This is a genomic window from Corallococcus sp. RDP092CA, from assembly GCF_041903675.1.
Taxonomy (GTDB): domain Bacteria; phylum Myxococcota; class Myxococcia; order Myxococcales; family Myxococcaceae; genus Corallococcus.
In genome coordinates this window covers 1-113,100 of sequence record NZ_JAYESI010000001.1, presented here as the reverse complement: position 1 = coordinate 113,100, position 113,100 = coordinate 1, and the positions used below count along the sequence as shown (strand labels likewise).

The window sequence follows — 113,100 nt, the reverse complement described above, 5'->3', positions numbered from 1 at the left end:
GTACGAGCTGCTGAATGAGGGCCGACTTCAAGCCGCTGAGAAGTTCGGCAGGAGGCGCATGGTGCTCAAGTCCTCCGTGGAGGCGCTGTTGCAAGCCGGAGGTATCTCAGCCCGAGCTGCACAGCCGACGAAGTCTGTCCCCGCCAGGTCCCGCATCAAGGATGCGAGTTCACTGGCGGCTGCCATCGCGAAGCTGCCGGTCGAGTAGCAGCACGGGGTCCTCCGCGTGCTCCAGGCGGATGGGGAGCTGGATCATCGGGGGGACCTTCACGCCCTCGTAGAACTTCTTCGTCGTCACCGCGGACTGGTGCCCGATGGTGGCCGCGATGCGCGAGAGCGGCACGCCGCCATCCAGCGGCTTCACCTCCACCCCGCACTCCGCCGCCCAGGTGACGAAGCTGTGGCGCAGCTCCCCCATGCGCAGCGGCTCCAGGCCGATGGACTTCGCCGCCCGCTTCACCACCTGCCGGATCCACCAGTCCGCCGGAGCCGAGCCCCGGGCCTGGAGGCGCAAGGCGGCGCCCAGGGCCTGCGCATCCACGGACTGCACGTGGACCCGGCCCGACTTGTGGACGAACGTGATGGTGCCCGCGATGGCGCCCTGCTCTTGCAGCACCTTCACCTTGCCCTCGCCGCGAGCCAGGCGGTCAATCTCGGTGCCGTGCATGCCGCACTTGGCGTGGAGCATCAGCACGTCCCGCACCGGCTGCACGTCCGTCACACGGCCCGTCCCCTTCCAACCGTACTTTTTGGACTCCCACCCCTGGATGGCGGCGTAGAGGCGCTCCACGTCCCGCATGGAGTACCCCTTGTCCCGCATGGCCTTCTCCGGACGGGCCGGCGGCACCTTCAGCGCGAGCGTGGGGTCCTCGGCCGTGGTGAGCACCGCCTCCTCCTCGCGCAGCCAGGAGAAGAACGACTTGATGGCCGCGATGCGGTGGCGCTTGGCGACGATCTCCTTCTTCGCGTCGTCGTACCAGCCGTTCAACACCTGCTTGAGGTCCTGGAGCCGGAGCGTCCGCAGGTCCTTCTCGAAAAGCGCCTCCGCCCACTGCGCCAGGTAGTTCCGGACGTTCTTCCGGTGGCGCTCCGTGCGGCCCTGGCGCTTGAGGTGTTCGAGGAACCGCCCCACCCGCTCGGGGTCCATGTAGACCGGCGAGGTGGCGGCCTCCCGCTCGGGGGCCGTCCCTGCCGCCTGGGCCCTGGCGATGTAGGCGTCCGGGTCTCTCTTGAACAGCGCCAGCTCCCCCAGCGCGTCGTTCTCGTTGCCCGCCGCCAACCGTGTGGTATAGAGCCGCCCGTGGACCTGCTTTTCGAGGACCCACACGGTGCCGCCCTGCTTGTTCACGTAGGTCCGGCCACCGGCCCACTTTCCCGTCCACCGGGGCATGTCAGTTCTCCAGTCCGTACGAAGTCCGTACAAGTTGCACAACCACTGGAGAGGCAGTATTGAGGGAGTAGAAGTTCCGCAGTAAAAGCCGTAGGTTAGAACTTACGGCCAGGTAGCTCACCTGGTTAGAGCGGCGGTCTCATAATCCGCAGGTAGTCAGTTCAAGTCTGACCCTGGCCATCAAGCAGCCCCGGAGTCACTTTCCCAAGTGATTCCGGGGCTTTGTTCGTTCCGCTCCGCCCGGATGAGGCAATCCACTCGAAGGCCCGGACCGCGGCCGTCCGCTGGGGCGGGTGGAGCCATGAGACCCAGCAGGAAGGTGGCGCTGGGACCGGGTGTCTTCGCGGGGCTGGCGTGTTCACACCTCGCGTGGGCGCATCCGGGACGGACCAACAGCGCTGGCTGCCACAACGAACGGGCCACGGGTGGCTATCACTGCCGCGGCGGTGGCCTGCCCGAGGGCGGAACGTCCACGTCCGAAAACGGCCAGACATCGAGGGCCCACCATGGGACGTTTCCCCCATGGACGGCCTGGATCCCACCGCCTGCTACCGCGCGCTGACGACGCGGGACTCCCGCTTCGACGGGCGGTTCTTCACCGCCGTGAAGACGACGCGCATCTACTGCCGCCCCATCTGCCCGGCCCGCGCGCCCCGCTTCGAGAACTGCACGTTCTACCCCACCGCCGCCGCGGCCCAGGAAGCAGGCTTCCGGCCGTGCCTGCGCTGCCGCCCCGAGACGTCTCCCTCCCTGGCCCCCTGGCGCGGGACCTCCGCCACCGTCTCGCGCGCAATGGCCCTCATCGCGGACGGCCTGCTCGACGCCGAGGACGCCAGCGTGGAGGTCCTCGCGGGACGGCTCGGCGTCGGGGACCGGCAGCTGCGGCGGCTGTTCCAGCAACACCTGGGGGCCTCCCCGCTCGCCGTGGCCCAGACGCGCCGCGTGCTCTTCGCCCGCCAGCTCATCCACGAGACCTCCCTGTCCATGGCCGAGGTCGCCCTCGCATCCGGCTTCGGCAGCGTGCGGCGCTTCAACGCCGTCTTCCGGTCGCTCTACGGCCGGCCCCCAGGCGTCCTCCGCCGCACCCGCGCGGCGCCCGCGACCTCCGCCGTCCCCGAGGTGACGCTCCTCATCCCCTACCGGCCCCCCTATGACTGGGACGCGATGGTGGCCTGGCTGTCGGCCCGCACGCTCACCGGCATGGAGCACGTCGAGCCCACGCGCTACCTGCGCACCTTCACGAACGCCTGGGGCCAGGGCGCCGTGGAGGTGTCGCCGGCTCCGGGGCTCGACGCCCTGCACGCCACCCTGCGCGTCAGCGACGTGCGGATGCTGCCCTCCGTCGTCGCCCAGGTCCGGCGCGTCTTCGACGTGGGCGCGGACGTGGAGGCCATTCGCGCGCACCTGTCGTCGGATGCCCTGCTCGCGCCCCTGCTCGCCGCGCGCCCCGGCCTTCGCGCCCCGGGAGGCTGGGACGGCTTCGAGCTGGCGGTCCGCGCAATCCTAGGCCAGCAGGTGACAACCGCCGCCGCGCGGCAGCTGGGCCAGCGGCTCCTCGCCTCGCACGGCGAAGCCCTGGACCCGGCGCTCACCGGCGATGCCCGGCTCCTGCGCGCCTTCCCCCGCCCCGAAGTCCTCGCCTCCGCGGACCTCACCGGCCTGGGCATGCCGGCCGCTCGGGCCCGGGCGCTCTCCCAGCTCGCCGCGGCGGCCGTGGCGGAGCCCACGCTGTTCCAGCCCGGCCCATCGCTCGCGGACACCGTCGCCCGCTTCACGCGCCTGCCCGGCATCGGCGAGTGGACCGCCCAGTACATCGCCCTCCGCGCCGTCCGGGAGACGGATGCCTTCCCCGCCTCCGACGTCGCCCTGCTTCGCGCCGCGACGGAAGCCGGCGGCCCACGCCCCACGCCCGAAGCGCTCCTGCGGCGCGCCGAAGCCTGGAGCCCGTGGCGCGCGTATGCCGCCCAGCACCTCTGGACCTCGGCGGCCCTCACCCCTTCCCGCCGGAACGCCCATGCCTGACCGTCTGCGCTTCTTCATCGATTCCACGCCCACTCCCGCTGGCGTGGCGCTCCTCGTCTGTGATGAGCAAGGCCGCCTGCGCGCGCTGGACTGGGAGGGCTACGAAGCCCGCATGCATCGGCTCCTGCGCCTGCACTATGGAGAGAACGGCTGCGTCCTGGAGCCCGCGCGCGACCCCGCCGGCCGCACGTCCGCGCTCCAGGCCTATCTGCGCGGAGACCTGGGCGCCATCGCCGCCCTTCCCGTGGAGACCGGCGGCACGCCCTTCCAGCGAGAGGTCTGGCACGCCCTCCGCGAGATCCCCGCCGGCACGACGACCACCTACGGCCGGCTCGCCGAACGCATCGGGCGCCCCAAGGCCATCCGCGCCGTGGGCCTGGCCAACGGCGCCAACCCCATCAGCATCGTCGTGCCCTGCCACCGCGTCGTGGGTGCCAATGCCTCGCTCACCGGCTATGCCGGAGGCCTGGAACGCAAACGCTGGCTGCTCGACCATGAGCAGACCCACGCCTGACTCCCTCCCACCCGACACCGGAGCTCCCTCGCATGACCTCCCGTCCAGACACCGCCCCCACCTTCCGCGCGCTGCACCAGGGCCCGGACCTGCTCGTGCTTCCGAATGCCTGGGACGCCGGCAGCGCCCGCCTCTTCGAGAGCCTCGGCGCGAAGGCCATCGCCACCACCAGCGCTGGCGTCGCCTGGGCCCTGGGCTTTCCGGATGGCAACGCGCTGCCCGTGGACGCGCTCGTCCACACCGTGCGCGCCATCGCCCGCGCCATCCAGGTCCCCCTCACCGTGGACGCGGAGGCGGGCTACTCCGACGACCCGGCCACCGTCGCGGAGAACGTGGCCCGCCTCCTGGCCGAGGGCGCCGTGGGCTGCAACCTGGAGGATGGCGGCGGCCCTCCGGAGCTGCTCGCCGCGAAGATTGAACGCGTGAAGCAGGCCGGCGCGCGCCTGGGCGTGGACGTCTTCGTCAACGCGCGCACGGACGTCTACCTGCGCAAGCTCGTTCCCCCCGAGCGCCGCGTCGAGGAGACCCTGGCCCGCGCCGCCCGCTACCAGCAGGCCGGCGCGGACGGCCTCTTCGCCGCGGGCATCACGGATGCGGCCGAGCTCCAGGCCATCACCCGAGGCACCTCGCTGCCCGTGAACGTGCTCGCGCGACAGGACCTCCCTGCTCCGACGGAGCTCCAGCGGCTGGGCGTGCGTCGGCTCAGCGCCGGCTCCGCCATCGCGGAGTCCCTCTGGGGCCGGGCCGGAGCGCTCGCCTCCACCTTCCTCCGCGAGGGGCACTCCGCGGGCCTGTTCGAAGCCGCCGCCAGCTATCCGTCCCTCAACGGGCTGATGACCCGGAAGTAGGAACCGCGCCATGTCCCAGGAGGAACGCCAGCGCTGGAATGACAAGCACCAGCAGTCCTCCGCGCCGCGGGAGCCGTCCGCCTTCCTCCGCTCGCTCGCGGACCGGCTGCCCCGGAAGGGCCGGGCGCTCGACCTGGCCGGCGGCCCGGGCCAGGACGCGTGCTGGCTCGCGCAGCGCGGTTTGGACGTGACGCTGGTGGACATCTCCGACGTGGCGCTGGCACAGGCGGAGACCCTGGCGCGCGACGCGGGCGTCTCCCTCACGCGCCTGCGCCTGGACCTGGAGAGCGACGCGCCACCACCCGGTCCGTTCGACCTGGTCGTGTGCCTGAACTACCTCTGGCGGCCGCTCCTCGCCGCCGTGCCAGGGCTGCTCACGCCGGGCGGCCTGTTCGTCTTTGCCCAGCCCACCCGGCGCAACCTGCAACGCCATCCGCACCCGTCCGCGCGCTTCCTCCTGGAGGAAGGGGAGCTGCCCACCCTGCTCCCGGAGCTCCAATCCCTCTCATTCACCGAGGACTGGACGGACGCCGGGCGTCACGAGGCGCGGCTTGTGGCTCGGAAGCTCCAACAGGCTCCATAGGCGAAGGCCTGCGCCTCCCGTGCCCTTCAGCTCCGCCGCTTGTACTGAAGCTCAATGGCTCTCTGCGGCGCCGCTCCCGGCTCGATGTTGAAGTGCGTGATGACCAGCGCATCCGGACCGGTCAGCTCGATATCCACGCGCCAGCCCCAGCGAGGCGACTGCTCGCCGGTGGAGTAGCTGCCGGTCACGGAGAAGCGGTCGCTCACCCCGGGCTCGCCCTGCAAGGTCATGATGTCCGTGCCGACGTGGAAGGTGTCCACCCACGCCATGGTGAACCGCCGTCCATCCAGGTGATGGCCCAGCGTCGCCATGCCGGACAGCGGCTTTCCCCCAAAGGCGGAGGTGTATTCGTACACCACGAAGCGACCGTCGAGCACGCTCCGGAAGCTGCCGGAGCTGGGCGACTCATCCTCCACCTTGTCGGGCTGGAACCACGTGCGCGCGACGCCCTCCCACGCGCCGACCAGGCGGGAGAGGAGGTGATGGGGACCGGCGGACAGGGATTGCTGCAGAGGTTCCTGGCTCATGGGCGCGGGAGTCTCCTGTGCGCTCCCGGACAAATCCACTGCGCCGCACGTTCAGCCGGCGCGAACGCCTCGGCGTCGCTACATTGCCGGCCCGCTCTCGGGCCTGTGTCCGGAGAGCCCCCTGCATCGCCTTCCTCCCAGGAGCCATCCTTGCCCACGACCCCTGCCTATGCCGCTCCCAGCGCGAAGGCCGCGCTCGGCCCCTTCACCGTGAAGCGCCGCGAGCCGCGCCCCCACGACGTGCTCATCGACATCCAGTACTGCGGCGTGTGCCACTCGGACATCCACCAGGCCCGCGACGAGTGGGGCGGCGCCCTCTTCCCCATGGTCCCGGGCCACGAGATCGTGGGCAAGGTGTCCCAGGTGGGCGGCGCCGTCACCACGTTCAAGGTGGGCGACACCGTGGGCGTGGGCTGCTTCGTGGACTCCTGCCGCGAGTGCCCCCAGTGCCTCGCGGGCGACGAGCAGTACTGCGACCGGGGCGCCGTGAACACCTACAACGGCCGCGAATACGACGGCCAGCCCACCTACGGCGGCTACTCCACCCGCATCACCGTGGACGCGAAGTACGTGGTGCGCATCCCGGAGGGCATCCCCCTGGACCGCGCCGCGCCGCTGCTGTGTGCGGGCATCACCACGTACTCGCCCCTGCGCCATTACGGCGTGAAGCCCGGCAGCAAGCTGGCCGTGGTGGGCCTGGGCGGCCTGGGCCACATGGCCGTGAAGCTGGCCAAGGCGATGGGCGCGGAGGTGACGGTGCTGAGCACCTCACCGTCCAAGCGCGAGGACGCGCTCGCCCTGGGCGCCGCGCACTTCGAGGCCACGTCCGACAAGGCGACGTTCAAGAAGCTGCGGCGCGCGTTCGACTTCATCCTGGACACCGTCTCCGCGCCGCACGACTACAACGCGTACCTGGGCCTGCTGAAGACGGACGGCACGATGATCATCGTCGGCGCGCCCGAGTCCCCCACCCCGCTGGCGGCCTTCTCGCTCATCCCGCGCCGGCTCAAGCTGGGCGGCTCGATGATTGGCGGCATCCGCGAGACGCAGGAGATGCTCGACTTCTGCGCGAAGCACCAGGTCGCCGCCGACGTGGAGGTCATCCCCATCCAGGAGATCAACGAGGCCTACGAGCGCATGCTCAAGAACGACGTGCGCTACCGCTTCGTCATCGACACGGCGAGCCTGAAGTAGGCGTCGCGCCCGACGCCCCGGCGCCCATGAGCGCGCCGGGGCATCCCCCGCGACGTCAGCCGCGCCAGGCCGTCCAGAGCGACACGAGGCCGAAGAGGAAGAAGAGCGCGGCGGTCACCCACCGCACGGACTTCATGTTCACCCGCCCGGACAGCCGGTCGCCCAGGAACACCGCGAGGCCGTCCGACACCAGCATCCCCGCCGTCGTCCCCAGGGTCACCAGCACGGGGGCCTGGTAGCGCGCGGCCACCGCCATGGTGGCCAGCTGCGTCTTGTCCCCCATCTCCGCCATGAAGAAGAGCGCCACCGTGGTGAGGAAGGCGCCGAAGCGCGGGGGCTTGTCGCCGTCCTCGTCCAGCGTGTCCGGCTTGAGCGTCCACAGGCCGAAGCCCAGGAACATCACCGCCAGCAGCAGCGCCATCACCCGCGCGGGGACGTGCACGGACACCCACGTGCCCACCGACGACGCCAGCGCGTGGTTGGCCACCGTGGCCACGAAGATGCCGCCCAGCACCACCCACGGCTTGCGGAACCTGGACGCCAGCGAGAACGCGAGCAACTGCGTCTTGTCCCCCATCTCGCTGGCGGCGACGAGGACGAATGATCCGACGATGGCTTCCACAGACACGAAGGCACCCCTTCTCGGTCCCTGGCGCGGAGGCTGTCGTGGAGGAAGCGCTTCAGGGAGGAGCGCACGACGGACCTCGGCCAGGGAGCGTTGAATCCCTGTCCGAAGGTCTCGTTCGTCCCGCGCGCTTGCGCGGGATGGGGGCCCGGGCTGTCACCAGCCAGTGTGTCGAGCGCCCCTCCGCCCCTCGCTGCCGGGCGGGAACTACTCCCCTTACGTGGGTGCGCGAGTAACAGCGCACCGGGCCGCGAGTCAACCTGGCACATCGCGTGTCCCTTTTTTTGACGGCACGAGAGGCCGGCCCCCTAATGCCCACGCCAGGTCGGTAGCGGCCTGTAGCAGCATTCCTGGAGGAAGCCCGATGCAGGATGGAAGCGCCAGCCCGCTGAGCCCCGACGCTCCGTCGTCCCCATCTCCGGTGGAGCCCGGCGAGGTCCGAAGCCCCGAGGCCGACATCGTCTCCACCCACGTCCTCGTGCCCGAGGAGCAGGTGCACAAGCTGCGCGAGCTGGCGCGGCGCACCCGCATCCACCAGAGCGAGTACCTGCGCGAGGCCGTGGAGGACCTGCTGTCCAAGTACGGCCGCATCCCCGCCAAGACAGAGGGCGAGTCGTGAGCGGCCCCCTGCTCCGACGCCGCGTCCGCCTGCTGCGCGAGCACCTGTGGCGCTGGCTGGAGCAGGAGCTGTAGTCCTCCCGGCGCCGTCTCCAGGGCCCACCTGGAGCCGTCCGGGAGGAACACGCTAGGGTCGCTCGCATCCCCTTCCTGGAGCGCCCGGATGCGTCCCACCCTGCTGTCCGCCCTCGTCGCGCTGGCCACCACCGGCTGCGCCGCCCCCGGCTTCGAGAAGCTCTACCCCGGCATGACGGCCGCCCAGGTGGCGGACACCATGGGGAGGGGTCCGGCGCGGGCGCAGGAGTTCGCGGACGGCTCGGCGGCCTGGTACTTCGACGACGACCACTGCGTGCTGATGCGCGACCACGTGCTCGTGGCCAAGTCCACCACCCAGACGCGCACCGCGGTGAGCACGCCCGTGGGCACGCTGGAGGACTCCGCCAGGGCCTGGTGCGGACCGCCGGGCACCGACGGCCGGCACGACACGACCCTGGAGACGCCCTTCGGCACCTTCAAGGGCACCGTGGACCCGGCCGCCGTCACCGAGCAGGTGCGCAGCAGCGTGCGCGCCCAGCAGGTACCGCCCGCGACGCCGCTGCCCGCCGACGGAGGGCAGGCGACCCAGCCCGCCCCGTAGCGAGGAAGGGCCTCAGGCCACCGACGAGCGGGTGACCGCGGTGTCGTCGTCCTTCTTCATCTTCCCCGCCAGCTCGCGGAAGGACATGTGGCTGACGGACAGCAGGATGAGGCCGAAGGCGATCTGCTGCACCGTCTGGCACAGCCACAGCACGTTCGCGTAGGCGAGCCCGTGCGCGTTCACCATGGCGGCGGGCAGGAACAGCCCGAGCCCCACCTTGGTGGCGGCCTGGAAGGTGCCCATCATCCCGGGCGCCGCGGGGATCATCACGCCCACCACCAGCACGCACATCACGATGTAGGACTGGAACAGCGACAGGTGCATGGGCTCGCAGGCGATGCCCGCGCCCGCGCCGGAGCAGTCGAAGGCGCGCGCGAGCAGCGCCATGCCCAGGCCGTTCACGCCCCAGTACGCGAACGTGTAGAGGAAGAAGAGGGCGACGTGCTTGCGGTCGGGGAGCTGGCGCATGGCCCCCACGAAGGTGTCCACGATGTCCGCCACCTTGTCCGCGACGCCCGGGGAGAAGCGGCCCACGGTGGCGCGCACCAGCCGCACCGTGCGCTCCTGCTGCCACAGGCCCAGGAGCAGGAACAGCAGGCCGCCGCCGAACACGGCGAACATCAGCCACGAGCCCAGCTTCACGTACCGGACCTCGGGCGTCTCCGTGGGGACGAAGAAGAGCAGCACGCGGAACAGCGCCGCGACGAAGAGGCCGTCCACGATGCGCTCCAGCACCACGGACGTCATGGCCGCGCTGCGGCGGATGGAGCTGCGCTGCGCGATGAGGAAGGGCCGGGCGAACTCGCCCAGGCGGAAGGGCAGCACCAGCAGCATCATGAAGCCGATGCCGGACGCCTCGTTCAGCTTGCGGAACGGGACGTGCTCCAGGCCCGTCAGCAACGCCCCCCAGCGCAGCGCGCGGAAGACGTGGATGAAGGTGAGGCACACGAAGTACGGCAGGAGCCACGCGTAGTTGGCCGCCTTGAGGCTGGCGATCTGCGTGGACACGTCCGTGTCCCGGAAGGCCCACCACATGAAGGCAATCGTGACGAGCAGGCTGGCGATGAGGTTGACGGCGCGTTTCACGGCAGGCGGGTATAGCGTCACTCTCCCCGCGACTCCAGCGGCACGCCCGCCCCCTGCCCTCCGGGGCGCACGGGCGCGGGCCCCGCGGCGACCCGCTCCCCTGCCTGTCGTTCGGCTGGGCTGGGAATCTTTCAACGCCTGACGCTGGCGCCGGCTCAGGCGTCGTGACGGCGCGGCTCACCATCGGAGGGCTGCTCGTCCTCCTGCTCCTCGGCCTGCCGGGTGGGCACGCGGTACTCCTCGCCCAGCCAGCGGCCCAGGTCGATGGCGCGGCAGCGGCGGGAGCAGAAGGGATGGGAGGTGTTCTCCGGGCGCGGAGGCACGGGCTTCTGACAGATGGGACACGGCGTGGGGGACATGGCGTTCTGGAGTCCTAGATAAGCCTTGACGCTCCAGCGGGCCAGGACGTTTCGTGCCCGGCCCGTGCGGATGCCTTCGGAGCCCACGCACACGCCTACGCCTGCGATCCGGCCGGGCGGCTGGTGGGCGGGGCGCTCATCCGCGAGCGGATCCGCGCGGCGCCCGGGGCGCGCATGGTGTCGCTGGAGTGGTGAACGCGGTGGTTGTTGCAACGGTGGCGGGGCTTCTCGCTGAAGGGGGCAAGGTCATGAAGGTCGTGCGCATCACGAAGCCGGGGGGGCCGGAGGTCCTCGCGTTCGACGAGCGGCCGGAGCCGGCGCCAGGCCCCCACGACGTGCAGGTGCGGGTGCGGGCGAGCGCGCTGAACCGGGCGGACCTGCTCCAGGTGCGCGGCGCCTATCCACCGCCGCCCGACGCGCCCCAGGACGTGCCGGGCCTGGAGTACGCGGGCGAGGTGGTGGCGGTGGGGCCGCGCGCGCGGAAGTTCCAGGTGGGGGACCGGGTGATGGGGCTGGTGGGGGGCGGCGCGTGGAGCGAGGTGCTCACCGCGCACGAGCGCGAGGTGCTGCGCATGCCCCGGGGGATGGACTTCGCGGACGCGGCGGCGCTGCCAGAGGCGTACCTCACGGCATACGACGCGCTGGTGCTCCAGGCGGACCTGCGGCCCGGAGAGGCGGTGCTGGTGCACGCGGTGGCGAGCGGAGTGGGCTCCGCGGCGGCCCTGCTCTGCAAGGCCATGGGTGTCCGGGTGGTGGGCACGGGGCGGAGCCGGGACAAGCTGGCGCGCGCCTCCGAGTGGGGCGTGGCCCACACGGTGCTGTGTGAGAGCAACCCGCCGGTGTTCGCGGACGCGGTGCTCGCGGCGACGGGAGGACGGGGCGCGGACGTGTGCCTGGACCTGGTGGGCGGCACCTATCTGCCGGAGTCCGTGAAGGCCATGGCGCCCCTGGGGCGGCTGATGCAGGTGGGCTCGGTGGCGGGCGCTCGCGCGGAGCTGGACCTGGGGCTGGTGATGCGCAAGCGGCTGAGGCTCACGGGCACGGTGCTGCGCAGCCGGCCCCCGGAGGAGAAGATGCTGCTCACGCAGGTGGCGGAGCGGCAGCTATTGCCCCTGTTCGACGCCGGCGCGCTGCGGGCCGTGGTGGACGCGGTGCTGCCCATGGCGGAGGTCCGCTCCGGGCTGGAGCGGATGGCGGGCAACGGCACCGTGGGCAAGGTCGTGGTGCGCTGGGATTGAGCCGCTACCCGGTCCGCTTGCGCGCGGGGGCCTTCTTCGCCGTTCGCCGGGGGCGTGACGCGGCGGGCGGAGCGGGCTCCAGCGCCTTGAGCACCCTGGCGGGAGCGCTCCGGCGCCACGCCTCCTTGAGCAGCGATTGCAGCAGGGGCCGCGTCACGGTGGTGAGCCGCACGATGACCATGGGCCAGTCTTGATAGTGCGGCGTGACGAGGAAGACCTCCGGCTGGGCTCGCAGCAACGCCTCGCGGTGGTCGAAGTCCACCTTGATGACGATGGCGTCCGCGTCCAGCACCCTCGCGAAGAGCTTGTCCCCCACCCGGAACCCGGGCGTGCCATATGACGGTCGTTCCTGCGTCGACGGGAGCGCCAGCGCCAGCGCGCGCACGTCGTCCACCGTGAGCCGCCCGCCCCGCTTCGCCACCGCCTTCTTCCGCGTCGCCATCCGCATCCTCCCTGCTCGCTCGCCGCCCGGCCGATGGGGCCACCGAAGCCATTGCGCCCGGGAAGCGGAACCGTATCCTGCGCCGCCATGGCAACCCACTTCGATCCCGCCGCCGCCGCGCAGCCGGGCTCCGGCATCTTCGGCCTCCCCCACTCCCCCGACGAGGCCCACGTCGTCGTCATCCCCGTGCCCTTCGAGGCCACCACCAGCTACGGCGGCGGCACGTCCAACGGCCCCGCCGCCCTGCTGGAGGCCAGCAAGCAGGTGGACCTGTTCGACGTGGAGACCGGCCGCCCCTACGAGCGCGGCATCGCCATGCTGGAGGCCCCCGCCGAGCTGCACGAGTGGAACACCCGCGCCAAGGAGCGCGCCCAGGTCGTCATCGAGGCCGGCGGCATCGACTCCGGCGAGGAGGAGCTGCTCGCCGCCGCGAAGGACGTGAACGGCTTCAGCGAGCAGCTCAACGCGCACGTCTACCGCACCACGAAGCACTGGCTGGAGCAGGGCAAGCGCGTGGCGGCCGTGGGCGGCGACCACGCCATCTCCTTCGGCATCATCCAGGCGCACGCGGAGAAGTACCCCGGCATGGGCGTGCTGCACCTGGACGCGCACGCCGACCTGCGCGTCGCCTACGAGGGCTTCACCTGGTCGCACGCGTCCATCTTCTACAACGTGTGCGAGCGCATCCCGGGCGTGAAGACGCTGGTCCAGGTGGGCCTGCGCGACATGAGCGAGAACGAGCACCGCTACATCGAGGACTCCGGCGGCCGCATCCACGCCTTCTACGACTCCGTCCTCCAGCAGAACCGCTTCGACGGCCTGCCCTGGAACCAGCAGGTGAAGCAGATCGTCGACAAGCTGCCGCAGCAGGTCTACCTGTCGTTCGACATCGACGGCCTGGACCCCGTGCTGTGCCCGAACACCGGCACGCCCGTCCCCGGCGGGTTGTCCTTCCCGGAGGCCACCGCGCTCGTCGCGGGCGTCGTGCGCTCGGGCCGCACCATCGTCGGCTTCGACCTGACCGAGGTGGCCCCCGGCCCCGACGGCAGCGAGTGGGACGCCAACGTGGGCGCCCGCATGCTCTACAAGATGATCGGCTGGATGCTGAAGTCGCGGCAGGCCTGAGCCCTCAGGCCACGCGCGGCAGCGACACGCTGAACGTCGCGCCCTGCCCGGGGCGCGACTCGGCGGAGAGCGCGCCACCGTGCAGCTTCGCCAGCTCCGACGCCACGTAGAGCCCCAGCGCCTCACCGCGCGCGGGGACCTCCGGGAAGGGCTGGAACAGCCGGGGCAGCTCCGCCTCGGGGATGCCCGGCCCCGGGTCGCTCACGCGCACCAGCACCTGCTCCGGGGACGCCTTCAGCTCCACGCGCACCCCGCCCTGCCGGGCCGCGTTGGACAGCAGCACGTCGAACACCTGCTCCAGGCGCTCCGGATCGAACTTGAGGCCCACCGCCTCCGGGGGCACCGTCAGCTCCACCGGCACGCCGGACCCGGTGGTGCGGCACCGCGCGACGGACGCCTCCAGGGGCAGGCGCAGGTCGCCCTCCACCGGCCGCAGCGTCACGCTGCCCGCGCTCAGGCGGACGGCGTCCTGGAGGTAGCGGCCCATCCGCTCCAGCGACTGGAGCTGCACGCGCAGCGCCTCCACCGCGCCCTTGCCGGGCGGGGGCAGGTCGCCGAGCGCGCGCAGCTGGGCCCTCGCGGCCTCCAGCGGCCCCTGGAGCGACTGCGCCACCCACCGGCTCAGCGCCTCCACGGGCGTCGCCGGCTCCGGTGGCGCGGCGGGGGCCTTCTCCAGCACGTCGTGGATCAGCGTCTCGAAGTCGGTGATTTCAAAGGGCTTGTTGAGGAACGCGGACGCATCCGGCGAGCCCTGCTGGAGCACGGCGCTCAGGAGGATGATGGGCACCTCGCGCAGCCCCGGCTCCTGCTTCAGCCGCCTGCACAGCTCCATGCCGCTCATGCGCGGCATCATGTGGTCCGTCACCACCAGCCTCGGGCGGTGGACCCGGGCGAGCGCCAGCGCCTCCTCGCCGTCCCTCGCGCGCACCACCTCGTGCCCCAGGTCCTCCACCACCTGGCTCAGGACTTCCAGCACCGCGGGCTCATCATCCGCGACCAGGACGAGACTCATGTGCAACCACCCCCTCGGGCATCAAGGCCTCACGCCGCGCCGGGACTCGCAGGGCCGCCCTGGCGCCCCAACACCGCAATCGGGCCCGGGTCAGGACGTTCTGCCTGAAAGTGCGTGCGTTCACAGCCGCGCCATCTGGTCTATGAAGAGCGGGACGCCGCTTCCAGACACCCCGGGAATGGCTGCGGCCTTCCCGACATTCAGACTGTCTTCCGGGGGACAATTCCCTGCGGCGTACGGAGGAAGGGCATGAGGGCAGCACACATCCGGTGGGGGTTCGTCCTGGTGGGGCTCGCGCTGGCGCTTCCGGCGCAGGCGGACCTGTCCCGGCGCCGGAGCGACGTGGTGGAGGTGGTGCAGAAGGTCTCCCCCGCGGTCGTCTACATCGGCACCGAACAGGAGGTGGAGTCGCGCTTCCGGGGCCGGCCCCGCTCGCCGCTGGAGGAGTTCTTCGGCCAGGGCATGGCCCGGCCGGAGACGCGCCAGCGCATCACGGGCCTGGGCAGCGGCGCCATCATCGACCCGTCCGGCATCATCGTCACCAACGACCACGTCATCCGGGGCGCGTCCGCCATCCACGTGGTGCTCGCGGACGGACGCACCTTCGACGCGGAGGTGGTGGGCAGCGACGCGAACAACGACCTGGCGGTGCTCAAGGTCAACGCCAAGGAGCCCCTGCCCACCGCGAAGCTGGGCACCAGCTCCGACCTGATGATTGGCGAGACGGTGGTGGCCATCGGCAGCCCGTTCGGCCTGAGCAAGACGGTGACGGCGGGCGTGGTGTCCGCCACGGGCCGCACCTTCCGCGCGGACGACCGCGTCTACAACGACTTCCTCCAGACGGACGCGGCCATCAACCCGGGCAACTCCGGCGGGCCGCTGCTCAACGTGGACGGGGAGATCATCGGCATCAACACGGCCATCTACGCCAACGGCCAGGGCATCGGGTTCGCCATCCCCGCGGACAAGGTGCGGCGCATCGTGGAGGAGCTCACGCGCTTCGGGAAGGTGCGCCCCGCGTGGGTGGGCATGGACACGGCGGACCTGCCCGCGCAGGTGGCCGCGCGGCTCGGGTGGGACCGCACCTACGGCGTCATCGTGACGAACGTGGATCCGGACAGCCCCGCCGCGCAGGCCGGCGTGCAGCGTGGAGACGTGGTCGCGGAGCTGGGCGGCTCGCGCATCCAGGACGCGGAGGATTTCGATTCGCGCGTGCGCGGGTATCCGGCCCGCTCGGTCTTCCCCATGGTGCTCTTCCGAGCAGGCGGCCACCGCACGGTCCAGGTGACGCCCATCGAGTTCCCAGCTCGCCTGCTTGAGTCCCTGGCGTGGGAGAAGCTGGGACTGCGCGTGAAGGAGAGCAAGGGCGGGATGGCGATCTCGGCGGTGCGGCCGGGGTCCGCTGCGTCGGAGATTGGCCTGGAGCCGGGGGACGTGCTCTTGCGGATGAACAACCAGCCCGTGCCCACGGGTGACACCTTCCGTGAAGCCCTGCTGACGGCGCGACGGGGACGTAGCGTCCTGTTGCTCGTGCGGCGCGGGCGCTACGGCTACCACCTGACGCTGCCTTTCGAAGGGCAGCGCATCTAGGCGCGACCCGGGGATTCCAGGATCGACAGGAAGGGCACTAGCATGCCGTTCCCATGAGTTCGCCTCGCTATCAGTCACTCGGCCCCCTCCTCTCGGGAGAGGGCTCGCGTGCCTTCCTCGGACTGGCGCTGGAGGAAGGCGCCACACCCCGCCCCGTGGTGCTCATCTGGGCACCGCCTGAGATCGCCCAGAACCCGGAGCTGGTGGCGCGCCTGGAGCGCGAGACGAACCGGGCCATCGTCTTCGACCACCCGAACATCCTGCGGGTGCACGGCCTGGAGAGGCTGGACGGCGGCCTGGCGCGCGTCACCGAGTTCGCGGACGGCGAGCCGCTGCGGCGCGTGCTGGAGGCGAACCCGCGCATGACGCCGGGCTTCGCGGCGCTGGTGGTGGCGGACGCGGCCATGGGGCTGCACTACGCGCACGTGGCGGGCAACGACGACGGCTCGCCGCTGGTGCACGGGGACATCCGGCCCGAGACGCTGATGGTGTCCTTCAGCGGCTACACGAAGGTGACGGGCTACGGCGCGCTGTCCGTGGCGCCGCGCGAGCGCGGTGGCAAGCGCGTGAAGAACCGCCGCGCGTACACATCCCCGGAGCAGCTGCTGGGCGGGCGCGAGGCCGTCAACGTGCAGTCGGACGTGTTCCTGCTGGGGCTCACGCTGCACGAGTGCCTCACGGGGAAGATGCCGTTCAAGGAGTCGGCGGACCCGGACAAGGCGGTGCTCAACCGCGCCCTGCCCCCGATGCCGTCGGACGTGCCGCTGAAGCTGGATGCGGTCGTGCGGCGCGCGACGACGAAGCGCGCGCTGGAGCGCTACTCGTCGGCGCTCGCGTTCCGCGAGGCGCTGGTGGAGGCCGTGGGCAAGCTGCCGACGCACGAGGAGTTCGCGGAGCACCTGGCGAAGCTGTTCCCGCCGGAGGCCGAGGCGCGCGCGGCGCGGCGGGCGACGATCGAGAAGGGCATCGCGGAGGCGCTGGCGAAGGCGGGCATGCCCGCGCCGCAGATCGCGGAGCTGATCGCGAACGGCGCGGGGCTCTCCGAGCCCGTGAAGAGCAAGGTGCCGGAGCTCTCTTCGGCGGAGGGCAGCAGGCCGGCGCCCGCGCAGCCCGTGGGTGCCACGCCGCAGGCGCCCGTCTCCACGCAGGCCCCGGCCTCCGCGCCGGTGCAGGGCACCCAGGCCGCACCCTCCGCGCCCGTGCAGGCCTCGCAGGGCACACAGGCCACACCCTCTGCGCTCGCGAGCGCGCAAGCCTCGACGGCCAAGCCCGGCCCGCAGGCTCCGACCGCCGCGCCGAGCACCGCGAGCCCGGGCGCGGGTCAGGGCGCAACGCCTGGAACGCCCTCCCCTGCCTCCACGGAGACGCGGCCCGCGGGCCCCATCTTCGGTGGAGCGGCGAGCCCCGCGGCGCAGGTCGTGGCGGCGAAGAAGCCTTCGCGTTCGTGGGTGCCGTTCGTGGTGGGCGGGCTCGTGCTGACGCTCGGCGCGGGCGCGGTGGTCATCCAGCGCCAGCTCCAGGGCACGATGACGGTGGAGACCTTCGACGCGGGCCTGCCCGTCGTCGTGGCCGAGCCCTTCGACGCGGGCATCGAGGATGCGGGCATCGAGGATGCGGGCGTGGACGCCGGTGTGGACGCGGGCCCGACGATGGGCATCCTGGATCTCACCGTGGAGCCCCGCGTGGAGGTCACGCTCAACAACGCGCTGCTGGGCCGCACGCCGCTGTCCGCGTCGCTGCCGCCGGGCAAGCACCTGCTGACGTTCACCAACGGCGCGCTCGGCATCTCCGTGTCGCGCACGGTGACGGTGGCTCCCACGGGCCGCTCGGCCTACCAGTTCTTCCTCAACAAGGCCTTCATCAACGTGCGAGGCCCCACGGGCGCCAACGTCTCCGTCGACGGCAAGCCCGTGGGCGTCGTCCCCGTTGACGAGCTGGACGTCTACGAGGGCTACCACCGCCTCAACGTCAACGTGGGCCCGTCGCACTGGCAGAAGACCTTCACCATCGAGCCCGGCCAGCGCGTCAACTTCGACGTGAACTTCCAGGAGCCTCAGGAGGCCGTGGAGGAGTAGCGCCGGCGGGGCCTCCAGCGCGCCTTCGCACCCCGGTCCGCCGTAGACTCCTCCGAATGCCTGCTCCTTCGCGTCCCAGGGCCCTCCCGCGCCGCGCCACCCTCCTCTCCTGCCTGCTGCTCACGGCGGCATGTGGCCGGCGCGTGGAGTCCGACAGGACCGAAGCCGTGGGCTCCGCCGTCGTCCGGCACGTGAGGACCTGCCAGTGGCTGGACTGGGAGAACACCTCCTGCCGGGTGGACTCCGTGATGACGGTGGGCTCCCGACGCATCGAGGGCGTCTATTCCACTTCGGCGAGCCCTCAGGGGGAGCTGGCCCTCGTGAACCTGAGGCAGGGGGACAGCCTGCTCATCGACACGCGCTCCGGAGCGGTCCGCACGACGCTGCCCGCGCAAAGCAGCGTCCAGGAGTGGTGCGGCGACGCGGAGCTCGTCCTCTCCGTGCCCGTGATGGACTCCGGCGCCACCGGGGAGAGCGGAGGCTCCCACCTGGAGCACGTGTGGCTTGAACACGGCACGGAGGTCCACCGCACCTCTGTCTACCGGGGCTCGCGCCACGTGCCCCGGGTCCTCTGCGGCCCCGACCACACGGTGGCGCTCGTGCTCGCGAACACCCACGACGGGCCGCCCATCGAGCTGCACCGCTGGAGCGCGGACCAGGGCCTCCAGCCCGTCGAGACCTGGCCCGGGGACATCCCTGGCGGGAGTGCCTCGGACCTCGTCCTCTCCTGGACCGACGCGGGCCGACCGGACTGGTGCGCGCGCAGCCGCCCCTACTCCCTCAACACGTGCGTGCCACCCACCCGTCCCGCGGCTCCCCACTGAGTCGGCCTGCCCATGTTCACCGCCGTGGCGCCCTCCAGGGGGGCCGGGCCAGCAGTGGCCTTACGCGCAGCCACACGAGTAACGACAGTAGGTCATCCCCTTCTGGCAATTGCTCTCACAAAATGGGTAGGGATTGACCAGGCAGTTGACCAGACAGGTGTCGCGGTACGCGGTGCAGGAATCACAGCATTCCTGCGGAGGAGCGGACTCCACGCCGCCGGGGGGCTCCGCCATCGCGGTGGAGGCAGCGGCGAGGAACCCCAGCGCACAACCCAAGACTCCCGCCTTCCATTGGATTCGCATACGACATCCTCCGTGATTCGTGGCATCGAGGCAGTGACGCACCGCCGACAGCCATGACTCTCCGCGAGAGGCTTTGTAGGAGTCAACCGGGAACCCATCGCCTGATGGCCTTCGGGTGAGCCTCCCCGCCGCACGAGACAAGGGTTCGGGACTTCACGTTGGGAGAGCGCCCCGACCCCGGGCGCTTCCCTCACGTTAGGCTTGCCTCCATGGCCACCCAGCACCGCGTCTATCTAATCCCCGGCTTCTTTGGCTTCACCCAGATGGGTGACAAGGAAACGGAGCGCATCGCCTACTTCCAGAACGTCCCCCAGCTGCTCCAGCAGCGGTTCAGGGCGCGCGGCATCGATGCGCAGGTGCATGCCGTGGCCTCCTCCCCCACCTCCGGGCTGGAGGCGCGCGCCCTCGACGTGTTCCGGGAGATGGCACGGACCGCGAACGAGGACGACGCGCAGCTCCACCTCGTCGGACACTCCACGGGCGGGCTGGATGCGCGGAGCGTCGTCTCACCGCGCATGGCCCGGGAGGCCCCGGACTTCGTGAAGCGCGTGCGCTCGGTCGTGAGCATCTCCACCCCGCATTACGGCACCCCACTGGCCAGCTTCTTCCACCAGGATGGCGTGGGGAAGACGCTGTTGCGCTACCTGTGGCTCTTCACCTTCTTCACCCTGCACCGCAAGGTCATGCCCTTGCGGACCGCCGTGCTCCAGGCGTGCTACTGGCTCGTCCTGAGGAGTGAGGAGGCGAAGCTCCCGCCCAACTTCTTCAACCAGGTCTTCCGGCTGACGTCGGACCTCTCCGACCGCGAGCGCGAGGAGCTCATCCACTTCTTCAGCCAGGTGGGCGAGAACCAGGCGCTGATCCAGGACCTCATGCCGGCCAGCACGCGGGCCTTCAACACGAACACCGCGGACCGGGAGGATGTGCGCTACGGCTGCGTCGTCACCGGCGCGCCGCCCCCCAAGCTGCCCCTTCCCCCGCTGCCCACCCCGGACACGCTCCTCTACGGCATCTTCTGCTTCCTGTATGGGAAGAGCGCGCCCCAGTCCCCGGAGCTCCAGCTCCCCCCGTTCACGGCGGCCCAGACCCAGGCCCTCCAGGACGTCCTCGGCAGGAACTTCGAGTCCCGGAGCGACGGCATCGTCCCGAGCCGCGCCCAGGTCTGGGGACAGGTCCTCCACGTCGCGAACGCGGACCACATGGACGTCATCGGCCACTTCGACCAGTCCCCGGACCACATCAGCTGGCTGAAGTCAGGCTCCCACTTCCAGGAGCCGCAGTTCCAGGCGATGTGGGAGCGGATCATCGACTTCACCGTGGGCAGCGCCGCGGCGGCCCACCCAGGCACCCCAGCGCGGGAACGCGTGCCCGCCAACGGCTGACGCCCGCCCCGCCTCGACGAAGCACCGCGCGGCTCCACGAGCGGGGCCAGGGAGCATCAACCCCGCCGGAGCAGCTCGGCTCGCATCGCCTCCACCGCGTCCTTGGACTCCTTCAGGCCCTCGCCGTGGAGGTCGCGGTAGAGCTTGATGGCCTGGATGAGGTTGTTGTCTCGAATGGCGCGCTCGATGGCCGCGTGCGCTTCCGGCTCGGACACCTCACGGCGCCCGGGGGCCCCCACGAGCGCCCGGCCCTCCCGCATCATCGCCTCCACGGCGTCCTTCGCCTCCTTCAGGCCGCTGCCATGGAGCTGCCGGTGGAGCTTGATGGCGTCGAGCTTCTGCCCGGACTGGATCAGCTCCGCCAGGCGCGCCTGCCCCTCCTCCGGAGACAGCGCGACGGGCGGCGCCGAGGACTGCTGACGCTCGGCCGAGCGCCACCAGCGGCCCAGGATGGCGCCCACGACCACCGCGATCACCAACAACACCAGGAATGACGGGGACATCCCACGAGCATACCGAAACAGGCGTCAGACGGGCGCCACTGGCTGCTCGTCCGGTTCTTCCGGTCGCCGCTCCGGGGGCGCCATGAACTCGGGGCCCACGGGGTCGCGCACGGACTCGTTCACGACCGAGTCCGTGTACGCCAGGGCCTCGCTGTCGAGGCTCCAGCCCACCACGTCCCGCAGCGGCTCCAGCTCGCCGGGGTGACGGGCGCCCCACAGCGCTACGGTGACGCCCGGCTGATCCAACACCCACCGGACCGCGAGCGGGAGCACGCCCTTGCCGTAGCGCTCGCGCGCGAACTGCGCGAGCCGCTGGACGGCTTGCAGGTACTGCGCGTAGCGCGGAGGCTGGAACTTGGGGTCTGTCTTTCGCAGGTCGTCCCCCTCGAAGCGGGTGTCCTCGCGCATGCCTCCGGTCAGCAGCCCGCGGCAGAGCGCGCCGTAGGTCAGGGTGGCCAGCCCATTCGCGCGGCACCAGGGGACGATGTCCTCCAGGGCCTGCCGCTCGAAGAGGTTGAGCGGAGGCTGCGCGGAGGCGAGCGGCGCCACACGCCGGAAGCGCTCCATCGCCTCGATGGAGTAGTTGGAGACGCCGATCGCGCGGATCCTTCCCGCGCGCTGGAGATCGAGCAGCGCCTGGGCCGTCTCCTCGTAGGGTGTATCGAAGTCCGGCCAGTGGACCTGGTAGAGGTCGATGTAGTCGGTGCGCAGCCGCCGCAGCGAGACCTCGATCTCCTCGAAGATCCGCCGCCGCGACGAGTTGCGGATGACGCCGTCCCCGCGCTGCTCCAGGCCCACCTTGGTCGCCACGACGACGCGCTCACGCCCGCCTCGCTCGGCGATCGCCCGGCCCACGACCTCCTCCGAGTGTCCGAAGCCGTAGGCCGGCGCGGTGTCGAGGAGCGTGACGCCCAGGTCGAGCGCCGCGTGGATGGTCCGCACCGACTCGTCGTCGTCGGTGCCCCCCCACTGTGTCCCGCCCATGGCCCAGGTCCCCAGACCTACCCGGCTGGCAGGGGTCGAAACGCCGGGAATCGATGCGTACTCCATGGCTCACCTCCGTGTCCGTATGGCAGTCCTCGCGCGGGGCGCTGCTTCATGCCCTTCGCCGCGATGCCTCTTCGGTGTGCACCGCCCCCCGGCGAAGCAAGCTGTCGTCCAGCATGGGCGGGGAGCCACCTCCCCCTCCCCAGCGCATGAGGGAGCGGCACGGTCGCACGGTGCGACCGGCCGGCGCCGGCTCCCGTCCGTGAGGGCGTGCGGTGCCACCTACGTCTCCGGGCAGGACGTGCCGCTCAGCGAGCTCGGGAAGAAGCTCGGGCCCCTCGACGTCATCGACGAGGCGGTGGGCGTGCCGAAGGTCGCGTTCGCGGTGCTCGAAGCGCCGGGCTCCAGCGGGCTCTCCATCTTCACCGGCATCCCAGCGCACGGCACCCCGAGCCCCGTGGACGGACACCCCACCCACTCCTGGATGCCCATCCAGGAGGCGCCCGCGCCGCGCACAGGACGCGGTGGCATCCAGCAGGTGGTGCGGCTCGCGTCGAGCCGACGCGGCTGAGGCTCCCTCCTCTGGCCGGACACTCTGGGACGGGTCGTTGCGTGGGCCGCCAGCACATCCCAACTTCCGGACATGTCCTCCCCCCTCGAGCACTACGGCCTCATCGGCGACCAGACGACCATCGCGCTGGTGTCACGCACTGGGTCCATCGACTGGATGTGCCTGCCACGCATCGACTCGGATGCCTGCTTCGCCCGGCTGCTCGGAACCCACGAGCACGGCTCCTGGAGTCTCCGGCCCGCGGCGGAGGTCCGGTCGGTCCAGCAGCGGTACCGGCCGGAGACGCTGGTGCTGGAGACGGAGGTCACCTGCGACAGCGGCAGGGCGCGCGTCATCGACTTCATGCCTCCGGGGGAGGTCGAGCACGACGTCATCCGCATCGTCGAGGGCCTCGAAGGGGAGGTCCCGATGCATGCGGACCTCCGGGTGCGCTTCGCCTACGGCAAGCTGACTCCCTGGATCCAATGCGACGGCCTCCGCGCCACCCTGACCTCGGGTCCGGACTCGCTCGCATACAGCAGCCCGGTGCCATTCGAAGCGGACTGGGACGAGGCTCGCCTGGAAGCGGACTTCGTCATCCGCGCGGGCGAGCGGCTCCCCTTCTCCCTGACGTTCTACGAGTCGCACCGGGCCGCGCCGGGGCACGCCGTCGACGCGGAGCGGGACCTGGTGCGGACCGAGCGGCACTGGCGCGAGTGGGCCAGCCGGTGCCGATACGAGGGCCCCTATCGCGACGCCGTGGTGCGCTCGCTCATCACCTTGAAGGCGCTCACCTACGAGCCCACCGGCGGCATCGTCGCGGCGCCGACCACGTCGCTCCCCGAGGAGCTCGGCGGGGTGCGCAACTGGGACTACCGCTTCTGCTGGCTTCGCGACGCCTCTCTCACGATCGAGGCGCTCCTGCGGAGCGGCTACCTCGAGGAGGCGCGGGCCTGGCGCGACTGGCTGCTGCGCGCCGTGGCCGGAGCTCCGGCCGAGGCGCAGATCATGTACGGCGTCGCCGGCGAGCACCGCCTCACCGAGGTCGAGCTGCCGTGGCTCCCCGGCTACGAGGAGTCCCGGCCGGTGCGCATCGGGAATGGCGCGTACGATCAGTTCCAGCTCGACATCTACGGCGAGACGCTGAACGCCATGTACGAGGCGCGCGTGTTCGGGATGCCGGAGGAGGGCTCGCTCCCCTGGGACATGCTGCGGGTGCTCGTCGACTTCATGGAGAAGAGCTGGCAGCGTCCGGACGAGGGCATCTGGGAGATCCGCAGCAAGACCCATCATCACTTCACGCACTCGAAGCTGATGGCCTGGGTGGCGGTGGACCGAGGCGTCCGATTCGTCGAGCAGTTCGGCGCCAACGCGCCGCAGGAGCTGAAGAAGCGCCTGTCCCGCTGGCGCGCGCTGCGCGAGGAGATCCGCGCCGACATCCTGGCGCGAGCCTTCAACACGCGCCTGAACGCCTTCACGCAGGCCTACGGCTCGGACGCCCTCGACGCGAGCGTGCTCCTGATTCCGCACATGGGGTTCCTGCCCGCGGATGACCCGCGCATGCAGGGCACCATCGCCGCCATCGAGAAGGACCTCACCTGGGATGGGTTCGTGGAGCGCTACTCGACCAGGACGGGCGTGGACGGGCTGGCGGGGCACGAGGCCACGTTCCTCATCTGTAGCTTCTGGCTCGTCGACAACTACATCATGGCGGGCCGCCTCGACGAGGCGGAGGCGCTGTTCCAGCGCCTCGTCTCCATCCGGAACGACCTCGGCCTGCTGGCCGAGGAGTACCACCCCGGACTGCACCGCCAGCTCGGCAACTTCCCACAGGCGTTCTCCCACGTCGGGCTCATCAACAGCGCCGTGCTGCTCGAGGCCAGGCGCGCGGGACGCGACGTGTCGTTCGCCGCCAGGGTCGCCGCGAGCCTGCACTAGGCGCTGAAGGCGCGGCACGCTAAGAAGCACCTGGAGGTGTTGAAGGCGAAGTTCCGTGGGGGCGCGGGTCACCAGCTCGCCATCACCTGGGGCTTCCAGTTCGTGGACATCGCGCGTGCGCTGAGCCAGAAGGCCGCGCAGAGCCCCAGGACGCAGAAGGGCAAGCAACTCCTCGCGAGCTTCATGGAGTTCGTGCAGACCCGCATCGACACGCGAGAGATCAAGCTCCAGCAGATCCAGCAGCAAGGCATTGGAGACAGGCACAACCTCTTCGAGTACCTGTGGGTCTTCGAGTCCACCCTGTGGGAGCTCGCGCTCGTCAGCGCGAGCTGTCTGTCGATGGCGGACATCGCCTCCGCCCTCCGTGCCGCCGTCCCGGGCTGGGCGCCCACGGTGAGCCTCTCGGAGACCCAGCTCGAAGAGACGCTCAAGGTCGGCGGTACCACCCTCCAGAGGGTCTACTTCCCATCCGGCACCGCCGCGGCGGAGGAGCTGTATCAAATCCTTTGGAAGACGGAGTTCTCGCCTTTCGGCCTGGAGGTCCTCCCGCAGGAGCTCTCCACCTTCACCCCCTACTTCGAGTTCTATCAGGCATCCGCCACGCTCCTTCACCGGCAGACCGTCCAGCAGAGGAGCGGGCAGGATGCCGAGTACAAGTTCGCCGGCACCCAGATATGGCTGAACCTGTCGGACGGGCTCCACTCGGCGATCCTGGACAGTCTCTCCTCCCGACCCAACGTCGGGGCCCTGATCGCGGTGCTGGCATCAGGGTACATCCAGCAGCTGATCCGGAAGCGGGAGCTGGAGATTGAAGGGGGCGCCCAGGATCCCACCCCCAATCTCCAGCGCGTGTGCCTGGTCATCGACTTCACGAAGTTCACCGGGGACATGCCGAATGATCGGCTGTACCCCCTCCTCGTGCAGCTCCGTGAGACGCTGCTCATGATCACGAGCAGGCAGCACGCCCAGGTGGTGGACGTCGTCTTCCTGCGCTCGAACCTGAAATACAACACGGGATCCCTGGACCGGTATCAGTCGGGCGAGCTCCTCTTCGCCGCGGGCGGTGAGGTCGCGAAGAAGGGGATCGGCGGCAAGCTGTCCACGCGGGCCTCGGCCTCGTTCCAGGGGGAGTGGCTCCTGAACGGAGAGTACATCCCGCTCATGAAGCGGACGTACCTGCTGGCGGATGCCATCGGCTTCAACCGCTGGACGGCCTATTCCCAGACATGGGCGGGCGGCGGCGCCTCATCGACGAGGTCGAGTCCGTACGACGCCTCCCTCCTGGCGCTCAAGGCGGACCTCGTGGGCTTCGTCGACCACCCCCTGGACCCCATCGTCAGCAACCTCGTCGTCGACATCCGCAAGCAATCCTTCAAGAGGCACCTGGGTGGACAGACGACGCAGCGCGTCTCCACCTTCTGGACGCAGGTGGTCAACGACAGGAACTACCTGAAGGACCTGGGCTGGAAGGAGCTGGGCGCGAGCACGCCGAGGCTGCGTGCGCTCGCGGGCGCCCTCCAGAAGGACCTCGAGCTGATCATCGAGGGCATTCACGGCGACCTCCATCCCGGAGGCAAGCCCAAGCCCAAGAGGGAGCGCAGCGAGGCGTACGAGCACCTCAGCCGGTATCTGGCCCGCCTGCGGGACGCCCGGAAGAAGCTCCCCAACCTGGACGCCATCACGCCCGTTTCCACCCCCGCGCTCGTCGCGCCGGTTCCGCCCCCCACCCTTCCGGTCGCCTCCAGCCTCACCCCTCTCGCCGGCAAGCACTGCAGCGGTTGCGACACGGTCCACGGCAGCACCCCCTCGCTGCTGCGGAGGTGGCATGTCTGCCGGGACTGCGGCGCGATCTTCTGCTGGTGGTGCGGCTTCAAGCTCAAGTCGTACGTCTTCCCCGACCTTGACGAAGTCCTGGATGCGATGGTGAAGGACTACTCCAACCCCAACGTGCGCGCATGCACGCATTGCCAGGGGCCGACGCAGCTTGCGTGACGCGAAGGTGAAGGGCTCCCCGCTTTCAGTCGCGCCCGCCGCGCCACTTCGCCCCGGAGCGGAGGGCTCCGGGGCGAGAGCGCCGATCCAGAAGGCCTAGAGGATCGAGATGGAGTCCGACATGGTGTTGAACGGCGAGTTGATGGACGTGCTCTGGTAATAGAACGTCCCGCTCTGGTTCCCGGACACGTCGTAGTAGCGCATGAAGCCGATGATGGTCTGCCCCGGCGAACACGGCATCACCGCGTTGCCAAAGCCGTCGTCACAGATGCTGTCGTTGGCGTAGTTGGCGGAGCCCGACAGCACGCTGCCAGCCATCGTGACGTAGCGCGAGGTGCCGTAGCCGAACTCCAGCACGGCCACCAGCAGCACGTCGCCGCCGTGGTCGTAGGTCGTGCTGAACGCCGACGAGGACACGTACTCCCAGCCCACGGTGCTGGAGCCGACCGCGTACACCTCCACGTAGCTCAGCGCGGGGGCGGGCCCCAGCGTCGTCACGCGGCCAGCCTCCGGAACGCGCCCCAGACGCTGACTGCTGACGTCGAGCGGCTCCCCGCGGACCGTGGTCCCGACGTAGCGGCGGGCCGCCTCCGCGGGCGTGAAGTCTGCGGCGGAAGCACTCATCGCGACGGTGGACAATGCAACGGCGAGCAGCTTGGCGTGCATGGACATTCTCCAGACTGAGATGGGATTCGGGCACGCGGAGTGCGTGCCCTGAGCAACCTAGAGAGAAGCCAGCCAGTACTCAATCCTTGAATTGACAACATGAGAAATGCGGTCGCCTGAGACTTCGCCCGGGTGCGAGGCAACCCGGGCGGATGTCTCACTTAACGGCGGGGCTTCGCGATGAGCGCGTTCGCCGCCTCCGGCCTGGCGTGACACTCCAGCAAGGCGCGGAGGAGGAGCGGGGCGACGATGGTGGCGTCCGACTCGATGACGAACATCGGTGTCGTCTCGGTCAGCTTGTCCCAGGTGATCTTCTCATTGGGCGTGGCCCCCGAGTACGAGCCGTAGGACGTCGTGGAGTCACTGATCTGGCAGAAGTAGGCCCACGGCTTCACCGGCTTGCGCAGGTCGTACTTCATGGAAGGGACGACGCAGATGGGGAAGTCCCCGGCGATGCCACCGCCAATCTGGAAGAAGCCGACGCCCTGGCCCTGGGAGAGCTCCTCGTAGCGGTCGTAGAAGTCGGCCATGTATTCGATGCCTGACTTGACGATGCTCGCGTTGCATTCGCCCGTCTTCACGTAGGACGCGAAGATGTTTCCGAACGTCGAATCCTCGTAGCCGGGGACGACGATGGGCAGCCGGCGCTTCGCCGCCTCCAGCAGCCAGCAGTCCTCGGGCGGGCCCTCGTACGCGGACGGCTCCAGCGCCAGGACGATGTCGTAGAAGTACTCGTGCCAGAAGCGCCGCTCGCCGTTCGCGGAGGCGTTCATCCACAGGGGGACGACGATCTTCTCCACCGCGCGGAACGCCTCGTCCTCGGGGATGCTCGTGTCGGTGACCCGCCGCATCCGCTGCTCCAGGATGCGCGTGTCATCCTGCTTGGTGAAGTAGCGGTACTCCGGGAAGTCCTTGTACGAGTCATGGGCGACGAGCCGGAAGAGCGACTCCTCCAGGTTCGCGCCCGTCACCGACAGGCCGTGGATGAGCCCCGCGCGGATGGCGGGGGCCAGGGTGATGCCCAGCTGCGCGGACGACATCGCGCCCGCGACGCTCCAGAACATCCGGCCACCGCTGGAGACATGCCGCCAGTACGACAGCAGCGCGTCGCGCGTGGCGCGCGCGTTGAAGTTCTTGTAGTTCGACAGGACGAACTCGAGCAGGGGGAGCTCGGACGTGCTCATGGGTGCCTCCGGCGACAACGTGGTTGAAGCTCGGGAGGCGACGGTTGAGCAAAGCCACCCGAGGACACCCCTACGGCCACGACGAAGCGTCGCGCCGCCATCGGGAGTGTCGGGTGGCTGCGGCTTCAGTAACACGGCGGCTGGACCCACGCCACGGGATCCACAGCCAGGACAGGGGCTCGACGTCTCCGCCCGTTCCGTGGTTCCGCGAGAGCACCGCGTTCGGGAAGTTCTTCGGCAAGGTGTGGGACGCGCGAGGGAACGCACAGCGGCTGGACGAGGCGGCGCGCGAGCTGGCCGAGGTCATCGGGGTCCTCGCGGGCGTCCTGGTCGAGGCCCTGGCGATGTGGGCCACGGCCAAGGGCGTGGGCACCGCGCTCCGGTTGCTCAAACCGGTTGCAGCGCGCGATCGACCGGTTCAAGGCCAAGGTCACCACCGTCGAGGAGGCCATCACCAACCTCTGGGATGCCATTGGCACGCGGCTCGTCCTGTCGGACACCTCGCCAGCGGCGATAACGCGGGCGGTGAACCGGCTCGCGGAGGCCATCCGCCTGGGGGAGTTGGAGGTCGTCGAGCTCAACAATCTCCATGGGCCGGGAGGCAAGCCCGACTTCACTCCCGAACACCTGGAGACGCTGAGCGCCGCGGCGCTCGACGCCGGAAAGAAGCTGGTCATCAACGACAAGGTGATGGACAGCGGGTAGACGGTGGTGTGCGCATACCTGAAGCATGCCAATGGCGTGCGCGGCGAGTTGCAGCTCATCGGAAAGGACGTGCTGGCCATCGCCAACGCCGAGCACATCCCCTACGACGTATTGCTGCGCAAGCCGCTCGTGCGCAATGTGCCGAAGGCCGCGGAGGTGGAGCTCCAGAGCCTGGTCAAGCCCATGGAGGCCGCCATGGACGCGCTGACCCAGGCACAGAAAGCGCAATACCTCCAGTACCTCAAGCCGGCATACATCCACGCCCGCATGATGGAGCTCGGCAAGGCGTCCACCGCGCCTCCGCTGCCCCCGGGGCTGAACCCGATCCTGAGCACCGAACGGTTCCAGGCGCTCGAACGCTCCATCGCGGCCATCAAGGCCCGCTACAAGTCACCCTGAGGAGCCGCATGCAGGTCGTCCTGAATGAACAGAAGCTGCAACAGGCGATTGGCGCCGCGCTCCACGAGCTGTCGGAGCGCGTGCGCCAGGGCGTGCCCGACACGGGGACCTTCACCGCGTTGAGCACCCGCTTCGCGGGCGGTGCACTCGTGGACGGCGTGGGCGACGTCGAGTTGCGGGTGTCCCCGCTGAGCGGGGACAAGGGCAAGCAGGAGCGCTACTTCGAGGTCCGGGTCTTCACCGCCAGCGGAGCTGGTCACTCCTCGATGTGGTTGTTCTACGGGAAGACGGCGGTCATCCAGGAGCAGCTCCAGAACGAAGCGCCCCTGAAGGGGAAGATCCGCGCGGCCATCGTGGCGGAGGCGGAGTCCCTCCTACGCCACGAGCTGACTTGAGGGCGCACCTCACGCGTCGCTGAAGCTCGCGGCCAGGGCGTGGTGGTCGGAGGCCGTGCCCACGTCCACCACCTGGGCCGCGAGCAGCCGTCGGGCCAGCGCGGGTGAGGCGAAGACGAAGTCCGTGCGGAAGTCGATGATTGCTCCGTCGCGTTGGCGTCGGGCGGTGACCCACTGGGGCGAAGCCGGCTTGAGGCGCAGCGTGTCCGCCCAGCCGAAGCCCTCCAGGTCATCGATGACGTCGAAGCGAGGCGGATGGCCGTACTGGTCCACCCGGGCGCGGCGGACGCGGTCGGCCAGATCCACCGGATAGGGATCCGCGCGGGACAGGGAGTTGAGATCGCCGGCCAGCACGAAGGCCCGTTCACCGAAGGCCGCGGGGTCGATCAGGGAGCGCAGGTAGCGCCTCCACGAAGCGCAGGGATTCGTGGTGGGAGTCGAAGTGGGCCGCGAAGACAGTCAGCGGCTCCGCGCCTGTCTCCAGCTCGCACTCCAGGAGGTTGAGCGTCATCACCTTCAGCGGCATGCCGGGCAGACTACCCCTGCGGCTCCATGGCGCAGAGGAACTTCCAGGTGCTCGAGTAGCCGGACTCCACGCCCCAGTTGACCAGGTAGGTCGAGGGCGGGCAGCCCCACTCCGCCATGCCCACCTCCACCGTGTGCGTGCTGTCGCTGTAGTAGGTCACGTGCGTCCCATACTTGAGGCCGTTGATGGGACCCAGCTGGGTCTTGTCATCCGCGACCGCCGCGGGAGGAGCCTGGGTTTCGGCCTCCTCCGCTCCAGCGCCACACGCCACCGACTGAAGGGACAGGACCGCCAGGGAAGAGAGCAGCAGACGCCTCATGGGCATTTCTCCTTGCTTGCGTGGAGCGCGACTCTATCCAGGAAGCGTCTGAGAAGGCCATGGAGGCGCCGCGCCCAGTGGAGGAATCAGACGTCTCCGCTGGCGGAGCCCACGAGGCGGATATCGCTCGCCCCAGGATTGCTGCACGTCACGTCAAGGCTCACCCGCCAGCTGGGAATATCCGAATGGACGATGAGCGTCCCCGTCCACGCGGAGCAGGCGGTCGTGGCGCTGCCGGAATGAATGGAGACCCTCGAATCCGGCAGGGTCACGATCTGTCCAATCGGAAGCGGGCGTCCGACGGTGACGTGGATGGAGCGACTGGCCAGGACGGGGCACGTCCCCGTCGTCAACGGCGAGGCGATAGAGAACTCAAGGCTGCGCTGCTCGCAGGTCGAGGGCGCCGAGCAATAGCCTTCGGTGTCCTTGTCTTTATCCGACTCATAGGTCCGGCCCGAGAATGCAGGGCTGGTGAACGACCACTCACACCGGACCTTCTCGGGACGGCAGCACGCCGTGGCGCCACCGGGGCACTCCGTCGTGAAGCAGCCCACCGGGTTGTTGGCGGAGCCTCCCGCGCAAGTGCCAAGGCTGAACGCGTCCTTGCCGGACCGGCTGCAAGAGAAGAGGTGAGCACCGTCGCAGAAGGTCCTGCCGGGCTCGCAGACAACCGCGCCCACGAGGCTGTCGGCAAGCGCCGGAGGCTCCAAGGCTTCAGGAGGCAACTGGGATCCCAGGGACCCTTCATCCCCGAGGCACGCGGTAGAGAGAGACAGGAAGACACACAATGAAAACAAGACGAGGGAGCGCATGTGCATGGGGCATCCAATAGGACTCTTCACCGCTCCCGGAGAATCCCTCTGGAGGGGTAGGCTCACGCAGGCTCAACCGCGGCGCGGGCTTGGGGACACCTCCCTCTCCCCCCCGTGAATTGACGCCCCATGACGCGTCAATTCCTCGCGTGACACGTCAACCGGAGCGCCGCGACTCCGCGCGCCCCTGGGGACTCGACGGGCCGTCCCGTGGGAGTTCCTGGCATTGAAGGTGCAGTCACGCACGACACGGGTTCGAGCACGAGCCGGGCCCGACATCGAACCGGGAGCGAACATGTCATCCGCGCAAGCCGTGTCGTCGCACAGTGAGCCGTCCACGTCCGAGTACCAGTACAACTACACCTACATCGCCCCGCTCGCGCTGGCGCAGGACGTCCCGGCGAGTCAGCGGCCCACGCTGGAGTGGTGGGGCCAGGTCATCGTGCAGCTCCTCCACATCGCGAACAACCGCCTGCAGTGGGTCCACGAGCAGGAGCAGCGCAAGCACGAGGGCGCGCCCGAAGGCGCGGCGCCCACCGCCCCGTCGTTGAGCGTGGACCTGTCCCATGTGGGCGTGGGGCGGATGGAGCTCAGCCACCTCAAGGCGCTTCCCCCGTCCTCGACGATGGCGGGCAAGCTGTTCGGCGAGTTCCACGAGTTCGGCGAGGCCGCCGAGCTGGCCGCGAAGGCCGCGCTCCTGGCCCGAAAGGCGTTCAACAACGAGCTGGGCAGCGTGCTCGACGTGCTGAAGCTGGTGATGGAGGCCATCACGATCAAGCCCACGGGCCGGCCAGGCTCGATGCTCGACTACTTCAATCTCTTCACCACCCTCCCCCTGCCCGCGGTGGCCCCGAGCTACGAGGAGGACGCGACCTTCGCCTGGCTGCGCGTCGCGGGCTTCAACCCGCTCACCCTGCGCAAGGCCCGCACGCTCGAGGACACGCTCGGGCTGACGGACGCGTCCCTGCGCGCCGTGCTCGGCGAGGCTGACACGGTCCAGCGCGCGCTCGACGAGGGCCGGCTGTACTTGGCGGACTACAAGGCGCTCTCGCGGGTCATCAACGGCAACTTCCCGGACGGCCCCAAGTACTGCTTCGCGCCGCGCGCCCTGTTCGGCCTGCCCGCGGGCAGCGGTCTCCGCCGGCTGCGTGCCCTGGGCATCCGCTGCGGCCAGGACGCGAGCGCCTACCCGCTCTTCACGCCCGCGGACGGCGAGGCCTGGATGCAGGCCAAGACGGTCGTCTCCGTGGCGGACGTGAACCACCACGAGCTCATCTCGCATCTGGCGCACACGCACCTGCTCGTGGAGCCCTTCGTGGTCGCCACCCATCGCAACCTGCCGGATGACCACCCGGTGAGCCTGCTCCTGCGTCCGCACTTCGAGGGCACGCTGGCCATCAACCAGTCCGCGGCGGAGAAGCTCATCGCGCCGGGCGGAAATGTGGACCAGATGCTGGCCGGCACCATCCAGTCCAGCCAGAAGGTCGCGGTGGAGTCGCTGCTGGAGGATTCCTCGTTCGACTTCAACCAGGGCATGCTGCCCCATTCCCTGCGGCAGCGCGGGATGACGGATCCCGACCTGGACTACCCCTACCGCGATGATGCGCGGCTGCTGTGGGGCGCCATCGAGAACTGGGTGCGCGCGTACGTGGGCATCTACTACAGCACGGACTCGGCGGTGACCGACGACGCCGCGCTCCAGGCCTGGAGCGCCGAGGCGGCAGCGAAGGACGGCGGCCGGGTGAAGGGCTTCGGTGAGGACGGCATCCCGGGCAAGCTGACCACGGTGGACTACCTCATCCAGGCGCTCACGATGATCATCTTCACCGGCAGCGCGCAGCACGCGGCGGTGAACTTCGCCCAGGCCGGGGTCATGACGTTCGTGCCGATCGCGCCCGGCGCCGCCTACCGTGCCGCGCCCACCACCCGCGCCGAGGCCGCGCGCGACATGCCCCTCGACCAGTACCCGCCGATGGACATGGCCGCCCAGCAGGTGGACATCCTCAGCCTGCTCGGCTCGGTGCACCACACGAAGCTCGGTCACTACCCCCTCCAGTGGTTCAAGGACCGGCACGTGCACAGCCACCTGAAGGTCTTCCAGGCGGACCTGGCACGCATCGGCGCCACCATCGAGCAGCGCAACACGACGCGCCTCTTCCCCTACCCCTACCTGATCCCCTCGGCCATTCCCCAGAGCATCAACATCTGAGCGCGCTGCTCCGCCGCTCGCGCGCGGACGCGTCCTCGACGCGGGCCGCGCCAGCGGCGAGCAGCCCCCCCGAGCGCTTCGCGCGGAACCCGCGGTCCGGTGACCGCGACCCGGGGGGTGACATCATCGGCGGACACGAGCCCGGCGGCCCACCACCGCCGCTCGTGTTTCGCCGGCCCGAGCCAGCAGGTGAAACCGTCGAGGGTCCACGGCTCGACCTCGGCGCCGGCGGCCCCCAGCAGACACGCCGCGATCACGGCTGGAACGGTCTGGACGTGGGGCCGCGCCCTGCATGCTTGACTACCCATAAGCATCAGCTTATGCGTCGCGCATGCAGCGCGTGGCCGTGGCCGAGAACAAGCTCTTCCAGGCGCTGGCGGACCCGAACCGCCGGGCGATTCTCCAGTCACTCGCGCGTGGCGAAGCGGCGGTGAAGGACCTCACGGCGCGATTCGACATCTCGCAGCCCGCGGTCTCCCAGCACCTCGCGGCCTTGAAGGGCGCCGGTCTGGTGAAGGGCCGGCGTGCAGGACGTTGCACCTACTACCGGGTGGATCCGCGCGGGCTGAAGCCGCTCATCGACTGGATCGCGCACTACCGCGCGTTCTGGTCGGAGCACGTCGATCGCCTCGAACAACTGCTGGAGAAGATGGACCCATGACGTCCTCCGACAAGAGCACCGCGCTGAGCCGTTCGAACCCCGCGGACAGCCATGACCTGATCCGCGTCCAGGGCGCCCGCGAGAACAACCTGAAGGACGTCAGCGTCGAGCTGCCCAAGCGGCGGCTGACCGTGTTCACCGGCGTCTCCGGCTCCGGCAAGTCGTCGCTCGTCTTCGGCACCATCGCCGCGGAGTCGCAGCGGCTGATCAACGAGACCTACAGCGCGTTCGTGCAGGGCTTCATGCCCACGCTGGGCCGCCCCGAGGTCGATGTCCTGGAGGGCCTGACCACCGCCATCATCGTCGACCAGGAGCGCATGGGCGCCAACTCCCGCTCGACCGTCGGCACCGCGACCGACGCCAACGCGATGCTGCGCGTGCTGTTCAGCCGCCTGGGCAAGCCCTACATCGGGTCGTCCAACGCCTTCTCCTTCAACGTCCCGTCCGTCCGCGCCACCGGTGAGATGACCGTCGAGAAGGGCGAGGGCAAGACCGAGAAGCGCGTCTTCAACGTCACCGGCGGCATGTGCCCCAGGTGCGAGGGCATGGGCACGGTCAGCGACATCGACCTGACCCAGCTGTACGACGCCAACAAGTCGCTCAACGAGGGCGCGATCACCATCCCCGGCTACACCGCGGACGGCTGGCTCGTGCGCATCTTCGGGGCCTCGGGCTTCCTCGACCCGGACAAGCCGATCCGCAAGTACACCAAGCAGGAGCTGCACGACTTCCTCTACAAGGAACCGACCAAGGTGAAGGTCGAGAAGATGAACCTCACCTACGAGGGGCTCATCCCGCGGATCCAGAAGTCGTTCCTGACCAAGGACGTGGAGGCGATGCAGCCCCACATCCGGGCGTTCGTGGAGCGCGCGGTCACGTTCACCTCCTGCCCCGAATGCAAGGGCACCCGGCTCAGCGAGGCCGCCCGGTCCTCCAAGATCAAGGGCATCAACATCGCGGACGCCTGCGCGATGCAGATCAGCGACCTGGCCGAGTGGGTGCGCGGCCTGGACGCGCCGGCCGTCGCCCCGCTGCTGAAGTCGCTGCGACACACGCTCGACTCGTTCGTGGAGATCGGCCTGGGCTACCTCAGCCTCGACCGGCCCACCGGCACGCTGTCGGGCGGTGAGGCACAGCGCACCAAGATGATCCGCCACCTCGGGTCGTCGCTCACCGACGTGACCTATGTCTTCGACGAGCCGACCGTCGGCCTGCACCCGCACGACATCCAGCGGATGAACGACCTGCTGCTCCGGCTGCGAGACAAGGGCAACACCGTGCTCGTGGTCGAGCACAAGCCGGAGATGATCGCCATCGCCGACCACGTCGTCGACCTGGGCCCTGGCGCTGGCACCGCCGGTGGGGAGGTGGTCTTCGAAGGAACCGTCGAGGCCCTGCGCGCCAGTGACACGCTCACCGGGCGTCACCTGAGCGACCGGGCCACCCTGAAGCCATCCGTGCGCAAGCCCTCCGGCGTCTTGAAGGTGCGCGGCGCCAGCACACACAACCTGAAGAACGTCGACGTCGACATCCCGCTCGGCGTGCTGGTGGTGGTGACGGGCGTGGCCGGGTCGGGCAAGAGCTCGCTGATCCACGGCTCGGTGGGGAGCCGGGAGGGCGTGGTGTCCATCGACCAGACGCCGATCCGCGGCTCGCGGCGGAGCAACCCGGCGACGTACACCGACCTGCTGGAGCCGATCCGCAAGGCGTTCGCGAAGGCCAACGGCGTGAAGCCCGCCCTGTTCAGCGCCAACTCCGAGGGCGCCTGTCCGACCTGCAACGGCGCCGGTGTCATCTACACCGACCTGGCGATGATGGCCGGCGTCACCACGGTCTGCGAGGACTGCGAGGGACGCCGGTTCCAGGCGTCGGTGCTGGAGTACAAGCTCGGTGGACTCAACATCGCGCAGGTGCTCGACCTGCCCGTGAAGGACGCGGTCGGCTTCTTTGGCGCGGGCAAGGCGCAGACGCCCGCGGCGTCCGCCATCCTCCAGCGCATGGCCGACGTGGGGCTCGGCTACCTGCGGCTGGGCCAGCCCCTCACCACGCTGTCGGGTGGCGAGCGACAGCGCCTCAAGCTCGCGACGCACATGGGGACGGACGGCGGCGTCTACGTGCTCGACGAGCCGACCACCGGCCTGCACCTGGCGGACCTCGAGCAGCTGCTCGGGCTGATGGATCGGCTGGTCGACTCCGGGAAGTCCGTCATCGTCATCGAGCACCACCAGGCGGTGATGGCGCACGCGGATTGGATCATCGACCTGGGGCCGGGCGCGGGCCATGACGGCGGACGGATCGTGTTCGAAGGCACGCCGTCCGACCTGGTGGCGGCGAAGTCGACGCTGACTGGCAAGCACCTGGCGGCCTTCGTCGGTGGTCCGTCGAAGGCTGCCTCGGAGAAGGCGTCCGAGCCGAGTCGGGCGCGGTCCCAGAAGAAGGCGCGCTGAGCCGGAGGCCCGGACAGTGTCGGGAGGCGGCCCCGCGCCGGCCCCGGTATCTGTAGACTCTTCCAAGAGCCACCTCTCGCAATGACACGCATGCAGCTCATCTCCGCGCTGGAACGGGTCGTCCGCATGAACGCATGAAGAACGACCCCACGGAGGTGCTTCACCTCACCCTGGATGAACAGAGCCGAAGCGTGCGAAGCACGGCCCCGGTGAGGTGTGGCCTGTGCGGCGCGCTCTCCCCCGCACGGTCGCTCTCCTCGGGCCTGCTGGAGGGAGGCCTGGGCTGGGATTGCTCCTGCGGTGCGCGAGGCGTCCACGTGGTGCTGATGGACCTGGACGAGGTGTATGAGGACGTCCTGGAGTCCTGGGGACTCGAGCCTCGCGCTCCGGACCTGTCCCCGCCCGAGCCCGTGGGGGAGTCAGGCCTGCTGTTCGCGGCCTGGGTGGACGGGCCCGGCCTGCGCACGCAGCTGTTCAACGAGGCGCGGCGCCAGGGCGCCCAGGTCGCCGCCACCCAGGTGCTGGCGCGGATCACCACGCCCCAGGAGACCTTCCCGGACTGGCCCTGGGACATCCTCTGGGCTCGGCACGCCTCCCCCCGGTGAAGCGGCGTGGCCTCCGGTTCATCCGATGCCTCCCCTCCGGCCTGAATGACCGGGCGGCCGTGCCCGCCGACCGCCGCTCCGTGCACGGCTGAAGCAGCCGGCGCATGACGGCCGTCCCCCCGCCCGTCCCTCCCATCCGGGCCATGCCTCCCCTACCTTCCGCAGGGGGTGCATGATGAAGCGAGGCCATTGGAGACGATGCTGGGGGCTGGCGGCCGGGCTGCTCGGGCTTCCAGCGGTGGGACAGCTGGAAGAACCACCCCAGGGCGCGCCGCAATACTCCTGCTTCCAGGCGGCGCGCGAGGGCAGCGGAGTGAGCGAGAGCGTCGCGGCCCAGCTCTGCCAGGGTGCCCGCTCCGACACCCCCGCGCGGTGCTTCCTGCGGGTCCAGGAGAGCGGCTTCCTCGCGGACCTCCAGGCGCTCCAGCTCTGTCAGTACGCCACGCCCTCGGATGATCCCGCGTCCTGCTACCTCAAGGCGCGGAGGTCTTCGTTCCTGGACGAGACACAGCTCCTGCAGCTCTGCCGCCCACCCATCGCGGAGATGCTGAAGCTGTGTCCCTATGGGCCTTGAGACGCTCGCCCGGACGGCTCACCGGGCGCGGAGGAACGCCTTGACGCTCGGGGCCTGGACCTTCTGGGACTCGATGCACAGGCGGATGGACTCCAGCGCCCGGGCGAGCGAGCGCGGGCCGCCCTCGATGTTGCCCACGCGAGGCGTGAGGAAGGTCTCCACCTGCGCCAGCGCGCTGGCGTCGCAGAGGTTCCCCGTCTCGCCGATCAGCCGGCCCAGATCATCCGAGCGCAGCCGCTGCGTCAGCGCGTCGAAGTGCGCCTGGTAGAACTTCCACGCCAGCGCCTGCGACTCCGGTGACATCAGCGCCAGCCGGAGGAGGATCAGCGTGTCCCGCACGTCGAAGTCCGGCGAGACCACCAGCCCCAGCGCCCGCCCCAGCAGGTCCGGGTTCTGGAAGTACACCAGCGAGGTCAGCAGCCGGGTGCGCTCGGTGCGGTCCTGCTCCTTCTTCGCGGCCTCCAGCAGCGCGTCGAAGAGCGCCGCATCGCCGTGCGTCGCCGCCCGGGGCAGCGCGCTGCTGAACGCCTCCGGATCCACCGACTTCCGGTCCGCCAGCCACGCGCGCACCAGGGGCAGCGCTTCCTTCGCCAGCCGAGGGTCATCTCCCAGCCCGCCGGCCAGCCGGAGGAACAGCGAGCGCGCTTCCTTCACGGAGTCATCCTCGCCCGGCTTCGGCACCCACCCCATCGCCCGCGCTCGGGCGGAGTAGAGCGACGCCACCCAGGCGCGGAAGCGCTGACGCTCCTCCTGCGTGAGCTGATCCACGCGCACCTGGGCGAGCAGCGAGGCGCCCCCCTGCACCACCAGGCGGTTCGTCGACTTCGCGGAAGCGGGCACCGCCTTCAGCGCCTCGCCCAGCGGCAGGTCGCCCCGAGTCACCGCCGCGTCCACGTCTCCCCAGAGCGACACCTGCTCGGCGGGCGTGAAGGCGGAAGCCGGTGTCGCGAGCAGCTTCGTCAACTGCTCGCGGGTGTAGCCCCCGCGGTAGTACCCCATGCCGCCCGCGTTGAGCAGCACCCACGCCGGGCACTGCTTCACGGGCAGCGCCACCTCCGCGGAGCGCCCCTGCAACATCGAGCACACCCGCGACGACTGCGCGCCCGTCCCCACGCGCAGACACACCGGCACCAGCCATTCCCGCCGCGCGTCCGCCTTGGAGCCCACGGGCAGGTAGCGCTCCTGGGACAGCTTCACCGACGGAGCGCCGCCCGCCGGGCACGACAGCTCTGCGGTGATGCGCGGCGCCCCACTGCGCTCGATGAACCCACCAAACGACTTCGCCACCTCCGGTCCAGCGGCCTGGGACAGGTCCGCGAGGAAGTCCTCCATCGTCGCGACCTGCCACGCGTGCTTGCGGACATAGCCGCGGAGGATGTCGCGGAAGCGCTCCGGCCCCAGCCACGCCTCGTACATGGCGATGACGGACGCGCCCTTGCTATACGTCGTCCCGTTGTCGAACGAGCCGACGATGTCGTCGTTGCTCGCCACCGGCTTGCGCACGGGGAGCGCCACCTCCAGCAGATCCGCGGCCAGCGCGGAGCGCCTCGCGGCCAGCGCGTGCTCCTGCTGGAAGTCCCAGGACGGCTCCAGCCGGTCCACCGTCTGCCGGTCCAGCCACGAGGTGAAGGACTCGTTCAGCCAGATGTCGTTCCACCACGAGCAGGTGACGACGTCGCCAAACCAGTAGTGCCCCAGCTCATGGTTGGCGATGGAGGTGTAGGACCTGCGGCGGGCCAGCGTCTCCTCGCCAGGCGGGATGAGCGTGAGCGACTGCCCGAGCGCGACGATGCCCGGGTGCTCCATGGTGCCCCAGTACCGGGGCACCACCGCCACATCCAGCTTCTCGTAGGGGTACGCCTGGTCGAAGAAGTCCTCCAGGCCCTTCACGATGCGCGGGGTGACGCTCGCGGCGAAGCGCGTCTCCGCGCCCCGCCCCTTGGGCACGATGAAGCGCAGCGGCACGTTCGTGCGCCCCACGGCGCCCGCCTCCACCACGTCGAACGGCCCCACCATGAAGGCCACGAGGTAGCTGGGCATGGGCTTGCTCTCCGCGAAGGTGACGCGCTCCAGGCCGTCCGGAAGCGGCTCGCGCGACACGACGGGGTGGTTGGCCAGCGCCACGTGTCCGGCCTTCACGGTGAAGCGCAGGCGCCACGGCACCTTGAACGTCGGCTCGTCGAAGCAAGGGAAGGCGCGGCGCGCGTCGATGGGCTCGAAGAACGTGTAGAGGTAGGACTCGCCGCCCTCCGCCACCCCATAGAGGCCCTGACTGCGCTCGCGGTCCACCTGGCCGGTGAAGTCCAGCAGGAGCTGGGCCTTCCCCACGGGCAGCTCCTCCGGCAGCAGCAAGCCCAGCCGGCCCTCGGTCGCGGTGACGGGCTTCGCGTCGAACGTGCGGCCCCCCGCCGTGACGCGAGCCCGCGTCACCTCCAGGTCCTGCGCGTGCAGCCACACCTGACGCACCGGCTCACGGACCTCCACGTCGATGGTGACGCTGCCCGGGTAGGTGGCCTCCGTGGGCACGAGCTTCAGGTCCAGCGCGTAGTGCACGGGCCGCACGGTGTCCGGCAGCCGCAGCGCGGGAGGCAGGGCCTCCGGCCAGGAGACGGCAGCGGGCGCGGAGACTGGCGGCGCGGCCTCCGGCGCGTGGGCACAGCGGACGGTCAGCGCCACCAGGACGAGGAGTGGGAGCAGTCGCATGGATCCACCCTAGATCAGCGCCCCCCCGCGGTCTTCACACGCTGGGTGCCGTCAACCCCTACTGTCGCGCCGGGATGCGCCACGCCACCGCCGAGGGGACATGGCCTGGCATTGGCTGACACCGTTGACGGGCGGCCGGTTTCGACCGCCCCGGGCATTGCGGCGCCTCGCGATTGAGCGAGGATGCGGCCCATGTCCAACCTCCAAGGCAAGACCCTCTTCATCACCGGCGCCAGCCGCGGCATCGGCAAGGCCATCGCGCTGCGCGCGGCCCGCGACGGCGCCAACATCGTCATCGCCGCCAAGACGACCAACCCGCACCCCAAGCTGCCCGGCACCATCTACTCGGCCGCGAAGGAGATTGAAGAGGCCGGCGGCAAGGCCCTCCCCTGCGTGGTGGACATCCGCGACGAGGCGCAGATCCACGCCGCCGTCGCCAAGGCGGTGGAGACCTTCGGCGGCATCGACATCCTGGTGAACAACGCCAGCGCCATCAGCCTCACCGGCACCCTGGACACGCCGCTCAAGCGCTTCGACCTGATGCACGGCATCAACACGCGCGGCACCTTCGCGTGCTCGCAGGCGTGCATCCCGCACCTCAAGAAGTCCTCCAACCCACACATCCTCAACAACTCGCCGCCGCTCAACATGGAGCCGCGCTGGTTCGGCCCCCACGTGGCCTACACCATCGCCAAGTACGGCATGAGCCTGTGCGCCCTGGGCATGGCGGAGGAGCTCAAGGACGACGGCATCGCCGTCAACACGCTGTGGCCGCGCACCGTCATCGCCACCGCCGCCGTGCAGAACCTGCTGGGCGGCGAGGACACCCTCAAAGGCAGCCGCAAGCCAGAGATCATGGCGGACGCCGCCTACGCCATCCTCACCAAGCCCAGCCGCTCCTTCACCGGGAACTTCTGCATCGACGAGGACGTGCTGCGCGCCGCGGGCGTCACGAACCTCGACGCGTACCAGTCCGTCCCCGGCGCGGAGCTGCTGCCCGACTTCTTCCTCTAGCGCGTCCGGCCCCATGCCCCCGCGCAAGCTCCAGCGACACCTGGTCTGGCTCGAGTCCTTCACCGCCGCCGTGGAGGCCGGCAGCATCGAGGCCGCCGCGGAGCACCTGGGCGTGGCCCGCTCCGTCGTGAGCGAGCACATCCGCGCCCTGGAGGAGGCGCTCGCGGACGGCGCCGCCCTGCTGGAGCGGGGGCCGGGCCGGCGCCTGCAACTGTCCGCGCGCGGGGAGCGCCTCTACGCGGGCACCCAGACGCCGCTGCACCAGCTGGACATGAAGCGGCTGATGGACCTGGCGCGCGTGGAGCCCACCCTGCGCCTGGGCCTCAACCCCACGCTGTCCATGTCGCTGCTGGGCGGCATCGCGCAGGACGCCGCCGCCACGGACCTCAAGCTGGTGGTGGGCTTCGGTGGCTCGCACGAGCTCATGCGGCAGGTGCAGACGCGGCAGCAGGACCTGGTGCTCGACTTCACGCCCCTGCCCCCGCACGAGGGCGTGGACACCGAGTCCCTCTTGCGCATGTCCTTCGTGGTGCTCGCGGGGCCAGAGTCCGCGCTCGCCCGCGCGCACCCGTCCCGCCGCGCCCTGGACGTGAAGGACCTCGAGGGCCAGCGCTTCGTGGACTGGCTGCGGGACGACCCCTACGGCGGCGCCAACAGCGCCCGCTTCGCCGCGCACGGCGTCTCCGTCACCGAGGTCGGCCGCGTGGAGAGCTTCCTCCACCTCTACGAGCTGCTGCGCGCCTACCGGGCCTGCGCCATCGCGCCGGACGTGCGCCCCACCCAGCCCTTCCCGTCGGATCTCCGCGTCTGGCCCCTGCGCGAGCAGGAGCCCCAGGTCGTGGAGGTCGTGGCCCTCTGGCCCTCCGGCGGCCTCAGCCCCGCCGTCCGATCCATCCTCGACGGAGTGCGTCGTCGCCTGGGGAAACGGCGATAATCCGACGAAGACGTCGAATTCTGTCGGATTTCCGTCTTGCAGCCGGGTGCGTATTCTTCAGGGGTCCTGTTTCTCCAGGAGGAGCCGCTCGCGATGACGCCCACGGAAAGGACCCTTGCCCGCCTTCCGGCCCACCTGCGCCGCTACGTGGTGACCCAGGACTACCAGGCGTATACGCCCCGGGATCAGGCGGTCTGGCGGCACATCCTGGGGCAGCTGCGCGAGCACCTGCGCGACAAGGCGCACCCCGTCTACCTGGAGGGCCTGGAGGCCACCGGCATTGGCGCGGAGGCCATCCCCAGCCTGGACGAGATGAACGAGAAGCTGTCCAAGCTGGGCTGGGCCTGCGTGGCGGTGCGCGGCTTCATCCCGCCGGCCGTCTTCACGGAGCTTCAGGCGCTGGGGGTGCTGGCCATCGCCGCGGACATCCGCACGCACGAGCACATCCAGTACACGCCCGCGCCGGACATCGTGCACGAGAGCGCGGGCCACGCGCCCATCATCGCGAACGCGCGCTACGCGCAGTACCTCAAGTCCGTGGGGCTGGTGGGGTTCAAGGCCATCGCCAGCGTGGAGGACCAGGCCGTCTTCGAGGCCATCCGCAACCTCTCCGTGGTGAAGGAGGACCCCACCGCCACGGAGGAGGAGATCGCCCACGCGCAGGCCCGCCTGGAGGCCGCCAACGCCAGCCACCGCTACATCAGCGAGAGCACCCGCGCGAGCCGCCTGTACTGGTGGACCGCGGAGTACGGCCTGATTGGCGACCTGCGGCACCCGCGCATCTACGGCGCGGGCCTGCTGTCCAGCATCGGCGAGGCGAAGCACTGCCTGACGCCCGCCGTGCACAAGCTGCCCCTGGGCGTGGCGTGCGCGGACACGGACTACGACATCACCCGCATGCAGCCGCAGCTCTTCGTGGCGCGCGACTTCGAGCACCTCTTCGAGGTGCTGGCGGAGTTCGAGGCCACGCTCGCGTGGAGGCGCGGCGGGGACTACGGCCTGAGCGAGGCGCTGAAGGCCCGCACGGTGAACCACCTGGTGCTCGCGGACGGCCGCGAGGTGACGGGCAAGGTGGTGGAGCTGCTGCCGGCCGCGAAGGACGTGGCCCCGGGCCTGTCCACCGCGCTGGCCCGGCTGGAGGGCCCCATCCTCACGTCGGTGAACGGACAGGCCGTGGACAAGCCGTCCAGTGGCGCGGCCCTGGTCGCCTTCGGCCAGGGCAGGCTGCCGGAGCGCGGGGCCTTCAAGCTCGCGCTCGACAGCGGGCTGGTGCTGGAGGGCTTCGCGGTGGGCGGCGGCGAGGTGATCGCCCTGAGCGGCGCGCTGGCCGGGCGCGAGCTGACGCTGCCGTCCATGGCGCGCCTGTACCTGACGGAGCGGCTGCCGTCCGTCGCGGGCGGGCCCGCGGACCCGGGGACATGGGACGAGTGGTTCGGCGAAATGGACGCCTTCACCGCGGGCGACGGCGAGGCCCAGGCCCGCGAGCGCAAGGCGCAAGCCCTGCCCCCGGCGCTGGCCGACCTCTACACGGAGGTGCGCCGCATCCGCGAGACCGGGCAGCTGGCCCCCGAGCGGCTGGAGCAGATCGCCCACGCATCCACGGCGTTCCCCTCCGACTGGCTGCTGCGCGCGGAGGTCGCGGAGCTGCGCGGCGAGGTGCCTGCCCGGCGCGAAGCGGCGCACGCGTAGGGTCCGCCGCGCGGGGAAGACAGACGGCGGACGTGAACCGGCCCGGTCGACCTCTTCGCGAGGCCGCCGGGCCGAGTCACTTCCGGGGATGTTCGCGGCCGGGGACTACTTGTTGATGCGCACCATGGCCACGTCGTAGTGGCGGTCCGTCACGTAGCCGTTCGCGGCCTTGCCGGGGCGGTACATGTTCCCGGTCTTCTCATCCACGTAGAAGCGGTTGTTCGGGTTCGTGTCCTTGCCCTTGCTGGCGTTGGTCGTGCCCGGGTCGTGGAACGTGTAGTAGGTGCGGCCCTTCTCGTCGAAGGGCACCGTGACCGTGAACAGCCCGGACCTCTTCTCCCGGAGCCACGACTACGTGCGCCAGGAGAAGAAGTCCGCCTTCCCGTCCAGGCAGGAGACGGGGTGCGACGAGTACGAGCGCTAGCGCGCCCGTGAGCGCCGCCGGGCCCGCAGGCCCCCGCCGAGCAGCAGCGCGACGAGCGCACCGGACAGGGGGCCTCCCGTCGCCTGGCAGCCGCCGTCATCCGAGGGCGTGCGGGGCTCCTCGATGGGCTCCCCGGGCCGCCCCGCGTCGACGGGCCCCGCGTCCGGGGTGCCTGCGTCCGCCCCGGCGTCGGGCGTCCCGGCGTCCGTGCCCGCGTCCGCCGCCTCGAGGGGCGCGCAGGACGCGGACTGCCCGGTGGCCGCGATGCACAGCTGGCCATAGCGCCCCAGGCCCTCCATCCGGCCGTCCACGACCGCCACCACCACGCGCGTGGCGTCGTCGGCGGCCACCTGGGCGCGCAGGGCGTCCGGCCCGTCCTCGGTCACCACCCGCAGCACGGCGTCGTCCGTGACGGCAGCGAGGATCAGGTGCAGCGCGGCCGGGTCGGTGCCCGGCTCCGGCTCGTACGAAGCGCCCACGAAGGACGCGCCGCCGGGGACCTCGAAGAGCCGCGAGGCCGCCGCCGCGACGCGCACGCGGTCCTGCGTGGTGGGGAGCTGCGCCGCCGCCGTCGTCACCGGCGCATAGCCCTCCGCTCGCGCGTAGCCGAACCCCGGCGTCGCGCGCGGGCCGGTGCCCAGGTTCCAGGTGGCGAACTGCGCGAAGGCCGCGTCGAAGCTGGAGGCGAAGTCGCGGCGAAGGCAGGTGTCCAGCAGCACCGGCCAGCGGGCCTCCGGCTGCCGCACGGACTCCTCCAGCAGCGCGACGAGCGCGCCGTCACCGTAGCGCTCGCCGAGGAACTGGAAGAAGAGCCCTGCCCCATAGGTGAAGCTCACGCCCGGCCCCGCCGGGTCCAGCACCAGGGTGCTGTCCGGGCTGATCATGTAGCCGCGGGTGAAGCCCTCCAGATCGTCGAGCGCGGGCTCGAAGCGCTCGGTGGCCCAGACGGCGGTGCCCTCGGAGGCGATGCCGCCGAGGTCGGGCCGGTAGGCGGCCTGCACCGCGTGGAAGAACTCGTGGCTGGCCAGGATCTCCACGGCCTCCGCGTCGGACGGGTAGCCGTAGCCCAGGAAGTCATTCTCCTGGAGCATGAAGCCCGTGCAGCGCGTGGCGCCCTCCAGGCAGGACTCCAGCCGGAAGGCGCCGTCACCAATGCCCGCGAAGTCCACCAGGTACACGTCGAAGCGGCCATCGCCGCCGTCGTCTCCGGCCGGATTCGCGTCGTCGGGCGGCAGGCGGAAGCCCAGGCCCGCGTAGAACGTCGCCACGCGCTCGTACGTGTGCCCGACGAGCTCCACGAAGTCGGGCACGCCGTTGCCATCCGCGTCCGCCGCCGGCACGGCGTGCGTGCCCTGGCGGGTGAAGTGGATGCGGAAGCGCTCACCCGGCGACAGGACGGACTCCACCGTGTCGTCGGGCTCGTAGCGGGGCGCGGGCGCGACAGGTGAGGTGGGCCGCCCGGACTCGGCGGCCAACCCCACCACGGCCTCCCACTCGTGCGAGAGGCCGCGCGGGGTTCCCGCGCCAGCCAGCAGCAGGAACAGCGTGGGAACCCCGACGGTCATCACGGCAGGTAGGCCCACCGCAGGCGGATGGAGCCCGCGCTCGTCGACGAGCTGACCTTGCCCGTCGTGTTGCACTCCGTCTGCGCCGTGGGCTCGTAGTAGCCCTTGACCTGCACCTTCACGTGACGGCCGTCCGCCAGCTGGAGGATGTAGACCTTGTCCGTCATCTGGAGGCACTGGGCGTAGGTCCAGAACGAGAGCGTCTGGGTCGCCGGGCTGCCGAGGCCCCAGTCATCCGCGTGGAACTCGCAGGTGTCGGGGGAGTAGTAGTCCTCCGCCACGAACTGCGCATCGGCGGGCACGGACGTCACCGACTCGAAGGTCGTGCCGTCCGGCGTCTGCGCCACCGTCACGCACGACGGGCCGGACACGCCGCTGTTGAAGCGGACGACGTAGCGGCGCACCGCGACGTCCCACGCCGTCGAGTTCAGCGCGGCCTGATCATCGATGGCCACCTTCTCGAGGCCCGTCGCCGTGAAGCGCGCGTAGGTGTACGACTCCGGCACGCTCGTCCCCCCCGCGCGGCCGTCCAGGAACGTGAGGAACTCGCCCTGCGTCGTGCCCTCTTCGGTCACCCCGCCGGTGGCGACGACCGTGCGCAGCCGGAGCGCGTCGATGCTCTGCTCCGTGCAGGCCACCGCGCTGCCGGAGCACACCTGCGTGCCCGCGTCGGTCTCCGTCCCCGCGTCGGTCTCCGTCCCCGCGTCGGTCTCCGTCCCCGCATCCGTGCCCGTCCCGGCGTCGGTCTCCGTGCCGGCGTCGGTGCCCGCGTCCGTCTCACCGCCGGTGCCCGCGTCGGTCTCCGTGTCATCGGGCGGCGTCAGGGTGCGCAGCTCGCACTTCTTGTCCGCGTTGCAGGCCCAGGCCTGGCCCTGGGGGGCCACTCCCTGGTCGCGACAGTCGAACGCGTCCACGCACTCATCGCTGCTGCATCCCGGCGCCGCCGCCGCCAGCGCGAGGGCCGCCAGGGCCCCCATGCCGAACCACCGCGCGCCGCTCTTCCGGACCACCCCTCCAGGGTTGCTCATCGTCGTCACCTTTCGATGCGGAGACCCGCCATCGTTCGTAGGGGACGATCTCTATTCGATAACGATTCTCATTTTCAATATCGTTCATTCAATTTTTCAGGCGGAAGTGTCGCCGGGCGACTTCGGGGCGTTGTGGGCGGACAGGCGCGGCGCGCCGCCAGGGCCCAGGAGGCCCTGCATGGCGTCGAAGAGGTTGAGGTTGGAGCCGCTGGGGAGGAAGACGACCTTGTCCAGGCCTCCGACGACGGCGGCCTGGGCCTGCGCGGCCACGGCCTTCACGAAGTTCTCCCCTCCGCCCAGGGCCTCCACGCGCTGGCGGAACTGGGCGGCCTCCACCTCCGCGAGGCGCGACTGGCGCTCCACCTCCAGGTTGTCGAGGCGCTGCTGGCGCTCCAGGGCCACCTGGGTGCTGAGGCGCTCGCGCTCGGCCTCCGCCTCGGAGCGGATGCGCGAGGCGCGGGCGTCGGACTCGGCGCGGGCCAGGGCCTCCTCGCTCTCCACGCGGGCGCGCTCCAGCTGGGCCTCCGCCTCCACCTTGGCGCGGCTGAGCATCTCCAGTTGGTGGTTGCGGTTCTGCAATTCGATGAGGGATTGGCGCTCCGCCTCCGACTTGCGGTGGCTGGCGATGTCCGCGAGCTGCTTCTCCTCCTCGCTGCGGATGCGCTTGAGCTCCGCGGCGGCCTGGGCCTCCTGGCGCGAGGCGTCCAGCTGGATCTGGATGTTGGTGTCGATGGCCTCGCGCAGCTTCAGGGCGGTCTTCTCGTCGACGGGGGCGATGTCCTTGATGTCGATGTCGATGATGCGCAGCTGGTTCTCGGAGAAGAGGCGGTCCTTGCGCGCGCGGCCCGCGTCGTCCATGCCGAAGATGGCGCGGCGGATGAGCACGCTGGCGTTCTTGTGGAAGGTCTCGAACTCGTTCTCCGCGGCGACCTGGCGGATGCGCGACGCGAGGTTCTCACACACGTATCCGATGAAGTCGTTCACCCGGAAGATGGCCTTGTCCTTCTCCGGGTCTCCCTGCACGTCGAACTGCCATTTGTATGAGAGCTTGATGCGCAGCCGCGCGTGGTCGCGCGTGGCCACCTCGAACAGGTCCGTGGCGAAGTCCGGCCCCAGCCGCAGCATCAGCACCTTGAGCTGGCGCGGGCGCTTGGGCGTGCTGCCGGACAGGTCCAGCACGGTGACGTCCTCGTAGGGGCGCAGCATCACCTTCGCGGGGCCGAACTCCACGCGCGCGTGGTTGGTCTCGAAGTCGTTGATGAGGACCGCCGTGTTGTCCTCGATGCGCAGCACGATGGCGCGCGTGCGGTCCCCCTTCTCCGGCGCGCTCGTGGGGCGCGGCGCGCGGGCGTCCTTCGCCTCCACGGGCGGCGGGGGCGGCGCGAGTCCCAGCAGCGCCTCCGCGTCCGGGGACAGGCGCTTCTCGTGCAGCTCCTGGTGCGCCTCCGGCATGAACTGGCATGGGCCCTGGACCAGCGACACCTTGCCGGAGCGCAGGTCGCGCACGTACAGGCCCTCCCCCTGCCCCAGCGACAGCGCGGCGATCTCGCGGTGGATGAGGACCTTCTCGCTGGGCACATAGGTGCGCGGGCCCCGGACGATCCACGTGTCGCCGGCCTTGCGCGCGCGGGGCTCGCCGCCCTCGGTCTCGGAGAGGTCATCCAGGGCCTGGAGCTTCAGCCCCTGGAGCTCCGACAGGACGTGCTTGCGGCGCACGTCCCCTTCCAGCGCCTCGCCGGGCTCCAGGAAGAAGACATCCGGCCCGGAGACCACCTTGCGGCGGCCCTCCTGGACGCGGCCGGTGGCGCGGTCCACCGGGTTGAGGATGACGCAGTACTCGGTCTCCTTGAGGACGCGGGCCTTCTCCAGCGACACGACGGAGACGGACTCGCCCGGCACGTAGCGGCCGGGGCCGCGCACCAGCCACTCGTCACCGGCCTCGCGGCGGCGGGGCGCGTCCGGGAGGTGCGTGTCGATGAAGGCGGTGAGCGCGCGCAGCCGCAGCGCCTCGGACACGCCCAGGACGTACTCCGGGACGATGTCGCCCTCCAGCTCCTCGCCGGGGTACAGCGGGAACACCTTCGGGCCCACGCGGACCTCCCGGTCGCCCACGGCGACGCGGGCCTGGCCGAACTCGTCGAGCGCCACCTGGCCGTCCACGCGGACCACGGGGTTGCGGACCACGCACCAGCTTCCGGCGCCCAGCTCCACCATCCGCTCCTTCGCCACAAGCGTCAGGTGCGCCTCCAGCGTCAGCACACGCGGGCCGACTTCCATGAGCACGACGCCGCGGTTGGCGTCCTCGATGTAGGCGTACTCGCGGTTCTTCAGGGAGATGCGCTGGATGGCTTCAGTGGTGGGGGAGGAAGGCACGGGGCACCTGCTCGGGCTGGGAGGTTCAGCCGCGAGTCATTGCGAGTCCCGTGCCTCGCCCCTCCGCCCTGGAACAGGCCCGCGCTGCTCCGGACTGGAGCGAACGCTTGCGCCAATCCGGCGCGCGGTGCTCCAGACTGGAACGCATGGCGTGACTGAACGCCTGGTCCGCTTCCGCCGCGGAGGTCATCGGGTTCCCCAATCCTGCTCGCGATGCCGAATTGCTCGCGAGGGCGCGACGCACTCCATCCGGCGGGTGGATCGTGCAGCTCACGGATGCACCGCTCGATTACGACAATCCCGCCCACCTGGACGCGCTTCAGCGGGCCTACGAGCGCTTCCCTGCCATCGGCGGGCGCACGGCGCCGTGACCTTGCCTCCCGACTGAGAACAGCTGCCCTGCCGGCCCGGACAGCCGCCCCAGTCCATCTCCTGCTCAGCCGCGCGCGGCGCGGGCGTCGCGGCCCCGGGCGCGGGCGGCCTTGGAGAGCACATCGCTCCCCTTCTCCTCGCCCTTCATCCATGCCTTCATCGCCGGCACCACCTGCTTGCTCCAGGCGCGGCCCGCGCGCACGGCCAGGAAGTCCTGCACCAGCGTGTCCACGATGGCGGAGAGCTGCTCCGTCAACTCCAGACGCTCGGAGAGCTGATCATCCTCTTCCTCCGTCAGGAGCGCGGGCAGCTTCGCGGCGCGGATGTCCAGGAACTCGGAATCCAGGGTGACTTCGTATTCGCGCTCGCCGTGCGACAGGCGCAGCCGCGCCTGCGACACCAGGAGGCCCCGGTCCAGCGAGTGGCGCACGTTCTCCGAGTACGGCGCCAGCGTACCCTTGGCGCTCATCTCCGTGACGTCGCCGGCCACGCCGCGCAGCACCACCTTGCCCAGGAAGAGCACCCCCACGCCCGCGCCGTCGTACTCGACCAGCGGGTCGCCCGACTCGGAGCGCCACAGGAGCCACGTCATGAACTCGCGGCCCAGGTAGGCCCGGCCGCGCAGGAGCTGTTCGCGCGCCTTGCCCTTCTCGACCTCGGCCTCGTCCTTCTCCTCCTCCGTCGCGACGCCGTCCACGCCCACGTCGCCCCGGGCGAACGCCGCCTCTTCCCTCGCCTGCTCACGCCTCGCCATGGGCGCCCTCCACCGAAGCCGTCGCCGGCAGGTCCATGCCAATGAGCTCCGCCGTGGGGCCCAGGGCCTTCTCGTCGATGCCCGCTCGCTGCGCCATGGACGCGGGCGTGATGCCAATCACCTTCACCGCCAGGGCGCCTTCCAGCGCCACGCAGATCTCATCCACCGTCTTGCGCGACGCGGCCCAGACCTGCACCGCGTGCGTCTTCAGGTTCCACGTCACGTCCAGCACGCTGGTGCGCGGCACCGCCCGCTGACGCAGGAGCTGCTTGAGCTCCGCGCGCTGCTTGTTCTTCTCCGCGCGCGCGGGCGGCCGGCCGTTCTCCTTGCCGAAGGCGGCGGCCCACTTGTCCAGCTCCGACTTCATCATCGACGCGGGCACCTTCAGCGTGTCGATGCGGAACGCGAACAGGGCGTACTCGCCGTAGAAGAGGTTTCCGGTCGCGAACTCGGAGGACTCGGGGTTCTCCAGCTCCACGAAGCCCGCGGACCGCTCCTCCTCGGAGCGGCGGTCGATGGGCTCGAACGCATGGGACTTGAGGCCCTTGGTCAGCCAGCGCTTGACGTCGGACGGCGCATCCTTGGCCGGTTCGGTCCGGAAGCGCGAAAAGGTCACGGCACCACGTAGGACAGGCATGGGGCGCGGCAGGATGGGGGGCCTGTGACGCCGCGTCAAGGCACTCGGTGTGGCTGGACGACGCGGGCCGGGAATAGCCCTCGCGCGGGGCCGTTTGCCCGCGCGCCGTCCAACCGTGCACGCCTCCGCCCCACCCCGCTGGCGGGAATCCATGACACTCCCTGGCACGCGACATACGGTGGCCGCCGCCATGCGCCGCGCACCCCTGCCCGCCAGCGTCGTCGCCCTCTGCCTGTCCGCCTGCACCCACACGCCCACCACGCCGGAGGGCGCCCCGCGCGACACCCTCTCCGGGGTGACCCGGGCCCTGCTGGAGACGCTGGAGGCGGACGGCGCGCTCGCGGGCGCGTCCGTGGTGGACGCGCGCACCGGCGAGCCCCTCTTCACCCACCGCGAGAACGTGCGGCTGCTGCCCGCGTCCACGATGAAGGTGGTGTCCACCTCCGCCGCGCTGTCCGCGCTGGGAGCGGACTTCCGCTTCGTGACGCCGGTGTTCCTGGAGGGCTCGCAGACCGGAGGCCTGTTCCTGGGCGACGTGGTGGCGCAGGCGTCCGGAGACCCGTCGCTGGGCTCGTGGCGCTTCCCGGAGACGGCGCTCGCGTGCGACCGCATCGCCGAGGCCTTCCAGGCGCGCGGCATCCACCAGTGGCGCGGCAGCGTGCGCATCTCCGGCACGGACGGCGTGGACGGCGGGCTGGGCCCGGGCTGGGCCTGGGACGACGCGGCCTATGCCTACAGCGCCGCGCCCACGCCCTTCGTCTTCCGCGAGAACGTGGTGGACCTGGCGCTGTCGCGCGCCCCCGGCGCCACCTGCGCGGACGCCCCTGCCGTCCAGTGGAACCCCACCTTCGCCACGCTGGCGGCGGTGGTGAGCGTGGACGTCAACGCCGAGCGCACGAACCTGGCCTGCGTGCGCGGCGGTGGCGGCGTGCGCTGCACCTGGCGCTCGCCGTCGGGCGGGCCGTGCCCCCAGTCCGCCGCGGTGAAGCTGTCGGTGGACGCGCCGGAGGCGCTCTTGGCCGCGTGCGTGGATGACGCGCTGGCGCGGCACGGAGTCTCGCGGCTGCCCCTGTCGCTGGAGGCCCCCACCCCGCCCCTGCCCCCCATGCCGTCGCCGCTGGTGGAGCTGATCAGCCCGCCCCTGTCGGAGCTGGTGCGCGCGACGAACAAGGAGAGCCTCAACCTGTACGCGGAGCGGCTGGGCATGCGCTTCGCCCGCGAGCGCACCGGCCAGGAGGGCTACGCCGCGCTGCGCACCGCCCTGGCCGCGGAGCTGGCGCGCCGGGGCGTGCCCGCCAAGGACCTGCGCCCGGTGGATGGCAGCGGCCTGTCCCGCTACAACCTGGCCACGCCCCGGGGCATGGCGCGGGTGCTGCTCACCAGCCTCCAGGAGCCCTACGGCGCCGCGCTGTTGGAGAGCCTGCCGGTGCTGGGCGTGGACGGGACGCTGGCGGGCCGCAAGACGACGCAGTCCACCTCCGGCCGCATCCGCGCGAAGACGGGCACGCTCACGGGCCAGAAGTGCTTCGTGGGCGTGGCGGAGCGGCCGAACGACCCGGAGCACCCGCGCGTCGTCTTCGCGCTGATGCTCGGCAACATGGACGAGGGCACGAAGCCCACCGCCAACGAGACCTTCGACACCTTCTCCACCGCCCTGGTGGAGCTGCCCCTGCGATGAGCGTCCCGCAGGGGAACACCCGCACGCGAGGTGAACCATGAAGTCCAGAATCGCAGTGACGACCGCCGCGCTGCTGCTGCCGCTCGTGGCGGGCGCCGCGGGCAAGGCGCCCGCGAAGCCCGCCGCCGCGGAGAAGCGGCCCGTGGAGACGACCTACCACGGCACCGCCGTGACGGACCCGTACCAGTGGATGGAGTCCGCGACCGACCCCCAGGTGCAGCAGTGGACGGACGCGCAGAACGCCTACACGCGCGCGTACCTGGACAAGCTGCCCGGCCGCGAGCCGCTGCGCCAGCGCATCACGGAGCTGCTGTCCTGGAAGTCGCCCGCCTACGGCGGCCTGGATGAGCAGGGCGGCACGCTCCTGGGGCTGAAGTTCCAGCCGCCCAAGCAGCAGCCCTCGCTCGTCGTGGTGGGCTCGCTGGACGACACGTCCAAGGAGCGCGTGCTGGTGGACCCCACGCAGGTGGACACCTCCGGGAAGACGACCATCGACTGGTTCCAGCTGTCGCACGACGGCAAGAAGGTCGCCGTGTCCATGTCCAAGGGCGGCACGGAGAGCGGTGACGTCACGGTGTGGGACGTGGCCACGGCGAAGGCGATGCCCAACGAGCTCGTGCCTCGCGTCAACGGCGGCACGGCGGGCGGCAGCCTCTCGTGGAACGCGCAGGGCACGGGCTTCTTCTACACGCGCTATCCGCGCGGCGAGGAGCGCCCGCCCGTGGACCGAGAGGTGTACCAGCAGGTGTACTTCCACGCGCTGGGCACGCCCACGGAGAAGGACACGTACGCGCTGGGCAAGGACTTCCCGCGCATCGCGATGACGGAGCTGGAGTCCAGCGACGACGGCCAGTACACCTTCGCGCGCGTGGCCAACGGCGACGGCGGCGAGTACGACCTGTACCTGCACGGCCCCAAGGGCACCTGGACGCAGGTGGCGAAGTACGCGGACAAGGTGGTGGCGGCGCGCTTCGGCAGCGACGGCGCGGCGTACCTGCTCAGCCGCAAGGACGCTTCGCGCGGCAAGGTGCTGCGCCTGCCGCTGGCCACGCCCACGCTGGACAAGGCCACGGTGGTCGTCCCCGAGGGGCAGGCGACGGTGCAGGCCGTGGTGCCCACGAAGAGCCGCCTGTACCTGCTGGAGCAGCTGGGCGGCCCGTCGCAGCTGCGCATGGTGGACCTGACCGGCAAGGCGCTGGGCCTGGTGCCCACGCTGCCGGTGTCGGCGGTGGGCGGCCTGGTGCGCCAGGGCGCAGACGACGTGCTCTTCATCAACGGCAGCTTCACCCAGCCAGCCGCGTGGTTCCGCTACTCGGCGGCGGACGGCAAGGTGACGAAGACGGCGCTGGCGCGCACGGCGCCCATCGACATGAGCGACGTGGAGGTGGTGCGCACGGAGGCCACGTCGAAGGACGGCACCAAGGTGCCGCTCACCATCCTGAAGAAGAAGGGCACGAAGCTGAACGGGAACAACCCCGCGTGGCTCACCGGCTACGGAGGCTTCAACATCTCCATCAGCCCGGCGTACAACCCGCTGACGGGCATGTGGCTGGAGCAGGGCGGCGTGTTCGCGGTGGCGAACCTGCGCGGCGGCTCGGAGTTCGGCGAGGAGTGGCACAAGGCCGGCTCGCTCACGAACAAGCAGAACGTGTTCGATGACTTCTATGCCTGCGCGAAGCTGCTGGTGGACCAGAAGTACACGCAGCCCAGGAAGCTGGCCATCCAGGGCGGCAGCAACGGCGGCCTGCTGATGGGCGCGGCCCTGACGCAGCACCCGGAGCAGTACGGCGCGGTGGTGGCGCGCGTGGGCATCTACGACATGCTGCGCACGGAGCTGACGCCCAACGGCCAGTTCAACATCACCGAGTACGGCTCGGTGAAGGACCCGGAGCAGTTCAAGGCGCTGTATGGCTATTCGCCGCTGCACCGCGTGAAGGACGGGACGAAGTACCCGTCGGTGCTGTTCACCTCCGGGGCCAATGACCCGCGCGTGGATCCGTTCCACTCGCGCAAGATGGTGGCCCGGATGCAGGCTGCGACGGCGTCCCCCAAGCCCGTCCTGCTGCGCGCCAACGCGGAGACGGGCCACGGCATGGGCACGCCGCTGTCCGCGCGCATCGAGGAGGAGGTGGACGTCTACTCCTTCGTCTTCAACGAGCTGGGCATGACGTACAAGCCCAACGCGACGAAGAAGGTCGTCGCGCCCTCGCCGCAGTAGCCGTGCTTCCCACGCGCCCGTCCCGTGAGCCTGGTGCTCGGGACGGGCGTTTCTTCTTCCGCGTTTCGTGGCAGCCTGCCGCCCCATGAGTCCGCTCATCCCCTACTTCATCCTGTCGCCCGTCGTCGCGGGCGGCCTCGCCTGGTGGACGCTCACCCGCCTCGGACGGAAGCGGAACGAGCGCGCGAAGGGCTCCCTGGACGCGGTGGTGACGCGGCTGAAGGGCCAGAAGGCCACGGGCACGGTGGACCTCTTCGTCCAGGACGTGTCCTGGTCCGGAGAGACGGAGCTGTCGCCGCAGAACTGCCGCGTGCGCGTGGTGATGGGCGGCCGGGACGCCGCCGGCATTCCCCCGCGCTTCGAGGTGGAGAGCGCCCCGGGAGCCCCCCGCCCGCCCGCGGATGTGCTCGCGGCGCTGCGCTTGTTGGATGAGCAGGCGACGGAGGCGCTGAAGGGCGGCGGCTGGAGCTGGCAGCGGCCCACGGTGAGCTTCGAGCCCGCGACGCCGCAGTAGCGCAGGCCGTTCGCCGCCACACGTCGAGCGGGATTCGTGTGACGGGTCGGGACGCGCGGTGCCAGCATGCGCCGCATGGCCTCGACCTTCCTCGACACCCTCGACACGCCCGCGCCCCTCGTGGACCTGGACCGCGTGGAGCGGAACCTCCAGCGCGTCGCCGCCTACGCCCGCGAGCACGGCCTGCGCTGGCGCCCCCACACCAAGACGCACAAGACGGCGGAGCTGGGCGCGATGCAGGTCGCGGCGGGAGCCTCCGGCGTCACGGTGGCCACCGTCCTGGAGGCGGAGGTCATGGCCTCCGTGTCCGACGACGTGCTGCTCGCGTACCCCCCGGTGGGAGCGCGCAAGCTGGCGCGGCTGATGGCGCTGCCCTCGCGCGTACGGCTCACCGTGGCGCTGGACTCCCGCGAGGTGCTGGAGGGACTGGCGCGCGCGGCCCGGGACGCGGGGCGCACCGTGGGAGTGCTCGTGGAGGTGGACCTGGGCATGCGCCGCGTGGGGGTGCGCACGCCGGACGAGACCGTGGCCCTGGCCCACGCGGCGGCGTCCACAGCCGGCGTGGCGTTCCGTGGACTGACGTTCTACGCGGGCCACATCCGCGTCCCGCAGGCGGAGCTGCCCGCCGTGATGACCGCCCAGACGGAAGCGCTGGCGACGTTCGTGGATGCCCTGGAGCGCGCGGGCCTTCCGCCGGAGGTCGTCAGCGGTGGCTCCACCCCCACCCTCTGGCAATCCCATACGGTGAAGGGGCTCACGGAGATCCGCCCCGGCCTCAACGCGCTCAACGACCGCAACGCCGCCGTCATCGGTGCATGTGATTGGAGGGAGTGTGCCTATTCCGTGCTGGCCACCGTGGTGAGCACCGCCGTGCCGGGACAGGTGGTCATCGACGCGGGGGCGAAGGCGCTGGTGAAGGAGGAGGGGCTCGCCCCGGGCTACGGCGTCCTGCTGGACCGGCCGGAGGTCGTGGTGAAGAACCTGTCGGAGGAGCACGGCCTGCTGGACGTGTCCGGCACGGCGTGGCGCCCGCGCATCGGCGACCGGGTGCGTGTGGTGCCCAACCATGTCTGTGTTTCCGTCCCCCAGCACCCGCGCCTGCACGTCGTTCGGGGCGACGTAGGCGTGGCGACGTGGGAGGTCGCGGCGCGAGGCTGGTGAGCCCGGACCTTCAGGCGATGCGCCTCAGCTCCTGCGTCAGCACCTCCTCCAGGTGCCGGATGTTCCGGTAGACGAGGCACCGGTAGCTGGACACGTCGAAGCGCAGCTCCTTCACGTCGCGAACCAGCAGCAGGGTGGGCTTGCCGCGTCCCCAGGCATAGCCCACCTCCAGATAGACATTGGGGTTCGCCAGCGACAGGTCCGCGATGACGACCTTCGCGGTGTCGATGCGGTCCCGGATGCGCTGGATGATGGGGCCGTCGAAGGTGGCCTGGTCCACCCGCTCGCAGAGGAGCCCGGCCGCCTTCACGGGGTTCAGGATGCCGTAGTGGTACGTGTCCTCCAGCTCCTGCGCGAAGGGCATCGCCACGAAGGCATGGGGCTTCTCGTTGGAGTTCGCGCCCGCGGAGGCCATGGGCGGCGCCTGGACGAAGCGGGAGGTCCGCCGGACCCGGAAGCCCGTGGCCCCCATCAGCGGCTCCACGCCCGGCGTGAGCCCCAGCCCCAGCGCCAACGCCTTGCGCAGCCGCTCCACGCGCTTGGGGTTCAGCTCCACCACCGTGATGCGCTCCAGGTCGCGCGGGCCGCTGCCGCGCTGGAACGCGTCCACGAAGCCGCCCACCAGCGCCAGCACGGCCTCGTCCTCGTCCAGCCCGTAGTTGGGGCCATGCACCGTGCACGCGAGGTGACGCACGTCGTGCCGGGGCTCCAGCAGCTGGAGCGCGCGCACGGAGAACTGGCGGATCTCGTGATAGCCGAACTGCCGCAGGCGCACCGTGCCCAGGAAGAGCACCACCGGCGCGGCCAGGCTCCGCCGCGTGTCGATGAAGCGGTGGTCCCCGGGAAGCAGGTCGAAGGCGCCCATGACGACCCCCGCCCCCTCCAGCCGGCGCGCCACCGCGCCGTCCGCCCCGTGGAAGCCCTGCGCGTACTTCAGCAGCACGGCGTCCGCCGCCGTCTCTCCCACATCCCCCAGGTCCACCACGACGTCGAGCGTGTCTCCCATGGGTCCGGAACTGTAGGATGCCCCGGTTCGCCCACGCCATCCCCCGGCGTCCGGCGTCCCGCGCCAGGCAGGCGAAACCCAGACGCATTGGACGTCCGTCAATCCCTGCTCAAGGCTGCCTGACTGCCTTTCCAGACACCCTATCGGGTGCCTGTGAAGCGCTTCACAGTTTCCGCCCTGGCGGCTCAGTAGCATTTGCGCACCATGTCCCTGTTCGCGCGCCTGCAGGCCCTGCTGTCCGCCCACCCGTCCGCCCCGGCTCCTGACGCCTCGCGGACGCCCGCGGCCTCCGCCGCGCCTCAGGCGACGAGCGCCCCCGTGGAAGCAGACACCGCGTCCGCGCCTCCCGTCTGTACGCGCTACCTGCCCGCGGGCCAGGTGGTGGTGCGCGAGGGAGACCCGGGGCACTCGATGTTCGTCGTGCTGGAGGGCCGCGTCGCGGTGCTTCGCGGCAGCGACAACGGCGTCAACACGGAGGTCGGCCGCCTGGGGGCCGGTGAGTTCTTCGGGGAGCTGGCGCTGCTCACCGGCACGCAGCGCACCGCCACCATCGTCACGGTGGAGGACGCCGTGCTGCTGGAGCTCACCCAGGCGGGCGTCCGGGAGCTGGGCAAGGACTATGGCGTGAAGGGAGAGCAGATGCAGGTCACCGCCCGGGAGCGCCTGCTCGCGGACGCCCTGCGCAGCAACCCGCTCATCGCCGCGCTGCCCCCGGACGTGCAGCACGACCTGGGAGATGCCTTCGTCCCCTGCACCGTTCCCGCGGGCGAGACGCTGCTCACCCGGGGCCAGCCGGGCGACGCGCTCTACGTCCTCATCCGGGGCCAGTGCGAGGTCTTCCACACGCACGGCGACGGCCGCCAGTCCGCCTACCCCAAGCTGGAGGAAGGGGCCCTGTTCGGGGAGATCTCCCTGCTGCGCAGCCGCCTGGCCACCGCCACGGTGCGCACCGTGACGCCCTGCACGCTCCTCAAGCTGGAGCGCGACGTGTTCAAGAAGGCCTTCCTGGGCCAGCCCGACCTGCGCGGCGCCCTGGTGCGCCTGGGTCTGGAGCGGCTCAGGCACACGATGGAGGTCATGGGCGAACCCAGGTAGTCCGCCGTCCATCGCGCGGCCCTGCACGGACGTCTGGCTTTACCGCAATGCCTTCCGGGCACCTGTGGACCACAGCGCCCAGGCCATCAGCACGGGCTGGAAGAACAGCCGGACCAGCCGCTTGCGATCCGTATCCAGGCCGAACGCGGAGATGCGCTTGTCGTACTGATGCAGGTTGCCGGGGAAGATGGCCGCGAAGAAGGCCGCCAATCCCAACCCCATGGGAACCCGGTGACGCGTGTTGAGGAGCAGGGACAGCCCGAGGCCGATCTCCACGACTCCGGAGAGCAGGACGACGGTGTCCTTGTCCATGGGAACCCAGTCAGGCACCTGCGCCTGAAAGGGCGCTCGCGCGAAGGTGAGGTGCCCCGTGCCGGCGCCGACCATGAACGAGCCCAACAGCCCGCGTCCCACGTTCTGCAAAGGGGTGGTCCTGACTTCTTGCAACACGGCTCACCTCCGCTCCTGTCGCCCCGCCATCCTCCGAAGGTGAGGTCGAGCCAGGGAGGGTGCAAGACAGCGCGGGGAACCTGCCTTCACGCTAAGGGGACGAGCAGGAGGACACGGGTCCCCGCCGCCGCGCGGCGTCCTCCAGGTAGGCGCGCACCACGGGCATGAGCGGCAAGCGCAGCGCGGTCTCCACGTCGATCCACCGGGCCCACACCACCTCCCGTCCGTCGAGCGCGAGCCGGGGCTCGGCGTCGAGGTCCAGCTCGACGAAGTGACACCGGTCCCGCTTGAACTCATCCGTGTGGTGCAGCTCGCAGACCGCGCGCAGCCGTGAGGCCGGGACGTGCAGGCCCACCTCTTCGCGCAGCTCCCGCGCGCCCGTCTCCTCCGGGGACTCGCCCCGGTGCCGGCCGCCACCGGGGAGTGAGAACGCCTGCTTGTAGGAGTTCTGCAAGAGCAGCACCTCGCGCCCCCGCCACACCCCCACGAGCGTGCCCTCCGTGCGCGGACGGCGAACGAACCACCACGCACGCGCCAACTGGTAGGCGCCCCGGTAGGCAACGCGCATGAAGGGGTCGATCGGGCTGCTCATGAAGGAGAGGATACCCGGCCTCGGCGGACCACGACCTCCGCACGACCCGGACGGAGAGTCCGTGCCAGCCTGGACGACATGGGAAACGCAGGCCCTGTCGGAAACCGGAGCGTTTCGCTCCCCGTGTCCAACCCGGTGACGGAGGCCCGTCCAGCGGCGCGAGCCGCCTCCACGGCTCCGGCCGAAGCCGCACGGACGCCGCGGCAGGCGGCGCTCCAGCGCGATGGCCATGGCGCCCGCCCTGCTCCAGCCGATGCAGGAGCAGGCACGCGCGGGGCAGGCCGCGGGGCGCGAGGTGGCGGCGGGCCAGGTGGGTGACTTCTACGAAGCGAACCGCGAGCTGCTCAACCGGCCCGCGACGCCCTCCAACATCTGGGAGTTCGCGATGCGCGAGACGGCGTTCTTCCGCCAGCAGCCGCTGGGGGTGAGCGTGGCGGCGTCGCTGCTGAGCGGCGAGACCCGCGCGAACCTCATCGCGGGCAGCGCGCTCCTCCAGGCGGGCGGGGCGCTCCTCCAGAGCATCCTGCCGTAGCGGGGCGTCGCGCCCTCGCGTCAGCCGTGGAGCTGCTCCCCTGCCTCCAGCATCGCGACGAACTTCTCCAGCCGACGCGCGCGCGTCTCCGGCTTCTTCGCGTCGTGGAGCCGGAAGAGGATGGCGTAGCGGCTGGCGCCCTTGAGCGTGGCGAAGAACGCCTGCGCCTTCGGGTTCTTCTCCAGCGCGAGCCTCAGGTCCTCCGGCACCTCGATGGTCTTCGCCCCCGCGTACGCCTCCTCCCAGCGGCCATCCGCGCGCGCCGCCTCCACCTCGCGCAGGCCGGCGGGCCGCATGCGTCCGGCGGCGACCAGGGCCTCCACCTTGCCGCGGTTGATCTTCGACCACTTGCTGCGCGGCTTGCGCGGCGTGAAGCGCTGGAGCCAGTACGCGTCGTCGAACGAGCCCTTCTGCCCGTCGATCCAGCCGAAGCAGAGCGCCACCTCCAGCGCCTGCGCGTACGTCACGGACGGGATGCCGGACTCGAGCTTCGCGAGCTTCACCCACACGCCCGGCGAGTCGGCGTGGTGCTTCTCCAGCCACTTCTCCCAGGCCTTCTCGGACGCGAAGGGCACGATGGGCAGCTCCTCCTTCTTCGCCTTCATGCGGCGCAACGCCTTTCCCTGCCCCGCGCCTCGCGCCGGGTTCATGACACTCCCACTCTAGCGATGGAAGGCCGCCCGCGCGGAAGCGGTTATGAAACACGCCATGGCTGATTCCGCCTCCCGTCCGCCCGATGCCTTGCCGCCCTCGCTCGCCCGCGTGGCCTTCCACGCCGTGGCGGCCGGGCTCACCCCGCTCATCCCCGTGCCCTTCCTGGATGACTACGCCCTGCGCCAGGTGCGCGAGCAGTCCGTGCGCGACCAGCTCAAGGAGAAGGGGCTGAAGGCGCCGGACAAGGCCGTCGCGGTGCTCGCCGGCTCGTATGACACGCGCAGTCCGGGCGGACAGCTGCTGTCCTATCTCAAGGCCGTGGCCCTCTTCCCCGTGCGCAAGGTGTTCCGCAAGGTCTTCTTCGTCCTCTGGGTGAAGGACTGCGTGGACCTGACGAGCGTGTGCCTGCACCATGGCTACCTGCTGCACCACGCGCTCGAGCGCGGGGACCTGGACGCGACCTCGCTCCAGGGGGACGCGCCCCGCCAGGTGCAGGCCGCCATCGTCGCCGCCTGCTCGGAGATGGACGCCCGGCCCGTCAACCAGGCCCTGCGCCGCCTCTTCCGCAGCAGCCGCGTGCTGATGGCCGAGGCCCTGCGCATCTTCCTGGATCCAAAGCACGGCCCCCGGGTGCCCGACCCGCGGACCGAGAACGCGGAGGTGAGGTCCCTCACCGAGCGGCTCCTCCAGGAGCTGTGGGAGGAGCGTGGCTACTTCGCCGCGCTGCAGGCGCACTACGACAAGCACCTGCGCGGCGGCTTCACGCCCCCAGCACCGCCCCAGGCCGCGACGGGCACCTGAGGCAGGCCCTCACGGCGCGGTGGCCGTCTCCAGCGGCGCGCGGATGCGGGCGGAGAAGTCGTCCCGCCCTTGCGCGGCCAGGGCGCGCGCGTTGATGTGGTAGCGCTGGCGTACCTGCTCCAGCGGCGCGTCCGTGTCGATGATGCCCAGCTCATAGGCGAGCGCGTCCGAGAACGCCGGCATCAACGTGCGGTGATCGTAGGGCACGTCCTTCGAGGCCACCTTCTCGAAGTGGCGCACCAGGTTGGTGGTGCAGTTGCTGGTGAGCGTGTCGTAGAACTCCGGCTGCGCGTGCAGCCCGTTCATCCGCTGCACCATGTCCAGGAAGAACGCCGTGATGCGCTCCTTCGACGCCTTCACCGGATACACATACACGTCGTCGTGGCGGAAGTTGGAGCGCAGCTGCACCAGGTCCCGCTCGTCGCCCACGACGTAGGTGATTTCAAAGCGGCGGAACAGGCCGCCCACCGCGGAGAACGTCTCTCCCTGCTCGCGCCGCACCTCCACGGAGAACACCACGTGGCGGCCGTCCGCGAAGCCGAAGCTCACCATGGTGTGCGCGGCGCCGTAGAAGCCGGAGAAGGGCTCCACGATGAACGACGCGTCCGTGAGCGCGCCCGTGTCGTAGGTGGCCGTGTACCAGGCCGGATCCCAGTCCGTGGTGCTGCGGTAGCGGAAGTCGCGCACGTCGTGCAGCGTCACCCGCGCCCCGGCCACCTCCGCCCACGGGGCGCGCGCCAGGTCCGGCGCCCAGTCGCGCGTGTTGGAGGGCTGGAACGTGCGCACCCAGCCATGGACGACCAGGCAGCCCAGCACCATCACCGCCACGCCCCAGCGCCGCGAGCGCCACCGCCAGGCCACCACCGCCAGCGCCACCAGTGCCCCGGCGACGAGCGTCCGCACCCCATGCGGCCCCTCCGGCCCCGTCCCCGTCAGGGCCAGGGCCAGCGAGGCCCAGGCGCCCCCCACGAGGAGCACGAGCCCCGCCACCGCGTTCTTCCAGATGCGCATGCGGCCGAGTATCCGCGCCCCGCATCGCCCGTGTCACGAATGTGGCTTCCCCGGCGCGATGCCGACGGGCGGGCATGAATCCGCCCTCCCGGGAAGGGCGCGGGGCTGCTGCGTCCGCCTACCTTGACCGCTTTTCCCCGGGTGTGCGACGAAAGGGGGTCCCCTGCTTTCAGGAGTCACACCCCGATGAGCGACGAGCGCGAAGACACGACGATCTACAAGGTCGTCGTCAACCACGAAGAGCAGTACTCCATCTGGCCCGCGGACCGTGAGAACGCGCTGGGCTGGAAGGACGCCGGCAAGCAGGGCCTGAAGGCCGAGTGCCTGGAGTACATCAAGGAGGTCTGGACGGACATGCGCCCCCTGAGCCTCCGCAAGAAGATGGAAGAGGACGCGGCCCGCAACAAGAACTGAAGGCCGCGCGCGCTCCCCACCATGCCCTCCCCGCCTCGACGGGGAGGGTGGGCCGTCCCCCTAGAGATCCGGAGGAGGCCTGACGCCCAGGTGGCAGGCGCGCAAGGCGAGCTGGGTGCGGTTCTCCGCGCCCAGCTTGCGGTAGAGCTGCGTGACGTGTGACTTCACCGTCCGCTCCGCGATCTGGAGGTGCGCGGCGATCTTCAGGTTGTCCGCCCCGCCCGCGACGTATTGCAGCACCTCGCGCTCGCGCTGCGTGAGCAGCAGGAGCACGCTCGCCGTGGGTGACGTCACCGGCGGATGCTCGAAGTCGTTGCGCAGCAGCTGCACCGGGAAGAGGCGCTCGCCCCGCACCAACGACTGCACCGCGGAGGACACCGCGTTCACGCCCAGCCCCGCGCGGAAGAGGTACCCCGAGGCCCCTTCGTCGAAGCACTGGGAGATGACCTCCGGCGTGCTCACCGCGGACAGCAGCAGCATGCGCACTTCCAGCCGGCGCTTGCGCGCCTCGCGCAGCAGGTTGAGCCCCTCCGTCACGGAGCAGCCGATGGCGGCTTCGCCGTCGCTCTCCACGTCGAGGATGGCCACTTGCGGTGGATCCGTGCCGAGCCCGTCCAGGAAGCCGCGCACGTCGCGCGTCACTGAAGTGGAATGACCCTCACCCCGGAGGCCCTCGGACAGGCCCTGCCAGGCCGCCCACGGTCCTTCGAGAATCGAAATACGAACTGCCGATTGATTCGCTGCCATGCGATGGCCCCCCAGCCGTCGTGGCGAATTGCTTTCAATGCTACCTGTCGACTTCAACCTGCCCCGGAGTCGGTGGAACCGCGGCGGAACTTCCGCCTGTGATGAGCGTGCGAGAACCGCGCTTCAACTCCATCCGGGGGTCCTGTCAGTGCTGCCCTGCGGACTGCGCTTGCGACTGCCGAACTGGCCCGTCCAGGCCACTCCTCCTTTTTCGTTTCAAGCAAATCCAGCCAACCGAGACCCTAACATCATCCAAGGCCTCATGCGAACGGACCCCGGCGGGACTGTCAATTGCGCACGAATCGCATCGAAATCCAGGGTCTCGCCCGTCAGGTCGTGTTCGCTGTCGAGCGCGGGACATCCGCTTCGCGTCCGGATCTGGATGTTTTGCTTGGTGTTTCGTCCAATGCCCGTGCGCGGGCGCCCACGCGTGCGCAGGTGCACGTCCTGGACGCGAAGGGCGTATGCTGTGCGTCTCGCACGCATGACTCCCTCCGCCCCCGCACCCCATGTCGACGTCGCCACGCCCGAGCGGGTGGCCCTCTCCCTGCCCGTGGCCGGCATCGGCTACCGCTGCCTCGCGTGGCTGGTGGACGCGAGCCTGCTGTTCTTCTTCTGGGTGGCGCTCTACTTCGTCATCACCCTGCTGGTGTCCGACGTGCTGGGGGCCTTCCAGGCGCTGTCGGGGCTCACGCAGACGCTGCTGGCGGTGGGCCTCTTCGCCACGCAATGGCTGTACTGGACGCTGGCGGAGGTGTTCTTCCATGGACAGACACCCGGCAAGCGCGCGCTGCGCATCCGCGTGGTGCGCGAGGACGGCTCGCCGGTGGGCTTCTTCGAGAGCGCGGTGAGGAACCTGTGCCGCGCGGTGGACTTCCTGCCGGTGCTCTACGCCACGGGCTGCATCACCATGCTGCTGGACGCGCGGCACCGCCGGCTGGGGGACCTGCTCGCCGGGACGGTGCTGGTGCGCGAGGAGGCCATCGACCTGGACAAGTACACGCAAGGCGCCACGGCGGACGCCGCGCCCGCGGGGTCCCCCGCCACGGACGCCGCCGTGCAGCGGCCGCTGGACGCGGAGGACGTGGAGCTGGTGCTGGCGTTCCTCGCGCGCGCGCCCGGCCTGGAGCCGGAGGTGCGGCGGCGGCTGGGCGGCCGGCTGGTGGACCGCGTGGGCGCGGCCCTGACGGACGAGGAGCGCACCCGGGTGCTCCAGTCCCCGGAGGCCACGGAGTCCTTCCTGCGCACGCGCGCGAAGGCGGTCCACTGACATGGCCGCGCCCCTGCCCACCTTCGTCACGCGGCGCCGGCCGGACTGGGACGCGCTCCAGGCGCTGCTGACGCGCCAGCGCGCGGGCCGGCTGGGCCTGACGGACCTGCGCACGCTGGACACGCTGTACCGGCGCGCGGCCGCGGACCTGGCGCAGGCGCAGACGTTCTACCCGGGCACGGACGCGCACCGCTTCCTCAACCAGCTGTGCGCGCAGGCGTATGGCGCCATCTACCAGCCGCCGCGCGAGCGCTGGGCCTCCACGCGCGCCTTCTTCCGGCGGGACTTCCCCGCCACCCTGCGCCGCGAGGCCCGCTTCGTGGGCGTGAGCGCGGGCCTGCTGGTGCTGGGGCTGCTGCTGGGCGCGCTGGTGGTGGCGCTGGAGCCGCGAGGCGCGGAGCTGCTGGTGCCGGAGGGCGTGCGGCGCTACGTGGCGCAGGGGCGCATGTGGACGGATGACCTGCTGTCCGTGGCGCCGCCCAACGCCGTCGCGTCCGGCATCGCGACCAACAACCTCACCGTCACGCTGTTCGCGTTCGCGTCCGGCATCCTGCTGGGCGTGGGGCCCATCTTCACGCTCGTGAACAACGGCGTGCTCATCGGCGCGGTGGGCGCGCTGTGCGTCCGCGAGGGCATGACGGCGGGCTTCCTGGACTTCATCGCCGCGCACGGGCCGGTGGAGCTGTCCATCATCGTCATCTCCGGCGGCGCCGGGCTGATGGTGGGCCAGGCGCTCATCGACCCGGGCGAGCTGCCGCGCGCGCAGGCGCTCCAGACGCGCGGGCGTGAAGCCGTGAAGCTGGTGGTGGGCTGCGCGCCCTTCCTCGCCTGCATCGGCGTGGTGGAGGGCTTCATCTCCCCGGGCCACCTGTTCCCCACCTGGGCCAAGGTGGGGCTGGGCCTGTCGCTGGGAGTCCTCTTCTGGCTCTACCTGCTGCGCGCGGGCAGGACGGACGCGGGCGTGGCGCGCGTGGACGTCCCGGACGCCATGGCCTCCAGCCGCTTGCGCTGACGGTGCTTGAGGATGCGCTCGTAGGCGGCGTTGACCTCGCGCATCTGCTCCGCGGAGCCGCCCCGGTCCGGGTGCCGCTCCAGGGCCAGCGCGTGGAAGCGCGCGCGAATCACGTCCGGCGGATCCAGCGGCGACACGCCCAGGGTCTGGTACGGGCACTGCTCCTGGACGGCGGTGAGCCACTTGTCCAGCCGGTCCTTCAGCTCCACGAAGCGCGCGTCCGCGTCCGAGGTGTCCTTCACCGGGTGCGTGCGCATCTTCGCGTCCGCGCGGAAGACCTCGCTGTAGGTGCTGGACACCCAGCGGTGACATGAACCGCACCGGTAGTACTTCACCCGGGTTCCGGGCTGGAGCGTCATCATCACGCCGCAGTGGGTGCACTCCACCGTGACGTTCTCCAGTGTCTGCCAGCTCGCGACTGCCGCACCCATGGTGAATCGGTCCTCCGTTCGCAACACGCCTGTAGCACCGGCAAACTCCCACAGCCGGGGATCCCGTCAAGAAAATGTCGCGGGTGACCCGGGGGGTGCCCCAGCGCGGCGCTGCCGGGCTTCCCGGGATTCGGGTAGAACGGCCCCATGCGACCGCTCCTCGCCGCCGCCCTGCTCCTGACCGCCGCCGCGCACGCCCAGGCCCCGTCTTCAGCCCCTCCGGCCGCGGCGCCCAGGGCCTCCCTGAAGGCCGACAGGGCCCCCGCGGCGGCGGCCCCCGCCCGGCCGCCGGCGGAGGGAAGCGCGCAGGACGTCGCCCTCCTCCGGGGCCTGCTGTGGGCGGCGGAGCCCGGCCCGGAGGAGATCCGCGCGCTCGCCATCGAGGACTTGGCGCTCCTGGGCGACCCGCGCGCCCTGGACCCGCTGGCCGCGTTCATCTGGGACCCGAACCCGCGCATCCAGCAGGCCGCGCTGCGCGCGGTGGCGCTGTTCCAGCATCGCCGCGCGGAGGAGATCCTGGGCAACGTCGTGCGCCACCCGCGCCTGCCGGACGAGCTGAAGATCCAGGCGCTGGGAGGGCTGCTCTACCAGCGCACCCCCACCGCCCGCCGGGTGGTGCAGGACGTGGCCGCCGACAGCCGCGTGGGCTACGCGGTGCAGAACGCCGCGCGCTCGGTGGCGTCGCAGTGGGAAGCCGCTCCGGCCGCCGCGCCCTGAGACACGCCTGCCCGCCTGCCCTCCCTCCCGCTGTGCCGGCGCGGCCCCGCGGCCCGGCCTCCGGGCCGATTCCTGGAGTGCGCGCGTGTATGGGTTAGACTGGGGCGCATGAAGATCACCCCCCTCGACATCCGGCAGAAGCGCTTCGAGACGGTGATGCGCGGCTTCGCGCGTCCCGAAGTGGGCGCGTACCTGGAGCTGATCGCCGGCGAGTTCGAGGAGGTCGTGAAGGAGAACATCGCGCTCAAGGAGGAGCTGAAGCGCACGCAGGCGCGGCTCGAGCAGCACCAGGAGCGCGAGCGCACCCTCCAGGAGACGATGGTCACCGCCCAGCGCATCAGCGAGGACCTGAAGGACGCCGCGAAGAAGGAAGCGGAGATCATCATCGCGGACGCGGAGCACCAGGCGGAGAAGATCGTCCACGGCGCGCACCAGCGGCTGGTGCAGGTGGTGGAGGACATCAACGAGCTCAAGCGCCAGCGCACCCAGTTCGAGTCGCAGGTGCGCTCGGTGGTGGAGGCCCACCGCAAGCTGCTGGAGACCTTCGCCGCGCCCGCCTTCGCGGACCGCGACTACGCGCGCGTGGAGGACAACGTCGCGTTCCTGTCGCAGAAGAAGGCCACCTCCAACGACTAGCACCCGCGCATGCCCGCCCCCTGGCTCAAGGCCGTATCCGACGGGGTGGAGCTGACGGTGCTCGTCCAGCCGCGCGCGTCCCGCACCAAGGTGGTGGGCGAGCACGACGGCCAGCTGAAGCTCCAACTGGCCGCGCCGCCCGTGGATGGAGAAGCGAATGCGGCCCTGGTGGAATTCATCGCCAAAAAGCTGGGTGTGCCACGTCGCCAGGTGACACTCGTGGCAGGTGACACGTCGCGCCGTAAGCGATTGAAGGTGGAGGGGGTTGATGCGGCGGCGGTCGAGGCTGTTATCTCTGGTGGACCGTGAGGCCACGCATGCTCCGCCTGTTCGCCTTCCTGATGATGCTGCTGGCCGCGCCGGGCGTGTTCGCGCAGGAAGAAGGTCCGCGCGGCATCCACGCCACGGAGGCCGTCGTCACCGACAGGGCGCTCGTGCCTCACGCCCGGCCCACCCTCGTCGCGGGCGAGCTGAGGACCCGGCGCTTCGTCATCCTGCACACCGCGAAGGCGGCGGGCGCGGCGAAGGCGCTGGCCGGGCAGATTGAGGGCGTGCGGGACGCCTTCGGCGCGATGCTGGGGCGCGACTGGCCGGGCACCACGGAGATCCGCCTGGGCGTGGGCCGCCAGGAGTTCGAGGCGCTGGCGCTCCCCGGCGGCAAGCCCCCGGGCTGGGCCGTGGCGCTCGCCTACCCCGGGCACCAGATCATCCTGCTGGACGCGCTGAGCCTGACCGACGAGGAAGGGCCCACCACGCTGCGGCACGAGCTGGCGCACGTGGCGCTGGGCCAGCTGGCGAAGTCGTGGCCGCGCTGGTTCCAGGAGGGCGTGGCGCAGAACCTCACCGACGAGCGCTACTCCGTCGCCCACTACAGCGCCCTCTTCCGCGCGGTGACGCAGGAGCGCGTCCTCCACTTCGAGGACCTGGCCGACAACTGGCCGGACGTGCCCGCGGACGTCGAAATCGCCTACGCGCAGAGCGCCGCCTTCGTGGCCTTCCTCAACGGCAAGTACGGCGCGCAGGCCCTGGGCCAGTTGGTGGACGGCGTGAGCGCGGGCGAGCCCTTCGAGCAGGCCTTCGGCAAGGCCTTCCATTCGTCGCTGCTCCTGGAGGAGCAGGACTGGCGTGAGGGGCTGGCGGCCCGGTACGGCTGGCTGCCGCTCACCACCAGCTCCGCGCTCCTGTGGCTCACCGCCTCCGTGCTGTGCGTGGCCGCCTTCGTGCGCCGCACGCGGCAGAAGGCCGCGCGCATGACGGAGCTTGCCGCGGAGGACGCCGCGGAGGACGCCGCGCTGCGCCTGCTCGCGGCCGCCCGCGCGGCCGGCCCCGTGCCCACGGACGGCGCCGAGCCGCTGTCCCCCGCCCTCCCCTGGCCGGAATGGCCCGGCGCCACCCCGCCGGCCTCGTCCAATCCGTCCGCCCCCCGCCAGCCGGAGGCCCTGGAGGGCGCGCCGGAGGCGCTGGAGTCGGGTGCGGGCCTGCCGGAGGACCTGGACGCGGAGGACGAGGAGCCGGAGTCGTCCAGCGGCGAGTACGAGCTGGACGGCGAGGCCCCGTCGGGCCGCCCGCCCAAGCCAACGCTCCACTGAGAGGCGCGGCGTTCCCAGGCAGGGAAGGAACTTCCCCTGTCCCCCGCCTTTCAACAGCCGCCCCGTAGGATTTACGTCCTGCGCGCTCCCTTCGGGGTCGTCCTGCTGCCCAAGTCAGCGGATTCACTGGGCTCCAGCGCACGTCTGGCCTTGGCAAAGCACTTGCTATGTGTCTGTTCGCGATGCGGACGACAACGGACATGGCGGCGGAGCGGGGACGGAAGAAGGCCGGGGTGGCCCGGGTCTTCACCAGGCAGCCGGAGCGCATCGCGGCGCTGTGGCGGCGGATGCGGCTGGCGGCGCACGACGGCCAGGGCGCGCCGGGCCCCAGCCTGCTGGACGGACTGGTGGAGCCCTTCGTCCGGGAGCTGGGCCTGACGCTGGAGGGCGTGGAATCCAGCCCCTGGACGCGCACCCGCGCGGTGCTGCGGCTGGCGCCGGAGCGCGGCGCGCGGGCCCTGCACGACGAGTTCGCGCTGCTGCGGCGGTGCCTGGTGGACGCCCTGGAGGTGCTGGGCGGTGGGGACGCGGAGCGCCAGCGCATCCACCGCGCGCTCGACGAGGCCGTGGACAGCGCGGTGGCGCTGCTCCAGCGGCTGGCGGACCCGAAGGCGGATGGGCCGCGGGTGCCCTTCGGCGGCCTGGTGGTGGAGTACTTCGAGCGGCCCTCTCATGCGCGCCGGCCCCCCATGGGCCGCCGCGACGAGCGGTCCGCCATGCATTGAGCAGGAGTCGCGGCGCGCAGGAGGCGCCGGGGTTTTGTCACAAGGGTTTGCCGATCCGTCCGGCTTGACCCTTCCCTCCGTGGAAGGGTCCGGGGGCTGGCGGGAGGGAGCGCTGTCGTGGATGGGGGTCCGCGACGCGCCTTGAGGGAGCGTGCTCCTGCTCGGGGGAGCGGTGAGCGCGCACACAGGTTCGAACGCCGGAACGCGTGGATGGGGGTCCGCGCGCTCCGCCGGTCGGACGGATCGGCATGTTTTGTCGGAGGAGTGGGGCTGGAGGGCTGCGGGAGGGCGCCTACGGGGGTGGGCGCCCTCCCGCGCTTTTTTCGGCTCAGTGCGCGTCCGCCCAGCTCTTCCCCGCGCCCACTTCCACCTTGAGCGGCACCTTCAGCTCGGCGACGGAGGCCATGCTCTTCACGGCCAGGGCCTTCACGGCCTCCACCTCCGCGTCCGGCGCCTCGAAGAGCAGCTCGTCGTGCACCTGGAGGAGCACGCGCGCCTTCAGCTTCTGCTCCCGGAGCGCGGCGTCCACGACCAGCATGGCCTTCTTCATCAGGTCCGCGGCGGTGCCCTGGATGGGCATGTTGATGGCGGCGCGCTCCGCGGCCTGGGCCACCCCCCGGTTCTTGGAGAGCAGGTCCCCCATCAGGCGGCGGCGGCCGTAGAGCGTCTCCACGTAGCCCACCTTGCGCGCCTTCTCCACGGTGTCCTCCAGGTACTGGCGGATGCCGGCGTACCGGATGAAGTACCGCTCGATGACGTCGCGCGCGTTCTCCTGGGAGATGCCCAGGCGCGTGGACAGGCCGTGCGCGGACAGGCCGTACGCGATGCCGAAGTTCACCATCTTCGCCACGCGGCGCTGCTCGCGGTCCACGTCCTTGGGGTCCACGGCGAAGATCTCCGCGGCCGTGCGGCTGTGGATGTCCTCGTCGTTGCGGAAGGCCTCGATGAGCACCGGGTCCTCCGCGATGTGCGCCAGCAGCCGCAGCTCGATCTGCGAGTAGTCCGCGCTCACCAGCTGGTGCCCCGCGTCCGCCACGAAGGCGCGGCGGATCTCCCGCCCCAGCTCGGTGCGGATGGGGATGTTCTGCAGGTTCGGGTCGGACGAGGACAGCCGGCCGGTGGCGGTGGCCGCCTGGTGGTACGTGGTGTGGATGCGCCCGTCCTTCGCCACCAGCGTGGGCAGCGTGTCCAGGTAGGTGCTCTTGAGCTTGGACAGGCCCCGGTACTCGATGAGCGCCCGCGCGAGCACGCTGTGGTGCTCCTCCGCCAGCTTCTCCAGCACCTCCTGGTCCGTGGACGGGCCCGTCTTGCCGCGCTTGAGGACGGGCAGCTTCTGCTCCTCGTAGAGCACCTGGGCCAGCTGCGGGTTGGAGCCCAGGTTGAAGACGTGGCCCGCGGCCTGGTGGCACTCGGCCTCCTTCGCCTTCACCTCCACGTCCACGCGCTCGGAGGTGCGCGCCAGCTCCGCCACGTCCAGCTTCACGCCCTCGCGCTCCATGCGCGCGAGCACGGGCAGCAGCGGCAGCTCCAGCGTGCGCGCCAGCTCCGAGAGCCCGCCCAGCTCCAGCTCCCGCCACAGCTCCGGCGCCAGCCGGCGCGCCGCGTCCGCGCGCACCGCGTACGCCACGGCCACCTCCTCCGGCCCGTGGTCCGCCAGCGCGCGCCCCTTCTTGCCCTCCACCGACGCGGGCAGCGCGGGCAGCTCCGAGCGCAGCCGCTCACGCGCCAGGTCCGCCAGCGCGTGCTCGCGGCGCGACGGGTTGAGCAGGTAGCTCAGGAGCTCCACGTCGTCGTGCGCGCCCTCCAGCGTCAGCCCTTCATTGGCCAGCACCAGCGTGAGCGCCTTGAGGTCGTGGCCGCCCTTCTTCACCGCCGCGTCCGCGAGCACGTCCCGCAGGGCCGCCGTGAAGGCCGCCACCGGCACCTGCGTCGCGCCCAGTTGCTGGTGCCGCAGCGGCACGTAGGACGTGGAGCCATCCGGCAGCGCCACGCCCAGGCCCACCAGCGGCGCCGCGAAGGGCATGCCCTCGTAGGCGGGCACCAGGGTGACGGCCCCGGCGGCCTTCGCCGCGTCCGCCAGCGCCTTCACCTCTGCCTCGGTGGTGACCAGCCTGGTGGTGACGGCGAGCGGCGCCACGTCCGCGCGGACCGGGGCCTCCTCGACGGGCAGGTCGCGCAGGAGCGCGAAGAACTCCAGCTCCGTGAACAGGTCCCGGGCGCGCGTGGCGTCAGGAGGGCGGCGCACCAGCTCGTCCAGCTTCACGCCCAGGGGCAGCGCGGTGTTGAAGGTGACGAGCTGCTTGGCGCGCAGCAGGCTCTCGCGGTGGGACTCCAGCGCCGCGCGGATCTTCGGCTTCTTCACCTCCTCCACGCGCGCGAGCAGCGTCTCCACATCGCCGAACTGGTGGAGCAGCTCCACCGCCGTCTTGTCGCCCACGCCCGGCACCTTGGCGACGTTGTCCACCGCGTCGCCCACCAGCGCCAGGAAGTCGCGCACCTGCGTCGGCAGGATGCCCAGCTTCTCCTGCACGTCCGGAACGCCGATGCGCTTGTTCTTCGCGGGGTCGAAGAGGGTGATGTCCTCGTCGACGATCTGCATGAAGTCCTTGTCGCTGGTGATGACCAGGACCTGGTACCCCTCCGCCTTCGCCTGCATCGCCAGCGTGCCGATGACGTCGTCCGCCTCCCAGCCCTCCGCGTCCAGCGAGGGCAGGTTCAGCACGTCCCCCACCTTGCGGATGAGCGGGAACTGGGGCGTCAGGTCCTCCGGCGGCGCCTTGCGGTTCGCCTTGTACGTGGGGTCGATCTTCTGACGCTCCACGCGGCCGGACTTGTCGAACGCCAGCGCCACGTGCGTGGGCTTCAGCTCCTGCAGGGCCTTGAGCACCATGCGAGTGAAGCCCAGCACGGCGTTGGTGGGCACCCCCTTGCTCGTCGTGAGCGGGGGGATGGCGTGGTAGGCGCGGAAGATGAAGCCAGAGGCGTCGAAGAGCGCCAGGCGGCGCTCGGGGCGCGGGGGGCTGGTGTCGGCCATCCCCCGTCCCTAGCGCGCCTCCCGGCCCCTGTCCATGAAGCCCCGCACCGGAGCGCCGCTCAGCGGCACTTCAGCTCGGCCTTCTTCGCGGCCACCTGCTCCGCGATGCCGTCACCCGGCACGGCGTAGTCCTCCACCGCCGCCAGGTCCGAACAGCTGCCCGCGTTGTTCAACGTGTTCTGCGCCTGCGTGGAGCAGAAGGCCACCACGCGGTTCAGGTCCGTGTTGCCCTTGTAGAACTCGAAGCCCAGCTTCCAGATGCGGCAGCCCCGGCGGCGGTCCTCGCGGTCCGCGAAGTGCTTGCCGCGCTGGTAGGCCGCGGCCGCCAGGTCCTGGAACATGTTCTTCCGGTAGAAGGACAGGTGCGACTCCGCCAGCTCCGCCATGATGCGCTTGTCCGTCGCCAGCGCGTCCGTGAACGGCGTGACGGCGCGCTCGGGGTCGTCGTTGGTGATGGCGCTCTCGCCCGTCTTGAAGAGCTGATCCACGTTGGACACGTCGCGGATGAGATCGTCCGCGAGCTGGTGGTACTGCGCCTGGTCTTCCTTCGCGCGCAGCTTCTGCAGCGTCGCCATGGCCTCGCTGCCACGGCCGGCCCAGTAGTCCATCATCGCCGCCTGGATGAGCTTCGGGGCGTAGCGCTTGGCGAACATGGCGCGCACCTCGCTGGCCTGATCCACGCCCAGCCCGTCCTCCTGCAGGATGGCGGACACCGGGCAGGTCCACGGCGGGGCGTTGCGGTCCACCCGCGTGCGGGCCACCAGGAACTTCACGAACATGGCGTCCTTGGGGCGCCAGTCGTTCTTGCGCAGGAAGCCCTCCAGGCGGAGCGTCTGGCCAATGGGGGGCTCCAGGTCCTCCTTGCTCTGCTTCTGGCACCACACTTCCATGTACTGCTGGCAGCGCTGCACCGCGGGGCCCCACTGCGAGTTGTTCAGGTAGCGCTTGCAGTCGTCCTTCGCGCGCTCCACGAACCGCTCGGCCGTCTCCTTCGCCTTGGAGCGGGCGCGGCGGAAGTACTCGCTCTCCTTCGGAATCTTGCGCAGCAGCTCCAGGGCCTGCTGCTCGCGGTTGAGCTCGATGGCCTTCTTCGCGGCCTCGAAGTTGTCGAAGGCCTCCTTCTCCAGCTTGATGCGCCGCACGAGGGTGTTCGCCTCGGCGTTGATGGGGTCCATGTCCAGCGCCTGGTCGCACGCCTTCTCCGCGCGGGCCCAGTCGGGGGCGCCCATCTCGTTGGAGGAGTAGGAGCGGCACTCGCTGAGCAGGTCCTGCACCTGCTGCGCGGGATCCAGCGGCGCGGCCGGGCCCGCCTTGGGGGCCTTCTGCGCCGGCCCCATGGACGACTTCACCACCGCCGCCACCGCCAGCAGCGCGATGACGCCGCCCGCGACCACCATCAGCTTGCGCTTGTTGTCCGCCGCCGGCGCCGCCCCGCGGGCCCCCCGGCGAGGCGGAGGCGCGCCCGCCGCCCCGGGACGGCGCGAGGGCGTGTCCGAGGCCTCGAAGGTCATCTCCACCACGCCGAACTGGAGGACGTCCCCTGCCTGCAGGTCGACGAACTCCTCGCCCAGCAGCTCCCCGTTGAGCAGGGTGCCGTTGGCGCTGCCCAGGTCGCGCGCGAGCACGGCGCTGCCCTCGCGCTTCACCTCGGCGTGCCTCCGGCTCACGGAGTCGTCATCCAGGATGACCGCCGCCGGCGGCGCCCGGCCCACCAGCAGCGTGCCCTGGATGGGATAGGACTTGCCGGCCCACGGCCCCGTCATGCCCTTGAGCACCGGCCCCGAGCTCGCGCCCGCCTCCGCGCCGCCCAGCGCCCGCTGGGGCCGCGAGGGACGCTTCGCCAGCGCGCCCTCGGGCTTCGCCGCGCCCTTCTGCGTGGCCTTGGCGCGAATGCTGGGCATGGCGCGCGTGCCCTTCACGGGCGCGTCCGCGAGCGTCGAGGGGTCCTGGGGCGCGGGCGTCGCCGCGCGGCGACCGCCGGTGCCCCGGCCGCCGCCCTTGAGCTTCAGCTCGTAGTCGCCCAGCAGCACCTGCGAGGCCGGCGTCAGCGCCGTGGGCCCCGCGATGCGCTCGCCGTCCACGAAGGTGCCGTTCTGGCTGCCCCCGTCCTCCACGTAGACGGTGCCACCCTCCACGTAGACGCGCGCGTGCTGCCGCGACACGCCGCCCTCCGTGAGGACGAGGTCATTGCCCTGCTGGCGGCCGATCTTCAGCTCGCCCGCGATTTCGTGCTCGTGCTCAGTGCCGTCAGGGTGACGGACGACCAGGGTTGGCATGGGCGCGTCAGTCCTCGCGGAAGATGCTCATGTTCACGGGGATGCCCTTGCGCTGGAGCTCGTCGTAGAACTTCGGCACGAAGCCCGAAGCCACGAAGCGCCCGCGCACCTTGTGGTCCTCCGTGAAGCCGTCCTGCTTGTAATAGAAGATGTCCTGGAGGGTCACGATGTCGACCTCCATGCCGGACACCTCCGTGATGAAGCAGATCTTGCGCGTCCCGTCGGAGAAGCGCGTCTGCTGCACGATGAGGTGCACCGCGCTGGAGATCTGCTCGCGGATGGCCTTCACCGGCAGCTCCATGCCGGACATGAGCACCATCGTCTCCAGCCGGGCGATGGCGTCGCGCGGCGTGTTCGCGTGCAGCGTGGTGAGCGAACCGTCGTGGCCGGTGTTCATGGCCTGGAGCATGTCCAGCGTCTCGCCGGAGCGGCACTCGCCCACCACGATGCGGTCCGGCCGCATGCGCAGGCAGTTCTTCACCAGGTCGCGGATGGTGATGGCGCCCTTGCCTTCCAGGTTGGGCGGGCGGCTCTCCAGTTGGACCCAGTGCTCCTGCGGCAGCTGCAGCTCCGCGGCGTCCTCCACCGTGACGATGCGCTCACCCTCCGGGATGAAGGAGCTGATGATGTTCAGCGTCGTCGTCTTCCCGGAGCCCGTGCCGCCGGAGATGACGATGTTGCGCCGGGCCGTCACGCACATCTCCAGGAACTCGGCCATCTGCGCGGTGATGGTCTTGTACTTGATGAGATCCTGGATCTTCAGCGCGTCCTTCTTGAACTTGCGGATGGTGATGCAGGGGCCCTTGAGCGCCAGCGGCGGGATGATGGCGTTCACGCGGCTGCCGTCCTTCAAGCGCGCGTCCACCAGCGGGCTGGACTCGTCGATGCGGCGGCCGATGGGCGCCACGATGCGCTCGATGACGCCGAGCACCGCCTGGTTGGAGGAGAACGTCTTCTCCGACAGGGTCAGCTTGCCCTTGCGCTCGATGTAGATCTGGTTGGCGTGGTTCACCATGATCTCGCTGATCTCCTCCGACGCGAGGAACGCCTCCAGGGGCCCCAGGCCCAGCGCCTCGTTGATGACGTCGGTGAGCAGCTCCTCCCGGTCCACGTCCCCGGGGAGCTCCTGGTCCGCCTCCATCTGGTCGATGATGTCCCGGATGGCCTTCTCGGTGCGGCGCCAGAGCTCCTCGTCCCCGAGCCGGTCCATGTCCATGCGGCGCAGGTCCAGGTACTCGATGAGCCGGTCGTGGATCTCCTTCTGGAGCCGCGAGTAGCGCTCCAGCCGGGGGTCCACCTTGCGCTTGTTCTTCGCCATGGCCGCGGCCATGGACGCGGGCATGCGGCTGGGAGCCGCGGGGGCGGGCGCGGGCTCCTCCTCGTAGGGCTCCTCCTCCTCGTAGGCCTCTTCCTCCTCGTAGGCCTCCTCGCCCTGCTCCTCGTCGTAGCCCTCGTCGACGGGCTCGTCCTGCGCGGCGTCGTCCAGCGGCTCCACGTTGAGGATGTAGTCGCCGATGGAGACCTGGTCGCTGGGCTTGAGCACCATGGGCCCGGCGATCTTCTTGCCGTTCACGAAGGTGCCGTTCGTGGACTTCATGTCCACGATGATGAGGCGACCGTCCTTCTCGACGATGCGGGAGTGGGTCTTGGAGACGTTGCCCTTGGCGAGCACGATGTCATTGCCGGCAAGCCGGCCGATCGTGATCTCGTTCTTGGGAAACTCCCGCTGCTCCGAGCCGCCGCCCTTCTCCGTCAACGTGATGAGAAACATGGGGCGGGATGCTACCAAGCCCTCCTACGACCTCAAAGACTCCTGCGACGCTCGCCCGCCTGCTGCCCGGAAACGAACGGGCCGGCACCCTCCCCCGCTGAAGCAGGGACGGGGCCGGCCCGGACCGGATCCGACGTGATGGCGCGGGGGCCTCAGTCGAAGATGTTGAAGTTCACCTCGGAGCGGGCCTGCTTGTAGCGGGTCTTCACGTCCTCGATGATGCTGCGGACCTTGTCCGAGTCCGGGTTCACGATGCGCGGGGTGACGAAGATCACCAGCTCGCGCTTGGTGGAGTCGAACGCGCGGTTCTTGAACAGCTCGCCCACGATGGGGATGTGCCCCAGGCCCGGCAGCTTCGCGACGGCCTTCTGCTCGTCGTGGCTGAACACGCCCGACAGCACGATGGTCTCACCGTGACGCACGGTGACGTTCGTCTTGACCTTGCGGGTGCGGAAGCCGGGGATGGCGGACGAACCGCCGAAGGACACGGACACGGAGGTGTCGATTTCAGAGGCCTCCGCCTCCACCTCGGTCTGGATGTTGCCGTTGCGGTCCGCGGTGGGGCGGATGTTCAGGATGACGCCGTAGGGCTTGTACTCCACCGTGAACTGCGTGTTGGTGATGAGGGGGATGGGCACCTCGCCGCCGGCGAGGAACTCCGCCTTCTCACCGCTGGCGCACACCAGCTTGGGCTGCGCCAGCAGGCGGCCGTAGCCGTCGTTGGCCTGGAACCCGATGCTCAGGTCCGAGCCGCCCGTCGCGCCCATGATGAGGTTGGACACCGCGTCACCGGACGGCATGAGCGCCTTGTTCAGGTTCACGGTGGCCGTCAGCGAGCCGGTGATGTCCGTGGGGTACTTGATGCCGTAGCGGTCGCGGCTGTTGCGGCGGATTTCGACGAACTGGACCTCGGAGAGGATCATCCGCTTGATGCCGACGACGAGCAGGTTCTCCACCTTCTCACCGATGGCCTTGGTGATGAGCTCCGCCTTCTGGAGGTCCTGCTGGCTCTCCACGGAGCCCTCCAGGAAGATGGTCGCGCCCACCACGTTGGCCTGCACGTTCTTCAAGCCCGCCTTCTGGAAGGCCGCGTTCAGGTTCTGCGCCACCAGCTTCTTGGCGTTGGGGGCGATCTTCACGAACGACTTCACGTTCGGGTACAGGCTCACCACCTGCTCGATGCGGTCCGCGTCCTGCGTGGTGTAGGCCTGACCGTCCAGGTAGATGCGGTCGCCCACCATCCGCACGGACACGCCTTCGATTTCCCCCAGGAGGCGCTTGATCTCGGAGATGACCTCGTTCGGGTCCTGCTTGCGGACCGTCACCAGGTAGCTGATGCGCTGACCCGAGGACTTCCAGACGAGCAGCGTCGTCTTGCCCTCCTGGTTACCGGTGACGAGCAGCTGGCCGGTGCCGAGCGTCTTCACCTCGGCGATGGACGGATCGCCCAGCGCGACGCGGCTGAGGCCGGGAATGGTGAGCACCTTCTGGGTACCCACCCCCAGGCTGACGGAGCTGCCCTCCTGGGCCAGGGCGGGGGCACTGGCCACCAGGGTGACGACGGCGCCGAGCGCCAGGGCTTGCGTGAAGCGAGTGGACATCGTGTGAATCCCCTTCTTGCGTGCGCGCGCCCGGACGCCGACGCGCTATCCCAGATGTTGTTGCTGCCACCACATGGCCCAGAAAGTCCCGAGCGCGATGGAGACGCCGTAGGGGATGTGTCGCGCGGGAGCACTCGAGGTTTCCTCCCGCATCCATTTCATCCGCACCGCCCAGCGACGGGCCACCGCCGCCAGCGTGTCCCAGACGGCCCCCTGCCACAGCAGCGTGACGATGGCCTGCAACGCGCCCGTGAGCGAGATGAAGGCCGCCGCCGCGAGCACCGTGGGAAAGCCCAACGCGCAGCCCACGCCCGCCATCAGCTTGACGTCACCCCACCCCATGCGCCCGCGCAGCGCACCCGGCACCAGCAGCAGCGCGAGTCCCGCGCCCGCCAGGAGCCCGCTCACCACCCCCGACTCCAACCCGCCCACCCCTTCGGACACCCCGCGCACCCCGAGCCCCAGCACGATGAGCGGATAGGTCACGGTGTTCGGGATGAGCCGGCGCAGCACGTCGGTCACCACCGAGATCACCAGGGCCACTCCCAGAATCGTCCACAGCGCGAGCTGAACAGGTGTCATTCGGCACCTGCTCCCATGGGGAGCAGGCGACCCCCATCAAACAATGGAGGCCCCGAGCCCGTCAATTCCTGAACAAGACCATCGCACCGTGGGACCCTGCGTCATCCCGCGGTCAGTGGATGACGAGGCGGATCTTCTCGCTGCAGATGAAGTACTCGTCCCCGTCCTCGACCTTGCGGCGCTTGATGCGCTGCTTGTTGAACCAGGTCCCGTTCGAGGAGCCGAGGTCCTCGATGTAGAAGTCGCTGCCGTCGCGGGCGATGACGGCGTGCTCGCGCGACACCTTGCCGGAGTTGATGACGAAGTCGCAGTGCTTGCCGCGGCCGATGACGTAGCGGTCCTTGACGATCTTCTCCTGCTCGCCGGACTCGGTGACGAGGTAGAGCGAGGCGCCCTCGTCCTCGTCCGCCTCCTCCATGGGCTCCTCCTCTTCGGCCTCCTCGGGAGCCTCGTCCTGCATGTCGTCGAGCGGCGGCTCCTCCTGCTCCGGCAGGGGCTCCTCCTCCTCGTCCTCGATCATGTCGTCCGCGGAGGGCGGAGGCGGCTCGTTCTTGCCCTTGATGAGCCGCTCCAGCTCGGCGGCCGTCTCCAGGACGCGCTCGGCGACCTCGCGGCGCACCGGATCATTGTCCAGCCCGTTGGAGGACGGACGCTCCTCCACGTTGCGCGCGGCGGAGCGCGCGGGCGCCGGCGCGGGGTTCAGCACTGGCGGAGCGCCCTTGGCGGGTGGCGGCGCGGCGGCAGGACGCACGGCCGGGGCGGGCGTGGGGGACGGCACCGCCGCCACGACGGGCTCACCCTTGGTCCTGACGTCGATGAAGCCGTTGAGGCGCGCGAACATGAACAGCGCCTGGTTGATGAGCGCGTCGCGATCCGACCCCATCTGCTGGGCCATCTCTTCGTACGTCTCCCACAGGTGTTCGGCGATGCCGACCTTGCGTGCGGGACGGGAGTTCTGATCGATCATCGGTCTTGGCTCGGGAAATGCTGGACGTGAGGGACGATAGCAGAGCCGGCTGGGCGCGCCCAGTTACTGGAACGCCCGGAGATACGTGAGGTTGTCCACGTTATCGCTGATCGACTCCAGCGCCACCTGGAGGATGCCGTCCGCCGAGGGGTAGGCGATGAAGGCCAGGCTGGCGCCGTCCACGGCCGTGGCCACCACGGAAGAAGGCAGGGTGTAGACCGCCAGGTTGCTCGTCGAGCTGGTGTCCACCCCGAAGACGAACCGGCGGAAGCGCGGCTGCAGCGTCACCACGAAGCGGTCCCCCGGCACCAGCCGGCACGGCGTGGTGGGGGCGCAGACGGTCGGCGTGAGGGTGAGCGTCAGCGGCGCGGGGACGTACCGGGTGGGGGGCGTCTTGGGCGGCTCCAGGCCCAGGTCGAAGTCGTCCGGGTGGTAGTAGTAGTCCAGGAAGCTGGAGACCGTGTACGCCTCGTTCACGTCCAGCCGCTTCACGTACGTGTCGCTGGTCTCCAGGCCCGAGTAGAGCACGAAGGGCTTCGCGTTCGGGCCCGCGCGCACGTCGAACGCCGGATATGACGAGCACGGCGCCACGGCGTCCGCGACGGCCGGGTCGGACAGGTCCGGGTAGAGGCGCGTCAGGCCGTTGCCCTGGTCCTCCAGGCGGAGGATGGGGATGCTCGCCGCGCAGGGGCCCGCGTTGTTGGCCAGCACGATGGAGTCCCCCGGCATCACCCCGCGCGCCGTCGCCAGCGACGTTTCGATGAGGAGCGGCGGGTCCTCCTCGCGCACATCGCGCGTGAGGCCGACGAGCCCGGGCAGCAGCCCCTGGTAGACCAGACGGTACGTCCCGCTGGGCACCGTCCCGTTGCAGAGGAACGCGGTGGCGTTGGTCGCGTCGGTCGCCTGGGGACAGCCCGGTTCGTTCACCAGGACGCCCTGGGACTGCTCCGTGTACGAGACCTCGTTGCCGTCGCGCAGGTCCGAGGTCACCGACGCGTTCAGCGGTCCATCGGTCGGATGCCGGTCCAGGTTGAACGCGCGGCGCTCGTCGGCGCGGAACAGGGTGATCTCCCCGCTGGACGACGGCATGATGCCCAGGAGCGGGATGGCGCTGCGGTAGGCCACGCTGTCCGACAGCAGCTCGCGGACCTCCTGGCCCGGCACCAGCGTGAGGCCCGTGGGCAGGCCCGCGGTCGGCCGCAGCGTCAGCATGGGCGCGCCGGTGATGTCGCGGGCGAGCACCGGCGCCGCGGACGGCGCATTCACCGGATCCGGCCCGTTGTCGAGCGCGATGACGCCCTCGCAGTCCGACGAGTTGCAGGTCAGCTCATCCAGCACCGCGTACACGAAGCGGCCCGCGGGCCAGGTCTCGATGCAGATCGTCGTCGGAGGGTCGTTCTCATCAATGGCCCTCGTCGTGGTGCCCTCCGGGCATGCATCATTCACCTTGGCCCGCTGCACCTCGTAGCTGGGGTGCGTGGCCACGAGCCGCGCCGGGATGTCCACCAGGTCCGTGTACGTGGGCACCGTGAACGGCGCCGGACGCGGCCGCTTGTAGGGGATCTCCACGTTGGTCCCGTCCGCCACCACGCGCACCAGCCGGCTGGTGCCGGACACGTTGCGGATGGCGACCACCAGCGAGTCCGGCTTGTCGGCCTGGGGGGGCAGCGAGAGCAGGGACATCACCGTGTCCGCCGGCTTGAGGCAGAAGACCGGCAGCGCGGGCGGCAGCGCGGCCGCGTCGAAGCCGTCCGGTCCGGGCAGGTCCTGGCGCATCACCACCCCGCCGCCGAAGGGGCCGCACAGCTGCTCGGCGGCCTGCGGGCGCGTCTGGAGCGCGTAGTACAGGACACTGGGCGCGCCGGCCGCCACGGGGGCGTGCGCGGCGAAGGCGGTGATGAGCTCGCCGGTCGCCAGGCGCGTCACCTCGTTGAGGCGCTCGCGGTCCGCGGCCACCACGGAGATGCCGCGGCCGCCGGAGCTGCGCGCGTAGACGTACGGGCCCGACGCCTCCTTGTTCACTTCGCTGTAGCTCACGTCGCGGGTGAGCGAATCCGGCCGCGCGATGACGGGGATGGCCAGGGGCTCCAGCGGGTTGGGCGCGGGGATGAAGTCACGCGGCGACCGCCCCAGGTCCAGCACGCGCAGCTCATCCCGGTCCTGCGAGGTGACGAAGACGAGATCGTTGGAGAGCACCACGTCGTACGTGCCGGACAGACCGGCGATACCCGCGGTGGAGGTGGTGTCGGAGCAGGCGAGCGCGAGGCCCGCGCCGCTCAGCAACAGGGCAGCAAGAAAGCCGCGCTTCAAGGTCAGTTCTCCTGGCACACGCTGGTGCCCTGGTTCGGATCGCGCTGCTGCTGGATGCCCAGCTTCGCCACCAGCCGCGCGTCCTGGGGACGCGCCAGGTCGGGGATGTCCACGATGGATACCTGGCTGTCACCGAAGTTGGTCACGAACAGCCGCGCCGCGTTCGTCCCGGCGGGGTTGTCCACCGTCAGCCCGAAGGCCTGCGACGGGTTGCTGCCCTGGTTCAGGTCGTTGACGAGCGGCACCTGCGCCACGACCTGCCCGAGCGCCTCGTCGTAGAAGGACACCGCGCTGTCGCCCGTGCTCGTCACCGCGATGATGTTGGTGTCCGCGTTGGACGTGCCCGGCGTGCGAGAGATGAGCTGCATGTCGCTCACGCCGTCGGGCATGGGCACCGCGGAGACCACCCGGAAGTAGGGCTGGCTGGCGGCGCCGCCCGGCACCGCGTCGTACTCGAAGTCGATGGTGAGCAGCGTGTCCGGGCCGCGCGCCAGCAGGTAGAGCCGCTCGCGCACGAAGTTCGGATCCGCCGCCAGCTCCGCCGCCGTCACCGGCCGGGGCACCACGCGCACCGCGCGCGCCTCGCGGATGCGGTACACCGACTGCAACGAGGGCTCCAGGAGCGTGCCGGGCTGGTTCTTGTCCACCAGCCGCAGCACGAAGTTGGCGGCCACCGTGCCGCTGACGCCGGCCACGAAGTTGCGGCCCGTCACGTAGAGGTAGCCCGCGCCCACCGTCACCGAGTCCGAGCCGCCGTAGGCGTAGCCCTCGGGCGACAGCGGGATGAAGCCCAGCGTGTCCCGCGTGGGGTTGTCCAGCTTCACCGTGGCCAGGTAGTTCTCGAAGTTGGTGCTGGACTTCGCGGGCGAGTCCGCCGCCTCCGAGTGCGTCACGTACAGGGTGCCGCTCGCGTCATCCACCGTCACGCCAATGGGCGACGGCGCGCGCGGCAGGCCCGAGCGGCCCTCCTCGCTGAGGGATGACGGGATGTCGTCCGTGAGCGACAGCGCGCCGTTGCGGCAGTCCACGCCGCCCTGCACGCAGGTGAGCGTCGGCGCGCCGCTGGCCGTCAGGCCCACGTCCACGGCGTGCAGGTTGTTGCCCTCCGCGCGCGAGGGCACGAACAGGCGCGGCAGCCCGGTGGCCGGGTTCACCCACAGGCCCAGCTCGCCCGCGAAGCTGCGGATCTGCACGAGCGCTTCGTCCGAGGACGCCAGGTCCTCGAAGGCGAGCGAGGACTCCGGGAGCGCGCCGCCCAGGTGGGGCAAGGCGACGGCCTGCCCGTCCTGCTGCGTGCTCAGCGTGTCCAGGTTCAGCGCCACCACTGAACCGGAGTCGTAGCAGTTGTCGAAGTTGGCGTTCGCGACGAAGAGGTAGCCGTTGCTCGCCGAGGGGCCTCCCGCCGACGGAGGGCGCCAGAACGCCACCCCGCTGGGGTACACGAAGCGGGTGGACGGAGGCGGGTTCGGTTCGGACTCGATCGAACACGCCCCGAGGAGCAGCAGCGCGGGGGTCAGGAAGTGGAGGCGCATCAGAGGGGGGCGGAGTGTAGGAACGCGGCCCTGCCCCGGGCAACTGAATAGGGCTGCCGCTATTCCCGGACGCCCGCCCGCGGACATCCGCCCCCGCCCGGAAGGCGTGCGCCGCTCCCTTGGTGGGGAAACGGGCACGCTCCGGCGGTGAAGCGGCGGTGGGGCCTCAGGGCGTGAGAAAAAATGAGCCTTCCGGCTCGCCGAGCCACCCTTGCGCGATGGCGAGCAGAAGGTTGTGGGCGACGAGTGCGAGCAGCCATGCAGCTTCGGCTCGCTTGCGACCTCGTACGTGAAGCCTGCGCAGGCCTTGGCGCTCCTTGACCTGCGCATTGAGCAGTTCCGCCGTCGGTGCGCGCTGGGCGTATGTGCGCTTGCCTGCGAGTGTCTGCATCCGCGCACGCCACGCCTCGATGGGTTCGCCTCGTCGGCGCCTGCGCTGCTCCCCCGGTGGAAGCAGGTTCTTGCGCGCCGGTAGAGGAGAGAAGACACGAATGCCCTGCGATTCGAGCGCGGAGAAGGCCTTGAGATTCCGATAGGCCCCGTCTACCAACCAAGCTTCGGGCTTGAGTCCCAGGACGTGGGCCACACAGTGCACCATCGGTAGCAACTGGGCCGTGTCCGCCCCCTCATTGGTGACACGACCGGCCAATGCGAGCCGGCTCTCCACGTCCGAGACGGCCTGCGCGTTGTAGGCGGGGCGGTAGCCGCCGTCTGGCATGCGCATCACGTGTGCCTGTGGGTCGGTGAGAGAGGCTCGGGGTTCGCCACGAGCGCCCCCCTTCGCACGTTTCTTACGCCGTGCCGCTGCCGGCAAAGCAGCAAGCGCGAGTGCCGCCCGAGCCTGTAAATCGGCCCGAGCGCGTTTGCGCGCCGCACGTGCCTGGGGGCTGGCGCCCCGCCGGCACTGGCCGGCGGCAGCAGCCTCAGTGGCCCGTTTCTGCAGGGTGGCCTTGCGGTGAAAAGAGGCGGCCCCTGCGGAGGCCCGCACACGCGTGCCGTCCTGTGCAAGTCGCCGTGGCCGGCGTACGGCACCGCGGCTGCACAGGTCATCCAGCAGCTTGCCCAGCAACGCCCGGAAGGCAGGGCCTGAGCGCGTCATGAAGGAGGACAGCGTATGTGCCGACACTCCGACGCCGCCGCACAACCACCAATACGCAACGTCCGTGCGCAGCCTGGCAGCAATGGCATGAGCGCTGGAGAGCCCCTCCATCTGCCCATACACCCACAGCGCCAGCAACAGCTTCGGGTCCACCGCCGAACGGCCCGCGTGATGGGGACGAGCGCGGATGGCGCGCTCGAAGTCCGACATGTCTAGCGCTTCGACAGCCGCCCATACGGCTCGGACCGGATGACCTCGGTCAACCAACTGCTCATAGGTCCGAGCCGTCAGCACCTGAGCCCGTCTCGGCCGCAGCACACGCACTCGCGGCCGTCTGCTTCCCGCCATGGCGAGTCATGCTCGCACAGAGATGCTTATGCGTCCTGCGGACGCATCAGTATCGTTAATTTTTTCTCACGCCCTCAGGCCTCGGCCTGGATCTTGGAAAAGTCCGCCACCTGGTTGAACAGGGCGCCAATCTCCGTGAGGAACCGGATGCGGTTCTCCCGCAGGTCCTTGTCCTCGGCCATCACCATCACCTTGTCGAAGAAGGTGTCCACGGCGGGCTTTAGGCCGGTGATCTCCTTGAGCGCGCTGGCGAAGTCGTCCGCGCGCACGTGCTCGCCCACCCTGGCGCGCGCCTGGGTGAAGGCGGTGTGGAGGTGCTTCTCCGGCTCGTCCGTGAAGCGCTGCGGGTTGGTCTGCCCGCCGGCCACGTCCTTGCCCTGCTTCTCCACGATGTTGACCACGCGCTTGAACGCCGCCGCCAGCGGCTGGAAGTCCGCGTGGCCCACGAGCACGCTCAGGGCCTCCAGGCGCTTCTTCGCCGCGACCAGGTCGTCGAAGCCCACGGCCAGCACCGCCTCCACGACGTCGGTGCGGTGCTGCTCGCCCCACAGCGCCTTGAGGCGGCCGCGGAAGAACTCCAGCACCTGCTCGCGCGGGGCCGCTTCCCCCGGCTTGCGCTTCACGTTGGCCAGCCGGGGGGCCAGCAGGCGCAGCGCCTCGTCCACCGCGGCGGACAGGCTGAAGCGGTAGCCGCGCCCCAGCACGATGCGGATGATGGACAGACACGCGCGGCGCAGCGCGAACGGATCCGCCGCGCCCGACGGCGCCTTGCCGATGGCGAAGATGCCGCACAGCGAGTCCAGCCGGTCCGCCAGGCCGATGAGCGCGCCCGCGTCCTGCGACGGCAGCGCGTCCTCGGCCCCGCGGGGCAGGTAGTGCTCGAAGATGGCCAGCGCCACCGCCTCGGGCTCACCGCCCGCGCGCGCGTACTCGCGGCCCATCACGCCCTGGAGCTCCGGGAACTCGCCCACCATGCCGGTGACGAGGTCCGCCTTGGACAGCGTGGCGGCGCGCTCCACCGTGGCGGACTCCCCTGCCATGCCCGTGGCCTGGGCCAGCCAGAGCGCCAGCGAGCGGAAGCGCTCCACCTTCTCCAGGTACGTGCCCAGCTGCCCCTGCCACACCACGCGGCCCAGCTTCTCCACGCGGTCGGCCAGCGGGGTGCGGCGGTCCTCGTCGAAGAAGAAGCGCCCGTCCGCGAGCCGCGCCGCCAGCACGCGCTGGTAGCCGCGCAGGGACAGCTGCTCGTCGCGCACCGGCGTGTTGGACACGGCGATGAAGCGCGGCAGCAGCTTCCCCTTCGCGTCCGTCAGCGAGAAGTAGCGCTGGTGGCTCTTCATCTCCTGCACCAGCACCTCGGGCGGCAGGTCCAGGTGGCGCTCCTCGAAGCGGCCCACCACGGGGCTCGGCAGCTCCACCAGGTTCGTCACCTGGTCCACCAGCCCCTCGTCCTCCAGCAGCTGCGCGCCCTCCGCCTTCGCCGCGGCGGTCACCTTGCGCACCAGCTCCGCGCGGCGCTTCGCGATGTCCGCCACCACGTGCGCCTTCTCCAGCGCGGCCTCGTAGTCCGCGGGCGCCTTCAGCACGATGGGGCCCGGCGCGAGGAAGCGGTGGCCGTAGGTCGTCCGGCCCGCCTTCACGTCGCCCAGCACCACCGGCAGCTCCGTGTCGCCCAGGAGCGCCACCATCCACTGCACCGGGCGGGCGAACGCCGTGTCCACGTCACCCCAGCGCATGGACTTCTTGAAGTTGATGCCGTGCACCGCCGCGTGCGCCGCGTCCTGGAGGATGGCCTCCGCCGGACGGCCCTTCTCCTCCACGCGCGCGGAGACGTACTCGCCCTTGGCCGTGGTGGTGCGCCCGAGCGCGTCCACGGACAGCTTGAGCCCCTCGGCGAACTTCTCCGCCGCCTTGGTGGGCTTGCCCTGCGCGTCGAAGGCGGCCTTGGCGCTGGGGCCCAGCACCTCCTTCGTGATGTCCTCGCCCGAGTCCGCCACGTCGCGGACCCAGACGGCCAGCCGGCGCGGCGTGCCGAACGTGCGCACCTCGCCGTGCTTCAGGCGGGCGTCGGCCATGCGCTCGGTGAGCACGCGCTGGAGGTCCTCCAGCGCGGGGATGATGAACGACGCCGGGATCTCCTCGGCGCCGACCTCCAGCAGCAGATCACGCGCCACGGGACACCTCCGCCTTCTCCTTCTTCTCCACCGGCTTGTTCAGCTGCACCGTCTTCCAGTAGTCGCTGGCGGGCCTGCCCTCCAGCACCGGCGGCTGCTCGCCCACCGTCCACGGCGTCTTCGTCAGCGGGAAGCCCAGCCGCTCGCGCATCTGGAGGTAGCCCTCCGCGCACAGGCGCGCGTTGTCACGCACGCGCTTGATGAAGTTGGCGCGCTCGGTGACGGAGATGGCGCCGCGCGCGTCCAGCAGGTTGAACGTGTGCGAGCACTTCAGCGCGTAGTCGTACGCGGGCAGCGGCAGGTGGCGCTCGATGAGCCGCTTGCACTCCTTCTCGTACGCGTCGAACATCGCGAAGAGCATCTGCGGGTCGGACTCGTGGAGGGCGTACCTGCTCATCTCCACTTCGTTCGCGTGGAACACCTCGCGGTACTTCACGCCCTTGACCCACTCGATGTCGAAGACGTTCTCCACGTTCTGCAGGTACATGGCCAGGCGCTCGAGCCCGTACGTCAGCTCCGCGGCCACGGGGCGGCAGTCGAAGCCGCCGCACTGCTGGAAGTAGGTGAACTGCGTCACCTCCATCCCGTCACACCACACCTCCCAGCCCAGGCCCCAGGCGCCCAGCGTGGGGGACTCCCAGTCGTCCTCGACGAAGCGGATGTCGTGCTCCAGCGGATCCATCCCGATCTTCCGCAGCGACTCCAGGTAGAGCTCCTGGACGTTCTTGGGCGCGGGCTTGAGGATGACCTGGAACTGGTGGTGCTGGAACAGGCGGTTCGGGTTCTCACCGAAGCGGCCGTCCGCGGGGCGCCGCGAGGGCTGCACGTAGGCGACGTTCCACGGCTCGGGACCGAGCGCGCGCAGGAACGTGTACGGGGCCATCGTGCCCGCGCCGACTTCCGTGTCGTACGACTGGGTGACGATGCATCCCTGGTCGGCCCAGTGCTTCTGGAGCGTGAGGATGAGGTCCTGGAAATACATGTTGGCGAGTCCTTCTCGCAGTGCGTCGAAGGCGAAGGCGGAACGCGGCGGACCCTAGTGAGGGGGTCCTGGAGCGTCAAGGACGGCGGTCAGTCCGCGTAGGCCGGGAGGTCGGCCAGTCGAATCTGCAGCTTCGTCACCTCGCCGGGACGGACGGGAGCGGACAACAGCTTGCTCGTTCCGCCGGGGTCCTGCGGGTCCACCACGCGCAGGCGGTAGGTGCCCACGGGGAGCGGGAACTTGATCAGGGGGGACGTGCCCAGCTGCGTGGCGCCGTCGAACACGGCCGCGTTCTTCGGCACCGTGTAGAGCGTGAGCCAGCCCAGGCCCGCCTTCGCGGCGCCCTTCGAGGTGGTCGTGTCGAGCACCTCCGGGTTCTCCTCCTGCGTGACGGTGGTGACCGGCTCAGGGGCCGCGGGCTTCGCGGGGCGCGGGTCCGCCTTCGCCACCACCGGGCTGTCCACTGCGGGCTTGTCCACCGAGGCGGGCTGAACGCTGGGAGCGGCCGGCTTCGCCTTGCGCGCCCCCTTGCCCGCGGGCGTCTTCTTCGCGTCGGCGACGACCGGCTCCACCTCGGGTTCGGGCGGAGGCGACGGCTCCACCTCCGGCGCCTTCTCGGGCTCGGGGGCGGGCTTCTGGGCGAAGCCCGGAGGCGGACCAGAGGGCTTGGGCGGCCACTGCCCGTTCGCGGCGGGGTCCACGGGCGGAGGTGGATCCAGCTCCGCCTGCACCCACTGCTTCGCGGACTCGTACGCCGGCATGAACACGCGGCGCACGGGCTCCAGCGTCGCCAGGTAGGCCACGCCGCCCAGGAGGAGGAGCAGGAACAGCCGCATGCCCCAGCCGGAGCCTTCACGGGCGGGCGGGGCCGGAGCCGCTGATTCGGCGACCTCCGCCTCCTCCGCGTGACGCGGGGTCCGGGTGGAGCTCCGCGCGGGGCGGGTCTTGAAGCGCTGGGTCTGGAGCTCGCTGGGCGGATCCATCAGCCCTTCGGACTGGGACGCACCACGCGCTTCGGAGGGTTCGGGCCGCGCACTGGGGCGAGCCCGAGAGGGCCGCACGGCGTCAGCGGGAGGGCGGACCACCCGCGGAACCGATGCCGAATCAGCGCCCGAGGGACGCTGCGATCGCGGCGCCACGGTGGGCGTATTGACGCGCGAGGCGCGGGCCTCGGCGGCCTCCATGGCGGGGCGCGGAGTGGCGCGCGGGGCGGGCGTCGTGGACTCGGTCGCAGTGCGGCGGACGGGGGTCGGCTTGAAGGACGGCGCGACGTCCGCGGGCGGCGACTTCACCTGCGCGGTGGGCTCTGCGGAAGCCTGCTCACCGCCCTCCTCCACGTGGAGCGCGCCAGCGGCCTCGCTGACGCGGGCGTCCTCCGCGCGGCTGGCCAGCTCCAGGAGCGTGCGTGTCTTCTGGCGCTTCTCCTCGAAGAGCTCGCCCATGATGGCGGCCATCTGATCTTCGTCGAACAGCTCGGCGCCCAGCGAGGCCTCGATGGCGCGCGCCATCTCCCGGCACGTGCCGAAGCGCTGGGCCGAGTCGCGCGACAGCGACTTGAGCACCACCGCGTCCAGGGCCTCCGACACGGCCGGGTTGAGCGAGCGCGGCGCGGGGATCTCCCCGTCCACGATCTGCATCATCACGGCGGCCTCGCCCGGAGCGTTGAACAGGCGCTGGCCGGCCAGCAGCTCGTGGAACATCACGCCCGTGGAGAACTGGTCGCTGCGGCCATCCAGGTCCTTGTTGCGCACCTGCTCCGGGGACATGTACCCGCTGGTCCCCTTCACGGTGCCCACCTGCGTGCGCCCCAGCTTGCCGCGCGCCTTGGCAATGCCGAAGTCGATCACCTTCACGACGCCGTCGTAGGTGATCATCACGTTCTTCGGGGACACGTCGCGGTGCACCACCGCCACGGGGCGGCCCGACGGATCCATGAAGTGGTGGGCGTAGTGCAGGCCCAGGCACGTGTCGCGCATCACGCGCGCGCTGAAGCCCAGCGGCAGCGTGTAGTTGCGCCGCGCCGCCATCTTCACCACCTGCTCCAGGTTCTGGCCGGGCAGGAACTCCATGGCGAGGTACAGCTCGCCGTCCTCCTCGCCCAGGTCGAACACCTGCCCGATGTTCGCGTGCGAGAAGGCCGCGGTGATGCGCGCCTCGTCGAGGAACATCTTGACGAACTGGTCGTCCTTCTTGATGTCGGGGAGGATCTGCTTCACCGCCACGAACTTGCGGAAGCCACCGGGGCCGGAGGTGTACGCGAGGAACAGCTCCGCCATCCCTCCCATGGAGAGTCGGGTGAGGATCTCGTACTTTCCGATGCGCCGCCCCCGGTCGGGATCTTCTCCGGCGCCTCCCTGCGTGCTCATGGCGGGGCGGATGTTACCCGCCATGCCCTCCCAGGTCGATGTTCGTCTTTCCCCTCGGCCGGCCGCCCGGAGCCAGGAGCCCCGGGAAAGCGGTTTAGGCGCCGAACCGCTGGCGCCGCACGTCGAGCATCCAGCCCTCGAGCGCGGCCACGGCCGACGGTTGTGGCTCCAGGGGCAACACGGAGGCCGCGTCCGCCGCATCGAGCACCGCGAACGCGCGCGTCACCTCGCCCTGCCACTGCTCGCTAAGCGCGTCGTCCAGCTCGATGCGCTCGCCACACTGCTTGCGCTCCACCAGCGCGTGGGCCCCGCCAAAGCCATACGGCTCCAGCAGGACGGTGACATCCGTCTCCACTTCGCCCGTGCGCAGCGCATGCGCCCCGGTGAGCGTGGTGCGCAGCACGTACAGCAGCTTCTTCACGGAGCGGAAGCCACCCTTCTCCCATTCACGCAGCTGTCCCTGCGCGAAGCCGCGGTAGTGCCGGTGGATGCGCCGCGACAGCACGGCCCGCACCCGGGGCCGCAGCGTCTCCAGCTCCGGCAGGGCCCGCACGGTGATGGCCCCCAGCACCCGCTCGATGTAGTTGCCGTTGCCCTGGAGGATGCCCAGCAGTACGGGCTGCAACTCGTTGGACGAGTAGTCCACCTCCACGCCCTCCAGCACCTCCATCCGCTCCGCCGGCACGTGCCGCGGCTGGAGGCCGAGGAGCGCGGCGGTGGGCGCCATGTGGATGGCCTTGAGGTCCAGGTCGCTGTCGTGCGACGGGAACCCGTACGCATGCGCGCCGGACAGCGAGATGACCAGGTGTTCGCGCGCGAGGGACTCGGCGTCCAGCACGCGGTCCGCCATCCGCTCCTGATGTTCCGTCAGCCTGCCCTTCATTCCATCCCTCCTTCCAGCGCCGGAGCCTCCGGCGCGTCACGGCCCAGCGGTCCGGGCGTCTGCAAGACCCAGCGCCGCGCCACCTCCCCTCCCACGCGTCGCAGCAGCCGATCCGCGCGGGCATGGTCCGGATGTTCCGGCAGCCGGCTCTCCCGGTGCGCGGCCTCCAGCGCTGGCGCCATCGCCTCGGCGTCGCGCAGCACGTCCTTCAGTGGCACCTGTCCACGCTTGATGTCGAGCAGCCGGGCCTTCAGCGCCCCCGTCGCCTCGAAGGTGGGCACGCCGTCGCGCAGCCAGCCCGTCGCCAGCGCCACCAGCCGCAGCAGGTTGTAGGCGTTCTTCGGTCGCAGCTCCCGCGCGGACGGGGGACGCTGGCCCCCGCCGCGCGCGTATGCCGTGAGCGCGGCGAGGTCATTCGACGCGAGCAGTCCCTGGTCCCAGAGCGAGCGGTAGAGTTGCTTGACGTACGTCTTCGCCGCGAGCACCGCGTCCTCGGGCGTGGGCGCGGCGCGGGGCGACACGGCGGCCAGGCGCCGGGCCACCTCGTCCAGGTCCGGCGTGGGCTCCTCGCACAGCCACGCGAGCAGCAGGTCGCGGTGCTCGGCCAGCCGCTGGCTGCGGGTGAGCTTGTCGAGCTGGCTCATGGCATAGCGTCCGAAGCTGCCGAAGATGGCCTTGGAGACGAACGCCTCGCGCACCTCCAGCACCCACGCGCCCAGCTCGTCCAGCGGCTTCACGCCGGGGACGAAGAGGGTCTCCAGCGTGTTCGGATCCGCGCGCAGCGCCTGCTCCACCGCCTTGCGGACCTCCCAGTACGTGGTGCTGCCATCCGCGCTCACCAGGTCCTGCGGGGGCTGCCCCAGGCCCAGCGTCCACGGCAGCGGCAGCGCGAACACGCCGCGCACGTCCACATCGGAGCGCTCGTCCGCGAGCCCCCAGGCGTGACTGCCCACGCGCGTCTCCAGCACCACGCACGGCCGCAGCGCGCTCCAGGCCGCCTCGCGCCGCTGGGCGAACTGCACCTGCCCCATCCGCCGGGGCACGAGCTCGTCGCGCGCGAACCACACCTCGCCCACCCCGACGATCTGGACGTCGAAGCCGCCATCATGCGCGCGCACCACGCGGCCCACCACGCCCTGGGGAATGCGGCGGCCGGACGCCACGCGCTCCACGCGCGTCGTGACCTCGGTACCATGCGGCAGCGGCACGGACAGCCGGTCGATCTGCTCCAGCCCACGGACCCGCGCCGGGGTGGAAGAAGCGCTCTCACGCGTGTCGCTCATCGGTCCCTCCTGGATGGGATGGCGGGCCACGCAGGACGCGGCGAAGCATGCGAGCCTGACCCTGGCCGGTGCTCCCCGTCAGCGCGCGATGCGACGCGCGGCGGGTCCTTCGGGCAACAGCCCCTCCACTTCGGACGCCAGCGGGAGCGCCGCCACCGCGCCCAGCTTCGTCACCACCCGGGCCCCCACCCCCGCGGCGAAGGTCATCAGCGCGACCAGGTCCTCGCGCGTCGCGCCCTCCAGTGCACGCGCGCCGCCATGGCCGCGCACCAGCCCGCTCAACATCGCGGACACGAAGCCGTCACCGGCGCCCGTCGTGTCCACCACCGTCACCTGGGGCGCGGGAACGGAGAGGACCTCGCCCCGCCAGAGGAACACCGCCCCGCGCGGCCCCAGCGTCACCACGGGCAGCCGCACGCCCTGGGCGGCCAGGACCTGCAGGGCCGCTTCCGGCGAGTGCTCGCCGGTCGCGAAGTGGATCTCCTCCTCGGACAGCTTCACCACCGTGCACAGCGGGAGCATGCGGCCCAGGAGGGCTTGAAGCTCCTCGGGCCGCGTCCACATATGCAGCCGCAGGTTCGGATCACAGCTCACCAGCATCCCGGCCTCGCGTGCCAGGGTGAGCAGGCGCACCATGGCCTCGCGCGCCTCTGGCAGGAGCAGGGAGTTGGAGCCGCAGTGCAGCACCTTCGCACGCCGCACGAAGTCGCCATCCACGTCGGAGTCGTCCAGCAGGAACTCCGCCGAGCGCGTCCGGAAGTACGTGAAGCTGCGCTCACCGTGCGCATCCAGCGAGACGAACAGCAGGCCGGTGCGCGCGTGGTCCACCTGACGCAAGCGGCTCACGTCCACGCCCTCCGCCGCCAGCCGGTCGCGCAGGAAGTGGCCGAACTCGTCGGAGCCCACCACGCCCACCATCGCCGAGCGCAGCCCCAGCCGCGCGAGCCCCACGGAGACATTGGCCGGAGAGCCCCCCGGAGACGGCTTCCACGCCTCCACGTCCCGAACGCGCGTGGCGCCGCCAGCCACGGGGAGGAAGTCCACCAGCGTCTCGCCGACACACACCACGTCCAGCGGCCCGGCTTCGTGCATGACCCTTCCCCCTGGGGACCGCGCTGCCCGTCAGTCCAGGCCCACCTGCGCCATGAAGTCCACGCTCTTGAGCTTGCGGCCCACGTGGTGCGCGATGAAGACGTTGAGCAGCCCCCGCGCCCGCGCGCGGAGGTCCGCGGGCAGCGGCGTGCGCTGACCCTCCTGGAGCGAACGCAGCCCCGCCAGCAGCGCCACCGGCACGGGCACCGAGTCGCGCGCGCGTCCACCGCACGGCTCACACACCGCGCCGCCGTGGCCCTGGTCGAACCGGGGCCGCTCGCCGGGCAGACCGCCGCACAGCGAGCAGGAGTCGAAGCGCGGCATCAACCCCGCCTGCGCCAGCGCCGCCAGCTCGAACGCCAGCAGCGACGTGGGCCCGGCCTCCTTCGCGTCCAGCCGGTGAAGGTAGCCCTCCACCAGCTCGAACAGCTCCGGGTGCGGCTCATGGTCGCGCGTGAGCTCGCGGCACAGCTCCACGGAGTACAGCGCCCGGGCGATGAGCGACAGGTCCTCGCGCGCGGCATAGAAGCCCGCGACGATGTCCGCGGAGTCCAGCCGCACCGTGCTGCCGCGCGTCTCCACGAGCTGCACGCGCAGCCGCATGAACGGCTCCAGCGCCCCCGCGAAACGGCGCTTGCTCTTGCGCGCGCCCGCGGCGAACGCGGTCTGCTTGCCGTGCTCACGCGTGAGCAGCGTCACCAGCCGGTCGGACTCACCATAGTCCACCGTGGACAGCACGAACGCGTCGTCGGCGTACCGCTCCATGATCCCTCTTCAACGCGCGGCCGGGGGCGGGAGCTTCCCGGACAGCACCAGGAACAGGCCCGCGCCCAGGAGCACGACCGCCAGGAGGATGGCCAGGATGAGGTACGCCCGCTTGCGCCGCGCCTGCTCCAGCTGCGCCGGCGAAGGCGCGGGCACCGCCCGGTCCACCTCTTCGTAGCGCAGCGCCGCCTCCTCTGGCGACAGGCCGATGACCTGCGCGTACGCGCGGATGTAGTTGAGCACGAACACGCGCTCGGGCAGCCGCTCCACCTGCCCCGCCTCCAGCGCGGCGACGAGGCTGGGGGGAATCTTCGTCTCCCGGGAGACGTCCTCGCGCGACAGGCCGCGAAGCTCGCGCTGCTGGCTGAGGTATTTGCCGAAGTCGACGTGGTCCACGGTCTTTCGGGGTCCCGCGGCTAGAGGTGGTCCAGCAGTGAGCGGCAGTGGTCCTTGAGCTCGGACTCGTTCGCCTGGGCCTTGGACTCGCAGCTCGCGAACGCCTTCTTCGCCTCCTCCACCCGCCCGAGCTTCGCCTGGCACACGCCTTCGCGCTGGTAGGCCTCCGCCACGTCCGGGCACTTCTCACGGTAGTGGGCGAACTGCCGGCACGCCTCCTCCGTCTTGCCCGTCTCGTCGTAGATGATGCCCAGGTTCTTGTAGCCCAGGCAGAACTCCGGGTTGGTGGTGACGGCGGCCTTGATGTTCTGCACCGCGTTCGCCGTGTCGCCCTTCTTGTAGAGCGCCCAGCCCAGGTTCCCCTGCGCGGAGAAGCCGTAGCGGTACTGCATGTCGTTGAGCGACTCCTCGTACAGCTTGATGGCGTCGTCGTAGCGCCCCTGGTCCAGGCGCAGGTTGCCCAGGTTGGTGCGCGCTTCGGAGAAGGTCGGCCGCAGCTCCAGCGCCTTGTCGTAGTGGGACGCCGCCTCGTCGAGCCGGCGGAAGGACAGGTGCAGCAGCAGGCCCACCGCGTTGTGGGCCTCCGCGTTGCCCGGGTTCTGCTCCAGCGCTTTCTGGTACTCCGCGAGCGCGTCCTGCACCGCGCCGTGCTGCTGGGCCTGCACGCCCAGGTCGTAGTGGATCTCCGAGCTCCGGCGCTCCTTCTCCGTGGGGACGTGCGCGCAGCCCGCCGATGCGAGCGCGAACGCGAGGAAGCAGGAGGAAGTGATGCGGGACATGGGTGCCAATCCAGGGTGGAGGGTCAGAACGCGGCCAGGAAGCGGCCCAGGGTGGTGGCGACGTTGCGCTTCTCTTCAGCGCGGGCCTTCACGGCGGGCACGAGCGTGGGCTCCCGGAAGAACACGGGCAGCGTCTTCAGCCACTCGTCCTGCTGCGCGGGCGCCGCGGCACGCCAGTTCGCGTTGTCCATCATGAAGCCCAGCGACTCCACGAACGCGAGCGCGTCGTCCTCATCCTCGCGCAGCTCATCCGCGGACTGGATGCGCCGGCCGGACACGTACACCGCGCAGTCCCCCGCCTCCACCAGGTACAGGTACACGAAGACGCCCGCGCTCTGTCCACCGCGCAGCCCCACCACGAAGGCCTGCGCGGGCCCCGCCTGCTTGCCGGGGATGGCCACGTGCGGCGTGTTGAGCGACAGGTGCAGCGAGAGCACCTGGTCGCGGTTGGCGGGAAGACCCCGGTAGCGCTCGTCGATGGTGAACACCGTCGTCTCCCTTCCCGCGCACCCTCAGCGGGTGGTGAGGGTGAACTCCTCGGTCGCGTCCTGCGCGTCCGCAGCCGTCTTCTGGAAGCGGATGAGGGGCGTGTCAACCATCACGTTGCCGCCGCCCTCGTTGCCCTCGCCGATGATCACCTTGAAGACGTTCCCGGGCGACGTGCTGCGGCGGCTGCCCCCGTTCACCTTGCGGGCAATCAGCGTCACCGCGTTCGCGCCGGGACGCAACTGGCTGGTGATGTCCATCACCACCTGGTCCTCGTTGTTGCGCAGACGACGCAGCCAGCGCGAGTTCACGTACACGTCGATGTCGAAGTCCGTCATGCCCGGCGTCGTCTGCTCCGTCACCAGCCAGTAGCGCTGCGTGATGCGCGCCGGCCCGGACGTGGGAGCGGCGGGAGCGGTCGGAGCCGGAGCCTGCGCGACGATGCCCGCGTCCGGAGCCGCGGCGGCGGCCGGAGGCGTCGCGGTGGAAGGCGTCGCGGGCGTGGGCGTCACGGTCGTCACGCGGGCGGCGTACCCCGGCGCGTCGATGTGGACGTTCCCTTCCGCGTCGATGCGGACGGTGGCCTTCTCGAAGCGCGTGTTCGTCACCCCGTCGATCTTCACACCGTTCAGGAAGACCGAGCCGGCCAAGGCCAGCATGGGGACGAGCGAGGCCGCGACAGTGATGGCGATGCGGGCGGACGTGCGGGGCATGGCGGCGTTCCTCCAAGGAATCCTCAACAGTCCCGGGAGCTTGCGAACGACTTAGCGCACCCGGGGGAGCGGGACAAGGCGGGGTCAGCCCCCTTGGAGCGCTCCGCCGCCACGAACATTCACCCCGAGGCCCGTCTTCCTGTCCAGCCGGACGCGAGCGGCTCAGGGCGCCGCGGTCGGCGTCTCGTCGGGCGGCGGCGGAGGCAGCTCGCGCTGCGCGAGCGCCCAGTCTCCGCCCAGGCCATGGCCCTCCCGGAAGCGGCGGAAGTCACGCCGTACGGCGCGGGGGTAGCGGCGGAACTTCTCCAGCTCCTTGGCCTTCATGGCGTCCCGGATGCGCGTGGGGCCGGCGTTGTAGGCCATCAACGCCAGGTCCAGGTCGCCGCCGAAGCGGCCCTGCAGGTTGCGCAGGTACCGGATGCCCAGGCGCACGCAGACGGCGGGGTCCGCCACCACCTCCTCGCGCGACAGCTTCAGACCTTCCTTCTCCGCCAGGAAGTGCAGCGTGCTGGGCTTGATCTGCATCAGCCCCCGGGCGCCCTTCTCCGAGACGGACTCCTCCTCGAAGTCGGACTCCACGTCGATGATGGCCAGCACCAGCAGCGGGTCATACCCCGTGCGGCGCGACTCCTCGTCGATGGCCTGCCCCAGCCGCCGGCGCAGCGTGAGCCCCAGGTCCGGAGCGCGCTTGGCCAGCACGGCGTCGATGAGCGCCGCATCCTCGGAGATGGCCTCCTGCGCCACCACTTCAGGGACCACGGGCGACGGGGCGGGCTCCTCCAGCAGGGGCACCACCCGCGCGGACACCACGAGCGCCACGCCCGCGAGCAGCGGGAGCCGGGAGCACCCGCTGCTCAGGGCATGCAGCCCCGCGAAGAACCGCGTTCCCCACGACCTGCCGCCCGAGGCGGCGGGTCCACTCACTTGCGGTGCTCCAGGGCCTGGATGCGCTCGTTCAGGCGCTCCAGGCGGGCACCGAACGCCTGCAGCTCCTCGCGGCGCGGCAGCTTCAGGAGGCTCAGGGCCGTGCGGACCCGCTCCTCCACGTTGTGCTCCAGGTCCTTGCGGTGGCCCGCCAGCCGGTCCGCGAACTCACGGGCCTGGCGCTTCACCTCGTCCTGGCTCCAGCCCGCGACGGACGCCACGCGCTGCACGGCACGGGAGGCCTCCTCCTCCGCCGTGTTCACCGCCAGGAGCGCCTGGCTCCAGATCCGTTCGAATGCCTCCGCCACGGAGGTCTTCTCTCGGGGGCCCTCGGTGTTGTTGTCCATGAAGTCGCTCCGGGAGTTACCCCAGGCCCTCCCGGTGGAAGGAACCCAGGGCATTCAAGGGGGTCTGCGACCTAAGCACACCCCATGGGTGAAGGAAACGCTCTCAGGCGCGCGGACTAGACGCCGCGCCGCCCGAATTCTTGGTCGCCCGGTGGGCCCGCCGGGTGGGCTTCAAGAGCACATCCAACTTCTTCGAAAGGCGGTTCAGCTCGCGGGTGATCTGCTCCACCTGGGACTGGCTGGCAACTCCCACCGCCTCGACGACCTTCGTCTGGAACCCGTCCAGCCGCTTGCGAAACTCCACGCCCGCCGCGTCCACCTTCTTCGTCAGCTCCTGGACGCGGGGATCCGCGCGCAGCTCGCCAGCCTGCACCTTCGTCCACAGGGCCTGGACCTCCTTCGCCGCCACCTGGCCCCGCGTCTCCAGCGCACGGAAGGCCTTGTTCGCCTCCCCTTCCAGCCCCTGGAACCGCTTCTGCGCCTCGGAGAACCGACCCTTCAGGTAGGCCTCCACGTTCTGCGTCACGCCCGTCTTCTCGCTCGTCGTCGCCATGTCGCACTCCCCCCGGTATTCCGGGTCTAATAACGTGATGCGTCAACATAACGCACCGCAACATGCCGTCAAGCGAACATGGGCTGGACTGTGCAAAACGAGAAAGCCGCCGCCCCGGCATGACACCAGGACGGCGGCTGGCTCACGAAGCGTCAGGGACGCCTCGGGGAAACACTAGGCGACGTCGGTGGACCGGGTGTCCGGCCGCGAGGGCGGAGGGGCCAGCGGGCCGGTGTCTCCGTGGGTGGCGGCCAGGGCGGCCTCCATCTCGTTGACCTCGTCCGTGGGGCTCTCCACCTCGATGTCGAGGTGCTTGTAGTTCGGCAGGCCCGTGCCGGCGGGGATGAGCCGGCCCATGATGACGTTCTCCTTGAGGCCGCGCAGGTAGTCCACCTTGCCGTTGATGGCGGCCTCGGTGAGCACCTTCGTGGTCTCCTGGAACGACGCCGAGGAGATGAACGACTCGGTGGAGAGCGACGCCTTGGTGATGCCGAGCAGCAGGGGCTCGCCCACGGCCGGGCGCTTCCCTTCGGACATGACCTTCTCGTTCTCCTCCTCGAACACCCACTTCTCGACCTGCTCGTCCACGAGGAAGTTGGTGTCGCCCACGTCGGTGACGCGCACCCGGCGCAGCATCTGCCGGACGATCGTCTCGATGTGCTTGTCGTTGATCTTCACGCCCTGCAGTCGGTAGACCTCCTGCACCTCGTCCACCAGGTAGCGCGCGAGCTCCTTCTCGCCCAGCACCTTGAGGATGTCGTGCGGGTTGGCCGCGCCGTCCATCATCGCCTCGCCGGCCTTCACGCGGTCGCCGGAGTGGACGTTGATGCTCTTGCCCTTGGAGATCAGGTACTCCTTGGCCAGGTCCGCGCGCTGCTCGCCGTTCACCTCGGGGGTGATGATGAGCTTGCGCTTGCCCTTGGTGTCCTTGCCGAAGGACACCACGCCGTCGATCTCCGCGATCGCCGCCGCGTCCTTGGGCTTGCGCGCCTCGAAGAGTTCGGCCACGCGGGGCAGACCGCCCGTGATGTCCTTGGTCTTCGTGGTCTCGCGCGGCACCTTGGCGATGACCTCACCGGCGCTGATCTCATCCTGGTCGTTGACCGTGATGATGGCGCCCTGGGGCAGGAAGTAGCTGGCCGGGTTCTTGGACGACGGCAGCTCCTTCACGTTGCCGGCCGCGTCACGGATGGTGACGCGCGGACGCGCCTCCGGGTCCTTGGACTCGATGACCGTCTTGCGCGACAGGCCCGTCACCTCGTCGAGCGTCTCGGACATCGTCACGCCTTCGATGATGTCCTCGTAGCGCACGACACCGCCCACTTCCGTGAGCAGCGGGATGGCGAACGGGTCCCACTCGGCCAGGAGCACGCCCGGCTCCAGCTTCTGGTTCTCCTTCACCAGGATGCGGGCGCCGTAGATGATCTGGTAGCGCTCGCGCTCGCGGCCGGACTCGTCGACGATGACGATCTCGCCGTTGCGGTTCATGGCCACCAGCGTGCCGTCCGCCTTCTGCACCGTGTTCAGGCCCGCGAACTTCACGGAGCCCGCGTAGCGGTTCTCCAGGCTGGACTGCTCCGCGCGACGGGTCGCCGCGCCACCGATGTGGAAGGTGCGCATCGTCAGCTGCGTACCCGGCTCACCGATGGACTGCGCCGCGATGACGCCCACGGCCTCGCCCACGGACACCTTGCGGCCACGCGCCAGGTCACGGCCGTAGCACTCCACGCAGATGCCGCGCTTGGCCTGGCACGTGAGCACCGAGCGGATCTTCACCTTGTCCAGGCCGCTGTTCTCGATGCGGCGGACGCGGTCCTCGTCGATCTCCTCGTTCGCGCGCACCAGCACCTCGCCCGTCACCGGGTCGAGGATGTCGTCCAGGGCCACGCGGCCCAGGATGCGCTCACCCAGCGGCTCGATGATCTCGCCGCCCTCGACCAGGGCGCCGATGAACAGACCGTCCATGGTGCCGCAGTCGTACTCGTTGATGATGGCGTCCTGCGCCACGTCCACGAGACGGCGGGTGAGGTAACCGGAGTTGGCCGTCTTGAGCGCCGTGTCCGCCAGGCCCTTGCGGGCGCCGTGCGTGGAGATGAAGTACTGGAGCACGGAGAGGCCTTCACGGAAGTTGGCCGTGATGGGCGTCTCGATGATCTCGCCGGAGGGCTTCGCCATCAGGCCGCGCATACCCGCCAGCTGGCGGATCTGCTGGGCGCTGCCGCGGGCGCCGGAGTCGGCCATGATGTAGATGGGGTTGAACGACGGCTGCTTGCGCGTCACGCGCTTGCCGTCCACGTCCCCGCTGGCCTCGTCCTGGGAGATCTGCTGCATCATCTCCTGGGCGACCTTCTCGGTGATCTCCGCCCAGATATCGATGACCTTGTTGTAGCGCTCACCGTCGGTGATGAGGCCCTCCAGGTACTGGTTCTCGATCTCCGACACCTCCTTGCGCGCGTAGTCCAGGAACTCCTGCTTCTTCGCAGGGATGATCATGTCCTTGAGCGCGATGGAGATACCGGCGCGGGTCGCGTGGAAGTAGCCCGCGCTGCGGACGCGGTCCGCCAGCAGCACCGTCTCCTTCTCGCCCGTGAGGCGGTAGCAGAGGTCGATGAGGTTACCGAGCGACTTCTTGTCGAGCACCTTGTTGATGGCGTCGAAGCCCACGCGGCGCGGAACGACCTCCCACAGGAGCACGCGGCCGACCGTGGTCTCCTTCCGCTTGCCGTCGATGCGGCAGACGATCTTCGCCTGCAGGTGCACCTCGCCGTGGTCGTACGCGGCACGCACCTCGTCCGGCGACGAGAACACGCGGCCCTCGCCGTTGGCGAACTCGCGGGCGCGGGTCATGTAGTAGATGCCGAGCACCATGTCCTGCGTCGGGACGATGATGGGCTTGCCGTTCGCGGGGCTGAGGATGTTGTTCGTCGACATCATCAGCACGCGCGCTTCCATCTGCGCTTCGATGGACAGCGGCACGTGCACGGCCATCTGGTCGCCGTCGAAGTCCGCGTTGAACGCGGCGCACACCAGCGGGTGCAGCTGGATGGCCTTGCCCTCGATGAGGACGGGCTCGAAGGCCTGCATGCCCAGGCGGTGCAGCGTGGGGGCGCGGTTGAGGAGCACCGGGTGCTCGCGGATCACGTCCTCGAGGATGTCCCAGACTTCCGGACGCTCCTTCTCCACCATCTTCTTCGCGGACTTGATGGTGGTGACGTAGCCCTTCTCTTCGAGCTTGTTGTAGATGAACGGCTTGAAGAGCTCGAGCGCCATGATCTTCGGCAGGCCGCACTGGTGCAGGCGCAGCTCGGGACCGACGACGATGACGGAGCGGCCCGAGTAGTCCACGCGCTTGCCGAGCAGGTTCTGGCGGAACCGGCCCTGCTTGCCCTTGAGCATGTCGGACAGCGACTTCAGCGGCCGCTTGTTCGGGCCGGTGATGGTCTTGCCGCGGCGGCCGTTGTCGAACAGCGCGTCCACGGCCTCCTGGAGCATCCGCTTCTCGTTGCGGATGATGATGTCCGGCGCGTTCAGCTCCTGCAGCCGCTTGAGGCGGTTGTTGCGGTTGATGACGCGGCGGTACAGGTCGTTGAGGTCGGAGGTCGCGAAGCGGCCGCCGTCCAGGGGCACCAGGGGGCGCAGGTCGGGCGGGATGACCGGGATGACGTCCAGCATCATCCACTCCGGCTTGTTGCCGGACGAGCGGAACGCCTCGGCGACCTTCAGGCGCTTGGCGTACTTCTTCCGCTTCGCCTCGCTGGTCGTCTCGCGCATGTCCTTGCGCAGTTCCTCGGACAGCTTCTCCACGTCCAGGGACTTGAGCATCTCACGGACGGCCTCGCCGCCCATGCCCGCGGTGAACGAGTCCTCACCGTGCTCCTGGAAGAGCCGGTGCATCTTCTCCTCGGAGATCAGCTCGCCCCGCTGGAGCGGCGTCGCCTTGGGGTCGATGACCATGTAGCTCTCGCAGTACAGCACCTTCTCCATCTCCTTGAGGGTGATGTCGAGCAGGTTGCCGATGCGGCTGGGCAGCGACTTGAGGAACCAGATGTGGGCCACGGGCGTGGCCAGCGTGATGTGTCCCAGGCGCTCACGGCGCACCTTGGACTGGATGACCTCCACGCCGCACTTCTCGCACACGACGCCACGGTGCTTCATGCGCTTGTACTTGCCGCAGTTGCACTCGTAGTCCTTCACCGGCCCGAAGATGCGGGCGCAGAACAGGCCGTCCCGCTCCGGCTTGAAGGTGCGGTAGTTGATCGTCTCCGGCTTCTTCACCTCGCCGTGCGACCACTGGCGGATCTTGTCGGGCGACGCCAGCGCGATGCGAATGGCGTTGAACGACAGCGGGTCCTTCGGCTTCTCGAAGAAGTTGAAAATGTCCTTCACGTTGCCTCCGAAAACTTATGAGCGCCCGAGGCGCCAAACGTTTCGGGCCCCCGCCCTGCACCCGGCCAGCCGCTCCCTCCACGAGGAAGCAGCCAGCCGGTCAGGCGGGCGCACCGGCTTCTTTGAAAAGGCCTAGGCCTCGGTCCCCGACTTCCGGTCCTCGCCGTCGCCGCCACCCAGGAAGTCGCCGCCGAAGCTGCGCTGGCGCTCCGGAGGCGCGCTCTCCAGCAGCTCCACGTCCAGGGCCAGCGACTGGAGCTCCTTGAGGAGCACGTTGAACGACTCGGGCAGGCCGCTCTCGAGGACGTTGTCGCCCTTGACGATCGCCTCGTACATGCGCGTGCGGCCCACCACGTCGTCCGACTTGACCGTGAGGAACTCCTGCAGCGTGTAAGCCGCGCCGTAGGCCTCCATCGCCCAGACTTCCATCTCGCCCAGACGCTGACCGCCGAACTGGGCCTTGCCGCCCAGGGGCTGCTGCGTGACGAGCGAGTAGGGCCCGATGGAACGGGCGTGGATCTTCTCGTCCACCAGGTGGTGCAGCTTGAGCATGTACATCACGCCCACGGTGACGTTCTGGTCGAACGGCTCACCCGTGCGGCCGTCGAAGAGCACCATCTGGCCGGAGCGCGGCAGCCGGCCCTCGTCGAAGAGGTTGTGGATCTCCGACTCGCGGGCGCCGTCGAACACCGGCGTCGCGACGTGGATGCCCTTCTTCAGGCGGCGGCAGAGGTCCTGGACCTCGGGGTCGGACAGGCCGTCCACGAAGTCACCGAACGCCTTGTCGTCGTACACGGTCTTCAGCTGCTTCTTGAGCTGCTCGCCGCTGAAGTTCTCCTCGATGTAGCGCTGGATCTGCTCGCCCACGCCCTTCGCGGCCCAGCCCAGGTGGACCTCGAGGATCTGCCCGATGTTCATGCGGGAAGGCACGCCGAGCGGGTTGAGGACGATGTCCACCGGACGCCCGTCCTCCAGGTACGGCATGTCCTCCTCGGGGAGGACGCGGGACACGACGCCCTTGTTGCCGTGGCGGCCGGCCATCTTGTCGCCCACCGCGAGCTTGCGCTTGATGGCGACGTACACCTTCACCATCTTGATGACGCCCGGGGGGAGCTCGTCGCCCTTCTTGATGCGGGCGATCTTCTCGCCGAAGGCCAGCTTCACGGCCTCCTTCGTCTCCTCCAGGTTGCGCAGGATGTCGCGCAGGCGCGCGTCCAGCGGATCACCGACGGAGATCTCGCCCCAGTACTTGTAGGGCACCGTGGCCAGCAGCTCGTCGCTGAGGATGTCCCCCTTCTTCAGGAGGATCTTCCCCTTGTCGTCCACGAGCTTGCCCTGGACCTCCTTGCCACGGACCAGCCCGCGGATGCGGCTGTACGCGGAGTCCTGGAGGACCTTGATCTCGTCGTTCTGGTCCTTGAGGAGCTTCGCCTCCTCCATGGACTCGATCTGCTTGGCGCGCTCGTCCTTCTCCACGCCCTTGCGGCTGAACACCTTGGCGTTGATGACGGTGCCCACGACGCCCGGGGGCACGCGCAGGGAGCTGTCGCGCACGTCGCCGGCCTTCTCACCGAAGATGGCGCGCAGCAGCTTCTCTTCGGGGGAGAGCTGGGTCTCGCCCTTCGGGGTGATCTTGCCCACCAGCACGTCGCCGGGCTTCACCTCGGCGCCGATGCGGATGATGCCGCTCTCGTCCAGGTCCTTGAGGGCCTCCTCACCCACGTTCGGGATGTCGCGGGTGATCTCCTCCTTGCCCAGCTTGGTGTCGCGCGCGATGCACTCGAACTCCTCGATGTGGATGGACGTGAAGACGTCCTCCTTGAGGATGCGCTCGCTGAGGAGGATGGAGTCCTCGAAGTTGTAGCCCTGCCAGGGCATGAACGCGACGACCACGTTCTGCCCCAGCGCCAGCTCACCGGTCTCGGTGGCCGGACCGTCCGCGATCACGTCGCCCTTCTTCACCCGGTCGCCCTTGCGGACGATGGGCTTCTGGTTGAGGCACGTGTTCTGGTTGGAGCGCTGGTACTTGAGCAGGTTGTAGATGTCCACCTCGCTGGACACGTCGCTCAGCGCCGCGTTGGCGTCCGCCTTCACCACGATGCGGCTGGCGTCCACCGACTCCACGATGCCGTCGCGGCGGGCCACGCACGTCACGCCCGAGTCGCGCGCGACGATGGCCTCGATGCCCGTGCCCACGAGCGGAGCCGCGGTGCGCAGCAACGGCACCGCCTGGCGCTGCATGTTGGAGCCCATGAGCGCGCGGTTCGCGTCGTCGTTCTCCAGGAACGGGATGAGGGAGGCGGCCACCGACACCAGCTGGTTCGGGGACACGTCCATCAGGTCCACGTCCTCGGCCTTGACCTGGACGAACTCGCCGCTGCGGCGGCTCTGCACCAGCGCGTTGAGGAACTTGCCCTTCTTGTCCGTCTCCGCGTTGGCCTGGGCGATGGTGTGCTTCTCCTCCTCCAGCGCCGAGTAGAACGCCACGTCGGACGTCACGCTGCCCGCGTCCACCTTGCGGTACGGCGTCTCCACGAAGCCGAACTCGTTGACGCGCGCGTAGGTCGACAGCGACGCGATGAGGCCGATGTTCGGGCCTTCCGGCGTCTCGATGGGGCAGATGCGGCCGTAGTGCGTCGGGTGCACGTCGCGGACTTCGAAGCCCGCGCGCTCACGCGTGAGGCCGCCCGGCCCGAGCGCGGAGAGGCGACGCTTGTGCGTGACCTCGGAGAGCGGGTTCGTCTGGTCCATGAACTGCGACAGCTGGCTGGACCCGAAGAACTCCTTGATCACCGCCGTCACCGGCTTGGCGTTGATCAGGTCGTGGGGCATGAGCGTCTCGATCTCCTGGAGGCTCATGCGCTCCTTGATGGCGCGCTCCATGCGGACCAGACCGATGCGGTACTGGTTCTCCAGCAGCTCACCCACCGCGCGCACGCGGCGGTTGCCCAGGTGGTCGATGTCGTCGATCGTGCCCTTGCCGTTCTTCAGGTCGATCAGGTAGCGGATGACCTCCAGGATGTCGCGCTTGGTCAGGATCTGACCGTCCAGGGGCTCCTCGAGGTTGAACTTGAAGTTCAGCTTGAGGCGACCGACCTTGGACAGGTCGTAGCGCTCCGGGTTGAAGAACAGGTTGCTGAACAGGTTCGTCGCCGTCTCCGGCGTCGGGGGATCGCCCGGGCGCAGGCGCCGGTAGATCTCCATGATGGCCTGCTCGGGCGACTCGATCTTGTCCAGCATCAACGTCTCACGCAGGTACGGACCCACGTTGAGGTTGTCGATGAAGAGGACCTTGAACTCCTTGATGTCGCGCTTGAGGAGCTCGTCCACCTTCTCCTGGGAGACCTCCTCGTTGCACTCGAGGATGACCTCACCGGTGTTCTCGTCCACCACGTCGTAGGCGGACACCTTGGTGAAGAGCTCGTCCGCGTCGATGGGCAGCTTGGTCATCTTCGCCGCCTCGAGCTTCTTGATGGCGGCGCGCGTGAACTTGCGGTTCTTCTTGACGATCAGCTCACCGGACTTGGTCTTGATGTCGCGCGTGGCGCGCTGACCCGGCAGGAGCTCCAGCTCGACGGACTTCTCGAAGTCCGCGGCGCTCTGCAGGTAGATGGTCTCGGTGGCGTAGTAGTAGTTGAGGATCTCCTCGGTGGAGCCCTTGAAGTCGAGCGGGTTCTTCTTGGCCGTGTCACCGACGGCGCCCAGGGCGCGGATGAGCACGGTGGCCGGCAGCTTGCGGCGCCGGTCGATGCGCACGTACAGCAGGTCCTTGTGGTCGAACTCGAAGTCGATCCACGAGCCGCGGTACGGGATGATGCGGGCGTTGTAGAGCAGCTTGCCCGACGAGTGGCTCTTGCCCTTGTCGTGGTCGAAGAACGCACCCGGGCTGCGGTGCAGCTGGCTCACCACCACGCGCTCGGTGCCGTTGATGATGAAGGTACCGTTCTGCGTCATCAGCGGGATTTCGCCGAAGTAGACCTCCTGCTCCTTCACGTCGCGGATGGACTGGGCGCCGGTCTCCTCGTCCTTGTCCCAGACGACCAGGCGCACGACGACCTTGATGGGCGCCGAGTAGGTCATTCCGCGCTGGTGGCACTCATCGACGTCGTACTTCGGCTTCTCCAGGTGGTAGCTGACAAACTCCAGCGAGGAGGTCTCGTTGAAGTCCCGGATCGGGAAGACGGACTTGAAGACACCCTGAAGGCCAAGATCCTCACGCTTCTCCGGGGCGATGTCGGCCTGGAGGAACTTCTCGTAGGATTGCTTCTGGATGTTGATGAGATTGGGAATGTCGATGATCTTCGCGATCTTCGCGAAGGTCTTCCGCACGCGGAAATTGTTCTGGATCTGCGTCGGCATTCGGTCTCCGGGGACGGCTGCTCGGGCGGGGCAAACTTCAGTAACGCGCGGCGGCGCCGGGAAATTTGGCAAATGTCAAATGGGCAAAGCCGGCGCCCCAACAAAGGGAGCGCCGGCCTGCTCATCCGATCAGGCGGCTACCCGGGATTTCCCGGAAGAACAGGGTAGCCCCTGGACAGAACTACTTGATCTCGACGGTGGCGCCAGCCGCGGTGAGCTGGTCCTTGATCTTCTTGGCGTCGTCCTTGTTGACGCCTTCCTTGACCGTCTTGGGCGCGCCCTCGACCAGGTCCTTGGCCTCCTTCAGGCCCAGGCCGGTGATGGCACGGATCTCCTTGATGACGTTGATCTTGTTGGCGCCGGCGTTCGCCAGCACCACGTTGAACTCCGTCTTCTCCTCAACAGGGGCAGCGGCGGCGGCGGGGCCCGTGGGGGCAACGGCCACGGCGGCGGCGGACACGCCCCACTTGTTCTCCAGCAGCTTCACGAGCTCGCCCGCCTCGAGGACGGTGAGCTTCGAGAGTTCTTCAGCAATCGCGTTCAAATCGGCCATGGAACTGTTCCTTCTGGTTGACTAACGGCCGGCGACCCATTTGGGCGGCTCGGCCGAAGAGGTTGCGGTAGAAAAACTTCTCGGAACGATTACTGCCCCTGCGCCTTGTCCGCGTGCGCCTGGATGACGCGCGCGAGCTGCGACCCGGGGGCCGCGATGGTCCGGACCAGCTTGCCCGCCGGCTGGTTGAGCATGCCGAGCAACTGCCCGCGCAGCTCGTTGAGGCCTGGCAGCTTCGCCAGCGCCTTCACGCCGTTGGCGTCGACCTTGTTACCGGCGACGACGGCGCTACGGACCTTGATGGTCTCCATGTCCTTGATGAAATCCATCAGGATCTTCGCAGGAGCCACCTCGTCGTCGTAGCTGATGCAGAGGGCCACGGGACCGGTGAAGTCATCCGAAATCACGGAGACGGACGTACCCTGAGCGGCACGGCGCGCCAGCGTGTTCTTGATGACCTTGTACTCGACCTGGCCCTCGCGGAACTTGCGACGGAGCCGAGTGACGGTCTCGACGTTCACCTTGGAGGACTCCACGAGCACCGCGGTCTTGGTCCGCGTGAACTTATCGTGAAGGTCCTTGATCATCTCTTCCTTCTCGCTCTTCAGCACCTTGACTCACCTCCTTCATGGCCCGACCTGACAGTCGGGCGTGATGCCTGGGCCAAAGTGGCAGAGCGAGAGAGGAGCCTCCGAGAGGCACCACACCGCACCTCCAGTCTCGGCAGGGCTGACCTTGCGGTCGTTTGAACCAGGAGTGGATGGACGGCCCGACCGGTTGCCCGGTTCCCAACGGAAGCGTCTTCCCCAATCCAGGTCCCTGCTGTCATGAACCAGGTCGGAACGCCGCGTCTCACGACATGGCGCTCCAATTGCAAAAGCCGGGGGCCTATACCCCCGGCTTTCGCAAAGATCCAGCACTTTCTATCGGACCGACGTTCTACAGGCGACAGGAGCGACGCTCCCTGTCAGGGAGCGCACCCTTCCCTGCCCCTCCTGGCACCCGCGATTAGCGGTGACGCGCCAGGATTTCCTGGGTGTCGAGCTTGATGCCCGGCCCCATGGTCGTCGAGATGGCGACGCCCTTCAGGTACACACCCTTGGCGGTGGCCGGCTTGAGCTTCATCACCAGGTCCACCAGCGCGTTGAAGTTCGCCTCGAGCTTGTCCGCCTCGAAGGAGGCCTTGCCCATCTTGGCGTGGACGATGCCCGCCTTCTCCGCGCGGAAGTCCACCTTACCGCCCTTGGAGTCGCGGATGGCCTTGGCGACGTCCATGGTCACCGTGCCGACCTTCGGGTTCGGCATGAGGCCACGGGGACCGAGCACCTTACCGAGGCGGCCGACGATGCCCATCATGTCCGGCGTCGCGATGACGGTGTCGAAGTCGAGGAAGCCCTCCTCGATGCGCTTCTGGAGGTCCTCGGCGCCGACGATGTCCGCGCCGGCGTTGGTGGCCTCGGTGGCGCGCTCGCCCTTGGCGAACACCGCCACGCGCACGGTGGCGCCGGTGCCGTGCGGGAGCACCACGGCGCCACGGACCATCTGGTCCGCGTGCTTCGGGTCCACGCCCAGGTTGATGGCGACGTCGACCGTCTGGTCGTACTTCGTCGCGCGGGCCTCCACGGTCTTCTTCAGCAGCGCGAAGCCCTCGGCGACGGCGTAGCGCTTGTTGCGGTCCACCAGATCGTTGGACGCGCGGAACTTCTTTCCGGAGTTAGCCATTGCAGGAATCCTTGAGAGAGGGGGCGGGCTAGCCGACGACGTCGATGCCCATGGAGCGCGCGGTGCCAGCAATGGTGTTCATGCAGGCCTCGAGGGACGCGGCGGTGGTGTCCTGGATCTTCTTCTTGGCGATCTCCTCGAGCTGCTTGCGGGAGATCTGCCCCACCTTCTCCTTGCCCGGCTTCTTCGCGCCCGAACCCTTCTTCTTCTCCGTGTGGAGACCCGCGGCCTTCTTGATGAGGATGGCGGCGGGAGGGGTCTTCAGGATGAAGGTGAAGGAGCGGTCCTGATACACGGTGATGATCACCGGGATGATCAGACCCTCCTTGGCCTCCGCCTGCGTCTTCGCGTTGAACTGCTTGCAGAACTCCATGATGTTCACGCCCTGCTGACCGAGCGCGGGGCCGATCGGCGGAGCGGGGTTCGCCTTGCCGGCGGGAATCTGCAACTTGACCTGACCTGTGACCTTCTTCATCGGCGGACTGCTGCCTTTCGAGAGGGTGGTTCCGACGGGCCGCCAGACGGGGCGACCCTCCCACCCGTTGAGCCGCGCCCATCACCCGGGCGCGGAAGACTGATGAAACTAGCCGGTGGTCTTCTCCACCTGCATGAAGTCGAGCTCCACGGGGGTCGCGCGGCCGAAGATGCTGACGAGCACGCGCACGCGGCCCTTCTCCGGGTTGACCTCTTCCACGGTGCCGTTGAAGTTGGCGAACGGGCCGTCGATGACGCGCACCGTGTCGCTGGTCTCGAACTGGACCTTGGGCTTGGCCTTGTGGGCGCCCTCGGTGACCTGCGCGGTGAGGCGCTCGACCTCGCGGTCCGACATGGGCCGGGGCTGCTCGTTCTGGCCGACGCCCGGGAACCCCGTCACCTTGGAGGTGTTCTTCACCAGGTGGACGGTGATGTCGTTGAGCTCCATCTGGACGAAGATGTAGCCCGGGAAGAGCTTGCGGCGCGTGGTCTTCTTCTCGCCGTTCACCATCTCCACGACCTGCTCCATGGGGATGAGGATCTCACCGATCAGATCCTGGTCCTGCAGGCCCTTGAGACGCACCTGCTCTTCCAGGTTCTTCTTCGCCTGGTTCTCGTAGTTCGAGTAGGTCTGGACCGTGAACCATTTCTTCGCCATTACAGCTTCCCCCACAGGGTAGGCAGCCACTCCACCATCAAGTTGTACGCGACGGTGTCGATGCAGAAGAGCAGAACGGCCGCCACCAGCGAGGCGACGACCACGGCCATGGTCGACGCGCGGGTCTCCGACCAGGTAGGCCACGTGACCTTCATCAGCTCGGACGCCACGTCGATGGAGAGGGCGTGCGTGCGAGGGTGGAAGTAGGCCGCCAGCATCAGGACCAGGGCGCCCACATAGCCCACCAGCGTCGACACGCGCCAGCCGAGACCTTCGAAGAGCTCCACGTCGCTCCAGCCGAACCGACTCCAGAGCAACCCGAAGACGTGCTCCAGGAAGAGGGCCAGGACGATGCCGGAGACGAGATAGAAGATGACCACGAGCCGCTTGGGGTCGATGCCCGAGCGGTTAGCCTGCTGGCTGGCCTCAGATGCCGTCGCCATGGTGCCTCACGAGGGACTGCGGAAGCGGGACTGCGAAAAGGCAGGGACCCCCGGCACCGCTCGGTACCGGGGGTCCCTGTACTGAAGCTGGCAGGCCAGGAGGGATTCGAACCCCCAACACGCGGATTTGGAGACCGCTGCTCTACCGTTGGAGCTACTGGCCTAAATCTTCATGAAACCGACGACCTAGACCTTGCCTTCCTTGTGGTCCGTGTGCTTGCGGCAGCGAGGGCAGAACTTGCTCAGCTCGAGCTTGTCCTGGCTCTTCCGCTTGTTCTTCGTGGTCGTGTAGTTCCGCTCTTTGCACGTGGTGCACTCGAGCGAGATGATGGAACGGTTACCCTTAGGCATGGTTCATTTCACCAGATGCGAGAAGGGAAGGCTACAGATGCAGCCCTCCCCTTCGCAACTCAGTGCCCGTGAAAGCCGGTCGGCGGGAAGCCGATCAGGCGATGATCTCCGCAACAACGCCGGCGCCCACCGTACGGCCACCCTCGCGGACGGCGAACCGGAGCTCCTTCTCCATCGCGACCGGGGTGATGAGCTCCACCTCGATGGCGATGTTGTCGCCCGGCATGACCATCTCGACGTTGTCCGGCAGCTTCACCGTGCCCGTCACGTCCGTGGTGC

Annotated in this window: 105 protein-coding genes, 2 tRNA genes and 2 pseudogenes (1 of these 109 only partly in view); 46 read left to right on the top strand and 63 right to left on the bottom strand. The window is 70.0% G+C overall.

Features of this window, described 5'->3' with window-relative positions; all coding sequences use genetic code 11:
* Nucleotides 1-208 carry the end of a helix-turn-helix domain-containing protein gene (locus U8525_RS00545; RefSeq protein ID WP_374259664.1) on the top strand. 215 nt of this gene lie to the left of the window's left edge, so the window shows 208 of its 423 coding nt (coding positions 216-423); its start codon lies beyond the left edge, outside the window; its stop codon occupies nt 206-208.
* Here the strand turns inward: U8525_RS00545 and U8525_RS00540 are convergent.
* The gene (locus tag U8525_RS00540) at nt 170-1,390 is read right to left on the bottom strand and encodes a site-specific integrase (protein ID WP_374259662.1); all 1,221 of its coding nucleotides are present in this window, start codon (nt 1,388-1,390) and stop codon (nt 170-172) included. The genes U8525_RS00545 and U8525_RS00540 overlap by 39 nt on opposite strands.
* A gap of 106 nt (nt 1,391-1,496) precedes the next feature.
* Here U8525_RS00540 and U8525_RS00535 point away from each other — a divergent pair.
* From U8525_RS00535 to U8525_RS00510, 6 genes are all read left to right on the top strand, one after another.
* Nucleotides 1,497-1,570, top strand: a tRNA-Ile gene (locus tag U8525_RS00535).
* A 64-nt stretch (nt 1,571-1,634) separates the two neighbouring features.
* Nucleotides 1,635-1,952: a YHYH domain-containing protein gene (locus U8525_RS00530; protein WP_374259660.1), complete on the top strand. Its 318-nt coding sequence runs from the start codon at nt 1,635-1,637 to the stop codon at nt 1,950-1,952.
* Nucleotides 1,913-3,412 (top strand): AlkA N-terminal domain-containing protein, encoded by a 1,500-nt coding sequence (locus U8525_RS00525; protein ID WP_374259658.1) that lies wholly within the window; start codon nt 1,913-1,915, stop codon nt 3,410-3,412. The genes U8525_RS00530 and U8525_RS00525 overlap by 40 nt, the downstream gene beginning before the upstream one ends.
* Nucleotides 3,405-3,926, top strand: coding sequence for a methylated-DNA--[protein]-cysteine S-methyltransferase (gene ogt, locus U8525_RS00520; protein WP_374259655.1), 522 nt, complete (start codon nt 3,405-3,407; stop codon nt 3,924-3,926). The genes U8525_RS00525 and ogt overlap by 8 nt, the downstream gene beginning before the upstream one ends.
* A 32-nt stretch (nt 3,927-3,958) precedes the next feature.
* On the top strand, nt 3,959-4,774 hold the full coding sequence (locus U8525_RS00515; protein ID WP_374259653.1) for an isocitrate lyase/phosphoenolpyruvate mutase family protein: 816 nt from the start codon (nt 3,959-3,961) through the stop codon (nt 4,772-4,774).
* A 10-nt stretch (nt 4,775-4,784) separates the two neighbouring features.
* Nucleotides 4,785-5,357, top strand: coding sequence for a class I SAM-dependent methyltransferase (locus U8525_RS00510; RefSeq protein ID WP_374259651.1), 573 nt, complete (start codon nt 4,785-4,787; stop codon nt 5,355-5,357).
* A 26-nt stretch (nt 5,358-5,383) separates the two neighbouring features.
* On the opposite strand, the gene U8525_RS00505 is transcribed toward U8525_RS00510, so the two are convergent.
* A complete protein-coding gene (locus U8525_RS00505) occupies nt 5,384-5,884 on the bottom strand; it encodes a DUF1579 domain-containing protein (RefSeq protein ID WP_374259648.1) in 501 nt (166 codons plus the stop codon).
* Between the two features lie 150 nt (nt 5,885-6,034).
* On the opposite strand from U8525_RS00505, the gene U8525_RS00500 reads away from it, so the two are divergent.
* Entirely contained in the window at nt 6,035-7,078 is a 1,044-nt protein-coding gene (locus tag U8525_RS00500) for an NAD(P)-dependent alcohol dehydrogenase (protein WP_374259645.1), read from the top strand.
* Nucleotides 7,079-7,133: 55 nt separating this feature from the next.
* Here U8525_RS00500 and U8525_RS00495 read toward each other — a convergent pair whose 3' ends face one another.
* Entirely contained in the window at nt 7,134-7,700 is a 567-nt protein-coding gene (locus tag U8525_RS00495; RefSeq protein WP_374260509.1) for a TMEM165/GDT1 family protein, read from the bottom strand.
* A 367-nt stretch (nt 7,701-8,067) separates the two neighbouring features.
* Here U8525_RS00495 and U8525_RS00490 point away from each other — a divergent pair, with 367 nt between their 5' ends.
* Entirely contained in the window at nt 8,068-8,322 is a 255-nt protein-coding gene (locus U8525_RS00490) for a ribbon-helix-helix domain-containing protein (protein WP_374259642.1), read from the top strand.
* A gap of 162 nt (nt 8,323-8,484) precedes the next feature.
* Nucleotides 8,485-8,958 carry a hypothetical protein gene (locus tag U8525_RS00485; protein ID WP_374259639.1) on the top strand — a complete coding sequence of 158 codons (474 nt, stop codon included), beginning with the start codon at nt 8,485-8,487 and terminating at the stop codon, nt 8,956-8,958.
* 12 nt (nt 8,959-8,970) lie between these two features.
* Here U8525_RS00485 and U8525_RS00480 read toward each other — a convergent pair whose 3' ends face one another.
* A complete protein-coding gene (locus U8525_RS00480; RefSeq protein ID WP_374259637.1) occupies nt 8,971-10,044 on the bottom strand; it encodes a lysylphosphatidylglycerol synthase transmembrane domain-containing protein in 1,074 nt (357 codons plus the stop codon).
* A gap of 155 nt (nt 10,045-10,199) precedes the next feature.
* Nucleotides 10,200-10,403, bottom strand: coding sequence for a DNA gyrase inhibitor YacG (locus tag U8525_RS00475; protein ID WP_374259635.1), 204 nt, complete (start codon nt 10,401-10,403; stop codon nt 10,200-10,202).
* Nucleotides 10,404-10,651: 248 nt separating this feature from the next.
* Here U8525_RS00475 and U8525_RS00470 point away from each other — a divergent pair, with 248 nt between their 5' ends.
* Nucleotides 10,652-11,641, top strand: coding sequence for an NAD(P)H-quinone oxidoreductase (locus tag U8525_RS00470; protein WP_374259632.1), 990 nt, complete (start codon nt 10,652-10,654; stop codon nt 11,639-11,641).
* 4 nt (nt 11,642-11,645) lie between these two features.
* Here U8525_RS00470 and U8525_RS00465 read toward each other — a convergent pair whose 3' ends face one another.
* Nucleotides 11,646-12,083 (bottom strand): MmcQ/YjbR family DNA-binding protein, encoded by a 438-nt coding sequence (locus U8525_RS00465; RefSeq protein ID WP_374259629.1) that lies wholly within the window; start codon nt 12,081-12,083, stop codon nt 11,646-11,648.
* An 87-nt stretch (nt 12,084-12,170) separates the two neighbouring features.
* On the opposite strand from U8525_RS00465, the gene U8525_RS00460 reads away from it, so the two are divergent.
* Complete coding sequence (locus U8525_RS00460; protein ID WP_374259626.1) at nt 12,171-13,208, top strand: agmatinase family protein; 1,038 nt, start codon at nt 12,171-12,173, stop codon at nt 13,206-13,208.
* Nucleotides 13,209-13,212: 4 nt separating this feature from the next.
* Here U8525_RS00460 and U8525_RS00455 read toward each other — a convergent pair whose 3' ends face one another.
* Nucleotides 13,213-14,220, bottom strand: a complete 1,008-nt coding sequence (locus tag U8525_RS00455; RefSeq protein ID WP_374259624.1) for an ATP-binding protein — start codon at nt 14,218-14,220, stop codon at nt 13,213-13,215.
* Between the two features lie 249 nt (nt 14,221-14,469).
* Here U8525_RS00455 and U8525_RS00450 point away from each other — a divergent pair, with 249 nt between their 5' ends.
* From U8525_RS00450 to U8525_RS00435, 4 genes are all read left to right on the top strand, one after another.
* Entirely contained in the window at nt 14,470-15,810 is a 1,341-nt protein-coding gene (locus U8525_RS00450) for a trypsin-like peptidase domain-containing protein (RefSeq protein WP_374259621.1), read from the top strand.
* 53 nt (nt 15,811-15,863) lie between these two features.
* Nucleotides 15,864-17,885, top strand: coding sequence for a protein kinase (locus U8525_RS00445; protein WP_374259619.1), 2,022 nt, complete (start codon nt 15,864-15,866; stop codon nt 17,883-17,885).
* Between the two features lie 56 nt (nt 17,886-17,941).
* Nucleotides 17,942-18,709 carry a hypothetical protein gene (locus tag U8525_RS00440; RefSeq protein WP_374259617.1) on the top strand — a complete coding sequence of 256 codons (768 nt, stop codon included), beginning with the start codon at nt 17,942-17,944 and terminating at the stop codon, nt 18,707-18,709.
* A gap of 512 nt (nt 18,710-19,221) precedes the next feature.
* Entirely contained in the window at nt 19,222-20,394 is a 1,173-nt protein-coding gene (locus tag U8525_RS00435; RefSeq protein ID WP_374259615.1) for an esterase/lipase family protein, read from the top strand.
* Nucleotides 20,395-20,450: 56 nt separating this feature from the next.
* Here the strand turns inward: U8525_RS00435 and U8525_RS00430 are convergent, their stop codons facing one another.
* A complete protein-coding gene (locus U8525_RS00430) occupies nt 20,451-20,897 on the bottom strand; it encodes a hypothetical protein (RefSeq protein ID WP_374259610.1) in 447 nt (148 codons plus the stop codon).
* Nucleotides 20,898-20,921: 24 nt separating this feature from the next.
* Entirely contained in the window at nt 20,922-21,947 is a 1,026-nt protein-coding gene (locus tag U8525_RS00425; protein WP_374259608.1) for an aldo/keto reductase, read from the bottom strand.
* Nucleotides 21,948-22,146: 199 nt separating this feature from the next.
* Between U8525_RS00425 and U8525_RS00420 the strand changes: the two genes are divergently transcribed.
* The 3 genes from U8525_RS00420 (at nt 22,147) to U8525_RS00410 (ending at nt 26,364) form a co-directional block, all read left to right on the top strand.
* Nucleotides 22,147-22,455: a hypothetical protein gene (locus tag U8525_RS00420; RefSeq protein WP_374259605.1), complete on the top strand. Its 309-nt coding sequence runs from the start codon at nt 22,147-22,149 to the stop codon at nt 22,453-22,455.
* A gap of 72 nt (nt 22,456-22,527) precedes the next feature.
* Complete coding sequence (locus U8525_RS00415; RefSeq protein ID WP_374259602.1) at nt 22,528-24,372, top strand: glycoside hydrolase family 15 protein; 1,845 nt, start codon at nt 22,528-22,530, stop codon at nt 24,370-24,372.
* 36 nt (nt 24,373-24,408) lie between these two features.
* Nucleotides 24,409-26,364 carry a hypothetical protein gene (locus tag U8525_RS00410; RefSeq protein ID WP_374259599.1) on the top strand — a complete coding sequence of 652 codons (1,956 nt, stop codon included), beginning with the start codon at nt 24,409-24,411 and terminating at the stop codon, nt 26,362-26,364.
* Between the two features lie 96 nt (nt 26,365-26,460).
* On the opposite strand, the gene U8525_RS00405 is transcribed toward U8525_RS00410, so the two are convergent.
* The gene (locus tag U8525_RS00405; RefSeq protein ID WP_374259596.1) at nt 26,461-27,030 is read right to left on the bottom strand and encodes a DUF4879 domain-containing protein; all 570 of its coding nucleotides are present in this window, start codon (nt 27,028-27,030) and stop codon (nt 26,461-26,463) included.
* Between the two features lie 161 nt (nt 27,031-27,191).
* Nucleotides 27,192-28,214 carry a deoxyhypusine synthase family protein gene (locus tag U8525_RS00400; RefSeq protein WP_374259593.1) on the bottom strand — a complete coding sequence of 341 codons (1,023 nt, stop codon included), beginning with the start codon at nt 28,212-28,214 and terminating at the stop codon, nt 27,192-27,194.
* Between the two features lie 396 nt (nt 28,215-28,610).
* Here U8525_RS00400 and U8525_RS00395 point away from each other — a divergent pair, with 396 nt between their 5' ends.
* The 3 genes from U8525_RS00395 to U8525_RS00385 are packed head-to-tail and all read left to right on the top strand — an operon-like array spanning nt 28,611 to nt 29,713.
* Nucleotides 28,611-28,919 (top strand): hypothetical protein, encoded by a 309-nt coding sequence (locus U8525_RS00395; protein WP_374259591.1) that lies wholly within the window; start codon nt 28,611-28,613, stop codon nt 28,917-28,919.
* Nucleotides 28,920-28,922: 3 nt separating this feature from the next.
* Entirely contained in the window at nt 28,923-29,318 is a 396-nt protein-coding gene (locus U8525_RS00390) for a hypothetical protein (protein WP_374259589.1), read from the top strand.
* Between the two features lie 8 nt (nt 29,319-29,326).
* Nucleotides 29,327-29,713 (top strand): hypothetical protein, encoded by a 387-nt coding sequence (locus U8525_RS00385; RefSeq protein ID WP_374259587.1) that lies wholly within the window; start codon nt 29,327-29,329, stop codon nt 29,711-29,713.
* A 9-nt stretch (nt 29,714-29,722) separates the two neighbouring features.
* On the opposite strand, the gene U8525_RS00380 is transcribed toward U8525_RS00385, so the two are convergent.
* From U8525_RS00380 to U8525_RS00365, 4 genes are all read right to left on the bottom strand, one after another.
* Entirely contained in the window at nt 29,723-30,067 is a 345-nt protein-coding gene (locus U8525_RS00380; protein ID WP_374259584.1) for a hypothetical protein, read from the bottom strand.
* Between the two features lie 10 nt (nt 30,068-30,077).
* Nucleotides 30,078-30,239 carry a hypothetical protein gene (locus U8525_RS00375; protein WP_374259581.1) on the bottom strand — a complete coding sequence of 54 codons (162 nt, stop codon included), beginning with the start codon at nt 30,237-30,239 and terminating at the stop codon, nt 30,078-30,080.
* A 10-nt stretch (nt 30,240-30,249) separates the two neighbouring features.
* Entirely contained in the window at nt 30,250-30,558 is a 309-nt protein-coding gene (locus U8525_RS00370) for a hypothetical protein (protein WP_374259579.1), read from the bottom strand.
* Nucleotides 30,559-30,644: 86 nt separating this feature from the next.
* Entirely contained in the window at nt 30,645-31,370 is a 726-nt protein-coding gene (locus U8525_RS00365; protein WP_374259577.1) for a collagen-like protein, read from the bottom strand.
* A gap of 295 nt (nt 31,371-31,665) precedes the next feature.
* On the opposite strand from U8525_RS00365, the gene U8525_RS00360 reads away from it, so the two are divergent.
* The 5 genes from U8525_RS00360 (at nt 31,666) to U8525_RS00340 (ending at nt 37,866) form a co-directional block, all read left to right on the top strand.
* The gene (locus tag U8525_RS00360) at nt 31,666-33,579 is read left to right on the top strand and encodes a lipoxygenase family protein (protein ID WP_374259576.1); all 1,914 of its coding nucleotides are present in this window, start codon (nt 31,666-31,668) and stop codon (nt 33,577-33,579) included.
* A gap of 331 nt (nt 33,580-33,910) precedes the next feature.
* A complete protein-coding gene (locus tag U8525_RS00355; protein WP_374259574.1) occupies nt 33,911-34,240 on the top strand; it encodes an ArsR/SmtB family transcription factor in 330 nt (109 codons plus the stop codon).
* The gene (locus tag U8525_RS00350) at nt 34,237-36,687 is read left to right on the top strand and encodes an ATP-binding cassette domain-containing protein (RefSeq protein ID WP_374259572.1); all 2,451 of its coding nucleotides are present in this window, start codon (nt 34,237-34,239) and stop codon (nt 36,685-36,687) included. The genes U8525_RS00355 and U8525_RS00350 overlap by 4 nt, the downstream gene beginning before the upstream one ends.
* Before the next feature lie 134 nt (nt 36,688-36,821).
* Complete coding sequence (locus U8525_RS00345; protein WP_374259570.1) at nt 36,822-37,292, top strand: hypothetical protein; 471 nt, start codon at nt 36,822-36,824, stop codon at nt 37,290-37,292.
* A 313-nt stretch (nt 37,293-37,605) separates the two neighbouring features.
* Nucleotides 37,606-37,866: a hypothetical protein gene (locus tag U8525_RS00340; protein WP_374259568.1), complete on the top strand. Its 261-nt coding sequence runs from the start codon at nt 37,606-37,608 to the stop codon at nt 37,864-37,866.
* A gap of 18 nt (nt 37,867-37,884) precedes the next feature.
* Here the strand turns inward: U8525_RS00340 and U8525_RS00335 are convergent, their stop codons facing one another.
* Nucleotides 37,885-40,569 carry a M1 family metallopeptidase gene (locus U8525_RS00335; RefSeq protein WP_374259566.1) on the bottom strand — a complete coding sequence of 895 codons (2,685 nt, stop codon included), beginning with the start codon at nt 40,567-40,569 and terminating at the stop codon, nt 37,885-37,887.
* Between the two features lie 192 nt (nt 40,570-40,761).
* On the opposite strand from U8525_RS00335, the gene U8525_RS00330 reads away from it, so the two are divergent.
* From U8525_RS00330 to U8525_RS00320, 3 genes are all read left to right on the top strand, one after another.
* Entirely contained in the window at nt 40,762-41,583 is an 822-nt protein-coding gene (locus U8525_RS00330) for an SDR family oxidoreductase (RefSeq protein ID WP_374259564.1), read from the top strand.
* 13 nt (nt 41,584-41,596) lie between these two features.
* Nucleotides 41,597-42,517 carry a LysR family transcriptional regulator gene (locus U8525_RS00325; protein ID WP_374259562.1) on the top strand — a complete coding sequence of 307 codons (921 nt, stop codon included), beginning with the start codon at nt 41,597-41,599 and terminating at the stop codon, nt 42,515-42,517.
* A gap of 93 nt (nt 42,518-42,610) precedes the next feature.
* Entirely contained in the window at nt 42,611-44,206 is a 1,596-nt protein-coding gene (locus U8525_RS00320; RefSeq protein WP_374259560.1) for an aromatic amino acid hydroxylase, read from the top strand.
* A gap of 105 nt (nt 44,207-44,311) precedes the next feature.
* On the opposite strand, the gene U8525_RS00315 is transcribed toward U8525_RS00320, so the two are convergent.
* From U8525_RS00315 to U8525_RS00300, 4 genes are all read right to left on the bottom strand, one after another.
* Complete coding sequence (locus tag U8525_RS00315) at nt 44,312-44,515, bottom strand: hypothetical protein (protein WP_374259557.1); 204 nt, start codon at nt 44,513-44,515, stop codon at nt 44,312-44,314.
* Between the two features lie 111 nt (nt 44,516-44,626).
* Nucleotides 44,627-46,195, bottom strand: a complete 1,569-nt coding sequence (locus U8525_RS00310; RefSeq protein WP_374259554.1) for an MXAN_6640 family putative metalloprotease — start codon at nt 46,193-46,195, stop codon at nt 44,627-44,629.
* On the bottom strand, nt 46,195-47,223 hold the full coding sequence (locus tag U8525_RS00305) for an HmuY family protein (RefSeq protein ID WP_374259552.1): 1,029 nt from the start codon (nt 47,221-47,223) through the stop codon (nt 46,195-46,197). Before U8525_RS00305 ends, U8525_RS00310 begins: the two co-directional genes overlap by 1 nt.
* 96 nt (nt 47,224-47,319) lie before the next feature.
* The gene (locus tag U8525_RS00300) at nt 47,320-49,596 is read right to left on the bottom strand and encodes a hypothetical protein (RefSeq protein WP_374259550.1); all 2,277 of its coding nucleotides are present in this window, start codon (nt 49,594-49,596) and stop codon (nt 47,320-47,322) included.
* Between the two features lie 155 nt (nt 49,597-49,751).
* Here U8525_RS00300 and U8525_RS00295 point away from each other — a divergent pair.
* Nucleotides 49,752-49,967: pseudogene (locus U8525_RS00295) on the top strand (DUF5953 family protein); the annotation flags it as partial.
* A 65-nt stretch (nt 49,968-50,032) separates the two neighbouring features.
* Here U8525_RS00295 and U8525_RS00290 read toward each other — a convergent pair.
* Nucleotides 50,033-50,722 carry a hypothetical protein gene (locus U8525_RS00290; protein WP_374259548.1) on the bottom strand — a complete coding sequence of 230 codons (690 nt, stop codon included), beginning with the start codon at nt 50,720-50,722 and terminating at the stop codon, nt 50,033-50,035.
* Nucleotides 50,709-51,359 (bottom strand): recombination-associated protein RdgC, encoded by a 651-nt coding sequence (rdgC, locus tag U8525_RS00285; protein WP_374259545.1) that lies wholly within the window; start codon nt 51,357-51,359, stop codon nt 50,709-50,711. The genes U8525_RS00290 and rdgC overlap by 14 nt, the downstream gene beginning before the upstream one ends.
* Before the next feature lie 190 nt (nt 51,360-51,549).
* On the opposite strand from rdgC, the gene dacB reads away from it, so the two are divergent.
* The 4 genes from dacB to U8525_RS00265 all read left to right on the top strand — a co-directional run bounded on the left by dacB (nt 51,550) and on the right by U8525_RS00265 (nt 56,930).
* On the top strand, nt 51,550-53,037 hold the full coding sequence (dacB, locus tag U8525_RS00280) for a D-alanyl-D-alanine carboxypeptidase/D-alanyl-D-alanine-endopeptidase (RefSeq protein WP_374259542.1): 1,488 nt from the start codon (nt 51,550-51,552) through the stop codon (nt 53,035-53,037).
* A 37-nt stretch (nt 53,038-53,074) separates the two neighbouring features.
* Complete coding sequence (locus tag U8525_RS00275; protein ID WP_374259539.1) at nt 53,075-55,255, top strand: prolyl oligopeptidase family protein; 2,181 nt, start codon at nt 53,075-53,077, stop codon at nt 55,253-55,255.
* Nucleotides 55,256-55,340: 85 nt separating this feature from the next.
* Nucleotides 55,341-55,769, top strand: a complete 429-nt coding sequence (locus U8525_RS00270) for a hypothetical protein (protein WP_374259537.1) — start codon at nt 55,341-55,343, stop codon at nt 55,767-55,769.
* 75 nt (nt 55,770-55,844) lie between these two features.
* Nucleotides 55,845-56,930, top strand: coding sequence for a D-TA family PLP-dependent enzyme (locus tag U8525_RS00265; RefSeq protein WP_374259534.1), 1,086 nt, complete (start codon nt 55,845-55,847; stop codon nt 56,928-56,930).
* A gap of 10 nt (nt 56,931-56,940) precedes the next feature.
* Here U8525_RS00265 and U8525_RS00260 read toward each other — a convergent pair whose 3' ends face one another.
* On the bottom strand, nt 56,941-57,936 hold the full coding sequence (locus tag U8525_RS00260) for a hypothetical protein (RefSeq protein ID WP_374259531.1): 996 nt from the start codon (nt 57,934-57,936) through the stop codon (nt 56,941-56,943).
* A gap of 204 nt (nt 57,937-58,140) precedes the next feature.
* Between U8525_RS00260 and U8525_RS00255 the strand changes: the two genes are divergently transcribed.
* On the top strand, nt 58,141-59,031 hold the full coding sequence (locus tag U8525_RS00255) for a cyclic nucleotide-binding domain-containing protein (protein WP_374259529.1): 891 nt from the start codon (nt 58,141-58,143) through the stop codon (nt 59,029-59,031).
* Between the two features lie 39 nt (nt 59,032-59,070).
* Here U8525_RS00255 and U8525_RS00250 read toward each other — a convergent pair whose 3' ends face one another.
* The gene (locus U8525_RS00250) at nt 59,071-59,445 is read right to left on the bottom strand and encodes a hypothetical protein (RefSeq protein ID WP_374260506.1); all 375 of its coding nucleotides are present in this window, start codon (nt 59,443-59,445) and stop codon (nt 59,071-59,073) included.
* A 127-nt stretch (nt 59,446-59,572) separates the two neighbouring features.
* Nucleotides 59,573-60,073 (bottom strand): NUDIX hydrolase, encoded by a 501-nt coding sequence (locus U8525_RS00245; RefSeq protein ID WP_374259527.1) that lies wholly within the window; start codon nt 60,071-60,073, stop codon nt 59,573-59,575.
* A 223-nt stretch (nt 60,074-60,296) separates the two neighbouring features.
* On the opposite strand from U8525_RS00245, the gene U8525_RS00240 reads away from it, so the two are divergent.
* Entirely contained in the window at nt 60,297-60,605 is a 309-nt protein-coding gene (locus U8525_RS00240) for a hypothetical protein (protein WP_374259524.1), read from the top strand.
* Between the two features lie 20 nt (nt 60,606-60,625).
* Here U8525_RS00240 and U8525_RS00235 read toward each other — a convergent pair whose 3' ends face one another.
* Nucleotides 60,626-61,210: a YdeI family protein gene (locus U8525_RS00235; protein ID WP_374259522.1), complete on the bottom strand. Its 585-nt coding sequence runs from the start codon at nt 61,208-61,210 to the stop codon at nt 60,626-60,628.
* 103 nt (nt 61,211-61,313) lie between these two features.
* Here U8525_RS00235 and U8525_RS00230 point away from each other — a divergent pair, with 103 nt between their 5' ends.
* Complete coding sequence (locus U8525_RS00230) at nt 61,314-62,060, top strand: hypothetical protein (protein WP_374259520.1); 747 nt, start codon at nt 61,314-61,316, stop codon at nt 62,058-62,060.
* Between the two features lie 9 nt (nt 62,061-62,069).
* Here the strand turns inward: U8525_RS00230 and U8525_RS00225 are convergent, their stop codons facing one another.
* Nucleotides 62,070-63,071, bottom strand: a complete 1,002-nt coding sequence (locus U8525_RS00225; protein ID WP_374259519.1) for a DUF4105 domain-containing protein — start codon at nt 63,069-63,071, stop codon at nt 62,070-62,072.
* Between the two features lie 186 nt (nt 63,072-63,257).
* Between U8525_RS00225 and U8525_RS00220 the strand changes: the two genes are divergently transcribed.
* Nucleotides 63,258-63,485 carry an MbtH family protein gene (locus U8525_RS00220; RefSeq protein WP_143901243.1) on the top strand — a complete coding sequence of 76 codons (228 nt, stop codon included), beginning with the start codon at nt 63,258-63,260 and terminating at the stop codon, nt 63,483-63,485.
* Between the two features lie 60 nt (nt 63,486-63,545).
* Here the strand turns inward: U8525_RS00220 and fruA are convergent, their stop codons facing one another.
* Nucleotides 63,546-64,232: a response regulator transcription factor FruA gene (gene fruA / locus U8525_RS00215; protein ID WP_223633780.1), complete on the bottom strand. Its 687-nt coding sequence runs from the start codon at nt 64,230-64,232 to the stop codon at nt 63,546-63,548.
* 484 nt (nt 64,233-64,716) lie between these two features.
* Here fruA and U8525_RS00210 point away from each other — a divergent pair, with 484 nt between their 5' ends.
* Both U8525_RS00210 and U8525_RS00205 read left to right on the top strand, forming a co-directional pair.
* A complete protein-coding gene (locus U8525_RS00210) occupies nt 64,717-65,502 on the top strand; it encodes an RDD family protein (RefSeq protein WP_374259516.1) in 786 nt (261 codons plus the stop codon).
* A gap of 1 nt (nt 65,503) precedes the next feature.
* Entirely contained in the window at nt 65,504-66,514 is a 1,011-nt protein-coding gene (locus U8525_RS00205; RefSeq protein ID WP_374259514.1) for a stage II sporulation protein M, read from the top strand.
* On the opposite strand, the gene U8525_RS00200 is transcribed toward U8525_RS00205, so the two are convergent.
* On the bottom strand, nt 66,430-66,945 hold the full coding sequence (locus tag U8525_RS00200) for a J domain-containing protein (RefSeq protein ID WP_374259512.1): 516 nt from the start codon (nt 66,943-66,945) through the stop codon (nt 66,430-66,432). The two genes, U8525_RS00205 and U8525_RS00200, sit on opposite strands and share 85 nt — an antisense overlap.
* Before the next feature lie 147 nt (nt 66,946-67,092).
* Here U8525_RS00200 and U8525_RS00195 point away from each other — a divergent pair, with 147 nt between their 5' ends.
* The 5 genes from U8525_RS00195 to U8525_RS00175 all read left to right on the top strand — a co-directional run bounded on the left by U8525_RS00195 (nt 67,093) and on the right by U8525_RS00175 (nt 70,612).
* Nucleotides 67,093-67,662, top strand: a complete 570-nt coding sequence (locus U8525_RS00195) for a HEAT repeat domain-containing protein (protein ID WP_374259509.1) — start codon at nt 67,093-67,095, stop codon at nt 67,660-67,662.
* Between the two features lie 108 nt (nt 67,663-67,770).
* Nucleotides 67,771-68,298, top strand: coding sequence for a DivIVA domain-containing protein (locus U8525_RS00190; RefSeq protein WP_171422141.1), 528 nt, complete (start codon nt 67,771-67,773; stop codon nt 68,296-68,298).
* Between the two features lie 9 nt (nt 68,299-68,307).
* A complete protein-coding gene (locus U8525_RS00185; RefSeq protein ID WP_374259506.1) occupies nt 68,308-68,607 on the top strand; it encodes a DUF167 domain-containing protein in 300 nt (99 codons plus the stop codon).
* A gap of 8 nt (nt 68,608-68,615) precedes the next feature.
* Entirely contained in the window at nt 68,616-69,887 is a 1,272-nt protein-coding gene (locus tag U8525_RS00180) for a peptidase MA family metallohydrolase (RefSeq protein ID WP_374259503.1), read from the top strand.
* A 182-nt stretch (nt 69,888-70,069) separates the two neighbouring features.
* Nucleotides 70,070-70,612, top strand: coding sequence for a hypothetical protein (locus tag U8525_RS00175; RefSeq protein ID WP_374259502.1), 543 nt, complete (start codon nt 70,070-70,072; stop codon nt 70,610-70,612).
* A gap of 328 nt (nt 70,613-70,940) precedes the next feature.
* Here U8525_RS00175 and polA read toward each other — a convergent pair whose 3' ends face one another.
* The 34 genes and pseudogenes from polA to tuf all read right to left on the bottom strand — a co-directional run.
* The gene (gene polA / locus U8525_RS00170; RefSeq protein ID WP_374259500.1) at nt 70,941-73,646 is read right to left on the bottom strand and encodes a DNA polymerase I; all 2,706 of its coding nucleotides are present in this window, start codon (nt 73,644-73,646) and stop codon (nt 70,941-70,943) included.
* Nucleotides 73,647-73,705: 59 nt separating this feature from the next.
* Nucleotides 73,706-75,922 (bottom strand): FHA domain-containing protein, encoded by a 2,217-nt coding sequence (locus tag U8525_RS00165; protein WP_374259498.1) that lies wholly within the window; start codon nt 75,920-75,922, stop codon nt 73,706-73,708.
* A 7-nt stretch (nt 75,923-75,929) separates the two neighbouring features.
* A complete protein-coding gene (locus tag U8525_RS00160) occupies nt 75,930-77,693 on the bottom strand; it encodes an ATPase, T2SS/T4P/T4SS family (RefSeq protein WP_374259496.1) in 1,764 nt (587 codons plus the stop codon).
* A gap of 152 nt (nt 77,694-77,845) precedes the next feature.
* The gene (locus tag U8525_RS00155) at nt 77,846-79,294 is read right to left on the bottom strand and encodes a type II and III secretion system protein family protein (protein WP_374259493.1); all 1,449 of its coding nucleotides are present in this window, start codon (nt 79,292-79,294) and stop codon (nt 77,846-77,848) included.
* A 45-nt stretch (nt 79,295-79,339) separates the two neighbouring features.
* Complete coding sequence (locus U8525_RS00150) at nt 79,340-79,876, bottom strand: prepilin peptidase (protein WP_374259491.1); 537 nt, start codon at nt 79,874-79,876, stop codon at nt 79,340-79,342.
* 112 nt (nt 79,877-79,988) lie between these two features.
* On the bottom strand, nt 79,989-80,843 hold the full coding sequence (locus U8525_RS00145; protein WP_374259488.1) for an FHA domain-containing protein: 855 nt from the start codon (nt 80,841-80,843) through the stop codon (nt 79,989-79,991).
* Between the two features lie 63 nt (nt 80,844-80,906).
* Complete coding sequence (locus U8525_RS00140; protein WP_374259485.1) at nt 80,907-83,153, bottom strand: hypothetical protein; 2,247 nt, start codon at nt 83,151-83,153, stop codon at nt 80,907-80,909.
* A gap of 2 nt (nt 83,154-83,155) precedes the next feature.
* Nucleotides 83,156-84,685: a YncE family protein gene (locus tag U8525_RS00135; protein ID WP_374259483.1), complete on the bottom strand. Its 1,530-nt coding sequence runs from the start codon at nt 84,683-84,685 to the stop codon at nt 83,156-83,158.
* 166 nt (nt 84,686-84,851) lie between these two features.
* Nucleotides 84,852-86,132 carry a transposase gene (locus tag U8525_RS00130; protein ID WP_374259480.1) on the bottom strand — a complete coding sequence of 427 codons (1,281 nt, stop codon included), beginning with the start codon at nt 86,130-86,132 and terminating at the stop codon, nt 84,852-84,854.
* A gap of 74 nt (nt 86,133-86,206) precedes the next feature.
* Nucleotides 86,207-88,306, bottom strand: a complete 2,100-nt coding sequence (glyS, locus tag U8525_RS00125) for a glycine--tRNA ligase subunit beta (protein ID WP_374259477.1) — start codon at nt 88,304-88,306, stop codon at nt 86,207-86,209.
* Nucleotides 88,296-89,288: a glycine--tRNA ligase subunit alpha gene (gene glyQ, locus U8525_RS00120; RefSeq protein WP_374259475.1), complete on the bottom strand. Its 993-nt coding sequence runs from the start codon at nt 89,286-89,288 to the stop codon at nt 88,296-88,298. Before glyQ ends, glyS begins: the two co-directional genes overlap by 11 nt.
* A gap of 89 nt (nt 89,289-89,377) precedes the next feature.
* Nucleotides 89,378-91,678: a protein kinase gene (locus tag U8525_RS00115; protein WP_374259472.1), complete on the bottom strand. Its 2,301-nt coding sequence runs from the start codon at nt 91,676-91,678 to the stop codon at nt 89,378-89,380.
* A gap of 70 nt (nt 91,679-91,748) precedes the next feature.
* The gene (locus U8525_RS00110) at nt 91,749-92,537 is read right to left on the bottom strand and encodes a DNA polymerase beta superfamily protein (RefSeq protein WP_374259470.1); all 789 of its coding nucleotides are present in this window, start codon (nt 92,535-92,537) and stop codon (nt 91,749-91,751) included.
* A complete protein-coding gene (locus tag U8525_RS00105) occupies nt 92,534-93,820 on the bottom strand; it encodes a DNA polymerase beta superfamily protein (RefSeq protein ID WP_374259468.1) in 1,287 nt (428 codons plus the stop codon). The genes U8525_RS00110 and U8525_RS00105 overlap by 4 nt, the downstream gene beginning before the upstream one ends.
* 78 nt (nt 93,821-93,898) lie before the next feature.
* Nucleotides 93,899-94,912, bottom strand: coding sequence for a carbohydrate kinase (locus tag U8525_RS00100; RefSeq protein ID WP_374259467.1), 1,014 nt, complete (start codon nt 94,910-94,912; stop codon nt 93,899-93,901).
* 30 nt (nt 94,913-94,942) lie between these two features.
* Entirely contained in the window at nt 94,943-95,677 is a 735-nt protein-coding gene (gene recO, locus U8525_RS00095; protein WP_374259465.1) for a DNA repair protein RecO, read from the bottom strand.
* A gap of 9 nt (nt 95,678-95,686) precedes the next feature.
* A complete protein-coding gene (locus U8525_RS00090; RefSeq protein WP_374259463.1) occupies nt 95,687-96,073 on the bottom strand; it encodes a helix-turn-helix domain-containing protein in 387 nt (128 codons plus the stop codon).
* A 20-nt stretch (nt 96,074-96,093) separates the two neighbouring features.
* Nucleotides 96,094-96,852, bottom strand: coding sequence for a social motility TPR repeat lipoprotein Tgl (gene tgl / locus U8525_RS00085; RefSeq protein WP_374259460.1), 759 nt, complete (start codon nt 96,850-96,852; stop codon nt 96,094-96,096).
* Nucleotides 96,853-96,875: 23 nt separating this feature from the next.
* Entirely contained in the window at nt 96,876-97,340 is a 465-nt protein-coding gene (locus U8525_RS00080; RefSeq protein WP_374259458.1) for a social motility and stimulation tgl protein, read from the bottom strand.
* A gap of 24 nt (nt 97,341-97,364) precedes the next feature.
* On the bottom strand, nt 97,365-98,051 hold the full coding sequence (locus U8525_RS00075) for a hypothetical protein (RefSeq protein ID WP_374259456.1): 687 nt from the start codon (nt 98,049-98,051) through the stop codon (nt 97,365-97,367).
* A gap of 162 nt (nt 98,052-98,213) precedes the next feature.
* On the bottom strand, nt 98,214-98,975 hold the full coding sequence (locus U8525_RS00070) for a lytic transglycosylase domain-containing protein (RefSeq protein WP_374259454.1): 762 nt from the start codon (nt 98,973-98,975) through the stop codon (nt 98,214-98,216).
* Entirely contained in the window at nt 98,972-99,322 is a 351-nt protein-coding gene (locus tag U8525_RS00065; protein WP_374259452.1) for a phasin family protein, read from the bottom strand. Before U8525_RS00065 ends, U8525_RS00070 begins: the two co-directional genes overlap by 4 nt.
* A gap of 103 nt (nt 99,323-99,425) precedes the next feature.
* A complete protein-coding gene (locus tag U8525_RS00060; protein ID WP_374259450.1) occupies nt 99,426-99,875 on the bottom strand; it encodes a hypothetical protein in 450 nt (149 codons plus the stop codon).
* A 174-nt stretch (nt 99,876-100,049) separates the two neighbouring features.
* A complete protein-coding gene (rpoC, locus tag U8525_RS00055; RefSeq protein WP_374259448.1) occupies nt 100,050-104,261 on the bottom strand; it encodes a DNA-directed RNA polymerase subunit beta' in 4,212 nt (1,403 codons plus the stop codon).
* A gap of 132 nt (nt 104,262-104,393) precedes the next feature.
* Nucleotides 104,394-108,620, bottom strand: a complete 4,227-nt coding sequence (gene rpoB / locus U8525_RS00050; RefSeq protein WP_374259446.1) for a DNA-directed RNA polymerase subunit beta — start codon at nt 108,618-108,620, stop codon at nt 104,394-104,396.
* A gap of 181 nt (nt 108,621-108,801) precedes the next feature.
* Nucleotides 108,802-109,173: a 50S ribosomal protein L7/L12 gene (gene rplL, locus U8525_RS00045; protein WP_374259444.1), complete on the bottom strand. Its 372-nt coding sequence runs from the start codon at nt 109,171-109,173 to the stop codon at nt 108,802-108,804.
* A gap of 89 nt (nt 109,174-109,262) precedes the next feature.
* The gene (rplJ, locus tag U8525_RS00040; protein ID WP_374259442.1) at nt 109,263-109,784 is read right to left on the bottom strand and encodes a 50S ribosomal protein L10; all 522 of its coding nucleotides are present in this window, start codon (nt 109,782-109,784) and stop codon (nt 109,263-109,265) included.
* A gap of 397 nt (nt 109,785-110,181) precedes the next feature.
* Nucleotides 110,182-110,895 (bottom strand): 50S ribosomal protein L1, encoded by a 714-nt coding sequence (rplA, locus tag U8525_RS00035; RefSeq protein ID WP_374259440.1) that lies wholly within the window; start codon nt 110,893-110,895, stop codon nt 110,182-110,184.
* A 28-nt stretch (nt 110,896-110,923) separates the two neighbouring features.
* Complete coding sequence (gene rplK / locus U8525_RS00030) at nt 110,924-111,370, bottom strand: 50S ribosomal protein L11 (RefSeq protein ID WP_374259437.1); 447 nt, start codon at nt 111,368-111,370, stop codon at nt 110,924-110,926.
* Nucleotides 111,371-111,478: 108 nt separating this feature from the next.
* Nucleotides 111,479-112,027 (bottom strand): transcription termination/antitermination protein NusG, encoded by a 549-nt coding sequence (nusG, locus tag U8525_RS00025; RefSeq protein WP_120526763.1) that lies wholly within the window; start codon nt 112,025-112,027, stop codon nt 111,479-111,481.
* Nucleotides 112,027-112,470 carry a preprotein translocase subunit SecE gene (secE, locus tag U8525_RS00020; protein WP_374259434.1) on the bottom strand — a complete coding sequence of 148 codons (444 nt, stop codon included), beginning with the start codon at nt 112,468-112,470 and terminating at the stop codon, nt 112,027-112,029. The genes nusG and secE overlap by 1 nt, the downstream gene beginning before the upstream one ends.
* Nucleotides 112,471-112,558: 88 nt before the next feature.
* Nucleotides 112,559-112,634: transfer RNA gene (locus U8525_RS00015), tRNA-Trp, on the bottom strand.
* Between the two features lie 22 nt (nt 112,635-112,656).
* Nucleotides 112,657-112,821: a 50S ribosomal protein L33 gene (rpmG, locus tag U8525_RS00010; RefSeq protein WP_002617522.1), complete on the bottom strand. Its 165-nt coding sequence runs from the start codon at nt 112,819-112,821 to the stop codon at nt 112,657-112,659.
* A gap of 94 nt (nt 112,822-112,915) precedes the next feature.
* Nucleotides 112,916-113,100, bottom strand: a pseudogene (gene tuf, locus U8525_RS00005) (elongation factor Tu); the annotation flags it as partial.

Bases quoted from the DNA above. Each gene is read 5' to 3' on its own strand.
- U8525_RS00540 (WP_374259662.1), bottom strand. From the start codon at position 1,390: ATGCCCCGGTGGACGGGAAAGTGGGCCGGTGGCCGGACCTACGTGAAC.
- U8525_RS00530 (WP_374259660.1), top strand. From the start codon at position 1,635: ATGAGGCAATCCACTCGAAGGCCCGGACCGCGGCCGTCCGCTGGGGCG.
- U8525_RS00525 (WP_374259658.1), top strand. From the start codon at position 1,913: ATGGACGGCCTGGATCCCACCGCCTGCTACCGCGCGCTGACGACGCGG.
- ogt (WP_374259655.1), top strand. From the start codon at position 3,405: ATGCCTGACCGTCTGCGCTTCTTCATCGATTCCACGCCCACTCCCGCT.
- U8525_RS00515 (WP_374259653.1), top strand. From the start codon at position 3,959: ATGACCTCCCGTCCAGACACCGCCCCCACCTTCCGCGCGCTGCACCAG.
- U8525_RS00510 (WP_374259651.1), top strand. From the start codon at position 4,785: ATGTCCCAGGAGGAACGCCAGCGCTGGAATGACAAGCACCAGCAGTCC.
- U8525_RS00505 (WP_374259648.1), bottom strand. From the start codon at position 5,884: ATGAGCCAGGAACCTCTGCAGCAATCCCTGTCCGCCGGTCCCCATCAC.
- U8525_RS00490 (WP_374259642.1), top strand. From the start codon at position 8,068: ATGCAGGATGGAAGCGCCAGCCCGCTGAGCCCCGACGCTCCGTCGTCC.
- U8525_RS00485 (WP_374259639.1), top strand. From the start codon at position 8,485: ATGCGTCCCACCCTGCTGTCCGCCCTCGTCGCGCTGGCCACCACCGGC.
- U8525_RS00475 (WP_374259635.1), bottom strand. From the start codon at position 10,403: ATGTCCCCCACGCCGTGTCCCATCTGTCAGAAGCCCGTGCCTCCGCGC.
- U8525_RS00470 (WP_374259632.1), top strand. From the start codon at position 10,652: ATGAAGGTCGTGCGCATCACGAAGCCGGGGGGGCCGGAGGTCCTCGCG.
- U8525_RS00465 (WP_374259629.1), bottom strand. From the start codon at position 12,083: ATGGCGACGCGGAAGAAGGCGGTGGCGAAGCGGGGCGGGCGGCTCACG.
- U8525_RS00460 (WP_374259626.1), top strand. From the start codon at position 12,171: ATGGCAACCCACTTCGATCCCGCCGCCGCCGCGCAGCCGGGCTCCGGC.
- U8525_RS00455 (WP_374259624.1), bottom strand. From the start codon at position 14,220: ATGAGTCTCGTCCTGGTCGCGGATGATGAGCCCGCGGTGCTGGAAGTC.
- U8525_RS00450 (WP_374259621.1), top strand. From the start codon at position 14,470: ATGAGGGCAGCACACATCCGGTGGGGGTTCGTCCTGGTGGGGCTCGCG.
- U8525_RS00445 (WP_374259619.1), top strand. From the start codon at position 15,864: ATGAGTTCGCCTCGCTATCAGTCACTCGGCCCCCTCCTCTCGGGAGAG.
- U8525_RS00440 (WP_374259617.1), top strand. From the start codon at position 17,942: ATGCCTGCTCCTTCGCGTCCCAGGGCCCTCCCGCGCCGCGCCACCCTC.
- U8525_RS00435 (WP_374259615.1), top strand. From the start codon at position 19,222: ATGGCCACCCAGCACCGCGTCTATCTAATCCCCGGCTTCTTTGGCTTC.
- U8525_RS00430 (WP_374259610.1), bottom strand. From the start codon at position 20,897: ATGTCCCCGTCATTCCTGGTGTTGTTGGTGATCGCGGTGGTCGTGGGC.
- U8525_RS00425 (WP_374259608.1), bottom strand. From the start codon at position 21,947: ATGGAGTACGCATCGATTCCCGGCGTTTCGACCCCTGCCAGCCGGGTA.
- U8525_RS00415 (WP_374259602.1), top strand. From the start codon at position 22,528: ATGTCCTCCCCCCTCGAGCACTACGGCCTCATCGGCGACCAGACGACC.
- U8525_RS00405 (WP_374259596.1), bottom strand. From the start codon at position 27,030: ATGCACGCCAAGCTGCTCGCCGTTGCATTGTCCACCGTCGCGATGAGT.
- U8525_RS00400 (WP_374259593.1), bottom strand. From the start codon at position 28,214: ATGAGCACGTCCGAGCTCCCCCTGCTCGAGTTCGTCCTGTCGAACTAC.
- U8525_RS00385 (WP_374259587.1), top strand. From the start codon at position 29,327: ATGCAGGTCGTCCTGAATGAACAGAAGCTGCAACAGGCGATTGGCGCC.
- U8525_RS00375 (WP_374259581.1), bottom strand. From the start codon at position 30,239: ATGCCGCTGAAGGTGATGACGCTCAACCTCCTGGAGTGCGAGCTGGAG.
- U8525_RS00370 (WP_374259579.1), bottom strand. From the start codon at position 30,558: ATGAGGCGTCTGCTGCTCTCTTCCCTGGCGGTCCTGTCCCTTCAGTCG.
- U8525_RS00365 (WP_374259577.1), bottom strand. From the start codon at position 31,370: ATGCGCTCCCTCGTCTTGTTTTCATTGTGTGTCTTCCTGTCTCTCTCT.
- U8525_RS00360 (WP_374259576.1), top strand. From the start codon at position 31,666: ATGTCATCCGCGCAAGCCGTGTCGTCGCACAGTGAGCCGTCCACGTCC.
- U8525_RS00355 (WP_374259574.1), top strand. From the start codon at position 33,911: ATGCAGCGCGTGGCCGTGGCCGAGAACAAGCTCTTCCAGGCGCTGGCG.
- U8525_RS00350 (WP_374259572.1), top strand. From the start codon at position 34,237: ATGACGTCCTCCGACAAGAGCACCGCGCTGAGCCGTTCGAACCCCGCG.
- U8525_RS00345 (WP_374259570.1), top strand. From the start codon at position 36,822: ATGAAGAACGACCCCACGGAGGTGCTTCACCTCACCCTGGATGAACAG.
- U8525_RS00335 (WP_374259566.1), bottom strand. From the start codon at position 40,569: ATGCGACTGCTCCCACTCCTCGTCCTGGTGGCGCTGACCGTCCGCTGT.
- U8525_RS00330 (WP_374259564.1), top strand. From the start codon at position 40,762: ATGTCCAACCTCCAAGGCAAGACCCTCTTCATCACCGGCGCCAGCCGC.
- U8525_RS00325 (WP_374259562.1), top strand. From the start codon at position 41,597: ATGCCCCCGCGCAAGCTCCAGCGACACCTGGTCTGGCTCGAGTCCTTC.
- U8525_RS00320 (WP_374259560.1), top strand. From the start codon at position 42,611: ATGACGCCCACGGAAAGGACCCTTGCCCGCCTTCCGGCCCACCTGCGC.
- U8525_RS00310 (WP_374259554.1), bottom strand. From the start codon at position 46,195: ATGACCGTCGGGGTTCCCACGCTGTTCCTGCTGCTGGCTGGCGCGGGA.
- U8525_RS00305 (WP_374259552.1), bottom strand. From the start codon at position 47,223: ATGAGCAACCCTGGAGGGGTGGTCCGGAAGAGCGGCGCGCGGTGGTTC.
- U8525_RS00290 (WP_374259548.1), bottom strand. From the start codon at position 50,722: ATGGCGAGGCGTGAGCAGGCGAGGGAAGAGGCGGCGTTCGCCCGGGGC.
- rdgC (WP_374259545.1), bottom strand. From the start codon at position 51,359: ATGCCTGTCCTACGTGGTGCCGTGACCTTTTCGCGCTTCCGGACCGAA.
- dacB (WP_374259542.1), top strand. From the start codon at position 51,550: ATGCGCCGCGCACCCCTGCCCGCCAGCGTCGTCGCCCTCTGCCTGTCC.
- U8525_RS00275 (WP_374259539.1), top strand. From the start codon at position 53,075: ATGAAGTCCAGAATCGCAGTGACGACCGCCGCGCTGCTGCTGCCGCTC.
- U8525_RS00270 (WP_374259537.1), top strand. From the start codon at position 55,341: ATGAGTCCGCTCATCCCCTACTTCATCCTGTCGCCCGTCGTCGCGGGC.
- U8525_RS00265 (WP_374259534.1), top strand. From the start codon at position 55,845: ATGGCCTCGACCTTCCTCGACACCCTCGACACGCCCGCGCCCCTCGTG.
- U8525_RS00260 (WP_374259531.1), bottom strand. From the start codon at position 57,936: ATGGGAGACACGCTCGACGTCGTGGTGGACCTGGGGGATGTGGGAGAG.
- U8525_RS00255 (WP_374259529.1), top strand. From the start codon at position 58,141: ATGTCCCTGTTCGCGCGCCTGCAGGCCCTGCTGTCCGCCCACCCGTCC.
- U8525_RS00245 (WP_374259527.1), bottom strand. From the start codon at position 60,073: ATGAGCAGCCCGATCGACCCCTTCATGCGCGTTGCCTACCGGGGCGCC.
- U8525_RS00240 (WP_374259524.1), top strand. From the start codon at position 60,297: ATGGCCATGGCGCCCGCCCTGCTCCAGCCGATGCAGGAGCAGGCACGC.
- U8525_RS00235 (WP_374259522.1), bottom strand. From the start codon at position 61,210: ATGAAGGCGAAGAAGGAGGAGCTGCCCATCGTGCCCTTCGCGTCCGAG.
- U8525_RS00230 (WP_374259520.1), top strand. From the start codon at position 61,314: ATGGCTGATTCCGCCTCCCGTCCGCCCGATGCCTTGCCGCCCTCGCTC.
- U8525_RS00225 (WP_374259519.1), bottom strand. From the start codon at position 63,071: ATGCGCATCTGGAAGAACGCGGTGGCGGGGCTCGTGCTCCTCGTGGGG.
- U8525_RS00220 (WP_143901243.1), top strand. From the start codon at position 63,258: ATGAGCGACGAGCGCGAAGACACGACGATCTACAAGGTCGTCGTCAAC.
- fruA (WP_223633780.1), bottom strand. From the start codon at position 64,232: ATGGCAGCGAATCAATCGGCAGTTCGTATTTCGATTCTCGAAGGACCG.
- U8525_RS00210 (WP_374259516.1), top strand. From the start codon at position 64,717: ATGACTCCCTCCGCCCCCGCACCCCATGTCGACGTCGCCACGCCCGAG.
- U8525_RS00205 (WP_374259514.1), top strand. From the start codon at position 65,504: ATGGCCGCGCCCCTGCCCACCTTCGTCACGCGGCGCCGGCCGGACTGG.
- U8525_RS00200 (WP_374259512.1), bottom strand. From the start codon at position 66,945: ATGGGTGCGGCAGTCGCGAGCTGGCAGACACTGGAGAACGTCACGGTG.
- U8525_RS00195 (WP_374259509.1), top strand. From the start codon at position 67,093: ATGCGACCGCTCCTCGCCGCCGCCCTGCTCCTGACCGCCGCCGCGCAC.
- U8525_RS00190 (WP_171422141.1), top strand. From the start codon at position 67,771: ATGAAGATCACCCCCCTCGACATCCGGCAGAAGCGCTTCGAGACGGTG.
- U8525_RS00185 (WP_374259506.1), top strand. From the start codon at position 68,308: ATGCCCGCCCCCTGGCTCAAGGCCGTATCCGACGGGGTGGAGCTGACG.
- U8525_RS00180 (WP_374259503.1), top strand. From the start codon at position 68,616: ATGCTCCGCCTGTTCGCCTTCCTGATGATGCTGCTGGCCGCGCCGGGC.
- U8525_RS00175 (WP_374259502.1), top strand. From the start codon at position 70,070: ATGCGGACGACAACGGACATGGCGGCGGAGCGGGGACGGAAGAAGGCC.
- polA (WP_374259500.1), bottom strand. From the start codon at position 73,646: ATGGCCGACACCAGCCCCCCGCGCCCCGAGCGCCGCCTGGCGCTCTTC.
- U8525_RS00165 (WP_374259498.1), bottom strand. From the start codon at position 75,922: ATGCCAACCCTGGTCGTCCGTCACCCTGACGGCACTGAGCACGAGCAC.
- U8525_RS00160 (WP_374259496.1), bottom strand. From the start codon at position 77,693: ATGTTTCTCATCACGTTGACGGAGAAGGGCGGCGGCTCGGAGCAGCGG.
- U8525_RS00155 (WP_374259493.1), bottom strand. From the start codon at position 79,294: ATGTCCACTCGCTTCACGCAAGCCCTGGCGCTCGGCGCCGTCGTCACC.
- U8525_RS00150 (WP_374259491.1), bottom strand. From the start codon at position 79,876: ATGACACCTGTTCAGCTCGCGCTGTGGACGATTCTGGGAGTGGCCCTG.
- U8525_RS00145 (WP_374259488.1), bottom strand. From the start codon at position 80,843: ATGATCGATCAGAACTCCCGTCCCGCACGCAAGGTCGGCATCGCCGAA.
- U8525_RS00135 (WP_374259483.1), bottom strand. From the start codon at position 84,685: ATGCGCCTCCACTTCCTGACCCCCGCGCTGCTGCTCCTCGGGGCGTGT.
- U8525_RS00130 (WP_374259480.1), bottom strand. From the start codon at position 86,132: ATGGCGGGAAGCAGACGGCCGCGAGTGCGTGTGCTGCGGCCGAGACGG.
- glyQ (WP_374259475.1), bottom strand. From the start codon at position 89,288: ATGTATTTCCAGGACCTCATCCTCACGCTCCAGAAGCACTGGGCCGAC.
- U8525_RS00115 (WP_374259472.1), bottom strand. From the start codon at position 91,678: ATGGCGGGTAACATCCGCCCCGCCATGAGCACGCAGGGAGGCGCCGGA.
- U8525_RS00110 (WP_374259470.1), bottom strand. From the start codon at position 92,537: ATGAAGGGCAGGCTGACGGAACATCAGGAGCGGATGGCGGACCGCGTG.
- U8525_RS00105 (WP_374259468.1), bottom strand. From the start codon at position 93,820: ATGAGCGACACGCGTGAGAGCGCTTCTTCCACCCCGGCGCGGGTCCGT.
- U8525_RS00100 (WP_374259467.1), bottom strand. From the start codon at position 94,912: ATGCACGAAGCCGGGCCGCTGGACGTGGTGTGTGTCGGCGAGACGCTG.
- recO (WP_374259465.1), bottom strand. From the start codon at position 95,677: ATGGAGCGGTACGCCGACGACGCGTTCGTGCTGTCCACGGTGGACTAT.
- tgl (WP_374259460.1), bottom strand. From the start codon at position 96,852: ATGTCCCGCATCACTTCCTCCTGCTTCCTCGCGTTCGCGCTCGCATCG.
- U8525_RS00075 (WP_374259456.1), bottom strand. From the start codon at position 98,051: ATGCCCCGCACGTCCGCCCGCATCGCCATCACTGTCGCGGCCTCGCTC.
- U8525_RS00065 (WP_374259452.1), bottom strand. From the start codon at position 99,322: ATGGACAACAACACCGAGGGCCCCCGAGAGAAGACCTCCGTGGCGGAG.
- U8525_RS00060 (WP_374259450.1), bottom strand. From the start codon at position 99,875: ATGGCGACGACGAGCGAGAAGACGGGCGTGACGCAGAACGTGGAGGCC.
- rpoB (WP_374259446.1), bottom strand. From the start codon at position 108,620: ATGCCGACGCAGATCCAGAACAATTTCCGCGTGCGGAAGACCTTCGCG.
- rplL (WP_374259444.1), bottom strand. From the start codon at position 109,173: ATGGCCGATTTGAACGCGATTGCTGAAGAACTCTCGAAGCTCACCGTC.
- rplA (WP_374259440.1), bottom strand. From the start codon at position 110,895: ATGGCTAACTCCGGAAAGAAGTTCCGCGCGTCCAACGATCTGGTGGAC.
- rplK (WP_374259437.1), bottom strand. From the start codon at position 111,370: ATGAAGAAGGTCACAGGTCAGGTCAAGTTGCAGATTCCCGCCGGCAAG.
- nusG (WP_120526763.1), bottom strand. From the start codon at position 112,027: ATGGCGAAGAAATGGTTCACGGTCCAGACCTACTCGAACTACGAGAAC.
- secE (WP_374259434.1), bottom strand. From the start codon at position 112,470: ATGGCGACGGCATCTGAGGCCAGCCAGCAGGCTAACCGCTCGGGCATC.
- rpmG (WP_002617522.1), bottom strand. From the start codon at position 112,821: ATGCCTAAGGGTAACCGTTCCATCATCTCGCTCGAGTGCACCACGTGC.